The sequence below is a fragment of the Jhaorihella thermophila genome (genome assembly GCF_900108275.1).
Lineage (GTDB): Bacteria > Pseudomonadota > Alphaproteobacteria > Rhodobacterales > Rhodobacteraceae > Jhaorihella > Jhaorihella thermophila.
The window spans coordinates 166,254-279,289 of record NZ_FNVD01000001.1; the positions used below are offsets into that span (position 1 = coordinate 166,254).

99 protein-coding genes, 2 tRNA genes, 1 other RNA gene and 3 pseudogenes (2 of these 105 cut by a window edge) are annotated in these 113,036 nt (G+C 66.8%); 61 read left to right on the forward strand and 44 right to left on the reverse strand.

Going from position 1 to position 113,036, the window contains the following annotated elements; translation table 11 throughout:
• The 7 genes from C4S70_RS00835 to C4S70_RS00865 all read left to right on the forward strand — a co-directional run.
• Window positions 1–1,120: the 3' portion of a sigma-54-dependent transcriptional regulator gene (locus C4S70_RS00835; RefSeq protein ID WP_104006212.1), read on the forward strand. Its footprint begins 98 nt before the window's first position; 1,120 of the gene's 1,218 nt are visible here — the last part of the coding sequence; its start codon lies beyond the left edge, outside the window; the stop codon is at window positions 1,118–1,120.
• 240 nt (window positions 1,121–1,360) lie between these two features.
• On the forward strand, window positions 1,361–2,368 hold the full coding sequence (locus tag C4S70_RS00840; protein WP_104006213.1) for a TRAP transporter substrate-binding protein: 1,008 nt from the start codon (window positions 1,361–1,363) through the stop codon (window positions 2,366–2,368).
• 92 nt (window positions 2,369–2,460) lie between these two features.
• A complete protein-coding gene (locus tag C4S70_RS00845) occupies window positions 2,461–3,123 on the forward strand; it encodes a TRAP transporter small permease (protein ID WP_104006214.1) in 663 nt (220 codons plus the stop codon).
• A gap of 5 nt (window positions 3,124–3,128) precedes the next feature.
• Window positions 3,129–4,523 (forward strand): TRAP transporter large permease, encoded by a 1,395-nt coding sequence (locus C4S70_RS00850; protein WP_104006215.1) that lies wholly within the window; start codon window positions 3,129–3,131, stop codon window positions 4,521–4,523.
• Window positions 4,524–4,752: 229 nt separating this feature from the next.
• Window positions 4,753–5,466, forward strand: coding sequence for an ABC transporter permease (locus tag C4S70_RS00855; protein WP_104006216.1), 714 nt, complete (start codon window positions 4,753–4,755; stop codon window positions 5,464–5,466).
• On the forward strand, window positions 5,459–6,202 hold the full coding sequence (locus tag C4S70_RS00860; protein ID WP_104006217.1) for an ATP-binding cassette domain-containing protein: 744 nt from the start codon (window positions 5,459–5,461) through the stop codon (window positions 6,200–6,202). Before C4S70_RS00855 ends, C4S70_RS00860 begins: the two co-directional genes overlap by 8 nt.
• Window positions 6,203–6,213: 11 nt before the next feature.
• Window positions 6,214–7,041, forward strand: coding sequence for a substrate-binding domain-containing protein (locus tag C4S70_RS00865; protein ID WP_104006645.1), 828 nt, complete (start codon window positions 6,214–6,216; stop codon window positions 7,039–7,041).
• Between the two features lie 83 nt (window positions 7,042–7,124).
• Here C4S70_RS00865 and C4S70_RS00870 read toward each other — a convergent pair whose 3' ends face one another.
• The 8 genes from C4S70_RS00870 to C4S70_RS00905 all read right to left on the reverse strand — a co-directional run bounded on the left by C4S70_RS00870 (window position 7,125) and on the right by C4S70_RS00905 (window position 17,154).
• Window positions 7,125–8,057 (reverse strand): 2-hydroxyacid dehydrogenase, encoded by a 933-nt coding sequence (locus C4S70_RS00870; RefSeq protein WP_104006218.1) that lies wholly within the window; start codon window positions 8,055–8,057, stop codon window positions 7,125–7,127.
• Window positions 8,058–8,066: 9 nt separating this feature from the next.
• The gene (rodA, locus tag C4S70_RS00875) at window positions 8,067–9,212 is read right to left on the reverse strand and encodes a rod shape-determining protein RodA (protein WP_104006219.1); all 1,146 of its coding nucleotides are present in this window, start codon (window positions 9,210–9,212) and stop codon (window positions 8,067–8,069) included.
• On the reverse strand, window positions 9,209–11,152 hold the full coding sequence (mrdA, locus tag C4S70_RS00880; protein WP_104006220.1) for a penicillin-binding protein 2: 1,944 nt from the start codon (window positions 11,150–11,152) through the stop codon (window positions 9,209–9,211). The genes rodA and mrdA overlap by 4 nt, the downstream gene beginning before the upstream one ends.
• On the reverse strand, window positions 11,149–11,688 hold the full coding sequence (locus C4S70_RS00885) for a rod shape-determining protein MreD (RefSeq protein WP_104006221.1): 540 nt from the start codon (window positions 11,686–11,688) through the stop codon (window positions 11,149–11,151). Before C4S70_RS00885 ends, mrdA begins: the two co-directional genes overlap by 4 nt.
• On the reverse strand, window positions 11,681–12,574 hold the full coding sequence (gene mreC, locus C4S70_RS00890; protein WP_104006222.1) for a rod shape-determining protein MreC: 894 nt from the start codon (window positions 12,572–12,574) through the stop codon (window positions 11,681–11,683). Before mreC ends, C4S70_RS00885 begins: the two co-directional genes overlap by 8 nt.
• 61 nt (window positions 12,575–12,635) lie before the next feature.
• Window positions 12,636–13,682 (reverse strand): rod shape-determining protein, encoded by a 1,047-nt coding sequence (locus tag C4S70_RS00895; RefSeq protein WP_104006223.1) that lies wholly within the window; start codon window positions 13,680–13,682, stop codon window positions 12,636–12,638.
• A 297-nt stretch (window positions 13,683–13,979) separates the two neighbouring features.
• Window positions 13,980–15,539, reverse strand: a complete 1,560-nt coding sequence (locus C4S70_RS00900; protein ID WP_104006224.1) for a 2-isopropylmalate synthase — start codon at window positions 15,537–15,539, stop codon at window positions 13,980–13,982.
• A gap of 223 nt (window positions 15,540–15,762) precedes the next feature.
• Window positions 15,763–17,154, reverse strand: coding sequence for an MORN repeat-containing protein (locus C4S70_RS00905; RefSeq protein ID WP_104006225.1), 1,392 nt, complete (start codon window positions 17,152–17,154; stop codon window positions 15,763–15,765).
• A gap of 156 nt (window positions 17,155–17,310) precedes the next feature.
• Here C4S70_RS00905 and C4S70_RS00910 point away from each other — a divergent pair, with 156 nt between their 5' ends.
• Window positions 17,311–18,969: an NAD+ synthase gene (locus tag C4S70_RS00910; protein ID WP_104006226.1), complete on the forward strand. Its 1,659-nt coding sequence runs from the start codon at window positions 17,311–17,313 to the stop codon at window positions 18,967–18,969.
• A 9-nt stretch (window positions 18,970–18,978) separates the two neighbouring features.
• Here C4S70_RS00910 and C4S70_RS00915 read toward each other — a convergent pair whose 3' ends face one another.
• A complete protein-coding gene (locus tag C4S70_RS00915; RefSeq protein WP_104006227.1) occupies window positions 18,979–19,368 on the reverse strand; it encodes a metallopeptidase family protein in 390 nt (129 codons plus the stop codon).
• Window positions 19,369–19,637: 269 nt separating this feature from the next.
• Here C4S70_RS00915 and C4S70_RS00920 point away from each other — a divergent pair, with 269 nt between their 5' ends.
• Window positions 19,638–19,895, forward strand: a complete 258-nt coding sequence (locus tag C4S70_RS00920; RefSeq protein WP_104006228.1) for a hypothetical protein — start codon at window positions 19,638–19,640, stop codon at window positions 19,893–19,895.
• A 43-nt stretch (window positions 19,896–19,938) separates the two neighbouring features.
• Here the strand turns inward: C4S70_RS00920 and C4S70_RS00925 are convergent, their stop codons facing one another.
• Window positions 19,939–20,880 carry an MBL fold metallo-hydrolase gene (locus C4S70_RS00925; protein WP_104006229.1) on the reverse strand — a complete coding sequence of 314 codons (942 nt, stop codon included), beginning with the start codon at window positions 20,878–20,880 and terminating at the stop codon, window positions 19,939–19,941.
• A 220-nt stretch (window positions 20,881–21,100) separates the two neighbouring features.
• Between C4S70_RS00925 and gltX the strand changes: the two genes are divergently transcribed.
• Entirely contained in the window at window positions 21,101–22,426 is a 1,326-nt protein-coding gene (gene gltX / locus C4S70_RS00930; RefSeq protein ID WP_104006230.1) for a glutamate--tRNA ligase, read from the forward strand.
• A gap of 123 nt (window positions 22,427–22,549) precedes the next feature.
• On the opposite strand, the gene C4S70_RS00935 is transcribed toward gltX, so the two are convergent.
• A complete protein-coding gene (locus tag C4S70_RS00935; protein ID WP_104006231.1) occupies window positions 22,550–23,119 on the reverse strand; it encodes a gamma-glutamylcyclotransferase family protein in 570 nt (189 codons plus the stop codon).
• Window positions 23,120–23,219: 100 nt separating this feature from the next.
• On the opposite strand from C4S70_RS00935, the gene C4S70_RS00940 reads away from it, so the two are divergent.
• Window positions 23,220–23,666, forward strand: a complete 447-nt coding sequence (locus tag C4S70_RS00940) for an RrF2 family transcriptional regulator (protein WP_104006232.1) — start codon at window positions 23,220–23,222, stop codon at window positions 23,664–23,666.
• 3 nt (window positions 23,667–23,669) lie between these two features.
• Here C4S70_RS00940 and C4S70_RS00945 read toward each other — a convergent pair whose 3' ends face one another.
• Window positions 23,670–26,198, reverse strand: coding sequence for an ABC transporter permease (locus C4S70_RS00945; protein WP_104006233.1), 2,529 nt, complete (start codon window positions 26,196–26,198; stop codon window positions 23,670–23,672).
• Window positions 26,195–26,890 carry an ABC transporter ATP-binding protein gene (locus tag C4S70_RS00950; RefSeq protein ID WP_104006234.1) on the reverse strand — a complete coding sequence of 232 codons (696 nt, stop codon included), beginning with the start codon at window positions 26,888–26,890 and terminating at the stop codon, window positions 26,195–26,197. The genes C4S70_RS00945 and C4S70_RS00950 overlap by 4 nt, the downstream gene beginning before the upstream one ends.
• 51 nt (window positions 26,891–26,941) lie before the next feature.
• Between C4S70_RS00950 and C4S70_RS00955 the strand changes: the two genes are divergently transcribed.
• Window positions 26,942–27,583 (forward strand): arylesterase, encoded by a 642-nt coding sequence (locus C4S70_RS00955; RefSeq protein WP_235003663.1) that lies wholly within the window; start codon window positions 26,942–26,944, stop codon window positions 27,581–27,583.
• Window positions 27,584–27,728: 145 nt separating this feature from the next.
• Here the strand turns inward: C4S70_RS00955 and C4S70_RS00960 are convergent, their stop codons facing one another.
• A complete protein-coding gene (locus C4S70_RS00960) occupies window positions 27,729–27,935 on the reverse strand; it encodes a cold-shock protein (RefSeq protein ID WP_104006236.1) in 207 nt (68 codons plus the stop codon).
• A gap of 252 nt (window positions 27,936–28,187) precedes the next feature.
• Between C4S70_RS00960 and trxC the strand changes: the two genes are divergently transcribed.
• Window positions 28,188–28,613 carry a thioredoxin TrxC gene (gene trxC, locus C4S70_RS00965; RefSeq protein ID WP_104006237.1) on the forward strand — a complete coding sequence of 142 codons (426 nt, stop codon included), beginning with the start codon at window positions 28,188–28,190 and terminating at the stop codon, window positions 28,611–28,613.
• Window positions 28,614–28,655: 42 nt separating this feature from the next.
• Here the strand turns inward: trxC and C4S70_RS00970 are convergent, their stop codons facing one another.
• On the reverse strand, window positions 28,656–28,991 hold the full coding sequence (locus C4S70_RS00970; protein WP_104006238.1) for a DUF2147 domain-containing protein: 336 nt from the start codon (window positions 28,989–28,991) through the stop codon (window positions 28,656–28,658).
• Window positions 28,992–29,138: 147 nt separating this feature from the next.
• Complete coding sequence (gene ettA / locus C4S70_RS00975; RefSeq protein ID WP_104006239.1) at window positions 29,139–30,794, reverse strand: energy-dependent translational throttle protein EttA; 1,656 nt, start codon at window positions 30,792–30,794, stop codon at window positions 29,139–29,141.
• A gap of 140 nt (window positions 30,795–30,934) precedes the next feature.
• Here ettA and C4S70_RS00980 point away from each other — a divergent pair, with 140 nt between their 5' ends.
• A complete protein-coding gene (locus C4S70_RS00980; protein WP_104006240.1) occupies window positions 30,935–31,585 on the forward strand; it encodes a nicotinate-nucleotide adenylyltransferase in 651 nt (216 codons plus the stop codon).
• A gap of 7 nt (window positions 31,586–31,592) precedes the next feature.
• Window positions 31,593–33,113, forward strand: a complete 1,521-nt coding sequence (gene dacB / locus C4S70_RS00985) for a D-alanyl-D-alanine carboxypeptidase/D-alanyl-D-alanine endopeptidase (protein ID WP_104006646.1) — start codon at window positions 31,593–31,595, stop codon at window positions 33,111–33,113.
• A 12-nt stretch (window positions 33,114–33,125) separates the two neighbouring features.
• Here the strand turns inward: dacB and C4S70_RS00990 are convergent, their stop codons facing one another.
• Window positions 33,126–33,494, reverse strand: a complete 369-nt coding sequence (locus C4S70_RS00990) for a tellurite resistance TerB family protein (RefSeq protein WP_104006241.1) — start codon at window positions 33,492–33,494, stop codon at window positions 33,126–33,128.
• 176 nt (window positions 33,495–33,670) lie between these two features.
• Here C4S70_RS00990 and C4S70_RS00995 point away from each other — a divergent pair, with 176 nt between their 5' ends.
• The 3 genes from C4S70_RS00995 to C4S70_RS01005 are packed head-to-tail and all read left to right on the forward strand — an operon-like array spanning window position 33,671 to window position 38,452.
• The gene (locus C4S70_RS00995; RefSeq protein ID WP_104006647.1) at window positions 33,671–35,245 is read left to right on the forward strand and encodes a lysine--tRNA ligase; all 1,575 of its coding nucleotides are present in this window, start codon (window positions 33,671–33,673) and stop codon (window positions 35,243–35,245) included.
• Window positions 35,246–35,293: 48 nt separating this feature from the next.
• Window positions 35,294–36,151: a DUF4336 domain-containing protein gene (locus C4S70_RS01000; RefSeq protein ID WP_104006242.1), complete on the forward strand. Its 858-nt coding sequence runs from the start codon at window positions 35,294–35,296 to the stop codon at window positions 36,149–36,151.
• A gap of 15 nt (window positions 36,152–36,166) precedes the next feature.
• Entirely contained in the window at window positions 36,167–38,452 is a 2,286-nt protein-coding gene (locus tag C4S70_RS01005) for a right-handed parallel beta-helix repeat-containing protein (protein WP_104006243.1), read from the forward strand.
• A gap of 13 nt (window positions 38,453–38,465) precedes the next feature.
• Here the strand turns inward: C4S70_RS01005 and C4S70_RS01010 are convergent, their stop codons facing one another.
• Window positions 38,466–39,122 (reverse strand): hypothetical protein, encoded by a 657-nt coding sequence (locus tag C4S70_RS01010; protein WP_146064162.1) that lies wholly within the window; start codon window positions 39,120–39,122, stop codon window positions 38,466–38,468.
• 191 nt (window positions 39,123–39,313) lie between these two features.
• Here C4S70_RS01010 and C4S70_RS01015 point away from each other — a divergent pair, with 191 nt between their 5' ends.
• A complete protein-coding gene (locus tag C4S70_RS01015; RefSeq protein ID WP_104006245.1) occupies window positions 39,314–39,634 on the forward strand; it encodes an antibiotic biosynthesis monooxygenase family protein in 321 nt (106 codons plus the stop codon).
• 164 nt (window positions 39,635–39,798) lie between these two features.
• Window positions 39,799–40,206, forward strand: a complete 408-nt coding sequence (locus tag C4S70_RS01020) for a universal stress protein (RefSeq protein WP_104006246.1) — start codon at window positions 39,799–39,801, stop codon at window positions 40,204–40,206.
• A gap of 114 nt (window positions 40,207–40,320) precedes the next feature.
• Here the strand turns inward: C4S70_RS01020 and C4S70_RS01025 are convergent.
• Window positions 40,321–41,614 (reverse strand): annotated as a pseudogene (locus C4S70_RS01025) (IS256 family transposase).
• Between the two features lie 755 nt (window positions 41,615–42,369).
• On the opposite strand from C4S70_RS01025, the gene C4S70_RS01030 reads away from it, so the two are divergent.
• From C4S70_RS01030 to C4S70_RS01045, 4 genes are all read left to right on the forward strand, one after another.
• On the forward strand, window positions 42,370–43,185 hold the full coding sequence (locus C4S70_RS01030; RefSeq protein WP_104006648.1) for a sugar phosphate isomerase/epimerase family protein: 816 nt from the start codon (window positions 42,370–42,372) through the stop codon (window positions 43,183–43,185).
• A 152-nt stretch (window positions 43,186–43,337) separates the two neighbouring features.
• Window positions 43,338–43,730, forward strand: an RNA gene (rnpB, locus tag C4S70_RS01035) — RNase P RNA component class A.
• 63 nt (window positions 43,731–43,793) lie between these two features.
• On the forward strand, window positions 43,794–45,581 hold the full coding sequence (gene ggt, locus C4S70_RS01040; RefSeq protein WP_104006247.1) for a gamma-glutamyltransferase: 1,788 nt from the start codon (window positions 43,794–43,796) through the stop codon (window positions 45,579–45,581).
• Between the two features lie 65 nt (window positions 45,582–45,646).
• Window positions 45,647–47,044, forward strand: a complete 1,398-nt coding sequence (locus C4S70_RS01045) for an FAD-binding oxidoreductase (RefSeq protein WP_104006248.1) — start codon at window positions 45,647–45,649, stop codon at window positions 47,042–47,044.
• 113 nt (window positions 47,045–47,157) lie between these two features.
• On the opposite strand, the gene C4S70_RS01050 is transcribed toward C4S70_RS01045, so the two are convergent.
• From C4S70_RS01050 to C4S70_RS01060, 3 genes are all read right to left on the reverse strand, one after another.
• Window positions 47,158–49,164, reverse strand: a complete 2,007-nt coding sequence (locus C4S70_RS01050) for a capsular polysaccharide biosynthesis protein (protein WP_235003632.1) — start codon at window positions 49,162–49,164, stop codon at window positions 47,158–47,160.
• Complete coding sequence (locus C4S70_RS01055; protein ID WP_104006250.1) at window positions 49,161–50,294, reverse strand: polysaccharide biosynthesis/export family protein; 1,134 nt, start codon at window positions 50,292–50,294, stop codon at window positions 49,161–49,163. Before C4S70_RS01055 ends, C4S70_RS01050 begins: the two co-directional genes overlap by 4 nt.
• 95 nt (window positions 50,295–50,389) lie before the next feature.
• A complete protein-coding gene (locus C4S70_RS01060; RefSeq protein WP_104006251.1) occupies window positions 50,390–51,682 on the reverse strand; it encodes a capsule biosynthesis protein in 1,293 nt (430 codons plus the stop codon).
• Window positions 51,683–51,876: 194 nt separating this feature from the next.
• On the opposite strand from C4S70_RS01060, the gene C4S70_RS01065 reads away from it, so the two are divergent.
• On the forward strand, window positions 51,877–52,464 hold the full coding sequence (locus tag C4S70_RS01065) for a riboflavin synthase (RefSeq protein ID WP_104006252.1): 588 nt from the start codon (window positions 51,877–51,879) through the stop codon (window positions 52,462–52,464).
• A gap of 91 nt (window positions 52,465–52,555) precedes the next feature.
• Window positions 52,556–53,245 (forward strand): M48 family metallopeptidase, encoded by a 690-nt coding sequence (locus C4S70_RS01070; RefSeq protein WP_104006253.1) that lies wholly within the window; start codon window positions 52,556–52,558, stop codon window positions 53,243–53,245.
• Window positions 53,246–53,266: 21 nt separating this feature from the next.
• On the opposite strand, the gene xth is transcribed toward C4S70_RS01070, so the two are convergent.
• Complete coding sequence (gene xth, locus C4S70_RS01075) at window positions 53,267–54,046, reverse strand: exodeoxyribonuclease III (RefSeq protein WP_104006254.1); 780 nt, start codon at window positions 54,044–54,046, stop codon at window positions 53,267–53,269.
• Window positions 54,047–54,412: 366 nt separating this feature from the next.
• Here xth and C4S70_RS01080 point away from each other — a divergent pair, with 366 nt between their 5' ends.
• The 4 genes from C4S70_RS01080 to C4S70_RS01095 all read left to right on the forward strand — a co-directional run bounded on the left by C4S70_RS01080 (window position 54,413) and on the right by C4S70_RS01095 (window position 57,173).
• The gene (locus C4S70_RS01080; RefSeq protein ID WP_146064163.1) at window positions 54,413–54,784 is read left to right on the forward strand and encodes a DUF6749 family protein; all 372 of its coding nucleotides are present in this window, start codon (window positions 54,413–54,415) and stop codon (window positions 54,782–54,784) included.
• 64 nt (window positions 54,785–54,848) lie between these two features.
• Window positions 54,849–55,925, forward strand: coding sequence for a DUF6902 family protein (locus C4S70_RS01085; RefSeq protein WP_104006256.1), 1,077 nt, complete (start codon window positions 54,849–54,851; stop codon window positions 55,923–55,925).
• 121 nt (window positions 55,926–56,046) lie between these two features.
• Window positions 56,047–56,364 carry a hypothetical protein gene (locus C4S70_RS01090; RefSeq protein ID WP_104006257.1) on the forward strand — a complete coding sequence of 106 codons (318 nt, stop codon included), beginning with the start codon at window positions 56,047–56,049 and terminating at the stop codon, window positions 56,362–56,364.
• Window positions 56,365–56,711: 347 nt separating this feature from the next.
• Window positions 56,712–57,173, forward strand: coding sequence for an MmcB family DNA repair protein (locus tag C4S70_RS01095; RefSeq protein WP_104006258.1), 462 nt, complete (start codon window positions 56,712–56,714; stop codon window positions 57,171–57,173).
• A gap of 3 nt (window positions 57,174–57,176) precedes the next feature.
• Here C4S70_RS01095 and C4S70_RS01100 read toward each other — a convergent pair whose 3' ends face one another.
• On the reverse strand, window positions 57,177–57,377 hold the full coding sequence (locus C4S70_RS01100; protein ID WP_104006259.1) for a DUF6324 family protein: 201 nt from the start codon (window positions 57,375–57,377) through the stop codon (window positions 57,177–57,179).
• A 153-nt stretch (window positions 57,378–57,530) separates the two neighbouring features.
• Between C4S70_RS01100 and C4S70_RS01105 the strand changes: the two genes are divergently transcribed.
• The 5 genes from C4S70_RS01105 to C4S70_RS01125 all read left to right on the forward strand — a co-directional run bounded on the left by C4S70_RS01105 (window position 57,531) and on the right by C4S70_RS01125 (window position 64,705).
• Window positions 57,531–57,607: transfer RNA gene (locus C4S70_RS01105), tRNA-His, on the forward strand.
• 139 nt (window positions 57,608–57,746) lie between these two features.
• Window positions 57,747–58,757, forward strand: coding sequence for a tRNA dihydrouridine(20/20a) synthase DusA (gene dusA / locus C4S70_RS01110; RefSeq protein ID WP_104006260.1), 1,011 nt, complete (start codon window positions 57,747–57,749; stop codon window positions 58,755–58,757).
• Window positions 58,758–58,789: 32 nt separating this feature from the next.
• Entirely contained in the window at window positions 58,790–59,614 is an 825-nt protein-coding gene (locus C4S70_RS01115; protein WP_104006261.1) for a sulfite exporter TauE/SafE family protein, read from the forward strand.
• Window positions 59,608–60,399, forward strand: coding sequence for a hypothetical protein (locus C4S70_RS01120; RefSeq protein WP_104006262.1), 792 nt, complete (start codon window positions 59,608–59,610; stop codon window positions 60,397–60,399). Before C4S70_RS01115 ends, C4S70_RS01120 begins: the two co-directional genes overlap by 7 nt.
• A gap of 622 nt (window positions 60,400–61,021) precedes the next feature.
• The gene (locus C4S70_RS01125) at window positions 61,022–64,705 is read left to right on the forward strand and encodes a vitamin B12-dependent ribonucleotide reductase (RefSeq protein ID WP_104006263.1); all 3,684 of its coding nucleotides are present in this window, start codon (window positions 61,022–61,024) and stop codon (window positions 64,703–64,705) included.
• Between the two features lie 363 nt (window positions 64,706–65,068).
• Here the strand turns inward: C4S70_RS01125 and C4S70_RS01130 are convergent, their stop codons facing one another.
• Window positions 65,069–66,613: a trimethylamine methyltransferase family protein gene (locus tag C4S70_RS01130; RefSeq protein WP_104006264.1), complete on the reverse strand. Its 1,545-nt coding sequence runs from the start codon at window positions 66,611–66,613 to the stop codon at window positions 65,069–65,071.
• A gap of 374 nt (window positions 66,614–66,987) precedes the next feature.
• On the opposite strand from C4S70_RS01130, the gene C4S70_RS01140 reads away from it, so the two are divergent.
• A complete protein-coding gene (locus C4S70_RS01140) occupies window positions 66,988–67,503 on the forward strand; it encodes an outer membrane protein (RefSeq protein ID WP_104006266.1) in 516 nt (171 codons plus the stop codon).
• Here the strand turns inward: C4S70_RS01140 and C4S70_RS01145 are convergent.
• Window positions 67,493–68,692: a pyridoxal phosphate-dependent aminotransferase gene (locus C4S70_RS01145; RefSeq protein ID WP_104006267.1), complete on the reverse strand. Its 1,200-nt coding sequence runs from the start codon at window positions 68,690–68,692 to the stop codon at window positions 67,493–67,495. The two genes, C4S70_RS01140 and C4S70_RS01145, sit on opposite strands and share 11 nt — an antisense overlap.
• A gap of 273 nt (window positions 68,693–68,965) precedes the next feature.
• Here C4S70_RS01145 and cysS point away from each other — a divergent pair, with 273 nt between their 5' ends.
• The 3 genes from cysS to C4S70_RS01160 all read left to right on the forward strand — a co-directional run bounded on the left by cysS (window position 68,966) and on the right by C4S70_RS01160 (window position 72,891).
• The gene (cysS, locus tag C4S70_RS01150; protein ID WP_104006268.1) at window positions 68,966–70,345 is read left to right on the forward strand and encodes a cysteine--tRNA ligase; all 1,380 of its coding nucleotides are present in this window, start codon (window positions 68,966–68,968) and stop codon (window positions 70,343–70,345) included.
• A gap of 133 nt (window positions 70,346–70,478) precedes the next feature.
• A complete protein-coding gene (cimA, locus tag C4S70_RS01155) occupies window positions 70,479–72,128 on the forward strand; it encodes a citramalate synthase (protein ID WP_104006269.1) in 1,650 nt (549 codons plus the stop codon).
• A complete protein-coding gene (locus C4S70_RS01160) occupies window positions 72,118–72,891 on the forward strand; it encodes a squalene/phytoene synthase family protein (RefSeq protein WP_104006270.1) in 774 nt (257 codons plus the stop codon). The genes cimA and C4S70_RS01160 overlap by 11 nt, the downstream gene beginning before the upstream one ends.
• Window positions 72,892–72,895: 4 nt before the next feature.
• Here the strand turns inward: C4S70_RS01160 and C4S70_RS01165 are convergent, their stop codons facing one another.
• Window positions 72,896–73,849 (reverse strand): radical SAM protein, encoded by a 954-nt coding sequence (locus tag C4S70_RS01165; protein ID WP_104006271.1) that lies wholly within the window; start codon window positions 73,847–73,849, stop codon window positions 72,896–72,898.
• A gap of 160 nt (window positions 73,850–74,009) precedes the next feature.
• Here C4S70_RS01165 and zwf point away from each other — a divergent pair, with 160 nt between their 5' ends.
• The 4 genes from zwf (at window position 74,010) to C4S70_RS01185 (ending at window position 77,298) form a co-directional block, all read left to right on the forward strand.
• Window positions 74,010–75,470, forward strand: coding sequence for a glucose-6-phosphate dehydrogenase (gene zwf / locus C4S70_RS01170; protein WP_104006272.1), 1,461 nt, complete (start codon window positions 74,010–74,012; stop codon window positions 75,468–75,470).
• Complete coding sequence (pgl, locus tag C4S70_RS01175) at window positions 75,467–76,138, forward strand: 6-phosphogluconolactonase (RefSeq protein ID WP_104006273.1); 672 nt, start codon at window positions 75,467–75,469, stop codon at window positions 76,136–76,138. Before zwf ends, pgl begins: the two co-directional genes overlap by 4 nt.
• Before the next feature lie 93 nt (window positions 76,139–76,231).
• Window positions 76,232–76,306 (forward strand) — tRNA-Val (locus C4S70_RS01180).
• Window positions 76,307–76,449: 143 nt separating this feature from the next.
• A complete protein-coding gene (locus tag C4S70_RS01185) occupies window positions 76,450–77,298 on the forward strand; it encodes an alpha/beta fold hydrolase (RefSeq protein WP_380218755.1) in 849 nt (282 codons plus the stop codon).
• 90 nt (window positions 77,299–77,388) lie between these two features.
• On the opposite strand, the gene C4S70_RS01190 is transcribed toward C4S70_RS01185, so the two are convergent.
• Window positions 77,389–77,772, reverse strand: coding sequence for a rhodanese-like domain-containing protein (locus C4S70_RS01190; protein ID WP_104006274.1), 384 nt, complete (start codon window positions 77,770–77,772; stop codon window positions 77,389–77,391).
• A gap of 140 nt (window positions 77,773–77,912) precedes the next feature.
• Here C4S70_RS01190 and C4S70_RS01195 point away from each other — a divergent pair, with 140 nt between their 5' ends.
• Window positions 77,913–78,287, forward strand: coding sequence for a hypothetical protein (locus tag C4S70_RS01195; protein ID WP_235003633.1), 375 nt, complete (start codon window positions 77,913–77,915; stop codon window positions 78,285–78,287).
• Window positions 78,288–78,289: 2 nt separating this feature from the next.
• Here the strand turns inward: C4S70_RS01195 and C4S70_RS01200 are convergent, their stop codons facing one another.
• Genes C4S70_RS01200 through glmU form a run of 3 tightly spaced genes read right to left on the reverse strand, consistent with a single transcriptional unit; the run spans window position 78,290 to window position 82,017 of the window.
• Complete coding sequence (locus C4S70_RS01200) at window positions 78,290–78,835, reverse strand: pyridoxamine 5'-phosphate oxidase family protein (RefSeq protein ID WP_104006275.1); 546 nt, start codon at window positions 78,833–78,835, stop codon at window positions 78,290–78,292.
• 3 nt (window positions 78,836–78,838) lie between these two features.
• Window positions 78,839–80,662 (reverse strand): glutamine--fructose-6-phosphate transaminase (isomerizing), encoded by a 1,824-nt coding sequence (gene glmS, locus C4S70_RS01205; RefSeq protein WP_104006276.1) that lies wholly within the window; start codon window positions 80,660–80,662, stop codon window positions 78,839–78,841.
• The gene (gene glmU / locus C4S70_RS01210) at window positions 80,662–82,017 is read right to left on the reverse strand and encodes a bifunctional UDP-N-acetylglucosamine diphosphorylase/glucosamine-1-phosphate N-acetyltransferase GlmU (RefSeq protein WP_104006277.1); all 1,356 of its coding nucleotides are present in this window, start codon (window positions 82,015–82,017) and stop codon (window positions 80,662–80,664) included. Before glmU ends, glmS begins: the two co-directional genes overlap by 1 nt.
• Window positions 82,018–82,146: 129 nt before the next feature.
• Here glmU and C4S70_RS01215 point away from each other — a divergent pair, with 129 nt between their 5' ends.
• Window positions 82,147–82,809, forward strand: coding sequence for an HAD-IA family hydrolase (locus C4S70_RS01215; RefSeq protein ID WP_104006278.1), 663 nt, complete (start codon window positions 82,147–82,149; stop codon window positions 82,807–82,809).
• A gap of 89 nt (window positions 82,810–82,898) precedes the next feature.
• Here C4S70_RS01215 and C4S70_RS01220 read toward each other — a convergent pair whose 3' ends face one another.
• Both C4S70_RS01220 and C4S70_RS01225 read right to left on the reverse strand, forming a co-directional pair.
• On the reverse strand, window positions 82,899–83,642 hold the full coding sequence (locus C4S70_RS01220; RefSeq protein ID WP_104006279.1) for an FAD:protein FMN transferase: 744 nt from the start codon (window positions 83,640–83,642) through the stop codon (window positions 82,899–82,901).
• A 159-nt stretch (window positions 83,643–83,801) separates the two neighbouring features.
• Entirely contained in the window at window positions 83,802–85,817 is a 2,016-nt protein-coding gene (locus tag C4S70_RS01225; RefSeq protein ID WP_235003634.1) for a 4Fe-4S binding protein, read from the reverse strand.
• Between the two features lie 114 nt (window positions 85,818–85,931).
• On the opposite strand from C4S70_RS01225, the gene pqqA reads away from it, so the two are divergent.
• From pqqA to C4S70_RS01255, 6 genes and pseudogenes are all read left to right on the forward strand, one after another.
• Complete coding sequence (gene pqqA / locus C4S70_RS01230; RefSeq protein ID WP_104006281.1) at window positions 85,932–86,039, forward strand: pyrroloquinoline quinone precursor peptide PqqA; 108 nt, start codon at window positions 85,932–85,934, stop codon at window positions 86,037–86,039.
• 25 nt (window positions 86,040–86,064) lie between these two features.
• Window positions 86,065–86,952, forward strand: coding sequence for a pyrroloquinoline quinone biosynthesis protein PqqB (pqqB, locus tag C4S70_RS01235; RefSeq protein WP_104006282.1), 888 nt, complete (start codon window positions 86,065–86,067; stop codon window positions 86,950–86,952).
• A pseudogene (gene pqqC, locus C4S70_RS01240) lies at window positions 86,949–87,696 on the forward strand (pyrroloquinoline-quinone synthase PqqC). Before pqqB ends, pqqC begins: the two are co-directional and overlap by 4 nt.
• Window positions 87,693–87,992: a pyrroloquinoline quinone biosynthesis peptide chaperone PqqD gene (pqqD, locus tag C4S70_RS01245; protein ID WP_235003635.1), complete on the forward strand. Its 300-nt coding sequence runs from the start codon at window positions 87,693–87,695 to the stop codon at window positions 87,990–87,992. The pseudogene pqqC and the gene pqqD overlap by 4 nt, the downstream one beginning before the upstream one ends.
• Complete coding sequence (gene pqqE / locus C4S70_RS01250; RefSeq protein ID WP_104006283.1) at window positions 87,989–89,098, forward strand: pyrroloquinoline quinone biosynthesis protein PqqE; 1,110 nt, start codon at window positions 87,989–87,991, stop codon at window positions 89,096–89,098. The genes pqqD and pqqE overlap by 4 nt, the downstream gene beginning before the upstream one ends.
• Window positions 89,099–89,254: 156 nt before the next feature.
• A complete protein-coding gene (locus C4S70_RS01255; RefSeq protein ID WP_146064164.1) occupies window positions 89,255–89,455 on the forward strand; it encodes a hypothetical protein in 201 nt (66 codons plus the stop codon).
• A 140-nt stretch (window positions 89,456–89,595) separates the two neighbouring features.
• Here the strand turns inward: C4S70_RS01255 and metG are convergent, their stop codons facing one another.
• Window positions 89,596–91,314, reverse strand: a complete 1,719-nt coding sequence (gene metG / locus C4S70_RS01260; RefSeq protein WP_104006285.1) for a methionine--tRNA ligase — start codon at window positions 91,312–91,314, stop codon at window positions 89,596–89,598.
• A gap of 164 nt (window positions 91,315–91,478) precedes the next feature.
• Here metG and C4S70_RS01265 point away from each other — a divergent pair, with 164 nt between their 5' ends.
• The 3 genes from C4S70_RS01265 (at window position 91,479) to C4S70_RS01275 (ending at window position 92,860) form a co-directional block, all read left to right on the forward strand.
• Window positions 91,479–91,865 (forward strand): NADH:ubiquinone oxidoreductase subunit NDUFA12, encoded by a 387-nt coding sequence (locus C4S70_RS01265; protein ID WP_104006286.1) that lies wholly within the window; start codon window positions 91,479–91,481, stop codon window positions 91,863–91,865.
• 15 nt (window positions 91,866–91,880) lie between these two features.
• Complete coding sequence (gene mlaD / locus C4S70_RS01270) at window positions 91,881–92,351, forward strand: outer membrane lipid asymmetry maintenance protein MlaD (protein ID WP_104006287.1); 471 nt, start codon at window positions 91,881–91,883, stop codon at window positions 92,349–92,351.
• A 134-nt stretch (window positions 92,352–92,485) separates the two neighbouring features.
• Complete coding sequence (locus C4S70_RS01275) at window positions 92,486–92,860, forward strand: DUF2155 domain-containing protein (protein ID WP_235003666.1); 375 nt, start codon at window positions 92,486–92,488, stop codon at window positions 92,858–92,860.
• Here C4S70_RS01275 and aat read toward each other — a convergent pair.
• From aat to C4S70_RS01295, 4 genes are all read right to left on the reverse strand, one after another.
• Window positions 92,785–93,417, reverse strand: a complete 633-nt coding sequence (gene aat, locus C4S70_RS01280; protein WP_104006288.1) for a leucyl/phenylalanyl-tRNA--protein transferase — start codon at window positions 93,415–93,417, stop codon at window positions 92,785–92,787. The genes C4S70_RS01275 and aat overlap by 76 nt on opposite strands.
• An 8-nt stretch (window positions 93,418–93,425) precedes the next feature.
• On the reverse strand, window positions 93,426–94,775 hold the full coding sequence (gene accC, locus C4S70_RS01285) for an acetyl-CoA carboxylase biotin carboxylase subunit (protein ID WP_104006289.1): 1,350 nt from the start codon (window positions 94,773–94,775) through the stop codon (window positions 93,426–93,428).
• A 10-nt stretch (window positions 94,776–94,785) separates the two neighbouring features.
• Window positions 94,786–95,292: an acetyl-CoA carboxylase biotin carboxyl carrier protein gene (gene accB, locus C4S70_RS01290; RefSeq protein WP_104006290.1), complete on the reverse strand. Its 507-nt coding sequence runs from the start codon at window positions 95,290–95,292 to the stop codon at window positions 94,786–94,788.
• A 158-nt stretch (window positions 95,293–95,450) separates the two neighbouring features.
• Entirely contained in the window at window positions 95,451–95,987 is a 537-nt protein-coding gene (locus C4S70_RS01295) for a LuxR C-terminal-related transcriptional regulator (RefSeq protein WP_104006291.1), read from the reverse strand.
• A gap of 131 nt (window positions 95,988–96,118) precedes the next feature.
• Here C4S70_RS01295 and C4S70_RS01300 point away from each other — a divergent pair, with 131 nt between their 5' ends.
• The 3 genes from C4S70_RS01300 to C4S70_RS01310 are packed head-to-tail and all read left to right on the forward strand — an operon-like array spanning window position 96,119 to window position 99,584.
• On the forward strand, window positions 96,119–97,279 hold the full coding sequence (locus C4S70_RS01300; RefSeq protein WP_104006292.1) for an acetyl-CoA acetyltransferase: 1,161 nt from the start codon (window positions 96,119–96,121) through the stop codon (window positions 97,277–97,279).
• Window positions 97,276–98,784 carry a class I adenylate-forming enzyme family protein gene (locus C4S70_RS01305; protein ID WP_104006293.1) on the forward strand — a complete coding sequence of 503 codons (1,509 nt, stop codon included), beginning with the start codon at window positions 97,276–97,278 and terminating at the stop codon, window positions 98,782–98,784. The genes C4S70_RS01300 and C4S70_RS01305 overlap by 4 nt, the downstream gene beginning before the upstream one ends.
• Window positions 98,781–99,584: a 3-hydroxybutyrate dehydrogenase gene (locus C4S70_RS01310; RefSeq protein ID WP_104006294.1), complete on the forward strand. Its 804-nt coding sequence runs from the start codon at window positions 98,781–98,783 to the stop codon at window positions 99,582–99,584. Before C4S70_RS01305 ends, C4S70_RS01310 begins: the two co-directional genes overlap by 4 nt.
• Before the next feature lie 275 nt (window positions 99,585–99,859).
• Here the strand turns inward: C4S70_RS01310 and C4S70_RS01315 are convergent, their stop codons facing one another.
• The 6 genes and pseudogenes from C4S70_RS01315 to C4S70_RS01340 form a co-directional block, all read right to left on the reverse strand.
• Window positions 99,860–102,061 carry a hybrid sensor histidine kinase/response regulator gene (locus C4S70_RS01315; protein WP_104006295.1) on the reverse strand — a complete coding sequence of 734 codons (2,202 nt, stop codon included), beginning with the start codon at window positions 102,059–102,061 and terminating at the stop codon, window positions 99,860–99,862.
• A gap of 4 nt (window positions 102,062–102,065) precedes the next feature.
• Window positions 102,066–103,235, reverse strand: a complete 1,170-nt coding sequence (locus C4S70_RS01320) for an FIST N-terminal domain-containing protein (protein ID WP_380218896.1) — start codon at window positions 103,233–103,235, stop codon at window positions 102,066–102,068.
• Window positions 103,236–103,273: 38 nt separating this feature from the next.
• Window positions 103,274–103,966: a response regulator gene (locus C4S70_RS01325; RefSeq protein ID WP_104006297.1), complete on the reverse strand. Its 693-nt coding sequence runs from the start codon at window positions 103,964–103,966 to the stop codon at window positions 103,274–103,276.
• A 136-nt stretch (window positions 103,967–104,102) separates the two neighbouring features.
• Window positions 104,103–105,863 (reverse strand): annotated as a pseudogene (locus tag C4S70_RS01330) (PQQ-dependent methanol/ethanol family dehydrogenase).
• A 482-nt stretch (window positions 105,864–106,345) separates the two neighbouring features.
• The gene (locus C4S70_RS01335; protein WP_104006298.1) at window positions 106,346–106,849 is read right to left on the reverse strand and encodes a bactofilin family protein; all 504 of its coding nucleotides are present in this window, start codon (window positions 106,847–106,849) and stop codon (window positions 106,346–106,348) included.
• A complete protein-coding gene (locus C4S70_RS01340; protein WP_104006299.1) occupies window positions 106,839–108,167 on the reverse strand; it encodes a M23 family metallopeptidase in 1,329 nt (442 codons plus the stop codon). Before C4S70_RS01340 ends, C4S70_RS01335 begins: the two co-directional genes overlap by 11 nt.
• Window positions 108,168–108,493: 326 nt before the next feature.
• On the opposite strand from C4S70_RS01340, the gene C4S70_RS01345 reads away from it, so the two are divergent.
• The 4 genes from C4S70_RS01345 to C4S70_RS01360 all read left to right on the forward strand — a co-directional run.
• On the forward strand, window positions 108,494–109,465 hold the full coding sequence (locus C4S70_RS01345; RefSeq protein WP_104006300.1) for an XdhC family protein: 972 nt from the start codon (window positions 108,494–108,496) through the stop codon (window positions 109,463–109,465).
• A gap of 100 nt (window positions 109,466–109,565) precedes the next feature.
• The gene (locus C4S70_RS01350) at window positions 109,566–110,570 is read left to right on the forward strand and encodes a molybdopterin-binding protein (protein ID WP_104006301.1); all 1,005 of its coding nucleotides are present in this window, start codon (window positions 109,566–109,568) and stop codon (window positions 110,568–110,570) included.
• 251 nt (window positions 110,571–110,821) lie between these two features.
• On the forward strand, window positions 110,822–111,307 hold the full coding sequence (locus tag C4S70_RS01355; protein ID WP_104006302.1) for a (2Fe-2S)-binding protein: 486 nt from the start codon (window positions 110,822–110,824) through the stop codon (window positions 111,305–111,307).
• Between the two features lie 102 nt (window positions 111,308–111,409).
• Window positions 111,410–113,036, forward strand: the 5' portion of a protein-coding gene (locus C4S70_RS01360; protein WP_104006303.1) for a xanthine dehydrogenase family protein molybdopterin-binding subunit. Its footprint extends 737 nt past the window's final position; the window shows 1,627 of its 2,364 coding nt (coding positions 1–1,627); the start codon lies at window positions 111,410–111,412; its stop codon lies off the right edge, out of view.

Genomic DNA, 113,036 nt, shown 5'->3' on the forward strand with positions numbered 1-113,036 from the left:
GTCGTTCGTGGCGGCCAAGGACCACATCACCCGCGATTTCCCCGGCGTGATCCTGTCGGACATCCGCATGCCGGGCCGCGACGGGTTCCATTTGCTGGCCCATGCGCGCGAGGTGGACGAGGATCTGCCGGTGATCCTGCTGACGGGCGAGGGCGACATCCCGATGGCATTGCGCGCGGTGGAGCAGGGGGCGTTCGGGTTTCTCGAAAAGCCCTGTTCGCCGTCGGACCTGGTGGCCGAGCTGCGCAAGGCGCTGGAACGTCGCCGGGCGGTGATGCAGGACCGGGCCGAGCGGGTCCGGCGCGAAGCCGGCGATCCGGCGGCGCGGTTGATCTTTGGCGTGTCCGAACTGGCGCAGGATTTGCGGGCGCGGGTGCGCGAACTGGCGCGGCTGGGCACCGACGTTCTGGTGATCGGCCCGCCGGGTAGCGGCACGCCGAAGGTGGCCGAGGTGGTACATCTGTGCGCGCCCGCCGCGCAGGGGCCGTTCGAGAAACACGCCGCGCAGGGGCTGGGCCGGGCTGCGCTGGCGCAGGCGCTGGAGGCGGCGGTGGGCGGGTCGCTGTTTCTGGACGAAATCGCGCGGCTGCCTGCGGACACGCAACTGGCGCTGGTCGCGGCGCTGGAAGAGAAGGGGGCGCCCCGGCTGATTGCGGGGTCAACGGTTCCGCTGGACGAGGACACAATCCACCCCGACCTGTTCTATCGCCTTCAGGTCGGCACGGTGCGCATCCCGTCACTGGCCGAGCGCCCCGAGGACATCCCCGTGCTGTTCCGCCACTATGTCGAACAGGCCGCCGAACAGGCCGGGATCGCCCCGCCCGAGGTCACGCCCGAACACACCGCCGCGCTGATGGCGCAGGACTGGCCCGGGAATGCCCGGTCGCTGATGAGCGCGGCGATGCGCTTTGTCCTGGGCATGCCCGACGAGGTGACGCAGGCCGCCGACCTGGGACTGGCCGAGCAGATGGCGCGGGTGGAACGGTCGCTGCTGATCGCCGCGCTGGGGCGGCACAACGGGCGGGCATCCGCCGCGGCGCAGGCGCTCAAGCTGCCGCGCAAGACCTTCTACGACAAGCTGGCCCGGCACGGGATTCGCCCCGAGAACTACAGGCGCTAACATTTGTGCGAAATTTCGCACAATGTCGGTGACGGGCTGTGTGAAATCCCGCACATGACGTGGCGTCGTTTTGATTCATCGGATATGGCAGATTCCACAAGCAACGGAAAACAAAGCGATTTCCCGGGATTCGGCGAATCGGCAACCAAGGGCTTGAGCGATTCGCGCCGACTCGCTTGACTCCTCGCGACGCCACGGAACTCCGTGCGCGCCCCAGTATTCTCGAAACCGGAGGAGAACATGCTCAAATTTCTGACCACCGCGGCCACGGCTCTGGCGCTCACTGCCACGGCCGCCCTGGCCAACCCCGAAGGGTGCGACGACGGCGAGATCGTCGTCAAGTTCAGCCACGTCACCAACACCGACAAGCACCCCAAGGGGATCGCTGCCGAGTTGCTGAAGACGCGCGTCAACAAGGAAATGGACGGCAAGATGTGCATGGAGGTCTACCCGAACTCCACGCTCTACAACGACAACAAGGTGCTTGAGGCGATCCTGCAGGGCGACGTGCAGCTGGCCGCGCCGTCGCTGTCGAAGTTCGAGAAGTTCACCAAGAAGTTCCGCATCTTCGACCTGCCGTTCATGTTCAAGGACATCAACGCCGTCGATGCGTTCCAGGCCTCGGATGCTGGGCAGGCGCTGCTGGATTCGATGCAGAAGCGCGGCCTGCAGGGGCTGGCCTACTGGCACAACGGCATGAAGCAGATGTCGGCCAACAAGCCGCTCATCCACCCCTCGGACGCCAACGGGTTGAAGTTCCGCGTGCAGTCCTCGGATGTTCTGGTGGCGCAGATGGAGGCGATCGGCGGCAGTCCGCAGAAGATGGCCTTTTCCGAAGTCTACGGCGCGCTGCAGCAGGGGGTCGTGGACGGCCAGGAAAACACCTGGTCCAACATCTACGGCAAGAAGTTCTTCGAGGTGCAGGACGGCGTGACCGAGACCAACCACGGCATCATCGACTATCTGGTGGTGACCAGCGTGGACTGGCTGGACAGCCTGCCCGAAGACGTGCGTGAGCAGTTCCTGACGATCCTGAAAGAGGTCACCGAGACGCGGAACAAGGAATCGACCAAGGTGAACGAAGAGGCCAAGCAGGCGATCATCGCGGCCGGCGGCGTGGTCCGCACCCTGACGCCGGAACAGCGCCAAGAATGGGTCGATGCGATGAAGCCGGTCTGGGAAAAGTTCAAGGATGACGTCGGGCAGGACATGATCGACGCCGCCCAGGCGATCAACGCGAGCATGTAAGCCACCGCTCACCTGTGGGCGCGGCAGGAAAGGATGGCCTGCCGCGCCCTTTTTGCAAGAGATTTCCGACACAGCGGAACGGGGGAGGGCCGATGCAGGACCATCGGAGTTCGTTCATCGACCGCATCGAGGAGACGCTGATCGCGGTGATCCTCGGGGCCATGACGGTCATCACTTTCGCCAACGTGATCGCGCGCAAGGCGTTCAATTCCAACATCCTGTGGGCGCTGGAACTCACCGTGTTCCTGTTTGCCTGGCTGGTGCTGCTGGGCGCGTCCTATCTGGTCAAGAAAAAGGCGCATCTTGGCGTGGACGCGATCATCAACATGCTTCGGCCGGGCCCTCGCAGGGCGCTGGCGCTGATCGCGGCGGGCTTGTGCATCGTGTTTTCCTTTCTCCTGCTCAAGGGATCGTGGGACTACTGGGCCAATTTCGCCAATCTGCCGGGCACCGAGGGGCGCTGGTTCCCCACCGGGTTCGAGGACAAGTTCCGCCCCAAGGGCTGGTACGAGGTCAACGACATCCCAATGCCCGATGCGCTGCGGTTCATCGAGGGGCCGATGAATGACGGCGACCATTACGAAAAGCTGCCGCGGTTCATTCCCTACGCGGTGCTGCCGCTCAGCATGGCGCTGCTGTTTTATCGGTTCTTGGTGGTGGCGGTTCATATCTGGCGCGGCGACATCGACCGCATGATCGCCAGCCACGAGGTCGAAGACGACGTCGCGGATGCCCGCGCGCATCAGGAGGGCTGAAGCCGATGACCGTTGCCATTCTTTTCCTGATGGTCGTGGGAATGCTGCTGATCGGCGTGCCGATCGCGGTGTCGCTGGGTCTGTCGTCGATCCTCTTCCTGCTGGCGTTCTCGGACAGCTCGCTGGCCTCGATTGCCCAGACCCTGTTTTCGGCCTTCGAGGGGCATTACACGCTTCTGGCGATCCCCTTCTTCATTCTCGCCTCGTCCTTCATGTCCACCGGCGGGGTGGCGCGGCGGATCATCCGCTTCTCGATCGCCTGCGTGGGGCATCTGCGCGGGGGGCTGGCAATCTCGGGCGTGTTCGCCTGCATGCTGTTCGCGGCGCTGTCGGGGTCGTCGCCGGCGACCGTGGTAGCGATCGGGACCATCGTCATCGCGGCGATGCGGCAGGCGGGCTATACCAAGGAATTCGCCGCGGGCGTGATCTGCAATGCGGGCACGCTGGGCATCCTGATCCCGCCGTCGATCGTCATGGTGGTCTATGCCGCCGCCGTCGAGGTGTCGGTGGGGCGGATGTTCCTGGCCGGGGTCATTCCGGGCTTGGTCGCGGGGCTGATGCTGATGGTGGCGATCTATGTGATGGCGCGCATCAAGGGCATGCCCAAGGGCGACTGGCAGGGCTGGGGCGAGATCTGGGACAGCTTCCGCGAGGCCTTCTGGGGGCTGATGCTGATCGTCATCATCATGGTGGGTATCTACGGCATCCCCGGTGTCACGGGCGCCTTCTTCACCCCGACCGAGGCCGCGGCGGTGGCCTCCGTCTATGCCTTTTTCGTGGCATCCTTCATCTATCGGGACATGGGGCCGCTGAAGACCGAAGGCGAGGGGCGCAACCTGACGCTGCTGGAGAACCCCAAGGCGCTGGTCACCGCGTTCTTTCATCGCGACACGGTGCACACGCTGTTCGAGGCCGGCAAGCTCACGATCATGCTGATGTTCGTGATCGCCAATGCGCTGATCCTGAAACATGTGCTGACCGACGAGCAGGTGCCGCAGCACATCGCCGAGGCGATGCTGTCGGCGGGGCTGGGGCCGGTGACCTTTCTGATCGTGGTCAACGTGATCCTGCTGATCGGCGGGCAGTTCATGGAGCCGTCGGGGCTGCTGGTGATCGTGGCGCCGCTGGTGTTCCCGATCGCGATCGAGCTGGGGATCGATCCGATCCATCTGGGCATCATCATGGTGGTGAACATGGAGATCGGCATGATCACGCCGCCGGTGGGTCTGAACCTGTTCGTGACTTCGGGCGTGGCGGGGATGCCGATGATGCGGGTGGTCACGGCGGCGCTGCCGTTTCTCGCGGTGCTGTTCGTGTTCCTGATCCTGGTGACTTATGTGCCCTGGCTGTCCACTTTCCTGCCCAACACGCTGATGGGGCCGGAGATCGTGACCAAATAGCGCGCTGCCGCGCAAGGTCGTTTTCCGCATGGAGAGGCGCCGTCCCCGGTCCGGGGGCGGCGTTTCGTTGCAAGTGTCGGAACTTGGGTATTTGGGACCAGAAAGAAGCAGCGGCGGGGGGGACGTCGTGCCCTGGCCCGGAGTGTCGCGCACAGAAATGTGTGGCGGGTCGGAGCTTTCCTTCGTTATCCTGCATCACACGCAAGGAAGGGGAGAATTCAGGGAGGAAATGCAGGATTTTGCGCAAGAATTCACCCGTGCGCTGGGACTGATTCTGTCCGGCGATCCAGGCTTGTGGGAAATCGTGCTGCTTTCGCTGCGTGTCTCCGTGCTCGCGGTGCTGATTTCGGCGCTGATCGGCATGCCGGTCGGTGCGGTGCTGGCGGTTTACCGGTTTCCGGGGCGACGGGTTCTCATCGTTCTGTTGAATGCGTTGATGGGCCTGCCGCCGGTGGTGGTGGGGCTTGCGGTCTATCTGGCGCTGTCGCGATCGGGGCCGCTGGGCGGGATGCAGCTGTTGTATACGCCGACCGCGATGATCGTCGCGCAGGTTCTGCTGGTTCTTCCGATCATTGCCGCGTTGACGCGGCAGGTCGTCGAGGCGCTGGACGAGGAATATGCCGAGCAGTTGCGCTCTTTGGGCGTGTCGCGGCTGGCCTCGGTGCCGACGTTGTTGTGGGATGGGCGGCTGGCGCTGCTGACCGCGGTTCTCGCGGGGTTCGGGCGCGCGATTGCCGAGATGGGGGCGGTCATCATCGTGGGGGGCAACATCAACCATGTGACGCGGGTGATGACCACGACGATCGCGCTGGAGACCTCCAAGGGCAATCTGGCGCCGGCGCTGGCGCTCGGCGTGATCCTGGTGGGCATCGCGGTTGCGGTGACGGGTGCGGTCAGCGCACTGAGCCTGCGCGGCGATGTCGAGGCGTTGCGCCATGCGTGAGTTGCCGGTTGCGGAAACCATACGGCACGGCGTGCTGGAGATCGAGGGGCTGCGGGTCCGCGCCGATGGCGGCACGTTGCTGGATGTGCCGCGGCTGGTGCTGGGCGGGCCGGGACCGACGGTGATCCTGGGGCCAAACGGGGCCGGCAAGAGCCTGCTGTTGCGGTGTCTGCACGGATTGATCCGGCCTGATCGCGGGGCGATCCGGCAGGACGGCGTGCCGCTGGATGCCGCGATCCGGCAGCGCCAGGCGATGGTGTTTCAGCGCCCCGTCCTGTTGCGGCGAACCGTGGCGGCCAATCTGGACTATGTGCTGCGGCGGCGCGGGCTGGGGCGGGGCGACCGGCGTGCGCGGATCGGGGCGCTGCTGGCAGAGGGAGGTTTGGCGCGCAAGGCCCGGCAGTCGGCGCGGAGCCTGTCGGGGGGGGAGGCGCAGCGGCTGGCGATTCTGCGGGCGCTGGCGATCGAACCCGAGGTTCTGTTTCTGGACGAGCCGACCAGCGCGCTGGATCCGGCCGCGACGCAGGCGATCGAGACGCTGGTCAAGCGCGCCTCGCGGCGGGGCATGCGGGTGGTGATGGTGTCGCATGATATCGGGCAGGCACGGCGGATGGCGCGCGACGTGGTGCTGATGCGGGCCGGACGCGTGGTCGAGCACGCGCCGGCGGCGGCGTTCTTTGCGGCGCCGGCAACGCTCGCCGCGCGCCAGTTCCTGACCGGAACTCTGGTGATCTGAAAGGAACGATGATGCTGAAACCTGGAGCGGGCTGGTTGCGCGCGGTCGCGGTCGCCGCCGCCGTCATGCTGGCGGGGGCGGCGAGGGCCGAGACGCCCTTCATCACCGTGCAATCCACGACATCGACGCAGAATTCCGGGCTGCTGGACGCGATCCTGCCGCAGTTCACGGCGCGGACCGGAATCGAGGTGCGGGTGGTCGCTGTGGGCACGGGGCACGCGATCCGCAACGCGATGAATGGGGATGGCGACGTGTTGCTCGTGCATGACAAGGCGGCCGAGGAGCGGTTCGTGGCCGATGGCTGGGGGGTGCGGCGGTTCGACGTGATGCACAACGATTTCGTTCTGGTCGGGCCGGTCGAAGATCCGGCCGGTGTGGCGGGCGGGCAGGATGCGGTTGCCGCGTTCCGGGCGATCGCGGCGGCGCGGGCTCCGTTCGTATCACGCGGGGATGACAGCGGTACCCACAAGGCCGAGCTGCGGTTGTGGAAGCTGACCGGACTCGACCCGGTGGCCGCATCGGGGGAGTGGTATCGCGAAACGGGTGCGGGCATGGGCGCGACGCTGAACATCGCGGCCGGGATGGGGGCCTATGCGCTGACTGATCGCGGGACATGGATCGCCTTCGGTAACAAGGCGGGGCTCGACATTCTGGTTGAGGGGGATCCAAGGCTGTTCAACCAGTATGGCGTGATCCTGGTCAATCCCGCGCGGCATCCGCACGTGAAGGCGCGCGAGGGGCAGGCCTTCATCGACTGGCTCACGGGGCCGGAGGGGCAGGCGGCGATCGCGGCCTTCAGGGTGGGGGGAGAGCAGCTGTTCTTTCCCGATGCCCGGTGAGGGGATCATCGTCTTTCTGAACGGCCCCAAAGGGGCCGTGCCTCCGGCGGGGGTATTTGGAACCAGAAAGAAGCAGGGCGCGGTCAGTAGCCGCGGGTGCGGTCCACGAGGTGGAGGAGCGGCTCGCCCGCCTCGCCGCGTCGGATGTTTTCGGCGATCACGCGGGCGGCGGAGTCGGGTCGCGTTTCGGCGGCGATATGCGGGGTGACGGTGACGCGCGGGTGGGACCAGTACGGGTGTTCGGCCGGCAGCGGTTCGGTGCGGAACACGTCGAGCGTGGCGTGGCCGATCTGACCTCTGTCCAGCGCTGCGAGAAGGGCGTCGTCGTCGATCAGCGTGCCGCGGCCGGGATTGATGACGATGGCGCCGCGCGGCAGCAGCGACAGCGTGTCGGCGTCGAGGATGTTCCGGGTTTGCGGCGTGTCGGGCAGGAGCAGCACCACGATTTCGGCGCGGCGCAGGACGCGGGCGAGCCCCTCTGCGCCGTGATCGGTCTTCAGCCCGTCCAGAGACTTTGCGGTGCGGCTCCAGCCGGTCACATCGAAGCCGAGGCCGGCAAGCGCGCGTGCGGCGGCCTGGCCGAGCGCGCCCAGACCCAGCATGGCGACGCTGCGGTCCCGGGCCAGGGGGGGGACAGATTTTCGCCAGGTGCCGTCCTGGCCGGTGATGTGGCTGTCCATCCCCAGGTGGTGGCGCAGCACATGGCCCACGACCCATTCGGTCATGCCCTGGGTCAGCCCGTGATCGACCATGCGGGCCAACGGCACGCGCAGGGTATCGTTGCCGACGATGCGCTCGACCCCGGCCCACAGGCTGAGCACGGCGCGTAGCCGGGTGAAGGGCGAAAAGTCCTGCACTGCGCTGCTGGGGGCATAGACGATGTAGTCCACCTGGTCCGGGGGCAGGTCGCGGGCGAGGGCGCAGTCGAGCCCTGCCTCGGCGAAGGCGCGCGTCAGCGGTTCGCGATAGGTGGGCCAGTCGGCTTCGGCGGCGGCGAAGAGGACGTTGATCGGCATGTCGGGTTCCTACTTTTGCCTTGGGCGGTGGACATGGGCGCTTTGCACCAGCCCGAAGGCGGCCATCAGCACCAGCATGGCCGAGCCGCCGTAGCTGACCAGTGGCAGCGGCACCCCGACCACGGGGGCGAGTCCCATTACCATCGACATGTTGACGCCGAAGAACAGGAAGAAGGTGATCGCGATGCCCAGCGTGTTCAGCGAGGAAAACCTGTCCCGCGTGCCCAGTGCGGTGACGATGCAGGCGATGATGATGAGCGTGTAGAGCGCCAGAAGCGAGGCGCCGCCGACGAAACCGAATTCCTCGGCCAGGGTGGTGAAGATGAAGTCGGTGTGTTTCTCGGGCAGAAAGTTCAGCCGCGTCTGGGTGCCCTGCATGAAGCCGCGGCCCGCCCAGCCGCCCGAACCCAGCGCGATCTTGGACTGGGTGATGTGATAGCCCGCGCCGAGCGGATCGCTCGACGGATCCAGAAAGGTGTCGATCCGGCGATACTGGTAGTCTTTGAGCAACTGCCAGCTGGTGCCGCGGCTTTCGAACACCGCCGCGACCAGCCCGACCACCGCGGCGATCACGGCGGCGAAATAGCCCCAGTGGACGCCGGCGAGGAACATCACGCCTCCGCCCGCTGTCATGAGCAGGATCGCGGTGCCGAGGTCGGGCTGGCGCAGCACAAGATAGGTCGGCAGCAGAATGATGACGAGCGGCACGAGAACCCACAGCGGTCGCGATATCCGTTCGGCCGGGAGCCAGTCGTAATAGGCCGCCAGCATCATCACCATCGTGATCTTGGTCAGTTCCGACGGCTGAAGGCGGAGGAAGCCCAAGTCGATCCAGCGCTGCGCCCCCATGCCGACAGAGCCGAACAGTTCCACCGCCACCAGAAGCGCCAGCGAGCCGAGATAGGCGACCGCCGAGACGTTGCGCCAGAACCAGATCGGGACCATGGCGATCGAAAACATCACGAACAGGCCCAGCACGAAACGCTTGATCTGCGGTTCGGCCCAAGGGCGGAAAGACCCGCCCGCGACGGAATAGAGCATCAGGAAGCCGAACGCCGCGACGCCCATCAGAAGCACCACCAGCGGCCAGTTGAGATGAAGGATCTTGCGCCAGCCGGTGGGAACGGACTGGACCCTGTATTCCAGATAGCTCATGCCCGGTCGCCCCTGACGGTGGCGCGGCGGCGCTGTTCGCGGCGGATGCGTTCCTGCTGGGCCTTGACCCGGCTGCGTTCTGCTTCGGGATAGGCCTCGAGCGGCGGCATCCCGTCGTAGAGCGCGTAAAGCACGATGTCGCGCGCCGGCGGCGCGGCGGCCCTGGATCCGCCGCCGCCATGTTCCACCACCACCGCCACCGCGTATTTCGGCGCGTCGAAGGGGGCAAAGCAGACGAACAGGGCGTGGTCGCGCCGCTCCCAGGGCAGATCTTCGTTGCGGGTCACGCCGGCGGCGCGTTCGGCGGCGGTGATGTTGCGCACCTGGCTGGTGCCGGTCTTGCCGGCCATGCGCAGTTCCTTTTCCGCGATGCGGCTGCGAAAGGCCGTCCCGCGCCGGTTGTTGGACACTGCGAACATGCCGCGCCGCACCTGGCGCAGGTTGTTTTCGTTCAGGCCAAGGGACACGCCCGTTCCCGTGGGCTGCTCGACGCCGTTGATCGACCTGATGAGCCGGGGCGTCACGGAGCGACCGGTGGCGATCCGCGCCGTCATCACCGCCAGTTGCAGCGGGGACGCCAGCACATAGCCCTGTCCGATGGCGCTGTTTGCGGTGTCGCCGATCAGCCAGTCCTTGCCATAGCGTTCGGCCTTCCATTCGCGGGTGGGCGCAAGCCCACCGGAGACCGCCGACATCGGCAGGTCGAACCGCTCGCCCAGGCCCAGCTTGCGCGCCATCTCGGCGATCCGGTCGATGCCGACGCGCAGCGCCACGTCATAGTAATAGACGTCGCAGCTTTGCTCGAGCGACTTCAGCAGGTCGGTATGGCCGTGTCCGCCGCGTTTCCAGCAGTGAAAGCGCCGGTTGGCTACTTCCAGAAAGCCGGGGCAATAGACCGTGTCCTCGGGCGTGGTGGCGGCATTTTCCAGCGCCGCCAGCGCAGTGACCATCTTGAAGGTCGAGCCCGGCGGATAGGTGTCCTGCACCGCCTTGGCCGCCAGCGGGCGATAGGGATCCTCCAGCAGGGCGCGGTAATCCGCGACCGATATGCCGCGCACAAAGAGGTTGGGGTCGAAACTGGGCGTCGATGCGATCGCCCGAAGATCGCCGTTTTCGCAGTCGATCACCACGGCGGCGGCGCTCTGCCCCTGCAGGCGGGCATGGACGTATTCCTGAAGATCCGCGTCCACGGTCAGTTGCAGATCCGCGCCGGGTTCGCCTTCGCGCCGGTCCAGTTCGCGCATGATGCGTCCCGCGGCGTTCACTTCGACCCGCCGCGCGCCGGCCTTGCCGCGCAGCAGGCTTTCGCGCTTGGCCTCGACGCCGGTCTTGCCAATCTGGAACCGCGGGATGCGCAACAGCGGGTCGGGATCCTCGATCCGCGACAGGTCATAGTCGCTGACCGGCCCGACATAGCCCACCACATGGGCAAAGCTCGCGCCTCGGGGGTAATGCCGGGTCAAGCCGACCTGCGGCGTGATACCCGGCAGGGCGGGCGCGTTGACGGCCACGCGCGAGATGTCCTTCCAGCTGACCCGGTCGGCCAGCGTCACCGGCAGGAACGGGGCGCTGCGTTCGAGTTCCTCGAGCGCATCCTCCAGCTCTTGCGGATCAAGTTCGATCAGCCGCCCCAGATCGGCCACCACCTGCGCGACGTCGCCGGCATCCTCGCGCACGATCACGACGCGATAGCTGGGCGTATTCTCGGCCAGGATCGTGCCGTTGCGGTCGAAAATGCGGCCCCGTGCGGGCGGCAGCAGGCGTATGTTGATCCGGTTTTCCTCGGCCAGCAGCCGATACTTGTCGGCCTCTTCGACCTGGAGATAGCGCATCCGAAGCGCCAGCCCGCCGGCAAAGGCCAGCTGCAGGCCGCCCACGAGCAGGGCCCGGCGGCCGGTGCGGCGATAAAGGGCATCCAGTTCCTTCGGATTACGTTTCATCGGCGCGTCCCCGTTGCGATGGTCTCGCCCGGTTGCGGGCGGCGCAGGCCCAGAACGGTCCGGCAGAACAGCACGACGAAGGGGTAGATCGCGATCGTCAGCCCGGTTCTCATCATGCCCAGGCCAAGTTGCGCCCGCGGCACGTTCAGAACCGTCAGGGCCACCCGGTCTGCCGCGAAAAGCGCGGCCATGACCAGCGCCACCGTCACCCATTCGCGCGCAAAGCCGGCGCCGCGATGGGTCACGGCCCTGTTTCGCAGATATTCGACCCCGAGAAGCACCAGTGCGGCCATCAGCCCCGGGGGCCTCTGGAACACCAGATCCGCCAGCAGCATCACCACCGCGACACTCAGGACGGGAACATGATCCGGGCGCAGCATCACCCAGGCGAAGGTCAGCGCGACCAGAAGATCCGGCCCGGCCCAGCGGCGGGGCGCGGTGTCCAGCGGCAGCAGGTGCAGGAAGATCAGCGCCAGCGCCAGCACGACATAGAGGCCGCGCATCAGGATCAGGCGGGTCGGCGACAGTTCAGCCATCGGGACGCACCTCTTGCCGCGGCACGCGGGCGGGCGCGACGATGCCGCCGGGGTCGCGGATCGTTTCGGTGCCGTGATGACGCAGCACGCGCAGGTATTCGAGCCGTTCCAGATCCGCGGCGAGCCGCACGCGCAGGCGACCGTTGCGGTCCAGCGCGACATGCCCGATCAGCAGCCCCGGCGGGAACACGTCGCCGTCGCCGGAACTGACGACACGGTCGCCGGGGCGCACGAGGTCGGGGTTTTCGAGAAAGTCGAGCAGCGGCGCCGAAGTGTTGTCGCCGGTGACGAGTGCTGCCTGTCCCGACGGCTGGATGATTGCCGGAACCGAACTGGCCGCATCCGTGACCAGCAGCACGCGCGAGGTGGTCCGCCCGGTGCCCGAGATGCGCCCCACCAGCCCGATCCCGTCCATCGCCGCCCAGCCGTCCACCACGCCGTCGCGCGCGCCCACATTCAGCAGCACCGATTGCCGGAACGGAGAGCCGCTGTCGGCCAGCACGACGCCGGTGATATAGGTCAGTCGCGGGTCGAGCCGCACCTTGTTGAGATCCAGAAGCCGCGCGTTTTCCTGCTCCAGTTGCAGCGCCGCCTCCTTCCACGACTGCATTTTGCGCAGTTCGCGCCGCAATTCGCGGTTCTGTTCGGCCAGCCGCCGGTAGCTTTCGAAATCGCGCACGAGATTGATGAATCCCGTAACCGGCGCCATGGCCCAGTCCATCGGCGGAACGACCCGGTCGATCACCTGGGCGCGGAACCGTTCCACGCGCGGGCTGTCGATCCGCCAGAGGATGAACAGGCCCAGAAGGCACAGCACCAGAATCCCGATCAGCAGGCGTCGCAGCGGGGTGGTATATTCGTCGCGCTGTGAACGGTCCCTGGCCAAGGCGCTCCTTCCGGCGTCTATCGCGATATGGCTTAAGCCGCGCGCGCTCAGGGTGCGCGGCCTAGCTGTCGTAGTCAATCGCGTGGCGCAGCTGCTTTTCGTATTCCAGCGCCTTGCCGGTGCCCAGCGCCACGCAATTGAGGCTTTCGTCGGCGATCGACACCGCCAGACCGGTCTGTTCCCGCAGGGCAAGGTCCAGATCGCCCAGAAGCGCGCCGCCCCCCGTGAGCATCACGCCCCGGTCCACGATGTCGGCGGCCAGATCCGGCGGCGTGGTTTCCAGCGCGGTCATCACCGCCTCGCAGATCTGCTGGACCGGTTCGCTGAGTGCTTCGGCGACCTGGGCCTGGCTGATCTCGATCTCCTTGGGCACGCCGTTCAGCAGATCGCGGCCGCGGATGTGCATCGACTGGCCGCGCCCGTCATCGGGCATGCGCGCAGTGCCGATCGAGGTCTTGATGCGCTCGGCGGTCGACTCGCCGATCAGCAGGTTCTGCTGGCGGCGCAGGTAGGAAATGATCGCCTCGTCCATGCGGTCGCCGCCCACCCGGATCGAGCGGGCATAGACGATGTCGCCGAGGCTGAGCACGGCGACCTCGGTGGTGCCGCCGCCGATATCCACCACCATGTTGCCGGTGGGATCGGTGATCGGCATGCCGGCGCCGATCGCGGCGGCGATGGGTTCGGGGATCAGCCCCGCCTTGCGCGCGCCGGCCGAAAGCACGGACTGGCGGATCGCGCGTTTCTCGACCGGGGTGGCGCCGTGGGGGACGCAGACGATGATCTTGGGCTTGGAGAAGGTGGAGCGTTTGTGCACCTTGCGGATGAAGTGCTTGATCATCTCCTCGGCAGTATCGAAATCGGCGATCACGCCTTCGCGCATCGGCCGGATTGCCTCGATACTGCCGGGGGTGCGCCCCAGCATCAGCTTGGCGTCCTCGCCCACGGCCAGCACCTTCTTGGCGCCGTCCTTGACGTGATAGGCGACGACGGAGGGTTCGGACAGGATGATCCCGCGCCCCTTGACATAGACCAGCGTGTTCGCCGTGCCCAGGTCGATCGCCATGTCCGCGGCGAACAGACCGCCAAGATTTCCGAAAAACGACATACGCGCGTGATCCCGTTGAAACTGCCCAAGAATTGCCGGTGGCGCCCGCGACTCCCCGTGCCGGTGGCGTTCATCTTATATGCGGCCCGCGCGATGGGTGGAAGGGCGGAATCGGCGGGTTGCGCGTGAATCCGCCGGGGCGCAGGGTGTGGCGAGGGATGATCCAGCGGAGGCGGGCCTTGCGGCCCGCCGCGCCTCTTGAGCCCGCCCCGTGGGCGGGGCGGGCATTGCCTCCGGCGGGGGTATTTGCCACCAGAAAGAAGCAGGGGCCGGGCGCGCGCCCTGGGGGGCCTGCCGTCAGGCGGCTGAGCCTTCGGCGCCGGGGCGCGATTTCTGCTGGCGCAGCGCGAGCCGGTTCAGCGCGTTGATATAGGCGCGCGCGCTGGCGACCACGGTGTCGGTATCCGCCGACTGGCCGGTGGCGATGAAGCCGTCCTCTTCCAGCCGGACGCTGACCGTGGCCTGGGCATCGGTGCCTTCGGTCACGGCATGCACCTGGTAGAGCTGCAGCCGGGCGTTGTTGGGATAGATCGCGCGCACGGCCTTGAAGGTGGCGTCCACGGGGCCGTCGCCATGTTCGGTGGCGATCGCCTCCTTGCCGTCCACCTCCATCTCGAGCGTCGCCTCGGCCGGGCCGCCGGTGCCGCAGATCACCTTGAGCGAGACCAGTTCGAGCTTGTCGGCGCTGCCGTCGGCGGTGGCGCCCACCAGCGCGATGATGTCGTCGTCATAGACTTCCTTCTTGCGGTCGGCGAGTTCCTTGAAGCGGACGAAGATGTCCTTGAGCTGGTTGTCGCCCACCTCGTAGCCCAGCTGACGCAGCTTGTCGCGCAGCGCGGCGCGGCCCGAATGCTTGCCCATCACCAGGTTGGATTCGGTGAGGCCCACGTCCTCGGGGCGCATGATCTCGTAGGTGCCGGCATGTTTCAGCATCCCGTCCTGATGGATGCCGCTTTCATGGGCAAAGGCGTTCTTGCCGACCACGGCCTTGTTGTATTGCACCGGAAAGCCCGTGGCGGTGGAAACCATGCGGCTGGCGCGCATGATCTTCGTCGTGTCGATGCCGGTGCGGTAGGGCAGGATGTCGTTGCGCACCTTCATCGCCATCACGACCTCTTCAAGCGCGGCGTTGCCGGCGCGTTCGCCAAGACCGTTGATGGTGCATTCGATTTGACGCGCGCCCGCCTCGACCGCGGCGAGCGCGTTGGCCACCGCCATGCCGAGATCGTTGTGGCAATGGGTCGAGATCACCACGTCGTCAATCCCCGGCACGCGCTCCTTCAGCATGGCGATAATGCGCGCGCTTTCCTTGGGCGCGGTATAGCCGACCGTGTCGGGGATGTTGATCGTGGTCGCGCCCGCCTTGATCGCGGTTTCCACCGCCCGGCAGAGAAAGTCGGGTTCCGTGCGGGTGCCGTCCTCGGGGCTCCACTGCACGTCATCGGTCAGGTTGCGGGCGTGGGATACAGAGGCCGCGATCGCCTCGATCACCTGCTCGGGCTCCATCTGCAGCTTGTATTTCATATGCAGCGGCGAGGTGGAGATGAAGGTGTGGATGCGCCAGCGGGGGGCGTGTTTCAGCGCCTCGGCCGCGCGATCGATATCGCCGAAGGCGGAGCGCGCCAGCCCGCAGATCACCGCGTTCTTCGCGTTCTTCGCGATCTCGGAGACGGCGAGGAAGTCGCCTTCGGAGGCGATGGGAAAGCCGGCTTCGATGATGTCCACGCCCATCTCGTCCAGCAGCGCGGCGATTTCCAGCTTGTCCTCGTGGGTCATGGTCGCGCCGGGGCTCTGTTCGCCGTCGCGCAAGGTGGTATCGAAGATCAGCACGCGATCTTGTTCGGTGGAATTGGTCATGTCGGTATCTTTCGTGTCTGTTCCCAAGCCAACTGGCGCGCAGGCGTCATCCTCTGAGCGGGCGCGCCAAGGGGCACGCTCAGAGGCGGACTAGGAGCAGTAGGCCGCGCAGAGCCACGCCGCGGGCGGCGGTCGGGGCAGGGATATGCGCGTGGGTCGTCATGGAATCCGTTATAGGGACGGCGCGGCGGAATGCAAAGACGGAAAATCGCCGGATCGCGGCTCAGTTCTTCAGCGCGCCGTTCTCCCAGGTGCCGGATGCCTCCTGCCCCGTGGCATAGCGCATGGTGCCGGTCCCCTGACGCTTGCCGTTGACGAACTGGCCTTCGTAGACGTCGCCATTGGCATAGGTGGCCACGCCGTATCCGGTGATCTCGCCGTTCTGCCATTCGCCCTTGTAGCGGAAGCCGTCGGGCATCACGATTTCGCCCTGCCCGTGGCGCTGGCCGTTGACGAACTGGCCGGTATAGACCGAGCCGTCGGCATAGGTCGCCTTGCCCTGTCCGTGGCGTTTGCCGTCCTTCCATTCGCCTTCGTAGCGATAGCCGTCGGCATAGGTCATCACGCCGTAGCCGTCGTTCTTGGCGTTCTTGAAGTGGCCCTTGTAGACGATCCCGTTGGGGTAGGTGGCGACGCCTTCGCCCTCGATCACTCCGGCCACCCAGTCACCTTCGTAGGTCGAGCCGTCGGCATAGGTGATCTTGCCCTTGCCGTCGGGCAGGTCGGCGCGGAACTGGCCTTCGTAGACTGAACCGTCGGGATAGGTGACGCGGCCCTGGCCCTCGATCTGGCCGGCGACCCACGAGCCTTCGTAGATGTAGCCGTCCGCGCCGACAAAGGTGCCCTGGCCGTGGCGGCGGTCGTCCTTGAACTGGCCTTCGTAAACGTCGCCGTTGGCATAGGTGACGCGGCCGTATCCCTCGCGCCGGCCGGCGACGAAATCGCCTTCGTAAACGTCGCCGTTGGGCTGGGTCAGCTTCCCCTTGCCGTCGATCTGGCCGTCTTTCCATTCGCCTTCGTAGATCAGCCCGTCGGGCAGGGTCAGCTTGCCCTGGCCGTGGCGCTTGCCGGCCTTGACCTGGCCTTCGTAGACCGATCCGTCGGGGTAGGAGATTCGGGCTTGGCCTTCCTTTTCGCCGTTCACCCAGTCGCCGCGATATTCATAGCCGTTCGGGGTTTGCAGCACGCCGAATCCGTGATGCTTGGCGTTGTGAAAGCCGCCTTCGTAGCGATAGCCGTTGGCGTAGACGGCGATGCCCTGGCCTTCGATCACGCCGTCTTTCCATTCGCCCTCGTAGGTGCCGCCATCGGCAAAGGTGATCTTGCCCACGCCGTGCGGCTTGCCTTTGGCGAACTCGCCTTCATAGACCGAGCCGTTGGGGAACCGCGCGACGCCTTTGCCGCGGATTTCGCCCATCACCCATTCGCCGCTGTATTCGTAACCGTTCGGCAGCCGATAGGTGCCGTGGCCGTGCTGCAGCCCGTCCTTGAAGGTGCCTTCGTAGACGCCGCCGATCTCGTCCTGCGTGGTCAGCACCTGACCGTCCTGCGCCATGGCCGCGCCGGCCAGCGCGCCGCCGATGACGAATGCGAATGCCTTGCCCGTTGTGGTCATGCGACTTCCTGCCATCCCTGTTGGCCTTGCCCTTTCGCGGAACCCCTAGACGTTAGGCGAGCGGACGAAAAGGGGCAACGCCTTTTGCCGCAAGTCCCTTTTCCTTCGGGCACGATCTGGTAAATGCGGGGCGGGACAAGAGGGCAAGAGGGCATCATGGCCGATCGTTTCCGCCTGACACTGGCGCAGCTGAACCCCACCGTGGGCGACATCGCAGGCAACGCAGCCAAGGCCCGCGAGGCGTGGGAACGGGGCCGGGCGGCCGGGGCGGATCTGGTGGCCTTCCCCGAGATGTTCATCACCGGCTACAACACGCAGGATCTGATCCTGAAGCCCGCCTTTCACCAGGCCGCAATCGCCGCGCTGGAAGAGTTGGCGCGCGACTGCGCCGACGGGCCGGCTCTGGCGATCGGCGGGCCGGCGCTGGAAGGCGTGGACCTCTACAACGCCTATTACGTCATGCAGGGCGGCCAGATCACCTCCCGCGTGCTCAAGCATCACCTGCCCAACGACACCGTGTTCGACGAAGAGCGCCTTTACAGTTCGGGGCCGGTCACGGGGCCCTATGTGGTGAACGGCGTGCGCATCGGCAGCCCGATCTGCGAGGACGCCTGGTTCGAGGACGTGGCCGAGACCCTGGCCGAGACGGGGGCGGAATTCCTGCTGGTGCCCAACGGGTCGCCCTACTACCGCGACAAATATGACGTTCGGATCAACCACATGGTGGCCCGCGTGGTCGAAACCGGCCTGCCGCTGATCTATCTGAACATGGTCGGCGGGCAGGATGACCAGGTCTTCGACGGTGGCACTTTCGGGCTGAACCCCGGCGGTGCGCTGGCCTTCGAGATGCCGCTGTTCGACGAGGCCGTGACCCATGTGGACCTGATGCGGACCGATGACGGCTGGCGCATCGCCGAAGGCGCGCGCCACCACCACCCCGACGCCTGGGAGCAGGACTATCGCGTGATGGTCGTCGCCCTGCGCGACTATCTGCGCAAGACGGGGTTCTCGAAGGTGTTGCTGGGGCTGTCGGGCGGGATCGACTCGGCGCTGGTGGCGACCATCGCCACCGACGCGCTGGGCGCGGAAAACGTGCGCTGCGTGATGCTGCCTTCGGAATACACCAGCCGGGAATCTCTGGAGGATGCCGAGGCCGTGGCCCGCGCGCTGGGCTGCCGTTACGACTACGTTCCGATCTCGAAACCCCGCGCGGCGGTGACCGAGGTGCTGGCCCCGCTGTTCGAGGGGACGGCGCCCGACATCACCGAGGAAAACATCCAGTCCCGCCTGCGCGGCCTGCTGCTGATGGCGATCTCCAACAAGTTCGGGGAGATGCTGCTGACCACTGGCAACAAGTCCGAGGTCGCGGTGGGCTATGCCACGATCTATGGCGACATGGCCGGCGGCTACAACCCGATCAAGGATCTCTACAAGACGCGGGTGTTCCAGACCTGCCGCTGGCGCAACGCCAATCACCGCGACTGGATGAAGGGGCCGGCGGGCGAGGTGATCCCGCCGCGCGTGATCGAAAAGCCCCCCAGCGCCGAGTTGCGCCCCGACCAGAAGGACGAGGACAGCCTGCCACCCTACGAGGTGCTCGACGCGATCCTGGAAATTCTCGTGGACAAGGACGGGTCGATCGCCGACTGCGTGGCGGCCGGGTTCGACCGGGACACCGCCAAGCGGGTGGAGAACCTGATCTACATCAGCGAATACAAACGCTTTCAGTCCGCCCCCGGCGCCCGGCTGACGCCACGCGCCTTCTGGCTGGACCGGCGCTATCCCATCGTCAACCGCTGGCGCGATCCGGGCTGATTGGCGGCGTCACTCCCACCAGCGGTCGATTTCGGCGATGTCGTCGTCGGACCATCCGAAATGGTGGGCGAATTCGTGCACCGTGACATGGGCGACCAGATCGTCCAGCGCGACGTCGCCCCGGTCCCGCCATTCCGCCAGAATCGGTTCCCGGAACAGCCATACCACGTCCGGCTGCTGCGGCACGTCCCAGACCGACTTCATCGTCAGCGGCGTGCCTTCGTAAAGTCCGGTGAGCTCCAGCGGGTCGTCGATGCCGAGATCGCGCAGCATCTCGTCGCTGGGGTAGTCCACGACCCGCAGCGCAACCTCTGCCGCATGGGCGCGGAACGGCTCGGGAAATTCCGATACCGTTCGCCGAGCAATTTCTGCGAGATGGGCGGCGGAGGTGTCCTGCATGATGTCGGATATCGCGCGCCCGGTCCCGAATTTCCAGACCCCTCAACCGGCGTTGCGAAACATGGCGGCAATTGGGCATTTCTCACAATTTTGCCACAATTTTGCCCGCATTTCGCCGAACAAGGCTGGAATATGACGACTTGATGGCGGCGAAGAGAGGTGATTGTCACGATCTGGCCATCTTCGCCACGAGCAGGCCCCCCGGATCGGGAAAGCGAGACAAGATCGCGCCGGGAAAAGTGATTTGTTTGAGTTCAAGGAGTCCCGCCATGGCCGATTGGGCGACGCGCGTCAGCGCTGAAGGAAAGAAGATCACCGAATTGCAGCCGAAACCGGCCCAAGTCGAGATCGACGAAACCATTTCCAACATTCGCCGCATTATTCGCGAGCAGGAGGAGCTCTTGCCCGACGATATTTTCGCGGCCGAGGCGCGCCGTCGCGCGGAGCAGAAGCATGCCGCAGATGCGGAGTCCGAGGGCCTCCGGCCGCGCGGGCTTCTGGCGGCCCTGTGGTCGCGCCTCAACTGACCGGCGCGGTCCGTGGCAAACCGGCGCAGGATCGGGAAGGCCCTCAGCCCATCAACTGGTAGCTGACCGGAACAAAGCGGAACCCGTCGCCGCGGGTTTCCACGAAACCGGCGGCGGGGAAGGGCATGTGGTAGCCGATCATCGGCACGCGTTCGGCGGCCAGCATGCCAAGAACCTTGCGGCGTGACGCGGTGGCCGCCGCCTTGTCCATGTCGAATTTCACCTCCCAGTCGGGATGGGCAAAGCTCCAGACGTAGTGGTTTGCAGGATCGGCCGTCAGAACCAGCCGCTCGTTGCCGCTCTCGAGGTGGAAGGCCATGTGACCCGGCGTGTGGCCGAAGGCCGCCATCGCAGTGATGCCCGGCGCAACGGTGGCGCCGTCGTCGAGAAAGGTCATCCTTTCCGCCAACGGCGTGACGTTCTTGGCCACCAGATCGCCGACCCGGTTGCCCGGCGCCATCCTGCTCCAGAAATCGTATTCCCGCGCGGCGGTCATGTAGGTGGCATTCGGGAAGACCGGGGCGCCGTCGCTCATCAACCCGCCGATGTGATCCGGATGCATGTGGGTAATCACCACCAGGTCGATATCGGCCGCAGAATGGCCGGCTCGGGCCAGCGCGGTCCCGATCCCGCCCTTGCCCAGACCGGTGTCGAACAGGATCTTCTGCGCACCAGTGTCCACCAGTGTCGGAGTGAAGTAGAACTGCGCCTTGTCGGCAGGAATGAAGTTTTCTTCGGAAACCCGGGCGAATTCTTCGTCGCTCACATTGCCGCCGAAGATGCCCTTGGCTTCGTCGCGGGGAAAGCTCGCGTCCAGCAGCGTGGTCAGGTTGAACGCGCCCAGCCGAAACTTGCGCGTCACCGGGACGGCTGACATGTCGTCATGGCATTCTGCGCGGGCCGCAGTCGCAGTCACGGCAACCGGCAAGGTCGCGGCGCCGGCCAGAAGGGTCCGTCGGGACACACCGGTGGGTTTGCAGTACATGACACCAAGCTCCTTTTTCCTCGATTTCGTTCAGGAGAGTACGGCTTCACGACAGGCCCTGCCGCCGGGGATCACGTTTCCGTGAGAGGGCCATGCCCATCTGCTTCTTTCTGGTCGCAAATACCCGCGCCGCAGGCACGCGCCGCAAGGCGCGTTCCCGTGCGCGCGCTGGACAAAGACGCGCCCGTGTGACAAAGCGCGCGCGAACAGGAGAAACCCGATGACCGTTACCCGTTTCGCCCCTTCGCCCACCGGCTACATCCATGTCGGCAATCTGCGCACCGCGCTGATGAACTGGCTGATCGCGCGCAAGGCCGGCGGCACTTTCATCCTGCGAATCGACGACACCGACCCCGAGCGGTCGAAGGAAGAATACGTCGACGCGATCAAGGAAGACCTGGAATGGCTGGGCCTGACCTGGGACCGCATCGAGCGGCAGTCGCAGCGGCTGGACCGCTATGCCGAGGCAGCGGACCGGCTGCGCGAGATGGGACGGTTCTACGAGGCCTTCGAGACGCCCACCGAGCTGGACCTGAAGCGCAAGAAGCAGCTCAACATGGGCCGCCCCCCGGTCTATGACCGAGCGGCGCTGAACCTGACCGACGAGGAAAGGGAAAAGCTCCGGGCCGAGCGGGGCAACGGGGTCTGGCGGTTCAAGCTGAACCATGAAAGGATCGAGTGGGAAGACGGGATCCTGGGCCATGTGTCCATCGACGCGGCCAGCGTGTCCGACCCGGTCCTGATCCGGGCGGACGGGCAAGTGCTCTATACGCTGGCTTCGGTCGTGGACGACGCCGAGATGGGCGTGACCGACATCGTGCGCGGCGCCGACCATGTGACCAACACCGCGACCCAGATCCAGATCTTCGAGGCGCTGGGCCACAGACCGCCGCGTTTCGCGCATCATTCGCTGCTGACCGGCCCGCAGGGCGAGGCCCTGTCGAAACGGTTGGGGACGCTGGCCTTGCGCGACCTGCGCGAACAGGGCGTGCAGCCAATGGCGCTGCTGAGCCTGATGGCGCGGTTGGGGTCGGCCGATCCGGTGGAGCTGCGGACGGACATGGCCGAGCTGATCGAGGGCTTCGACATTTCGCGCTTTGGCGCGGCGCCGACCAAGTTCGACGTGAACGATCTCTTTCCGCTGACGGCGCATTACCTGCAGGGGCTGCCCTTCGAGGCGGTCAGGGACGAGATCGCGGAACTGGCGGTTCCCGAGGAGCTGGCCGAACGGTTCTGGCTGGTCGCGCGGGACAACATCACCACGCTGAAGGATCTGGAAAAGTGGTGGGCGCTGTGCCGGGACGGCGCGGATCCGGTAATCGACGAGGAAGACCGCGCCTTTGTCGCAGAAGCGATGAAGTTGTTGCCCGAGGGACCCTTTGACGAGAACACCTGGCGGGAGTGGACCGCGGCGGTGAAGGCAGCCACCGGGCGCAAGGGCAAAGCGCTGTTCATGCCGTTGCGCAAGGCATTGACGGGCTTGGATCAAGGCCCGGACATGGGGCAGCTGATGCCGCTGCTGCAGAAGGTCCGTGCTCGGGGCTAGCCGGATTGGGGCGGAGACCCGCGCCGCTGGCGCGGGTCGCGTTTTCCGAGCCCGTCCCGCCCCTTGGCGGGACGGGCGGTGCCTCCGGCGGGGGTATTTGCGACCAGAAAGAAGCCCGAGTGGTCAGTCCGGCTGCAGGATCCTGACGCCGAGTTCGTGGAGGTGGGTATCCACGAAGGCGATGTCGGTCGGGGACAGGGTCTGGTGTCGGGGGTAACGGGGGCGGGCGCGGTCGTTCAGCACGGGGCTGTCCCAGCCGTCGGTGGTGGCAAAGAATCGCTCGGCGCCGTCCGGGCCGTATTCCCGCAGGAACCCCTGCACAACCACGTCGATATAGCTGAGCAGGATGGGGTGGCGGTCCTGCGGGGCGTGGTGGCGCTCTTCCGGCACGGCATAGACGGCGATTTCGACGTCGGTTCGCAGGGGATGCGTGACGGCATCGGTGACAATGATGCGGTCATAGGCCCATTCCCGTTGATCCAGCGCCGCCCAGTCATCACCGGGCACATGGGCGATCATGCCCTCGATTTCCGCGTCCGGGTCCGGGATTGCCGTGAGGAAGGCGACCGGGCGCAGGTCGGTGTGGCGCCAAGCCCGGCGCCAGCCCTTCAACCGCGCGGGTCTGAGTGCCGGGAAGTCGTGCGTCGCACGGTTCACCAGGCTGCCGTATCCGAAGAAACAAGGCTCGGGCATGGTCGGACTCGCTGCAGAGGGTGCGATATTGATGTATGTCAAACCGTTTTTTTAGGTGTCGTGCAATAACCGGCGCACATTCGCAAAGCGGGAGGGAGCCTTGCGTATCACGAAACGAACCAATATCGCGATTCGGCTGCTGATGTATTGCGCCGCGAACAGCGACCGTCTGGTGACCAAATCCGAAATTGCCGAGTGCTGCAACGTTTCGGAAAACCATCTGGCGCAGGTGATCAACCAGCTGGGGCAACTGGGATTTCTTCACACGCAGCGGGGCCGGAACGGGGGCATGACGCTGGGGCGGCCGGCAACGGAGATCCGGATCGGCGAGGTGTTCCGTCACATCGAGGGTGGACTGCCGCTGGCCGAGTGCTTTGCGGATTCGGACAATACCTGCCCGTTGAAGGAGGCCTGCCGGCTGCGGGTCGCGCTGACCGATGCGGCACAGGCGTTCTTTGCCTCTCTGGACGACATCACGCTGGATTCGCTGGTCTGCGAGAACTGGGATCTGATGCGGATCCTTTCACCCGTGGAATGCGTCCGCTGACGATCATTCGCGCGATTTGAGGATCCCGGCGGGACGGGACGCGAGGGGGCGCCAGGCAAAGGCGAGCCCGGCCAGAAGCGTGGCCAGCGCGCCGCCTGCGACGATGGCCAGCGCCGAAGGCCATATCACCGTGAAACCGGTTTCCAGAACGCGGGTCGAAACTGCCCAGGCGGCGGCGAGTCCGGCGGCAAGCGCCACCAGCCCCGCGGCGGTTCCCAGCAGCGCGGATCTGAGCGCAAAGCTGGTCAGGATGCTGCGCCGGCTGGCACCCAGCGTTTTCAGGATCGCGGCTTCGTAGGTGCGGGCCGAGACACCGGCCGCCGCCGCGCCGATCAGCACCAGAAAGCCCGTCAGAAGCGAGACCGCCGCCCCCCAGGAGGTCGCCGCCGCGATGCCGTCGAGGATGTCCGACACGCGCGCGATCGCGTCCCGGACGCGAATCGCGGTGATGTTGGGGAACCGGTTGGCCAGGTCGCGCAGGATTGCGGCTTCGGCCTGTTCGTCGGCATAGACGGTGGCGATGAAACTGTGCGGCGCTCCGGCGACGGCCGCGGGGTTCAGGGTCAGGACGAAACCCATGCCAGCGGTCGAGAAATCGACCTCGCGAAAGCTGGTGATGGTGGCGGTGATATCGCGGCCCAGGATGTTGATCGTGATCGTGTCGCCAAGGTTCAGGCCCATTTCCTCGGCCTCTTCGCGGGCAAAGCTGACCTGGGGCGGGCCGGTGTAGCCCTGGGGCCACCAGTGGCCGGCGGTCAGGCGCGTGTTGCCGGGCAGGGTTTCGGCATAGGTGATGCCGCGATCACCGCGCACGACCCAGTGATCGCCGGCGACCTCGCGCGCGGAGCGGCCGTTGATTTCGGTGATGACGCCGCGCAGCATGGGTGCGGTATCCACACGGTGAACCGCCGGGTCGTTGTCGAGCCGCGCGAGGAAGCCGGTCATCTGGTTCTTCTGGATATCGACGAAGAAATAGGAGGGCGCGACCTCGGGCAGGTTGCCGGAGATCGCCTGCCGCAGGTTGCCGTCGATCTGGCCCACCGCCGAGAGAACCGACAGGCCGAGCCCCAGGGACAGCACGACGGAGGTGGCGCCTTCGCGTGGCCCTGCGATTGCCGCAAGCGCCCAGCGCAGGGCGGGCCGGCCGCGGGCGGCGGTTGCGCCCCGGCGCGCTAGGGTTCTGACCAGCGCGGCCGCCATCCACAGCATCAGCAGCGCGCCCGTGATGCCGGCGGCGGTCCAGAGCGTGAGCCGGGTCGAGCCGCTGAACCACGCGGCCAGCGCGATCAGAACGGCCAGGCCGGCGCCCGTGGCAATCAGGTAACGCGGCGCGGGCAGGCGTCTGGCGGTGTCCAGCGCGTCGCGGAACAGAGTGGCGGCGCGGACCTCGTCGGTGCGCGCCAGCGGCCAGAGGGTAAAGACAAAGGCCGTGAGCAGCCCGTAGAGCGCGGCTTCGGTCAATGGCCGGGGATAGAAGGCAAATACGGCCGGAACCGGAAGGCGGGCTTCGATCACGGGGCCGAGAAGCACCGGAATTGCGCCGCCAAGCACAAGGCCGATGACGATGCCCAGCGCCGACAGCGCGCCGATCTGCAGAAAATAGGTCTGGAACACGGTCGCCCGGTCGGCGCCAAGCGTGCGCAGGGTGGCGATGACGCCGGTCTTGTCCGCCAGATAGGCGCGCACGGCAGACGACACGCCGACACCGCCCACCGCCAGCCCCGACAGGCCGACAAGGATCAAAAACGCGCCGAGCCGTTCGACGAATTGCGCCACGCCGGGCGCGCCGTTGCGGGCGTCGGTCCAGCGCATGCCGGTCGAGGTGAAGGCCGCCTTGGCCTCGGCCGCCGTGCCGGCCAGATCCACCCCGGCGGGCAGATCCAGCCGATACTTGGTGGAAAACAGGGTGCCCGGCGCCAGCAGCCCCGAGCCGCGCAGGGCGTCGGTGGCCACGATGGTGCGCGGCCCGAGGCCGAAGCCGCCGGCGGCCGCGTCGGGCTCATGGGTCAGGGCCGCCATCAGGACGAAGTCCTGCGTGCCCAAGCGGAACCGGTCGCCGGGGGTCAGGCCCAGCCGGTCCATCAGAACGCGCTCCATCACGCCGCCGGGCAGACCGTCGCGCCCCTTAAGCGCCTCGGCCAAGGGCATGTCGGGCTCCAGCACGATCCTTCCGGTCAGGGGATAGGCGCCGTCAACGGACTTGACCTGGGTCAGGGCGCGTTCGGTTTCGCCGCCCCGGTCCGCGACAGCCATCGACCGGAAATCGACCACTTCGGAAACGCGCTCGGCGTGCCGGTCCATCCATTCCCGCTCTGCGTCGTCGGCAAAACGATAGGTGAATCGCATTTCGGCATCGCCGCCCAGCAGCGCCGCGCCTTCGCGGGACAACCCGGCTTCGATTGCCGAGCGCACCGACCCGACCGCCGCGATCGCCGCCACGCCGAGCGCCAGACAGGCCAGAAAGATGCGGAACCCCCTGAGCCCGCCGCGCAGTTCGCGCCGGGCCAACCGGGCGGCCGTGCGCAGGCTCATTCGGCGGCCTCGCGCGTGTCGGACAGGGCGACGCGACCGTCGCGCAGCCGCACCACGCGGTCGCAGCGGGCGGCCAGATCGTCGGAATGGGTAACCAGCACCAGCGTCGCGCCGTGGCGGTCACGCAGACCCAGCAGCAGGTCGATGATGGCCGCGCCGTTGGCCGTATCGAGATTGCCGGTGGGCTCGTCCGCGAGCAGGATTTCGGGGCGCATGACCGAGGCACGCGCCAGCGCGACCCGTTGCTGTTCGCCGCCCGAAAGCTGGGCGGGGTAATGGTTTGCCCTGTGCGAGAGGCCGACGGTTTCAAGCTCGGCCCCGGCGCGGGCAAAGGCGTCGCGCGCCCCCGCCAGTTCCAGCGGCGTGGCCACGTTTTCCAGCGCCGTCATGGTGGGGATCAGGTGAAAGGACTGGAACACGACGCCCATGTGATCGCGCCGGAACCGGGCCAGCGCGTCTTCGTCCATTGCGGTCAGGTCGCGGCCCAGAACCGTGACCGACCCGCCGGTGGCCTGTTCCAGCCCGCCCATCAGCATCAACAGCGAGGACTTGCCCGACCCCGACGGGCCGACGAGGCCCAGCGTTTCCCCGCGGTTCACGGTCAGCGTGATGGAATGCAGGATTTCCACGCGCCCGGCATTGCCTTCCAGCGACAAGCACGCATCTTTGAGTGAGATCACGGGGTCGGTCATGGGCCCTCGGTCCGAAACTGGCATTATTGGGGATATGGAGTGGTGAACGGATTGCGCAAGGTGCTGGCGGCGCTGGCATTCTGTCTGATCGGCGTTGACGTTGCGGCAGGGCCCGTGACGATCGCCGCGTTGGGCGACAGTCTGACGCAGGGTTATGGGTTGCCGCAGGGCGAAGGCTTCGTGCCGCGGTTGCAAGCCTGGTTGCGGGCGCATGGGGCCGAGGTCGAGGTGACCAATGCTGGCGTGTCCGGCGACACGACTGCGGGCGGGGCCGCGCGGATCGGCTGGACGCTTACGCCCGAGGTGGACGGGCTGATCGTGGCCCTGGGCGGCAACGACCTGTTGCGCGGGATCGATCCCGCAGCCACGCGAGCAAATCTCGAGGCGATACTGGCGGCGGCCGAGGCGGCGGGCGTGCCGGTGCTGCTGGTCGGCATGAAGGCCCCTGGCAATTATGGCGAGGATTACAAGCGCGCCTTTGATGCGATCTATCCCGAACTGGCCGAGGCGCATGGCACGCTGTTCTTTCCGAACTTTCTGGCCGGTATCGCGCCTCAGGGCAGCGATCCCGCCGCCGTGCTGGCCTATTTGCAGCCCGATGCGATCCATCCCAATGCCGAAGGCGTGGCGCGGATCGTCGGGGCAATGGGGCCGAAGGTTCTGGAACTGGTCGAACGCGCGCGTTCGCGCTGACCGCTCGGGCAGGGGCTTTGCGGTGTGAAAGTGCGACGAAACCGGAATGAATCGGGCATTGCCGAAAAAACATTGCCGAAAAAAAAGACGAGGCGCAGTGCGCCTCGTCGCAAATCATCCGACCCGTTGACAGGCCGGCGCGCCGTCAGGCCAGCGCGATATTGGTCGCGTTTTCGCGGCCGTCGCGGCCCGACTGGATGTCGAAGGTCACTTTCTGGTTGTCGGCCAGGCCGGTCAGGCCGGAGCGCTCGACTTCAGAAATGTGGACGAAAACGTCGCGGCTCCCGCCTTCGGGTGCGATGAAGCCATAACCTTTGGTGGTGTTGAACCATTTCACGGTGCCGTTGGCCATATCCGTGGTCTCCTTTAGAAATTGCTGTCCGCGGAAGTGCGACAGCCCGGCGTCGTTGGTCTGAATCGAGAGACTGAACGCCGTAAGGGAGACAGTTTGGTCGACAAGATAACGGTAGCAAGAGGACAGATGGTGTATTCGGCCGGGAAACACAAGGACCAATTTCGCTGACGCGGCGGAAATGTCCCGTTGCGGACGGGTTCTTTCGTCCTATATCGGAAATCGAATGTGTTTTTCGCAAGGAAAGCTGAAATGGCTGGGAAGAAAGTGACCTGTCTGGATTGCGGCCAGGTGAACCGGGTGCCCGAGGAAAAGCTGGACGCCAACCCCAAATGCGGCACCTGCGGCGCGCCGCTGATGCCGGGCAAGGCGGTCGAGGTGGATCTGGCGACGATGGAAAAGGCCGCGCGCACTGACGAGGTGCCGCTGGTGGTCGATTTCTGGGCGCCGTGGTGCGGGCCGTGCAGGATGATGGCGCCGGAATTTGCCAAGGCCGCGCAGACGCTCAAGGGCAAGGCGCGGCTGGTGAAACTGAATACCGAGGACTACCCGGCCTCGGGCGCGAAATACGGGATTCGCGGGATTCCCACCATGATCGAGTTCAAGGGCGGGCGCGAGGCAAAACGCCAGTCGGGCGCGATGCGCGAGCCGCAGATCGTGGGCTGGGTGCAGGCCTGAGAGCGACGGCCCGACTGACCGGGCCGTTCGTTGCAATTCGGGCTAGTTCTGGCGGCTCCAGGTTTCGCTGTCGCAGATGCCCAGAGTGCACCCTTTGATCCTGAGCCCGCGCTCGCTGAAGGTGACGGTGCCGTTGAAGCTCATCCAGCGCGGCATGTCGGGGTGTTTCATCTTCTTGCCGCGCCAGGAGCCATCGTCCGCCTTTTTCATGCCGTTGCACATCTCGTAGCCGTCCGACAGGCGGGTGCAGTAGAGCAGGCCGCCCCTTTCGGAAACCTCCACCTGCTCTTCACCGTTGCGGATGTAGATATCCGCCGTGGCGGCGGTTGCCGTCATGGCGGCGATGGCAACAAGGCCCGAAAGCGTTCTGCCGGTCATGCTTCTCCTCCCATTCCCGCGGCGGGGTGCCGCGGGGTGAAGTATGCAGGAAAGGACATATTGTGGAAATGGAATGTAACTGACGCGATGAAACCGGGCGGTTCCCTGCCTGACGGCGCGCGGCGCCGCCCGGTCGTCATCGGCCCGTTACCGCGCGAACTTCTTGTATTTCATTCGCTTGGGTTCCAGCGCATCGGGACCGAGGCGGCGTTTCTTGTCTTCCTCGTAATCGGCGAAGTTGCCTTCGAACCATTCCACATGCGCATCGCCTTCGAAGGCAAGAATATGCGTGCAGATCCGGTCGAGGAAGAACCGGTCGTGGCTGATGACCACCGCGCAGCCGGCGAAATCGACCAGCGCGTCCTCGAGCGCGCGGAGCGTCTCGACGTCCAGGTCGTTGGTCGGCTCGTCCAGCAGCAGCACGTTGCCGCCCGATTTCAGCAGCTTGGCCATGTGCACCCGGTTGCGCTCGCCGCCCGAGAGCAGGCCGACCTTCTTCTGCTGGTCGCCGCCGCGGAAGTTGAAGGACGAGCAATAGGCGCGGCTGTTCACCTGCGCGTCGCCCAAGTCAATGATCTCGGCCCCGCCCGAGATTTCTTCCCAGACCGTCTTGTCGGGGTCCAGCGCGTCGCGGGTTTGGTCCACATAGGCCAGCTGTACCGTGTCGCCGTATTCGATCGTGCCGGTATCGGGCGCCTCCTGCCCGGTCAGCATGCGAAACAGAGTGGTCTTGCCCGCGCCGTTGGGGCCGATCACGCCGACGATGCCGCCCGGCGGCAGGCTGAAGGACAGATCCTCGATCAGCTGCTTGTCGCCCACATGCTTGGACAGGCCGTTCACCTCGATCACCTTGGAGCCCAGACGCGGCCCGCGCGGGATCACAATCTGGGCGCGGGTGATCTTTTCGCGCTCGGACTGGCCGGCCAGTTCGTTGAACCGTTCGATCCGGGCCTTCTGCTTGGACTGGCGCGCCTTGGTGCCGGCGCGGATCCATTCGAGCTCGCGCGCCAATGTCTTCTGGCGGCTCTTGTCCTCGCGCGCCTCCTGTTCCAGGCGTTTGGCCTTCTGTTCCAGCCAGGCCGAATAGTTGCCTTCGTAGGGGATGCCGCGGCCACGGTCGAGTTCGAGGATCCAACCGGTGATGTCATCCAGGAAGTAACGGTCGTGGGTGACGATCAGGCAGGTGCCCTTGTAGTCGATCAGGTGCTGTTGCAGCCAGGCGATGGTTTCCGCGTCCAGGTGGTTGGTCGGCTCGTCCAGCAGCAGCATGTCGGGCTGTTCCAGCAGCAGCTTGCACAGCGCCACCCGCCGCTTCTCGCCGCCCGAAAGCTGATCCGGCATCGCATCATCCGGCGGGCAGCGCAGGGCCTCCATCGCCACGTCAATCTGCGCGTCCAGATCCCACAGCCCTTCGGCGTCGATCTCGTCCTGAAGCTGGGCCATTTCCTCGGCGGTTTCGTCCGAGTAGTTCATGGCCAGTTCGTTGAAGCGGTCGAGCTTGGCCTTCTTGGCCTTGACGCCCTCCATCACGTTGCCGCGCACGTTCAGGTCGGGGTCGAGTTCGGGCTCCTGCGGCAGATAGCCGACGCGGGCGCCTTCGGCGGCCCAGGCCTCGCCCGAGAATTCGGTGTCGATCCCGGCCATGATCCGCAAGAGAGTGGACTTGCCGGCGCCGTTGACGCCGACGACGCCGATCTTGACGCCCGGAAGAAAGCTGAGGTTGATGTTTTCAAAGCATTTCTTGCCGCCCGGATAGGTCTTGGAGACCCCGTGCATGTGATAGACGTATTGGTAAGAGGCCATTGGCTGCGGTCCTTGGGGTGATGGAATTGCGGTTTGCGCGGTAACTAGTGGCTTGTGCGCGTCGGAGCAAGTGGTGGCGCAGTCGCCCCGCAGACGCTATTCCCGCAGAAATGCCGTGGCTGCCGGAGCGTGTCCAGAGGATGAAGAATCAGTTTCCCCTTGCCTTGCCGGGACAGGTGATCGGGCTTCTCGGCGGGTCGTTCGATCCGCCGCACGAGGGCCACGCACATATCACGCGCGAGGCGCTGCGCCGGTTCGGGCTGGACCGGGTCTGGTGGCTGGTGAGCCCCGGTAACCCGTTGAAAGAGCACGGTCCGGCGCCACTGGCGCGCCGGATGGCGGCGGCGCGGGCGGTGATGCGCCATCCGCGGGTGGAGATCACGGATGTCGAGGCACGGCTGGGCACGCGCGCCACGGCGGACACGCTGCGCGCGCTCAGGGCGCGGTATCCGGGGGTGCGGTTCGTGTGGCTGATGGGGGCCGACAACCTGGCGCAGCTGCATCTGTGGAAGGACTGGCGCGACATCATGGACAGCGTGCCGGTTGGCGTGCTGGCGCGGCCGGGACAGCGGATCTCGGCGCGCGTGTCGATGGCCGCGAGGGTTTACCGGCGATACCGGATCGCCGCGACGGCCAGCCATCTCCTGGGCCGGGCCACGCCGCCGGCCTGGTGTTTCGTCAACGTGCCGATGGTGGCCGAAAGCTCGACCGCGATCCGTGCCGCCGGGAAATGGGATGCGGACGATGTCGGCCGGCGGCCGGGTTGCAAGATCCGGCGGGCTGGAGTTTGATGGCCGCATGAGGAAGGCGGGGTTTACGCGGCGTTTCGTTCTGGCCGCGCTGGGCGGCATTCTGACGTTGCCGTGTGCGGGCGTGGCCGGCGCGCCGGAGCTGTCGCCGAGGCCGCGGATCCGGGGTGGCCGGGATGTTCAGCAGGCGGCACGGGACAGTATCGAGGCTTTGGTCGCGCGGTCGCGGCTGACGGGCGATGTGGCCTGTGTCGTGGCAGACGCGGCCACCGGAGACGTTCTGGAAGGTCATCACGAAGACACCGCACTGCCGCCCGCCAGCGTGGGCAAGATCCTGACGACCCTCTATGCGCTGGACCGGCTGGGCCCGGAGTTCCGGTTCCGCACGCGGCTTCTGGCGGCGGGGCCGGTCAAGGGCGGCATTCTGGAGGGCGATCTGATCCTGGCCGGGGGCGGCGATCCCACGCTGGATACCGAGGCGCTGGCCGAGATGGCGGCGGGGCTCAAGGCCACGGGCCTGCGCGAGGTGCGGGGGCGGTTTCTGGTGCATGACGGCGCGCTGCCCTTCATTCGCAGCATCGACCCGTCGCAGCCGCCGCAACTGGGTTACAGCCCGGCGGTATCGGGCATCGCGCTGAACTACAACCGCGTGCATTTCGAGTGGAAGCGCGAGGGCGCGGATTACGGCGCGGATTACAATGTGACGATGGATGCGCGCACCGCGCGGTTTCGCCCCGACGTCCAGATGGCGCGCATGGCGGTCGTGGATCGCAAGGCGCCGGTCTATACCTATTCCGAAGCCGAGCGGGCCGAGAACTGGACCGTGGCCCGTGCCGCGCTGGGAAAGGGGGGCGCGCGCTGGTTGCCGGTGCGCAAGCCCGCGCTCTATGCCGGTGACGTGTTCGCCACGCTTGCGCGGTCGCAGGGGATTGTGCTGGAGCCGGCCGAGGTGATCCGTGATCTGCCGCCGGGCGTGCGGCTGCTGGTCAAGCATGACAGCGAGTCGTTGCGCGAGATTCTGCGCGGAATGCTGAAATATTCCAACAATCTGACGGCGGAAATGGTCGGCCTGACCGCGACCGCCGCGCGTGGGGCGGTGCCCGGGTCACTGCGGGATTCGGCGGACGAGATGAACCGCTGGGTCGCGACCCGTTACGGTGCCGCGACGGTGCGAATGGCGGATCATTCCGGGCTGTCGGGAGAATCGCGGGCGACGGTGCGCGATCTTCTGCGCGTGCTGCTGGCGGCGCGGCAGCGGGGCGAATTGACGCCGCTGCTGAAAGAGATCCATGTCCGCGATGACCGCGGGCGGCGGATCAAGGACAGCCCGCTCACCGTGAAGGCAAAGACCGGAACGCTGAATTTCGTCTCGGGCCTGGCCGGGTTCGTGACCACGGTGGGCGGGGCGGAACTGGCCTTTGCGATCCTGTCGGCGGATCTGGAGGCGCGCGCGCGGATCGACCCGGATGACGGCGAGGTGCCGAAAGGCGTCCGCCTCTGGCTGCGGCGGGCGCGCGGGCTGCAACAGCGGTTCATTCGTCGCTGGGGCACGGTTTTCGATGCAAGCTGAGGGACCGGGGCCTCAGGTCATGTGCCGCGCGCGCGCGCCGCGTTCGATCGCCGCCGCGTGCAGGCGGTCGATGTTCAGCTCATAGCGGATTTCTTCGAGCAGGCGCAGCTCCGTCTCGGCCAGAGTGCCATCGGCAGCGGCCACGTCGCAGGCCAGGGCATAGGCCGTTTCATAGAGCCGCTCGGGCAGGTTGGCGCGGATCAGGCCGAACAGGGCGTCCAGCCCGTCCTCCTGTTCGAACAGTTCGAAGACCAGTTCGGACATGCGCTTCATGCCGTCGATGTCATAGTCGGCAAAGATCGGCAGGTGATTGACGGCGGCCTGGATCTTCATCAGTTCGGCGGTCCGGATATTCGCGTCGGACGCCGAGACGGCGATCATCGTGGCGACAAGGCAATCCTGGGTGCTGAGCACCTTGGGGTCGGTCCGGGACAAGGGGGCCTCCTTCCTGAGAGGGCTGATGTTGCGGTGCAGAATATTGACGGGCTGGCCCCGGCACAATAGGTAGCGGCGAGGTCCGCGCGGGGTGCGCGGCCCCATGATCCGTGGAGACCGAAATGTCCGAATTGCGCGAAGCCGCTCTTGCGTCCAAAGCCTGGCCCTTTGAAGAGGCGCGCCGGGTTCTGAAACGCTATGAAAAGGCGCCGCCCGAAAAGGGCTATGTGCTGTTCGAGACGGGCTATGGCCCATCCGGCCTGCCGCATATCGGCACCTTCGGCGAGGTCGCGCGGACCACCATGATCCGCCATGCCTTCGAGCGGATCAGCGACATTCCCACCAAGCTGATCTGTTTTTCCGACGACATGGACGGGATGCGCAAGGTGCCCGGCAACGTGCCCAACCAGGAGATGCTGCGCGAGCATTTGCAAAAGCCGCTGACCAGCGTGCCCGATCCGTTCGGGACGCATGAAAGCTTTGGCCATCACAACAACGCCATGCTGCGGCGGTTCCTGGACACGTTCGGGTTCGAATATGAATTCATCAGCGCCACCGAGTTCTACAAGTCGGGCCGCTTCGACGAGATCCTGCTGCGCGCGGCCGAGCGTTACGACGACATCATGAAGATCATGCTGAAGTCGTTGCGCGAGGAGCGGCGTCAGACCTATTCGATCTTTCTGCCGATCCACCCCGAAACGGGCCGGGTGCTCTACGTTCCGATGAAGGAGGTGAACGCGCGCAAGGGCACGGTCACCTTCGACGACGAGGAAGGGCGGGAATGGACGCTGCCGGTGACGGGCGGGCATGTGAAATTGCAGTGGAAGCCCGATTTCGGCGCGCGCTGGGCGGCGCTGGGCGTCGATTTCGAGATGTATGGCAAGGACCATTCCACCAACACGCCGATCTATGACGGCATCTGCCGGGTGCTGGGGGCGCGGCCGCCCGAGCATTTCGTCTATGAACTGTTCCTGGACGAGAACGGGCAGAAGATCTCCAAGTCCTCGGGCAACGGGGTGAGCATCGACGAATGGCTGACCTATGCCAGCTCCGAGAGCCTGGCCTATTTCATGTTCCAGAAACCCAAGACCGCCAAGCGTCTGTATTTCGACGTGATCCCCAAGGCGGTGGACGAATACCACCAGCAGCTGCGCGCCTTTCCCAAGCAGGATCTGAAGGCGCAACTGGCGAATCCGGTCTGGCACATCCACAACGGGGACGTGCCGGAATCGACGCTGATCGTGCCCTTTGCAATGCTGCTGAACCTGGCCAGCGTGTCCGGCGCCGAGGACAAGGAGACGTTGTGGGGCTTTGTCCGCCGCTATGCGCCCGAGGCCAGCCCCGAAACGCATCCCGATCTCGACAAGGCCACCGAATACGCGGTGCGCTATTACAACGATTTCGTCAAGCCGCACCGGGTCTGTCGCGCGCCCACCGACAAGGAGCGCGAGGCCCTGCAGGCGCTGCGCGAGGCGCTGGCCGCCTATGACGGGCCGGTCGAGGACGAGGCGCTGCAATCGGTGGTCTATGCCGTCGGGCGCGAGCGGTTCGATCCGATGCGCGACTGGTTCAAGGCGCTTTACGAAGTGCTGCTGGGGGCGTCGCAGGGACCGCGGTTCGGCGGATTTATCGCGCTTTACGGCGTGCAGGAAACCATCGCGCTGATCGACAAGGCGCTGGCGGGGGAACTGGTCTGAACCGAGCTTTGCGCCTATCATGGCGGCGGAACCAAGGGAGGTGCCGCCATGACCGGCTATGAGCCGCTGAACTTCCTGAAACCGGTGGCGCCGGACATCTGGATCATCGACGGCCCGGCGATCCGGTTCTACGGCATGCCGTTTCCGACGCGGGCGACCGTGGTGCGGTTGCACAATGGCGACCTGTGGGTGCATTCGCCGACGCATCTGACCGAGGATCTGGTCGCCGATCTGCGCGCGCTGGGCCCGGTCAGGCACCTGATCGCGCCGAACTGGATCCACTATGCCTGGGTCGAATACTGGCAGGCCGCGTTCGAAGAGGCCGAGGCCTGGGCCGCGCCGGGCGTGTTGCAAAGGGCGCGCAGGCACGGCAAGGCGTTGCGCTTCGATCATGAACTGGGGGACGCCGCGCCGCCCGAATGGGCCGGGCAGATCGACCAGATGATGGTGAAGGGCAGCGCGGTTCACCGCGAAGTAGTGTTTTTTCATTGCGCATCGCGGACGCTGATCCTGACGGATCTGATCGAGAATTTCGAGCCGTCGAAATGCCCGTGGTGGATGCGGCCGTTGCTGCGGCTGGGCGGCATTGCCGATCCGGACGGGTCGATGCCGCGCGACATGCGTCTGACCTTTCGCAAGGGACGGGCCGAATTGCGCGCTGCGGTCGAGACGATGATCGGCTGGAGCCCCGAGCGGATAATCCTTGCCCATGGCCGCTGGTATGACCGGCGACGGCGTGGCCGAGTTGAAACGGGCCTTTCGCTTCGTTCTGTAACCCTGTTGCGCTCCCACCGTGACGGTGGGCTCAGCGGGCGTTCATCCCTGCCGCCTATTCCCTGTGCCCTGTCCGGGGCGGCCCGGAGCGAGGTCAGAACGCCCAAGGGCAGCAGGTTCGCGGGCGGTTGAGCGAAGGGGATAGGGATGAACAAGGCGATCACCGACGGTTTGCAGCTGATGCCGCCGGCTTTCGAAAACGGTCTGGATATATGGTCCAGCGGAGACGGCACGCCGGGATCGGACACCTACGCCGGGGCGACGAACGCGGTATTCGTGCCGGCGGATCAGGATTTCGGCGGCTGTCTGGAGATGCAGAAGACGCAATCGACGCAAAAGCTGCGCTATATGGGCGACACGCCGATCCTGCCGGGCTGCTATCTGCAGATCACCGCGCGGGTGAAGGCGATCAGCGGCAACCTGCCTTCGGTGCGGATCGCGGGCTGGGCCGGGGATGGAGGCGGCGCGCATGTGGCGGGCGTGGTGGAAACCGGTCCCGCGGTGCCGCTCACCGATTACGGCAAGGTGGTCGAGGTCAGCGCCATCGTCGGCACGGGCGCGCGCGGCGGGGTGGACATGGTCTGGGGTCCGCAGGCGCAGATCGGCCATTTCGGGCTGGACCTGATCGGGGCGAACGGCGGTGTCGTGCGGATCGACGACATCGAGATCCGGGACATCACAGGCGCGTTCCTGCGCAACATGCTGAACGTGGTGGACGTGCGCGACTATGGCGCGGTGGGCGACGGCACAATCGATGACAGCGCCGCGTTCCAGGCCGCCGATGCCGCAGCCGACGGGCGAAAAGTGCTGGTTCCCGAGGGCACGTATTTTCTGGGCCAAACGGTGAGCATGAGCGCCGAAACCGTGTTCGTGGGCACGGTGACCATGCCCGACGACAAGATGCTGCTGCTGACGCGGAATTTCGATCTGCCTTCGTATGTCGCGGCCTTCGGCAGCGAAGAGCTGGCCTTCAGGAAGGCGTTCCAGGCCCTGTTGAACAATGCCGATCACGAATCGCTCGACATGGGCGGACTCAAGGTCGGGGTGACGGCACCGATCGACATGGCCGCAGCCGTGCCCAACAAGTCCAGCTATGCTACGCGTCGGGTGATCCGCAACGGCCAGCTCGAGGCGATCGGATCGGCGGCCTGGGACACGCAGGTGGTGACATCGCAGGCGACCTATTCGGCGAGCGATGCAAAGAAGCTGACCGGCGTGGTCAATGTGGCCAACGTGCCGGTGGGCGCGCTGGTCGAGGGCGCGGGCGTGGGGCGCGAGGTCTATGTGCGGTCAAAAAATGTCGGCGCGCAGGAGATCACGCTGAGCGCGCCCTTGTCGGACGCCGAAGGCACCCAGATCTTTACCTTCCGCGATTTCCGCTATCTGCTGGACTTCAGCGGGTTCAGCCAGCTCAGCAAGTTCGTGCTGGACGATATCGAGTTCCAGTGCAACGGGCTGTGCAGCGGGATCCGGCTGGCCCCGTCAGGCAGCACCTTTCAGGTGCGGGACTGCTATATCAGCCGGCCAAGGGACCGCGGCATCACCTCGATCGGCTCCGGCTGTCAGGGGATGCTGATCGACCGCTGCCAGTTCCTGTCGGCGGAAGAGCCGCTGGATGTGCCGGATCGGACGTCGATCGCGCTGAACACCAATGCAAACGACGTCAAGCTACGCAATAACCGGGCCACGAAGTTCCGCCATTTCGCGGTGCTGGGCGGCGACAACAGCGTGGTGATCGGGAACCATTTCTTTCAGGGCGACACGGTGCCGGGCGGGGTGCGGTCGGCGGGGCTGATCGTGATCGGCACCTATACCAGCACCACGATCACCGGCAACTATGTCGACAACTGCTTCATCGAGTGGACCAACGAGCGCGACCCGGCGCCGGATTTCGTGTCCGGATACTCGTTCAGCGCCATGTCGATCACCGACAACATCTTTCTGTCGGGCGATGTCGCGCCGTGGTTCAGCTATATCGTGATCAAGCCCTACGGCACCGGGCATTTCCTGAACGGCATTACCGTGTCGGGCAATACGTTCCGAAGCATCAACGGCGCGATCGACCGGGTCGAGCGGGTGGACACCAGCTTTGCCGATCTCGACTTTGGCCGCAGCAAGAACGTGTTCTTCACCGGCAATACCTTTTATTCGGTCACCTATCAGGCCGCGAACCCGCTGCGGATCCGGTATGAGCAGGCGACGCCAGCTGCGACCTGGGTGATCGACCCCGCCGGCGAGCTGCCCTTTGGCGGACAGGCGCGGTTTGTGGATGGCGTGTCGCTGCTGGGCTCGATCCGGACCGCATCGAACGCGGACCTTCACGACATGCCGTTCGTCAACCTCAGGCAGGGGCCAAGGCACGACCAGATCTCGCTGGTTTGGCCCGAGCCGGTCAAGGGCGAGGTGTCGGTCGTCATGCGCATGGACACCTGATCCGGGGTGCGGTTCAGAACCGTCGCCACAAGGCCAGCCGGACGCCCAGAGCGGCGTCCGGCGATCTGCGCCGCAGCCCGATCAGCCAGGTCGTGGCCGGTCCCCGGTCCCACATTGCCGAGAGAGTGACCGTCCAAATCAGGGGCGTGTCGCGGCGTTTCCATGTCTCGATTTCCAGAAGGGGGCGGATGGTCGGGCCGTCCGACAGGCCGATGGCGGCATTCAGCTTGTAGGCCGCTCTGTCCGCGCGGATGCGTTCGTATTCGGCGCCCAGGTTGAGCCAGCCGGGCCCCGCCAAGGACGAGAAGCCGGAGCCGAGCGACGCCTTGAGCCTCAGCATCGGTCGCGATCGGTGGTTTGCGTGATATGCGCCTAGGGCGAGCTCGGCCGCGGCGCGCAGCGACCGATCCGGAGCGGACAGCGGAAGACGGGCGAACAGCAGCGCGTGAGCCGATGAGCCCGAGGCGATCGCGGCGTGGCCGTTGACGTCCAGCCCAACCGTCAGCCGGGGCAGGAGTCCGTATTCGGCATAGAGGCTGGACATCATGTCGGCTCTTCCGGGTCGGGCGTATCCCGTCGCCGAGACCGCCAGAAAGGCCCGGCCGGGCTGTTGCAGCCACGCCCCTGCCGTCGCCGTGCCGGCGACCGAAACCCACAAAAATGCGGCCAACAGAACCCGCCCCATCGCTCTCCCTTCGTCAAGAGACGTTGGGCGGCGTTTGGTTAATCATTCGTTACCGTCCGGGCGGGACTGGCTGCTCCGGCCGGCAAAAGGGTCTGATTTCAACGCGTTCACGAAAAGAAATCCCTGTTCTTGGGCGGGTTTCATCGCTTAGGCTGAAAACACCGAAGGAGGAGCAGATGCCGAAGATTGCCAAGGACAACGATTTCCAGACCGTCATCACCACGTTCGACACCACGCCGGGCACCTGCCAGGATCTTCTTGATGCGCTGGTTGACGCCTATTCGGCGTTCATTTCGAAACAGCCGGGATTCATCGGCGCGGGGCTTCATGTGAACGACGCTCAGACCCGGATTGCCAATTATTCCCAGTGGGAACGGCGCGAGGATTTCCTGGCGATGCTCCGGACGCCCGAGATGCGAGAGCGCAACCGCAAGATCAATGAGCTGTGCAAGAGCTTCGAGCCGGTCATGTATGACGTGGTGGAGGTGTTCGACTGAGATCTGCCGCTCGGCGAAAATGGTTTCGGCCCGCGCGCGCCCTCGATGGTAGAAATTGGCGCGACGTGTTGCGGTCGGAACAGCCTTGGTCCGACATGACTTGAGTCAAGGTCGGTGCCGTTGGAGCGGTTCAGAATGCAAAAGAACAGACTGGGAGAGACAGAATGTACCACAAGATCCTGATCCCGATTTCCTTTGACGCCGAACGGGACGTGTCGGGGCCGTTCAAGATCGCGGAGAAGCTGGCCACGCCCGATGCAGAGATCACCTTGCTGCATGTGGTCGAACACATTCCGGGCTATGCCATTTCCTACATGCCGGCGGACTATCTGACCGAGGCACGTGCGGCGATCCAGAAAGAGCTGGACGAAATGGCGGCGAAACTGCCCAACGCCAAGGGCTTGGTGATCGAGGGCCATTCGGGCCGGTCGATCCTGGATTGGGCCGAAACCAACAAGCCGGATCTCATCATCATCGCGTCGCACCGCCCCGGCATGCAGGATCTGCTGCTGGGCTCGACCGCGACTCAGGTGGTGCGCCACGCCAAATGCGCGGTGCATGTCGTGCGCTGAGCAAGGCGACGAGACCCCTTCCGGAAAAACGGATCGGATCAGGGGCTGCCCTGGGGCCCAGCCGTTTACTCAATCGTAGCCGAGCTATGCGGGATATTGGGTGACGCGGCGTGATCAGGCGGCGCGGTTTTTGGCGGCGCTCGCGGCGACGCCGTCGGTGAATGTGACGCCTTCGATGAGCAAAGGCAACTGGTTCGCGCCTTTCAGGCGGCGCCAGGCTTTGGCGGCGGCCTGAACGAGCTTGAAGACCATCAGCTTCGCCGCCTTCTGCGACAGCGCCCCCTTTGTTCGCACGGTTCGGTGCCGAACGGTGGCGAAGACGCTTTCAATGGGATTGCTGGTGCGCAGGTGATCCCGGTGCTCGGCGGGGAAGTCATGGAAGGCGAGCAAGGCTTCGCGGTCCTTCATCAGGCAGGCCACCGCCTTTTCATACTTGGCCCCGTATTTCTCGACGAAGGTGTCCATGGCGGTTTGGCCCGCGGCACGGGTTTCAGCCTGCCAGATTTCGCGCAGGTCGGCCTTGACCGCCGGCTGCATGGACTTCGGGAACTTGTTCAGCACGTTGGCCGTCTTGTGGACCCGGCAGCGCTGATGACGCGTCCCCGGAAAGACCTCGTCAAGCGCCTGTCCGAGCCCCATGGCCCTTTCGCCCACGGCGATCCGGGGCGGAACGGCAAGACCGCGGGCCTTGATGTCGACCAGAAATTCGCGCCAGCTTTGCGCGCTCTCGCGCATGCCGACCTGAAAGCCGACGAGTTCCTTCTTTCCCTCCGGCGTGGCCCCGAGAATGACCGGCATGCACTCGGCTTGCGGTTCCATCCGAGCCTGCAGGTAGATACCGTCGGCCCAGATGTGGACTTGGCGCCGGGCGGAGAGGTCACGGCGCTGCCGGAGGTCGCATTCCTGCGGCCATTCCCCTGTCAGCCGCGAGATCGCGCCGGGCGACAGGTTGGGTGCGTCCCTCGCGGGATTGCGGCCAGCGCCTCCTGAAAGTCCCCCGTCGAGATGCCGCGCAGATAGAGCACGGGCAGCAGGGCATCGAGGCTCTTCGAGCGCCGCGCCCATTTTCGGCAGGATGGCGGAGGTAAAGCGGATCTTCTTCCCGACCGGCACGTCCGCCGCGCGGTCGCGCACCTTCGGGCACCGCGCGGTCGCGCACCTTCGGGCGGCGAACGGCGAGCGCGCCGATCCCGGTCTGGATGCTGCGCTCCGGCCCATGGCCGTGCCGCACAACACGCTGGAGGCCGTCCGGCAGGATCTCTTCGGCATGGCTCGCAACGAAAGTGTCGGCCTCGACCCGCAGCGCAGCCGCCAGCTTCCGTCGCGCCCCGTCCCGGGCAATCTCGGTCAGCGGGTCATCCTCAAATTCCGGCTGACGCAGGGCGATGATGTCTGTATCGTTCTTTATGGCGTATCGTTCCTTCTGGAAGTTCTGGCAGGCTTCAGCACCCGCCACGATACGCCGCCTTCTCAAACCCCGTCGCCCATTTCCGGGCATAGCTCCACGCGCCCGTCGGACCACATGTGTGGATCGTCAGAATATTCCGGAACATCCCAGACACGTTCGAGGTCCAGATGGCTCGGGCCGCTCATTTTGTACCGTCCGAGTCCGGCAGTGACCCCCGCATTCGATACACCAGCCTCAAAGCGTTTCCGCCCGGCATTCGGGCCGCGAAAACCCGCGTGGACGTTCGAGGGAGCCACTCCGAAGTTGCCGCAGTCCGGATCCCCGCATGTGTTGAGATTGATAGGGACCAACGCCCTTGGATACACCTGCGCGAGCGACAGTTGAGGCAGCCTTTTAACCATGCGCCCCGCCCTTTCTTTTTGGGTCAAGTTGCACCTCGTGCCAGATCTATCTCTGCCATTTCTCGTGAGAACGAAGCTGAAAGAACCCCGCAGGCGCGCATTCTTGCGCCAGCGGAGCAGCAACTCCCCAAGACGAGACCGCTATTCACTTGAGAATTTGGTAGAAGTATGGCGTAAAATCAAAAGCCTGCCGGCATTTCAGCCGACAGGCTTTCAAGATCTATGTCCTGCAACGAAAAATGCGTTAGGTTCTGGGGCGGCCCTTTTTCTTTGCTCAGGCATCGGCACGGCCCTTGCGCGCGGCGTAGATTCGGCGACTATGCCGAGCGGTTGAACCAGGCGGAGGACGGGGCAATGGCTGAACTGCCGATCATAGGCGCGCAGCTGAGCGTGCTGGATCTCGACCGTCATCGGGATTGGCTGTTCGAGAAGGATCGCGACCTGGAACTGCCGGAATTCTGCATGGCCGACATCCTGCGCAGCCCCGAGCCGTTCATCGACATCGCCAAGCAGAAGCTGGACGGTTGGGATGGTCGGCTGGGGATCCACGGCCCCTTTGCCGGGTTCGAACTGGACGTCCGGGATCGCGAGATCCGGCCGGTCGTGCAGGCGCGGCTGGATCAGGCGCTGGGCGTGTGCGAGGCGCTGGGCGCGACGCAGATGGTGCTGCATTCGCCCTTTGACCATTGGGATCACCACAATCTGGACAATGGTCCGCGCAACAGGGAACGACGGATCGGGGCGGTTCTGGAGACGCTGGAGCCGGCGATTGCGCGGGCCGAGGATGCGGGCGTCGAGCTGGTGCTGGAAAACATTCAGGACATCGATCCGGGCCTGCGGCGGGCGGTTGTCGAGCAGGCGGACAGCCCGGCGCTGCGGCTGTCGGTCGATACGGGGCATGCGCATTGGGCGCACACCGTCTGCGGCGCGCCGCCGGCGGATCGGTTCATTTCCAGCGCGGGGACGCATTTGGCGCATGTGCACCTGCAGGATACCGATGGCTATGCCGACCGCCATTGGCCGCTGGGCTGCGGCAATATCGGCTGGCATGCTGTGTTTGCCGCGCTGAGCGGGGTGAAGGGCAATCCGCGGCTGATCGTGGAGATCAACGATTTCGACCGGGTCGAGGAAAGCGTGACGCATCTGGAGCGGCTGGGTCTGGCCTGTTGACCGGGGCGTTTCTCGGCGGAGCGCCTTCGGCGCAAGGTTTCCGGCACTTCGTGCGTATTGGGGCTCTGCCCCAAACCCCGGAGTATTTTTGGGCAAGATGAAGACCGTGCGGGGATTGTATCGGCGCGGCGGGCTCGCTATGTGGGCGATGCGCGGAGGGCCGGATGGCCGCGGACCGAACGGTTCGAGGAAAGTCCGGACTCCATGAAGCGACGGTGCCGGGTAACGCCCGGGCGGGGAAACCCGACGGAAAGCGCCACAGAGAACAGACCGCCGCGTCACGGCGCGGCAAGGGTGAAACGGTGGGGCAAGAGCCCACCGCGGGGCCGGCAACGGTTCCGGCACGGCAAGCCCCACCGGGAGCAATGCCGAATAGGACCCCCACGCGGGACCGGTCCGGGCAACCGGAGACCGCCGCGGGGCCCGCTTCAGCCTGGAGGGGTCGGGTTGGCAGCACGAGGCGCGCGGTGACGCGCGTCCCAGAGGAATGGCCATCGAAGGGGGAAACCCCGGAACAGAATCCGGCTTACAGGCCCTCCGCGCGTATCATCTGTTGCCGGTGCATCGCGATGCGCTACCCTGCGGGGCAGTGATCGGGAGGCGATATCATGAAACTGGGTCTTGTTTGCGCGCTGGCCGGCATGTTGCTGGGCGGCGCGGGCGCGGCACAGCAGGCGGCGGATGCGGTGGCGCCGGAAGCTGCGGCGGGGATCGGGGCCGTGGCGCAGTCTCCGGCTGTGGCCGGGGCGCTGGCGTCGAAGGCGGCCGGGCAGCCGGTCGAGGCCCGGCGGTGGATGGTGGCGGCGGCCAATCCGCTTGCGGTCGAGGCGGGCGCGGCGATCCTGGCGCGCGGCGGCAGTGCGGCGGATGCGATGGTGGCGGTGCAGGCCGTGCTGGGGCTGGTGGAGCCGCAGTCCTCGGGGCTGGGCGGCGGGGCGTTCCTGGTCTGGCATGACGCGGCGACGGGGCGGCTGATCACGCTGGACGGGCGGGAGACCGCGCCGCTGGCGGCGCGGCCGACGTTGTTTCAGGACGAAAACGGCGAGCCGCTGAAATTCTTCGATGCGGTGGTGGGCGGGCGGTCGGTGGGCACGCCGGGTACGCCGGCGCTGCTGGAAGAAGCGCACCGGCGCTGGGGGCGGATGCCGTGGCCCGCGCTGTTCGCCGACGCGATCCGTCTGGCCGACGAGGGGTTCGCTGTGTCGCCCCGGCTGGCCGGTCTGGTGCGGCGCGATGCCGAGAGATTGGCGCGGTTCCCGGCGACGGCGGCCTATTTCCTGCCGGGCGGCGCGCCGCTGCAAGCGGGCGACAGGTTGCGCAACCCGGCCTATGCGGCAACGCTGCGGGCGCTGGCGCGGGGCGGGGCGCGGGCGTTCTATTCGGGCGAGATCGCGGCGGATATCGTGCGGACGGTGCGCACGGCGCCGGGAAATCCCGGCGTGCTGTCGGCGCTGGATCTGGCGCTTTACGAGGTGCGCGAACGCGATCCGGTCTGCGTGGCCTATCGCGTGTTCGAGGTGTGCGGCATGGGGCCGCCCAGTTCCGGGGCGCTGACGGTGGGGCAGATCCTGGGAATGTTGAACCATTACGATCTGGCGGCGCTGGGGCCCGACAGCGCCGAGAGCTGGCGGCTGATCGGGGATGCCTCAAGGCTCGCCTTTGCCGACCGGGGGCGTTACATGGCCGACAGCGATTTTGTGCCCATGCCGGTGGCGGGGCTGGTGGATCCGGCCTATCTGGAGGCGCGGGCGGCGCTGTTGGTGGGGGACGATGCCTTGCCCGAGGTCGCGCCGGGGCGGCCCGATTGGGACCATGCCGCGATGTGGGCGGATGACGAGGCGATCGAATTCCCCTCGACGTCGCACATTTCCATCGTGGACGGGCATGGAAACGTGCTGTCCATGACCACCACCATCGAGAACGCCTTTGGTTCGCGCCTGATGGTGCGGGGGTTCCTGCTGAACAACGAGCTGACGGATTTTTCGTTCCGCACGCATCGGGACGGGGTGCCCATCGCCAACCGGCTGGAGCCGGGCAAGCGACCGCGGTCGTCGATGGCGCCGACCATCGTGCTGCGTGACGGCCGGCCGGCGCTGGCGATCGGCTCGCCCGGGGGCAGCCGGATCATCGGCTATGTGGCGCAGGCGATCATCGCCTGGGCGGATTGGGGCATGGACGTGCAGCAGGCGGTGGCGATGCCGCATCGGGTGAACCGGTTCGGACGCTACGACATCGAGGCCGGGCCGGGGGCCGAGGCGCTGAAGTCCGAACTGGAGGCGCTGGGCTATGAGGTGCTGGTGGGCGAGATGAACTCGGGCCTGCATGCGATCGAGATCGGGGATGGTCTGAAGGGCGGGGCGGATCCGCGGCGCGAGGGGATCGCCCTGGGCGAATAGGCCCGCGCTTGCCCTTCACCGGGATCGGTGCCAGACAAGGGGCGGCGAGCCGTTGGGAGGAGAGAATGGTTCAGATTACCACCCTGCCGCGCAACGAAACCGGGATCGAGACGGCGATCGGCATTCTCAGGCAGGCGTTCGGCGACCGGCTGCAGACCGGTGCGTCGATCCGCGAGCAGCACGGGCACACCACCACCTGGATCGACAACCAGCCGCCCGATGCGGTGGTGTTTCCCCATTCGACGCAGGAGGTGTCGGAGATCGTCAAGGTTTGTGCGGCGCACAAGGTGCCGGTGATCGGGTTCGGCACGGGCACTTCGCTGGAAGGCCATGTCAACGCGCCGGTGGGCGGGATCTGCGTGGATTTCAGCCGGATGGACAGGATCCTGGCGGTGCATGCCGATGATCTGGATTGCGTGGTGCAGCCCGGCGTGACGCGCGAGCAGCTGAATACCCATCTGCGCGATCAGGGGCTGTTCTTTCCGATCGACCCGGGCGCCAATGCCTCGCTGGGCGGGATGGCCTCGACCCGGGCCAGCGGCACCAACGCGGTGCGTTACGGCACGATGAAGGACAACGTGATCGCGCTGGAAGCGGTAATGCCGGATGGCGAGATCATCCGCACCGCGCAGCGGGCAAAGAAGACCTCGGCCGGGTATGATCTGACGCGGCTTTTGGTGGGGGCCGAGGGCACGCTGGGGCTCATCACCGAGATCACCCTGCGTCTGCACGGCATCCCCGAGGCGATGTCGGCGGCGCGCTGTTCCTTTTCCACGGTGGATGCGGCCTGCAGGGCGGTGATGGCGACGATCCAGTATGGCGTTCCGGTGGCGCGGATCGAGCTGCTGGACAAGGTGGCGGTGCGGGCGGTGAACGCCTATTCGAGGCTGGATCTGCCCGAGACGCCGCTTTTGTTGCTGGAGTTCCACGGATCCGAGGCGGGCGTGGCCGAACAGGCCGAAACCTTTGGCGCGATTGCCGAGGATACGGGCGGCATGGGCTTCGAGTGGACCAGTTCGGCCGAAGAGCGGAACCGGCTGTGGAAGGCGCGGCATGATTTCTACTGGGCGGCGCTGCAGATGCGGCCCGGGGCCACCGGGTTTGCGACGGATGTCTGCGTGCCGATCTCGCGGTTGGCCGAATGCGTGAACGCGGCCACCGCGCGGGCCGAGGAACTGGGGCTGCTGGCGCCGCTGGTAGGGCATGTGGGCGACGGGAATTTCCACATCTCGCCGATCGTGGACAAGTCCGACCCAGAGGAGGTGGCACGGACCGAGGACTTCGTGGCCTGGCTGGCGGAGCTGGCGATCTCGATGGACGGCACCTGCACGGGCGAACATGGGATCGGGCAGGGCAAGCGGGCCTATCTGGAGAAGGAGCTGGGGCCGGCCACGCGCTACATGCGGGCGATCAAGGCGGCGCTGGACCCGGACAACATCATGAACCCGGGCAAGATCCTGTGAGCGGGTGACGCGCCTGCGGCGCGTGCCTCCGGCGGGGGTATTTGGGACCAGAAAGAAGCAGGGGCGATCGGCCTTGGCGCGGGAGGTTTTGCGCGCGCGACGCGGGTGCGGGGTCAGCGCCAGAGACGGGCGTGGCTGGCCAGAAGGCCCTGAATCCTGGACAGGAGGCGGTTGGCGGGGCCGGGGCGGGGGATGCGGCCCGCGGCCAGGCGGTCGGCGACGACTTCGACCGGGCAGGGCTGGCCGGTGACGGGGTCGAGATAGCGCGGGTAGTCGATGAGGGCTGCATGGACCAGCCCTGCGAGATCGGGGCGGGCGCGGCGACGGTCGGGGACGGGGCCGCGGTCGGTGGTCAGACCCCAGCCGGCATAGAAGGGTGCCCCCAGCGTGGTGACGGGTAGCTGGCGCAGGAGCGCCTCGAACCCCAGTAGCGAGGTGATGGTCCAGACCTCGTCCACATGGTCGAGGAGCGTGGCGGGATCGGCTTCCCGGGCGACGATGTCGGCCAGGTCGCCGGCGTCGATGGCGCCGGGGCGCAGGCCGGCTTCGACGTCGGGGTGGGGTTTGTAGACGATCACCGCGTTGGGGCGGGCCGCGCGGACGGCGCGCAGCAGGTCGGCGTTGTTGCGGATCTGGCCGCCGCCGGTGAGGACGGAGGCGTCGTCTTCGACCTGTCCGGGCACCAGTACCTTGTGGCCGGGGAGCAGCGCGGGCAGGCCGCCGCCGATATTGTATTTGCTCAGCCCGCGCCCCGTGAGAGTGGCGATAAGGCGTTCCGCGCGGCGGCGTTGATCGGGGCGCAGATTTTCGCGCCGCGCGATCAGCCGTTCCAACCGGGACGGGCGCGCGGGGTCGTAGTAGATGCCCAGATCGTCCAGCACCAGCGACAGCGGCGGCACCAGTTCCGCCCCGAGCCCGCGCGAGCGCAGAAAGCCGTCCTCGACGCGGACGGCGCCGCCATGTGCGGAGCCGGCGCGGCTGGCCCAGACCATGTGCCGGCGGGTGGTGTCGCGCGGCGGGCTGTCGCTGAAGCGGATGCCGCCGTGCCGGCCGAACATGCGCTGCATCGGGCGGCGCTTCCACAGGCGAATGCCGCTGGCCACCCAGCCGCCGTGGTCGTCGCGCCAGGCGCGGGCCTGGGCCTCGAGATTGTCGAGCACGCGCTCCAGCTCGCACCGCTCGTCGCGGAACGGGTCGTACCAGATCGGGTAGAGCATCATCGCCGCCGCGAAGAGCTGCGCGCGGGTCAGGCGGCGGTTGCGGCGGGGCGGGGGGGCCTCGTCCTGCGTCAGGCCCCAGCCGGCGTAGAAGGGCTGGCCAAAGACGCGCGGGCGGTGGCCGGCGAGGATCGCCTCGAACCCCAACTGCGAGGACACGGTGTAGACCGCTATGGCCCCTTCCAGCAGCGCCCAGGGGCTGACGGGATCGGTCAGCAGGCTGACGCGGCCTGTGGCATCTTCGGGGCCGAAATGTCCGGGGCGAAAACCGGCGGCGGTTTCCGGATGGGTCTTGATGAACACCCGGGCGCCTGGGTTTTCCTCCTGCGCATGGACCAGCATTTCGCGGAAGCGGGCACGCCCGCCGCCGCTGGCTGTAACCGAGGCGTCGCCGCGGGTCTGGTCGATCACCAGCACATAGCCCGGCGCCGGCACGGGCGCGGCAGGGTCAAAGGCGGAATATTTGGACAGGTGGCTTTCGCGCAGGCGCAGGATCGCGTCGCGGGCGCGGTCCAGAAGCGCGGTGTCGTCCAGCGGCGCGGTGGCCAGCAGCGTTTCCAAATCGGACGGGGACGACGGGTCGAAATGCACGCCCGCGCGGTCGATCAGGAGCCCCACGGGCGGCTCGCCCGCGCGGCCGGGATGGAGCGAGCGCAGAAAGGCGTCCTCGATCCGCACGACCTGCGCGTTGCGTCGTCGCGCCACCGCCAGCCCGCGCCGGGCGGTGGGGCTTGCCCCCCAGATGCCGACCGCATCGCCGGGGCCGGGCAGGCCCAGCCGGATCTGCCAGCCGGCGAGGTCGAGGATGCGGCGGATGCGGCGCTGGGTAAGGAAGCCGCCGTTGAAAACGAACAGCCGGGGGCGCGCGCCCCCGGCCGTTGCATCGCTGCGGCTGTCACTCACCCTCCGGTCAGGGTCTGGACGCTGGCAAAGGGCGTCAGCGTGCCGGTGATGAGAGACAGGGACTTGGTCCATTGTGCGTATGGCGCCTCGGTCACATAGAGCGTGTCGCCGTCCCGGATCACGAAATCGCGGGCCAGGAACATGCCGTTGGGTTCGGTCAGGTTCAGAACATAGACCATCCGCTGCGCGCCCTGAAGGTCGGTCCGTCCCAGCACCTGGTTGGCGATCTCGGCCGGTTCGTTGCGGAACACGAAGACGCCCGTGGGGTCCGATGACAGCGACAGAAGCCCGCCGACCTGGGCCAGCGCCTCGAGCGCGGACAGATCCTGGGTCTCGAAGGGCACGCGCGACTGGGTGCCGGTCGCGCCCAGCGCGGTAAAGGCGCGGGTGTCTTCCTCGACGATGATGCGGTCGCCGGAACGCAGCGCAATGTCCAGCTGGGGGTTGTCGTAGAGATCCTGGAACCAGACGCGGCCCTGCTGATTGCCGCGGATCACCGTGATCTGCGCGATCTCGGGCCGGATCGTGACGCCGCCGGCGCGCGCCAGCATGGTGGACAGCGTGCGGGTGGAGCGTTCGATCGGATAGACCCCCTGCGCCCCGACCGTGCCGATCAGCGACACCGTGGCCCCGTCGCCGGCCAGCCGGCGCACCTCGACCTGCGGATCGGGGGTCTGGTCCTGGAGCTTTTCGGTGATCATCACCCGCAGCTGCTCGGGCGTGTTGCCCGCGGCCCGCAGACGCCCGGCATAGGGTACGAAGATGAAGCCTTCGCTGTCCACCTGGACTTCTTCCAGCGGCGTGGCGTTGGTGCCGGCCGTGGCCAGCAGACCTTCATCCACGTTTTCCCAGATGGTCAGGCCCAGCACGTCGCCGGGGCGGATCGTGTCGGGCGTGAGCTTGCCGGCATTGGTGAAGCTGCTGGAAAAGCCCAGCGCAGGCACCACCGCGGTTGCGCGGGTGACGCGGTCGTTGACGGCGACGATGAAGGCGTCGCCCTCTTTCTGCACCGAACCGGAAAAGATTTCGCTCTTGGTCGGACCAAGGCGCGGCAGCGTGCAGGCCGCCAATAGGCTGGCCGCCGCCAAGACGAATACGGGCTTGGCCCACGGGATGGACGCGAATTTCACTGCTCGGTCTCCTCGACCTGTATGGTTCTGCCTCGATTTTTTCAGGCAAGCTACAGGAATCCCGTTGTAAAATCCAGCGCCGAGTAGCCAGCGCGTCAGCTCACCGCGCGCAACTGTTGCCGAGGCGCCGCTTTGCCCGCCTTGAGCGCGTCATAGGGGTCGAGCGGCGACAGCATCATGTCCACCACATGGCGCAGCAATTGCCGCCGCCCCCGGCGCGAGTAGAACCCGCCGGGCACCTGGCTGGTTTCCAGCAGAAAGCGCCTGTAATCGCGATAGGCGCGGCTGTCGGGGCGGGTCGCGGCGGCGAAGAACTCGGGCAGCGGCTGGTCCGAGACGAATTCCGGCTTGGCATAGACCGCGCGGCCAAAGACCTTGATCGGGATGCCGCGCCACAGCACCTGCTGGCCCGCGGTGGAATTGACCGTGACCGCCGTGCGCGCCTCGTTCAGAAGCTGGGCGAGCTTGCCGCCCCGGACATAGTGCACGCGGTGCGCGATCCCGTGTTCGCGCGCCAGCCGCGCCAGATCGCGCCGGATCGGGGCGCGCCCGTCCTCCAGCGGATGGGCCTTGACGACAAGGTGATGATGGCGCGGGGCGCCGGCGGCAAAGCCCTCGATCAGCACCTGCAGGAATTCGGTCATCGAGGCAAAGGGCGAATGGGCCTGAAAGCTGCTGTCATGTTCCAGCTGCAACAGCGCCAGGTGATAGGGGAACCCGCCGTTGCGAACTCGCCAGGTGGCGATCTTGCGTTCCGCCGCATGGACCGGCAGCAGCGCCAGCCGGCGCAGGTAGAGCCGGAATTCCTGGGTCACGGTCAGCGCCCGGTGGGGGCGGAAATTGGCATACGATCCGTTCCGGAACATTACGAACCAGTGGTAGAGCGCGCCGTAGACCATGTGCTGGCGCATGTCGCCCCAATGCGCGGGCGGCAGCGGCGCCTCCATGTCCGACAGCGCCAGCGCGGCGCGCATCTCCTCCACGCTCATCTCCATCAGGCGCGAATTTCCGTTCGATCCGCCGCGTTCGTAGGTCACCCAGTAGGGGCGCATGTAGCCTTCCTCGAACACATGCACGGTGATGTCGCGCGCGCGGGCGGCCCGGATCGCCTGGGCATGGATCGGCCGGGTGTCGCCATAGAGCACCAGATCGGTCACGCCGCGGTCCTCCATCAGCGCCGCGACGGTTTCGGGCCAGGCCTCCGGGGGATCGCGAAAGGGAACATAGCTGGCGCGGTCGGGCCAGAAGGCTTCGTCGCCCGCGTTGAACCCCACGCGCAGAACCTCGGCGCCGGCGGCGCGCAGCATGCGGCCGAGCCCGTGAAAGAACGGCCCGTGCGGTCCCTGCAGGAACAGTAACAGGCGCCCGGATGCGGCGTTCTGCGTCATCGCGTCTCCTCTTCGCCACAATGGCATGTCGCGCACCCTAACCGTTCGGTTGGGCGAAACTATGGCCGATGGGGGGCGCAGCCGCAAGCGGGACGGCGAGGCGGGCCGGCGGGGGGACGCGGGGGGACGGGGGGTTGCCCCGCGACCGCGCCGGGGTTACCTGACGGGGGACCCAAGGCAGGAGGAAGACGCGCATGTTCACCGGGATCATCACCGATATCGGCACCGTCACCGAACTGGAGCGGAAAGGGGATCTGCGGGCGCGGATCGCCACAAGCTATGACATCGCGACGATCGACATCGGCGCCTCGATCGCCAGCGACGGCGTGTGCCTCACCGTGATCGCCCTGGGCGAGGGGTGGTATGACGTCCAGATCAGCGCCGAGACGCTGGACAGGACCAATCTGGGCGACTGGACCGTGGGCCGGCGAGTGAACCTGGAACGTGCCCTGCGAGTCGGGGACGAACTGGGCGGGCACATCGTGTCCGGCCATGTGGACGGCGTGGCCGAGGTGATCGGGCTGCAGGACGAAGGCGACAGCACCCGCGTCACCCTGCGCGCGCCGCACGAACTGGCCCGGTTCATCGCGCCCAAGGGGTCGGTGGCGCTGAACGGCACTTCGCTGACGGTGAACGAGGTCGAAGGCGACAGGTTCGGCGTGAACCTGATACCGCACACCAAGGAGGCGACCACCTGGGGCGAGGCGAAGGTCGGCGACCGGGTGAATCTGGAGATCGACACGCTGGCGCGCTATGTCGCGCGGCTGGCCGAGACGGGCTGAGACGGGCTGAGACGGTGACACCCGGCGTGGCGCCTGCCGGGCCGAGGGGGGCGCGCTTGCCTGAGCCGTCCCAAGGCCCCATGTTTCACCCATGATCCGCGTCGCTCCGATCCTTCTGGCCATTGCCTATGCGCTGATCGCCTACCGGTTCTCGGTCTGGCGGACAAATCGCGAGCTGGACGCGCGCTCCACCGAACTGGCCGACCCGGAGCTGCGGGCGGTGACGGACCGGCTGGCGCGGGCGCTGGGGGTGCGGCGGATCCCTGTCCATATCTACGAAATCGACCCGGTGAACGGTCTGGCCGCGCCGGATGGCCGGATCTTCATCACCCGCGGCTTCTATCGCAAGTTCCGCGCCGGCGAGGTCACGGCCGAGGAGATGGCCAGCGTGATCGCGCATGAGCTGGGGCATGTGGCGCTGGGTCATGCGCGGCGGCGAATGATCGACTTTTCCGGGCAGAACGCGGTGCGCACGGCGCTGATGATGGTGCTGGGCCGCTTCATCCCGTTCGTCGGGGCATGGATCGCATCGCTGGTCGCATCGCTTCTGGCGGCGGGGCTGTCACGGTCGGACGAATACGAGGCCGACGAATATGCCGCCGCTCTGTTGGCCAAGGCGGGGATCGGCGTCGGGCCGCAAAAGACGCTGCTGGCCAAGCTGGAGGCGCTGACCGAGTCGCGCGCCGGCGTTGCGCCGGCCTGGCTGATGAGCCACCCCAGGACCGCCGACCGGATCGCCGCGCTCGAGAAGCTCGAGGCGCGCTGGGACCGGCGCGGCTGACCGCGGGCCCCCGCGCGGCGGTCACAGATCCAGTTCGGCCCAGACCGGGACGTGATCCGAGGGCTTTTCGCCGCCGCGCACATGCGCGTCGATGCCGGAATCCTTCAGCAGGTCCGCCGCCTGCGGCGTCAGCAGGATGTGATCGATCAGGATCCCGTCGTTTCTTTGCCATGCGCCGGCCTGATAGTCCCAGAAGGAATAGTGCCCCGGCTCGGGATGGCGCGCGCGGAAGGCGTCGGTCAGCCCGAGATTGAGGATGCGCCGAAAGGCGGCGCGGCTTTGCGGCAGATATAGCGCGTCCTTTTCCCAGGCCTCGGGCCGGGCGGCGTCCTCGGGCTGGGGGATCACGTTGTAGTCGCCGGCGATCAGCGCGGCCTCTTCGGCGGCGAGCAGGGCGCGCGCGCGATCGTGGAGGCGCTCCATCCAGGCCAATTTGTAGTCGTATTTCGGCCCCGGCGCCGGGTTGCCGTTGGGCAGGTAGAGGCCGCACAGCCGAAGCGCGGTCTTGCCCACCACCGTCGCCTCGATCCAGCGGGCCTGATCGTCGCCATCGTCGCCGGGCAGCCCGCGCGAGACGTCCTCGAGCGGCAGTTTGGACAGGATCGCCACGCCGTTGAAGCTCTTCTGCCCGTGGGTTTCCACGTTGTAGCCCCGGTCCTCGAACAGCTCGCGCGGGAAATTGGCGTCAACCGACTTGATTTCCTGCAGCAGGACGACCTCGGGCTTCGCCGCGTCCAGCCAGTCGCACAGCGCCGCGGCGCGGGCCTTGATCCCGTTGATGTTGAAGGTGGCGATCTTCATTGGGCTCTCCGTGAGGTTCGGGCCGGGGTCTCGGGGCCGATCTATCGCAGGTGAACACGGCCGGGGCAAGCGCGTGGGCGCGGGAATCAGAGGCCGAATCCCGGTGGCGGGACAGGTTGCGGGCGTGAGCGATTCGCCGTCGCGCGGGGCGCGATGGAACCGATTTTCCGGTTTCGAGCGCCGCTGTGGATAATTTTTTTCGGGCTTTGCGGAGTCTCTCCTTATGGTTGTATCTCAAATTTTTGCGGCTCGTTTTTGATGTGGACAACTGCGGAAACTTCCCGTTTAAGGCGAAAAAAATCTTGAAACACCCGTAAAAAGTGCGAGCGTGAAAGGGCAATCAACTTGGGAAAAGGGAAGTCTGCCATGAACGCTCAACACAAAGTGTATGACATCGAAGCCATCGTTGCCACTACTGGTGGTGGTTCCATCCATGACGGGGACGCGACTTCGATGTTCTCTTCGGGGCTCGCCTGCGGTGGAAGCGACGCGCTGATGGGGGATGCCACGCAGATGTTCTCCTCGGGCTTGGCGCCGGTTGCGCGGGGCGATGTGACGGCGGGCGAGGGGACGCAGATGTTCTCCTCGGGCCTGGCGCCGGTTGCGCGGGGCGATGTGACGGCGGGCGAGGGGACGCAGATGTTCTCCTCGGGTCTGGCGCCGGTTGCGCGGGGCGATGTGACGGCGGGCGAGGGAACGCAGATGTTCTCCTCGGGTCTGGCTCGCACCAAGGGCTGAGGCAGCCACGGCGACGCAGAGACGGGGCGTTCCGAGAACGCCATTCGGGAAAAGGAGAAAACGGATGTCGAATGTCATTGCTCTGAACGTCCCGTCCCGGCGGCTGGGCGCGCCCGCGCGCCGCGCCGCGCTGGTCGAAAGCTTTGCCCGCCACCGCCGGTTCGGCGACGATGTCTTCTGGCTGAAGGAAAACGCCGAACTGCTGAACATTCTGGAATGCACCGGGCTGGATCTCGGCCCGGATGCCCTGGCCCCGCATGAAGGTTTCTATGCGGATATCGAGCGGCGGCTGGGGTTCTTTCCCCAGTATTACCGATTCTTTCTGTCGATCTGCCTGGATCTGGAGGATCTGGGCATGCCGGGCGACAAGGGCGAGGCGCTGTGCCGCTGGGCCGCGCGCGAGGGGCTGGCGGATGCGGAACTGTCCGATCTGCAAAGGGCCGAGGCGCGGCGGCTGATGTTGCGGCGCGGAATCGACCCGCTGCCCGAGGATGCCGGGCTGGAGGATCGGCTTCGGCTCTTCATGGATCGCAGCGAAACCTTTGCCATGCCGAACAAGAAGGCGGCCTATGAGCTGACCCATATCGTGTTCTACCTGAGCGAATACGGCCGGCGCGATCCGGGCCTGTCGGCGGCTGCGGCCAAGAGCCTGGAATTCGCCGGCATCCTTGCCTTTCTCGATCAGAACGTCGATCTGCTGGCCGAGATCTGCGTGGCCATGCGTCATGCGGGGATCGCGCCCTCGTCGATCTGGGAGGACTGGCTGGAGCAGGAAACCCGGCGCTTTGCGGTGCTGTCCGGGGCGCGGGCGGATACGGGGGACGAGTATCACGAATTCCTGGTCTGCAATTGGGCGATGGCCGTGTCCGGGCGGCCGAACTTCGTTCAGGCGATGACGCGGGACCGGATGTCCTTTCACCGCCCCGCGCCGTCGGCCGGGCCGCTGCGCGAGGTTTCGCAGTGCATGTTCCGTCTGGATGACGCGCGCAGCGACGACTGGGAGACGATGCGGCCGCTGGTGTTCGATGCTGTGACCGAAACCGGGCAGCAGGTTCTGGCGGCGGCCGAGGCCAGCAGCACCCGGTTTGCCGAATTCTTCTCCGGCTTTGCCCGGACGGGGCTGCGGGGGGGTGCGCTCTGAGCCCGCGCCGGCGCCAGTGCCGGGCGGCCGGGTGCGACCAATGCGCCGAACATTCCGAATCCTGCACATTTTCCTGGACGGCGCGGTGGCATGTGCTAACCTTTCCGCATTGGAGGAAGCCATGCCCGAGCTTGTCAAACTTTACATCAAGAATGTTCTCATCGGCTATCTGGTTGCCGCGATCTTCGTCGCGGTGCTGTTGTGGCTCAACGTGATGAACCTCTGGCACTTGGTCACCACCTCGGATGCGGGGGTGCTGGCGGTGGGCGTGCTGTGGTTTGCGCACGGCATCGTCTTTGCCGGCGTTCAGTTCGCCTGGGCGGTGATGTCCCTGGCCGAACGCGAGGATCACGGCCCGCGCGGCGGTCTGCCGGCGGTCTGGCGGCTGCGCCCGGTCCGGGCCGAGGCGGCCGCGCCGCGCGGACAGGACCGCCGCTGACCGCGTTCCGGCAACCGCAGGTCGCGCATCCGATCACGAGGTTGGGACTTGCCCGGCACGCGCGCCATGCCTAAATGGACGGCGGCGGGTTCTGCCCTTCGCGTGACAGGTTGCATTCCAGTGGCCTTAAACAATTCCGAGGGAGCTGGCTCTGTTCAGGTCTTGGCCTGATTACCCGGCGCCCACCTGTACATACAGGTCCTCGGGAATCATAACCGCACGGTTGCCTGGTGGTCCCGCCGCTTTTTCCGTCTACCGCGTCATGATTGGGGTGCCGCGCCGGCCGTGCCCGCGTGGACAGGGGTGATCGGGTTGATTTTTGTTCACCGATTGTTCACAGTTTCCGCATGACACTGGATCTGCAACCCGGCCAGAAGCTCGCCCGCGGGGTGTCCCGGCACCTGCGGGGCCTGGGGTTCGTCTCGGTCGAGGAATTCGTTCCCGCGCGGGGGCTGCGGGTGGATGTCATGGCGTTGGGTCCGAAGGGCGAGCTGTGGGTGATCGAATGCAAATCCAGCCGCGCCGATTTTCTGTCGGATGCCAAGTGGCAGGGCTATCTGGACTGGTGCGACCGCTATTTCTGGGCGGTTGACGTGGACTTTCCGACCGACCTGCTGCCGCCGGACACCGGCCTCATCATTTCGGACGCCTATGATGCCGAGATCATCCGCATGGCGCCCGAGGACAAGCTGCCGCCCGCCCGCCGCAAGGCCATGATCCAGAAATTCGCCACGCACGCCGCGCGCAGGTTGCAGGCGCTGCGCGATCCGGGCGCGGCGCTGTTCGACGACAGCGGGGACGAGGGATAGGCGCTACTTTTTCCTGGGCTGACCCACCGCGCGGGCGGCCTGCGCCGCGGCGCGGATCTCCTCGGCGATCTCGTCGGCTTCTTCGGGGTCGAAATCCATCGGGATCTCGACGCCGTCGGCCTCGATGAACAGGCGGACCATGCCGCGGTCGGTCGGGCCGATCTGGAGATTCGCCTCGATGTCGCGTTCGGTGTTGATGCCCATGCCGGCCTCCGTTCACTGCGGCGCTCGTGCTACCCGGTGAAGGCGGCGAAATCAAGCAGGCGCGGGATGATCGGGATGCGCCGCATTCCTTCGGACGGGAGCGTTTTATCCGCTTGCAATCGCCTGCGGTGTTGGCTACACGGCCCCCCAAGTGCCGCCTTAGCTCAGTTGGTTAGAGCGCTGGATTGTGGATCCAGAGGTCCCCCGTTCGAGCCGGGGAGGCGGTACCATCCCAGGCCGAGCCATCCCAAGCCGACGCGCCGCCGCGATTGCCGCCGGGCACCCGGCGCGGTAAACCCGTAGCTCGGACGCGCGGACCGATGCCGGCCATCGGGGCGCGTTGCGGCAACTGAACAAGGCGGAGCACCCGTGGCCAAGGACGCCCTGAACCGAAGCGCAAGACTGTCCGTCGCCCCGATGATGGACTGGACGGACCGCCATTGCCGGTATCTGCACCGGCTGCTCAGCCGCGAGGCGCTGCTCTATACCGAGATGGTGACCGCGCCGGCGCTGGTGCGGGGCGGTGCGCTGCATCTGCTCGATCACAGCCCCGAAGAACATCCCGTCGCCCTGCAGCTTGGCGGGTCGGATCCCGAGGAACTGGCGCAGGCCGCGCGGATCGGCGAAGAGGCAGGCTATGACGAGATCAACCTCAATTGCGGCTGCCCGTCGGACCGGGTGCAGTCGGGGGCCTTCGGCGCGGTGCTGATGAAATCGCCCGAACTGGTGGCCGATTGCGTCGCCGCCATGCGCGCGGCGGTCTCGGTCGAGGTCACGGTCAAGTGCCGGATCGGGGTGGACCAGCAGGAGCCGCGCGAGGTGCTGCCGCGATTCGTCGAGGCCATCGCGGGCGCCGGATGCGAGCGCGTCACCATCCATGCCCGCAAGGCCTGGCTGCAGGGGCTGAGCCCGAAGGAGAACCGCGATGTGCCGCCGCTGGACTACGATATCGTGCTGGACATGAAGGCGGCGTTTCCGGGGCTGCATGTTTCGGTCAATGGGGGCATCGTGTCGCTGGAGCAGGCCCGCGCGTTTCTTGATGAGGGGCTCGACGGGGTGATGATCGGGCGCGCGGCCTATCACGCGCCGGCCGACATCCTTGCCGCGGCCGATCCCGAGATCTGGGGCACGGGCGAGGCGGCCGATCCGGTGCGCGTGGCGCGTGACATGCTGCCCTATATCGAATCGCACCTGTCCGCCGGCGGCGCGCTGCATCAGGTGACGCGGCACATGCTGGGGCTGTTCGCCGGCCGCCCCGGCGCGCGGATGTGGCGGCGGGTGCTGTCCGAGGGCGCCCATCGCCCCGGCGCCGGGCCCGAGCTGGTCGAGGAGGCGCTGGCCCATGTCGCGCCTCTGGCCGAGGCCCGCCGCGCGGTGTAAGCAAGCCGCGCAGGCGATCGGGGAGATTTCACATGCCGGACATGATGCTGCTGGCGCAGATGGGGCTGATGCTGATGGTCATCGGCGCCTTTGCCGGAGTGCTGGCTGGGCTTCTGGGCGTGGGCGGCGGCATCGTGCTGGTGCCGGCCTTCTTCTATGCCTTCCAAACACTCGGCTATGGCGGGCCGCAGCTGATGCAGATGTGTCTGGCGACCTCGCTGGCGACGATCATCGTGACCTCGGTGCGGTCGGTGCTGGCGCATAACCGGCGCGGCGCGGTGGACTGGGAGATCCTGCGCGGCTGGGGGCCGGGGATTGCCGTGGGCGCAGTGATCGGCGTGATGGTGGCGGCGTCGCTGCGCTCGGTGACGCTGCAGGCGGTGTTCGGGTGCCTGGGCATCGTGATCGGGCTGTATCTGGGCTTTGGCCGGTCGGAATGGCGGCTGGGCGAGGCCATGCCGCGCGGCATCCGCCGGGTGATCCTGTCGCCGCTGGTAGGGTTCCTGTCGGTGCTGATGGGGATCGGCGGGGGCAGTTTCGGGGTGCCGCTGATGACGCTCTACAACACGCCGATCCACCGCGCCGTGGCCACCGCGGCCGGGTTCGGCGTGATCATCGCGGTGCCGTCGGTCGCGGGCTTCCTGCTCTACCAGATCGACCCGGCGCAGCGTCCGCCGCTGACCGTGGGCGCGGTGAATCTGGTGGCCTTCGGCATCGTCATCGCCATGACCATGATGACCGCGCCGCTGGGGGTGAAGCTCGCGCATGCGATGGACCCCAAGCCGCTGCGCCGGGTATTCGCGGTGTTCCTGACGCTGGTTGCGCTCAACATGCTGCGCAAGGCGCTGGGATGGTAGAGCCGCTTGCCACGCGCGGCTGGGTCCGGTTCCCGCATGACGCGGGGGTGGCGGACTGGGCCGCGCGGGCGCGGGCGCGCGCGGCGCGGGCGGCGCGCGATCCGGCCTTTGCCCGCTGGCATGTCTGCGAAGACACATGGTTCGTCGGCGTCGATGCGCTGGAGAACGACCCGCGAGGCAGGGTGGAGGGCTCGGCCCCGCTGGGCGGGCCGGCGGTGGACTTCATCCGGGCCCATCTGGGCGGGCTGCCGCCGCTGCACCGGGGGCAGGTATCGGCGGTCCATCCCGGCTATCCCCGACCGCGCGAGGGCGAAAGCGAGTCGGCCTTCCGCTATCGGCTGCGGCGGGACGCGGCGCATGTGGACGGGATCAAGGCGACCGGCCCCGACCGGCGGCGGCGAATCGAAGAGCCGCATGCCTGGATCCTGGGCCTGCCGCTGACCGAAACCGATCCGGGCGCGGCGCCGCTGGTGGTCTGGGACGGCAGCCACCGGATCATGCGGGCGCGGCTGGCCGAGGCGCTGGCCGGGCACGATCCCCGCGACTGGGGCCGGGTGGACGTGACCGAAGCCTACGCGGCCGCCCGCCGCGAGGTCTTCGAGCGCTGCACGCGCGTCGTCCTGCATGCGGGGCCGGGCGAGGCGTATCTTTTGCATCCGCTGGCGCTGCACGGGATCGCACCGTGGCAGGACGGCGCCCGCGCGCCCGCGGACGGGCGCGTGATCGCCTATTTCCGTCCGCCCTGGACGGGCCCGGTTCGCGACTGGCTGGGTCAAGTCGGCTGAGCCGCCTGTGGCCTCGGGATCACCGGTCTCGCTGACCACCATATCTTGTGTGCCGGGGGCAGGGGCGACCGAGTCGCGTCCGTGCCGTCGGGCAGGCCGATTCGCCGCGCTGTGACCGCCGCGACACGGGGAAAGACGGTAGCGCCGCCCCGGCGAACAGATGTTGCATGTGCATGTTTTCGCGCGGCTGGGCGCGCGGCAAGGGCTGCTAATAAGTTTATTATAAAAGGTAATTTTAATTTTCGCGCCGTAGCCGGGTCGTGGCCGGGCTGTGGATTGTGATGTGGATGAATCAGGGACTTTTGGGGGGAATCGCGTGCCTTCCGCGTCAACCCAAAATTCCCGCGCAAAGGTCTAAAAATTTCGTTGACCTTCTATGGTGCCATACGTCAGATTGTGGCTGTCGGCTGATCGACCACTAAATCTGGTATCAAATCCAGGGCGACAGCAGGGCGCAAGGAACGACATCGCCAGACGCGGCCATCCGGCCGGAGCGGTGGCACGAGCGGATGTGCCGCGCGGGGAGGGTTTGTCCTTTCGTCCAACGGCAGCGGGGGCGCGATCCCCCGAACTTTCGGGGGGCGAAGGCCCATAAGGAACGGCTGGGACAGAGGCAGCGGAAATGAAGATCGAAAGACGTTTTACCAAGGCAGGCCAGGACGCCTACGCGGACATCGCGTTCACCACCACCAGTTCGGAGATTCGCAACCCGGACGGGTCGATCGTGTTCAAGCTGGACGAGATCGAGGTGCCCGCGGGTTGGAGCCAGGTCGCCTGTGACGTCATCGCGCAGAAATATTTCCGCAAGGCGGGTGTGCCCGCGCGCCTGAAAAAGGTGCCCGAAACGGACGTGCCGGAATTCCTTTGGCGGTCGGTTGCCGATGGCGACGACGTGGAAACCGGGGGCGAAACCTCGGCCAAGCAGGTCTTTGACCGTCTGGCGGGCGCCTGGGCCTATTGGGGCTGGAAGGGCGGCTATTTCACCACCGAAGAGGATGCGCGGGCCTATTACGACGAAATGCGCTACATGCTGGCCGCGCAGATGGCCGCGCCGAACAGCCCGCAATGGTTCAACACCGGCCTGCACTGGGCCTATGGCATCGACGGACCCAGCCAGGGCCACCATTATGTCGATTACAAGACCGGCAAGCTGGTCAAGTCGAAATCGGCCTATGAACACCCCCAGCCGCATGCCTGCTTCATCCAGTCGGTGCAGGACGATCTGGTGAACGATGGCGGCATCATGGACCTGTGGGTGCGCGAGGCGCGGCTGTTCAAATACGGCTCGGGCACCGGCACCAACTTTTCGTCCTTGCGCGCCGAGGGAGAGAAGCTCTCGGGCGGGGGCAAGTCCTCGGGGCTGATGGGCTTTCTCAAGATCGGCGACCGGGCTGCCGGTGCGATCAAATCGGGCGGGACCACCCGTCGAGCAGCGAAGATGGTGATCGTCGATGCCGACCATCCGGACATCGAGGAGTTCATCAACTGGAAGGTGCTGGAAGAGCAGAAGGTGGCAAGCCTCGTCGCCGGCTCGAAGATGCACGAAAAGAAGCTGAACGCCATCTTCAAGGCCATCGGGCAGTGGGACGGAGCGCAAGCGGACGCCTGTGACCCGGCGAAGAACGCCGCGCTCAAGGACGCGATCCGCGACGCCAAGCGCAACATGATCCCCGAGACCTACATCAAGCGGGTTCTCGACTATGCAAGGCAGGGTCATACGGGCATCGAATTTCCCACCTACGACACGGACTGGGATTCGGAGGCCTACAACACCGTGTCGGGGCAGAACTCCAACAACTCGATCCGGGTGACCAACGCCTTTCTCGAGGCGGTGAAGAAGGATGCCGACTGGGAGCTCGTCAACCGCACCGACGGCAAGGTGGCCAAGGTAGTGCGCGCCCGCGACCTGTGGGACCAGATCGGGCACGCCGCCTGGGCCTGCGCCGATCCGGGGATCCAGTTCCACGACACGGTGAACGAATGGCATACCTGCCCCGCCGACGGGCCGATCCGCGGCTCGAACCCCTGTTCGGAATACATGTTCCTGGACGACACCGCCTGCAACCTGGCCTCGATGAACCTGCTGACCTTCCTGCGTGACGGGGCGTTCCAGGCCGAGGACTACATGCACGCCACGCGTCTGTGGACGCTGACCTTGGAAATCAGCGTGATGATGGCGCAGTTCCCCAGCAAGGAGATCGCGCGGCTGTCCTACGACTTCCGCACGCTGGGACTGGGTTACGCCAATATCGGCGGGCTGCTGATGAACCTCGGGATCGGCTATGACAGCGACGAAGGCCGCGCGCTCTGCGGCGCGCTGACTGCGATCCTGACCGGCGTGGCCTATGCCACCAGCGCCGAGATCGCCGGAGAGCTGGGCGCCTTCGCCCGGTTCGACAAGAACCGCGACCACATGCTGCGGGTGATCCGCAACCACCGCAACGCGGCCCATGGCAACAGCGAGGGCTATGAGGGCCTGTCGGTCAAGCCGGTGCCGCTGGATCACGTCAACTGCCCCGACCCGAAGCTGGTGCTGCTGGCCATTTCCGCCTGGGACGAGGCGCTGGCGCTGGGTGAGAAGCACGGCTATCGCAACGCGCAGGTCAGCGTGATCGCCCCCACCGGCACGATCGGGCTGGTGATGGACTGCGACACCACGGGGATCGAGCCGGACTTTGCGCTGGTCAAGTTCAAGAAGCTCGCCGGCGGCGGCTACTTCAAGATCATCAACCGCTCGGTCCCCGCGGCGCTTGAGAAGCTCGGCTATTCCTCTGCCGAGATCGAGGAAATCATCGCCTATGCGGTGGGTCACGGCACGATCGGAAACGCGCCGGGGATCAACCCTACCACGCTTGCGGCCAAGGGGTTCGGCCCCAACGAGATCGCCAAGGTGGACGCAGCACTGGCGCAGGCCTTCGACATCCGCTTCGTGTTCAACCAGTGGACGCTGGGCGAGGAATTCTGCCGCAACGTGCTGAAGATCCCGGCCGAGGATCTCAACGACCCGACCTTCGACCTGCTGCGGCATCTGGGTTTTTCCCGCGCCGACATCGAGGCGGCCAACGACCACGTCTGCGGAACCATGACGCTCGAGGGCGCGCCGCATCTGAAGCCCGAACACTACCCCGTGTTCGACTGCGCCAACCCCTGCGGCAAGAAGGGAAAGCGGTTCCTGTCGGTCGAAAGCCACATCCGCATGATGGCGGCGGCGCAAAGCTTCATCTCGGGGGCGATCTCCAAGACGATCAACATGCCCAATTCGGCCACCATCGAGGACTGTCAGAAGGCCTATGAACTCAGCTGGTCGCTGGGGGTGAAGGCCAATGCGCTCTACCGCGACGGCTCCAAGCTCAGCCAGCCGCTGGCCGCCGCTCTGGTCGAGGATGACGACGATGCGGCCGAGACGCTGGAAAGCGGCAGCCCCCAGGAAAAGGCGGCGACGCTCGCCGAGAAGGTCGTGGAAAAGGTGGTGGTCAAGGAAATCATCCGCGCCCACCGCGAAAAGCTGCCGCATCGTCGCAAGGGCTACACCCAGAAGGCCGTGGTCGGCGGGCACAAGGTCTATCTGCGCACCGGCGAATACGAAGACGGGCGGCTGGGCGAGATCTTCATCGACATGCACAAGGAGGGCGCGGGTTTCCGCGCGATGATGAACAACTTCGCCATCGCGGTGTCGGTGGGCCTGCAATACGGCGTCCCGCTCGAGGAATTCGTCGATGCGTTCACCTTCACCAAGTTCGAACCGGCGGGCATGGTGCAGGGCAATGACAGCATCAAGAACGCCACCTCGATCCTCGACTACGTTTTCCGGGAACTGGCGGTGAGCTATCTCGACCGTACCGATCTGGCCCATGTCAAACCGCAGGGCGCGACCTTCGACGACCTGGGGCAGGGCGAAAAGGAAGGCGTGTCGAACATCAAGGAGATGTCGGACGCCGCCGCGACCCGCTCGCTGGAGGTGCTCAAGCAGATCAGCTCCACCGGCTATCTGCGCAAGCGCCTGCCGCAGGAACTGGTCGTTCTGAACGGCGGCGGCCAGGGCGCGGGGGCCACGGCGCTTGATATCGGCGCCGACGCCTCGGCCGCGCTGCGCACGCTGGTGCCGGAAACCGGCGCGGCGACGATCGAGGCCGCCACCTCGGTCACAGCGATGGTGGCCGGAACCGCCGGTCCGGACGCCCGCACCAAGGCGCGGATGCAGGGCTACGAAGGCGACCCCTGCGGCGAATGCGGCAACTACACGCTGGTGCGCAACGGCACCTGCATGAAGTGCAACACCTGCGGCGCCACCACGGGCTGCAGCTGAGCGAACCGCGCCATCTGGCGCGCAGGGGCGCGGGGGCCTTCGGTCACTCGGCCCCGACGAACCGGGGAAAGGCGGCCCCATCCGCCTTTTCCGCACCGATGGGTGGGACGGTCATACGCTCCTCCCACTCTGACACGGGGCGGGTGCGCCCGCCCCAGCGGCATCCAGGTCGCAGGCAGAAGCATCGGGCAGTCAACGAACTGAGCCTGGATGGCGAAACTGGAAACGGGGGGCGCACCGCCCCCCATTTTTTCTCGGCCACTGCCGCGCGCCGCGCGGCTGCGGGTCGAACCGGTCCTGCTTCTTTCTGGTCTCAAATACCCCGGGGGTGCGGGGGCGGCGCCCCCGCGATCAGGGGAACGATCAGGCGGGCAGATGAATTCGGAACCGCGCCCGAATCGTCGCATCCGTGGCCGGATCGAACCGCGCGGCGGCGCGCTCGGCCAGGATTTCCTCCTTGCGCGCCACGGCCCGTTGAACCAGGTCCGGCTTGTCCTTCTCCGCCCATTCCTTGGGCGAGCTGCGGTCGCCCAGCGCGGGATAGACGTGATCGGCCTGCATGCGGCTCAGCGTCTGCGACGTGCCCAGGTAATGCCCCGCGCCGCCCAGGCAGACCTCGGCGATCTGGTCCACGGCCAGCGTTTCGTCGGTCACCTCGATCCCGCGCACGCAGCGCAGCGCCTGTCCGATCATGTCGTCGCCCAGGATCAGGCTTTCATGGCAGAACCCCAGAAGCGACGCATGCATCCCTGCCGCCTCGTAGACCATGTTCAGCCCCGCAAGCCCGGCCATCACGTTGGAACACATCTGCTCCCACCCCGCCTGCATGTCGGGCAGCTTGGAATCGGCGATCCCCGCCGCCGCGCCGCCGGGCAGGCCATAGAAATGGTGCATCTGCGCGCAGCCCGCGGTCAGCAGCGCCTGCTCGCCCGAACCCCCGGTCATCGCCCCGGTGCGCAGGTCCAGCCCGAAGGGCCAGGTGCCGAAAACCGCCGGGTGCCCGGGGCTTACGGCATTGACGTAAACCAGCCCCGCAAGACATTCGGCCACCGCCTGCACGATTGCCCCGGCAATGGTCGAAGGCGCCGTGGCCCCCGCCATGCCGGCGGACAAGAGCAGCACCGGCATGCCGCCTTCGATGCAGCGTTCCATCACCTCGCAGCTTTCGGTTGCGAATTTCATCGGCGGCACGACGAAACAGTTGGAATTGCTGACGAAGGGGCGTTCGCGCCACTTGTCCTCTCCTCCGGCGATCATGTGCAGCATCTCCAGCGCGTCGGCCACATGGTCGGGATGCGAAAACGACGTGCCCACATGCTTGGTGGTGCCCGCACAGCAGGCGTAGATGGTGTTCAGGTCCATCTCGCGGTTGTCGGCGATGTCGCGGGCAACCATCGGGCGCTGCAGGAAATGGATGTTGTCCAGCCGGTCGGTGATCCGGGCCGCGTCATGCAGATCCTGCAGGGTGCTGTCGCGATATTCGCGGCCCTCGACATCGACCATGTGCACCGCCGCGCCCGCCGTGCCGTAATGCACGCGCGTGCCCGACAGGATCAGGTCGTGCCGGGGCTCGCGCCCGTGCAGCACCACCTGCCGGTTCGCCTTGGCCAGCATGTCCTCGACCAGTGCGCGGGGAAAGCGGATGCGGCCATCCTCGCCCAGCGTGCAGCCCGCCCCGGTCAGATGCGCCACCCCGCTTTCGGGGGCGTCGGCCAAGCCGATGCGCTCCAGCGCGTCCAGCGCCGCGGCGTGGATGCGTTCCATGTCCTGCTGGCCGAGCGGCCTGTATTGTCCGCCCTCCAATCCGGGGCGTACCGGGCGCAGATGGTCGGGAAGGGCGGCGGCGCGGGCGGCGCGACGGGCCGAGCGGCCGCCGCTGCGCGAAGAAGATCGGGTTTGTGCAGTCATTGATTCCGGGTCCGTTCTGATCTTGGTGAGAGGGTCAGGAGATCAGAACGCAGACGGCCGCCCCCGCGCCGCGCGCCCGCGATCCGCACCGATGGTGCGGCTGACAAGCGAGATTTTCCACTGTTCGCCGTGCATGTCCGTCCTGCGCGTTTTCCCATTGCGTTGGCAGGAACGGAGCGACGAATCTGTCCCGTTTGCGACCTGTTTCCGAAAACCGACAACTTCGGAAAAATTCGCACAAAGCGGGATTGGCGGTTGCCAGATGGCGCGGAAAAACGGAAAATTTACAAACAAGGGCATACCGTTGCGAATGTTCGAGGAGATGTCCGCCGCCGTCTTCTGTCGGCTGAACATCCCCCCGGAAAGGGGGCGCGATGAAAAGAATCCTGATCGGCTTTGCCATTCTGGCGGCGTCTGCCGTTGCCGCATCGGCGCAGGACTGGACCGGCGCCTATGCCGGGATTGGCCTTGGACGGGATGAATTCTCCGGCGGGACCATTCTGAGCGGTCGGAACACGTCCTACGGGCTGCATCTGGGCTATGGCCTGACGGTCGGCAGAGGTCTTTTCGGGGCCGAGCTTGAAACCGTGCCATCCGGCGCCACCCTTGGCGCGGGCGCGCTGAAGGTCGATCGCACCGACCGGATCAAGCTGCGCGCGGGCCGCGATTTCGGGTCGGCGCTGGGATATCTCGTGGCGGGTGGCGCGCGTCTCGACACGTCGGCGGGACACGAGACGGGAGGCGTGGTCGGCCTGGGCCTTGCGATCGATCTGGGCAATGGTTTCGTCCTGAGCGGCGAGGGCCTCCACCACGACTTTGGCCGGATCGACGGGCTAGGCCTCGATCTCGACACCAACAGCCTTTCGCTGCGCGCCTCCTTCAGGTTCTGAGCTTGGTGGGGGGTCGGGATCCCGCAAGCCCGGCCGCAAAGTCGCACAGCGTCCTCAGCGCCCGGCCAAAGGCGTCGTCGTCGATGGTCATCGCCACGCGGACATGACCGGCGGCCGCCGCCCCGAAACTCTCGCCCGGCATCACCGCGATGCGGTGCGCATCCAGCAGCGCGTTGGCAAAGCCTTCCCCGTCCAGCCCCGTTTCGCGGATGTCCAGCATCAGATACATCGCCCCCTGCGACGGCACCGGAACCACCGTGTTCTGGGCGGCAAGGATTTCCCGCGCCAGCGCCCGGCGGCGGCGGAAGGGGGCCGCGACCTCTTCCTCGAGCGGCGCGCCCTGTTCCAGCGCAAAGACGGCGGCATCCTGGATATAGCCCGGCACGCCATAGGTGGTGTGCGTGGCCAGCGTGATCAGATGGGCGATCGCCTCGTCCGGCCCGACGATCCAGCCACAGCGCGACCCGGTCATGGCATGCGACTTGGACATGGATCCCACCACCAGCGTGCGCGCCGTCATGCCGGGCAGGGCGCGGGGGGAGATATGTTCGCCTTCCCACACCTGGGTGTCATAGACCTCGTCCGAGATCAGCCACAGATCGCGATCGCGGCAGACCTGCGCGATGCCGTCGATCGTCCGGCGGGAATAGACCACGCCGGTGGGGTTGTTGGGGCTGTTGATGAGCAACGATGTCGCGCCCTCGGCGGCGGCGTCGATCTCGGCCGGGTCCGGCTGGAACGCGTTTTCGGGCCGCGCCATCACCGGGCGTGGCAGTGCGCCGACGCCGCGGATCGTGCCGGGATAGGTGGCATAATAGGGGTCGATATAGAGCGCCGTGTCCCCTTCGTCGCAGACCGCGTGATGCGCGGCAAAGAGCGCGGCCTGACCGCCGGGGGTGACCAGCACGTTGTCGCGCGTGGTCGGCACGCCGGTGCGCGCCTGCACCCGCGCGGCCACCGCGTCGCGCAAGGAGTCGCTCCCCGGCACCATGGCATAGCCGGTGTGCCCCGCCTTCGCCGCCGCGTGCATCGCATCCAGAATCGCGGGATGGGTGCGGATGTCGTGTTCGCCGATGGTCAGTTCGGTGACGCACTCGCCCGCCGCGATCATCCGTCGCGCGCGATAGAACACGTCCCACCCGTCCGAGCCGCCGCCGGTCAGATGCGTGATGCGGTGTGAAAGTTCCATGTCGGCCTCGCGCGAAGATCCGTTTCGCGCGACAGGGGCAGAGCGGATCCGATTCGTCAATCTCGACGCCGCGCTGTCCGGCTTTGCTCTTGGCGCGGGGGCGGCCGCGTGCTAAGGCAGCGCCCATGAACCGGATCCGCATCATTATCGGCTGCATTCCCTGCTGAAACGCTCGGCGGGCCGGTTTCCTTCGTTTTCTTCCCTGAACGGAATTGCTAAGCCCGCGGCCAGCGCCGGAATGGCGGTCGAAAGGACCTTGGGGACGAATTTGCGATGACGACGATCAGGCTGACCAACACGCGCACCCGCCGGAAGGAAGAGTTCCGCCCGCTCGACCCGAACAACGTGCGGATGTATGTCTGCGGCCCCACGGTCTATGACCGGGCGCATCTGGGCAATGCGCGCCCCGTGGTGGTGTTCGACGTGCTCTACCGTCTGCTGCGGCATGTCTATGGGCCCGATCACGTGACTTACGTGCGCAATTTCACCGACGTGGACGACAAGATCATCGCGCGGTCCGAGCAAACCGGCCGTCCGATCGACCGGATCACCTCCGAGACGACCCAGTGGTTTCTTGACGACATGGGGGCGCTCGGGGCGCTGGAGCCCGACGCCATGCCGCGCGCCACGCAATACATCCCCCAGATGATCGACATGATCGAGACGCTGATTGCCCGCGGCCACGCCTATGCGGCCGAAGGGCATGTGCTGTTCGCGGTGGAGAGCTACAGCGAATACGGCCAACTTTCGGGCCGGTCGGTGGAGGACATGATCGCCGGTGCCCGTGTCGAGGTCGCGCCCTACAAGCGCAACCCGATGGATTTCGTGCTGTGGAAGCCGTCTGCGCCGGACCAGCCGGGCTGGGACAGCCCCTGGGGTCGCGGGCGGCCGGGTTGGCATATCGAATGTTCGGCGATGAGCCATGAGCTGCTGGGTGATCGGTTCGACATCCACGGCGGCGGCAACGACCTGATGTTTCCCCATCACGAAAACGAGATCGCGCAAAGCTGCTGCGCCCATCCTGCGCCCCAGGGCCAGCAGTGCTTTGCGCAGGTATGGCTGCACAACGAGATGCTGCAGGTCGAGGGGCGAAAGATGTCCAAATCCCTGGGCAACTTCTTCACCGTGCATGACCTGCTGGAGCGGGGCGTGCCGGGCGAGGTGATCCGGTTCGTGTTCCTCTCCACCCATTACCGCAAACCGATGGACTGGACCGAGAAGAAGGCGCGCGAGGCCGAGGCGGTGCTGCGCCGCTGGCGCGCGATGGCCGAGGGGGTAACGCCGGCGGAGGCGCCGGACCCGGCGGTGGTGGCGGCGCTGGCCGACGATCTGAACACTCCCGGCGCGATCTCCGAACTGCACCGGCTGGCGAATGCGGGCGATGCGGCGGGGCTGAAGGCATCTGCCGCGCTGCTTGGGCTGCTGGGCGAAGAGACGGGGGCGTGGGCAACGGCGAACGTGGACCTGTCCGCTCATGCCGCGCGGCTTTCCGAGTTGCGCGCCTCGGCGATGGAAACGAAGGACTTTTCCGAAGTGGACCGGATGAAGGCGGCGCTGATCGCCGCGGGCGTCGAGGTGCGGATGAGCAAGGATGGCGTCGAACTGGTGCCTGGCGCGGGGTTCGATCCGTCGAAGCTGGAGGCGGTGGAATGATCAGCGGTTCAGCCTCAGGTTGCGCCCGGCCTGCGCGGGGTGGGCGGGAAGCGCCCGCCCCGTGGGGGGGCGGGACGGGTGCTGGTCGTGATGCCTGCATCACGCCCATCGGGTCGAATGACGGAGCGAGCGCATGACCAGGGAACGCCTCTATATCTACGACACCACCCTGCGCGACGGTCAGCAGACGCAGGGGGTGCAGTTTTCGACGCATGAAAAGGTGCAGATCGCGCAGGCGCTGGACGCGCTGGGCGTGGACTACATCGAAGGCGGCTGGCCCGGCGCCAACCCCACCGACAGCGCCTTTTTCGAGGCCGCGCCAAGGATGCGGGCAAAATTGACCGCCTTTGGCATGACCAAGCGGGCGGGGCGGTCGGCGGCCAATGACGAGGTGCTGGCGGCGGTGCTGAACGCGGGCACCGGCACGGTTTGTCTGGTCGGCAAGGCGCATGACTTTCACGTCACCGACGCGCTGGGGATCACGCTGGAGGAGAATGTCGAGAATATCCGCGCCTCGATCGCCCATGTGGTGGCGCAGGGGCGCGAGGCGCTCTTTGATGCCGAGCATTTCTTTGACGGCTACCGCGACAACCCCGACTATGCGCTGGCAACCTGCCGGGCCGCGATCGAGGCCGGCGCGCGCTGGGTGGTGCTGTGCGACACCAATGGCGGGGCGCTGCCGGCGGATGTGGGCCGGATCGTGGCCGAGGTGATCGCGGCGGGCATTCCCGGCGACCGGCTGGGGATCCACTGCCACAACGACACCGAAAACGCCGTGGCCTGTTCGCTGGCGGCGATCGACGCGGGCGTGCGGCAGGTGCAGGGCACGCTGAACGGGCTGGGCGAACGCTGCGGCAACGCCAACCTAACCAGCCTGATCCCGACGCTGCTGCTCAAGGAGCCCTACGCCAGCCGGCTCGAGACGGGCGTGACGCTGGACGCGCTGGCCGGCATCACCCGGATCAGCCGGATGCTGGACGACATCCTCAACCGCGTGCCGATGAAACAGGCCGCTTACGTCGGTGCCAGCGCCTTTGCCCACAAGGCGGGGCTGCATGCCAGCGCGATTCTCAAGAACCCCTCGACCTATGAGCATGTGCCCCCGGAACGGGTCGGCAACGAACGCATCATCCCGATGTCGAACCAGGCCGGGCAATCGAACCTGCGCCGGCGGCTGGCCGACGCGGGGCTGGAGGTGGAGCGCGGCGATCCGGCGCTGGGACGCATCCTGGAGCGGGTGAAGGCGCGCGAGGATGCCGGCTATGCCTATGATTCGGCGCAGGCCAGTTTCGAGCTGCTGGCGCGCGAGGAGCTGGGGCTGATGCCCGACTTCTTCGACGTGGAACGCTATCGCGTGATCTCCGAACGTCGCCGCAACGCGCGCGGCAACGTGGTGGTGGAATCCGAGGCCGTGGTTACGGTCCAGCTGCGCGACGGGACCAAGCGGACCGGCTATTTCAAGAACGACCACCCGCAGGAGGCGCAGGATGACGGGCCGGTGAACGCGCTGTGGCAGGCGCTCAAGACCGATCTGGGGCCCTATCAAGCGGCGATCGACGACATCCGCCTGACCGATTACAAGGTACGCATCACCAATGGCGGGACCGAGGCTGTGACCCGCGTCATTATCGACTTCGAGGACGGGCAGGGGCGCGCATGGTCCACCGTCGGCGTGAGCCCGAACATCGTGGATGCGTCCTTTGAGGCGCTGAACGACGCGATCCGATGGAAGCTGGTGCGGGACGCCGCCCAGGCGGTGGCGGGGACGGCCCTTGGTCTTTGACGGCGACCTCGCGGCCTGCGCGGACCTGGTGCGGCGGGGCGATCCCGACCGCTTTCTCGCGGCGATGGCCGCGCCCGTTGCCGCGCGGGCGGTGCTGTTTCCGCTTTATGCCTTCAATGTCGAGATTTCCCGCGCCCCCTGGGCCAGCGCCGAGCCGATGATCGCCGAGATGCGGCTGCAATGGTGGCGCGACATGCTCGAGGCCGTCGCGGCGGGTCGCCCGGCCGAGCGGCACGAGGTCGTGGCACCCCTGGCGCGGGTTCTGGACCCAGGCCTGGCCGGGGCGCTGGACGATGCGGTGGTGGCGCGGCGCTGGGACATCTACGGCGACCGTTTCGCGGAGGCGGAGGAACTGGAACGGCATATCGACCGCACGGCCGGCACGCTGATGTGGGTGGCGGCGCGCGCGCTGGGGCCGGCCGAGGAATCGGTGGTGCGGGATTTCGCCATCGCCTCGGGGCTGGCGAACTGGCTGCGGGCGGTGCCGGCCTATCGGGCGCGGGGGCGCGATCCCTTGCCGCCGGGCGCGGATGCGGCGGGCGATCTGGCGCGGCGCGGGCTGGAGCGTCTGGCCCGGGCGCGGCGGGCGCGGGGGGCGGTGTCGCGCGCGGCCCGCCCGGCGCTGCTGGCCGGCTGGCAGGCGGGACCGGTGCTGGCCCAGGCCGCCCGCGATCCGGACCGGGCCGAGGCCGGAACCCTGGGGCAGAGCGAGGCCGGGCGGCGGCTGTCGCTGATGCTGCGGGCGGCGACGGGCCGCTGGTAGCGGCTCAGGCCGAACAGCTCGCCCCGCCCAGCACGCAGAACCGCGCGCAATGGGGATGGTTCAGATGGACCGGGGCCTCTGCCTCGGCCAAGGTTTGCCCCATCTCGAACTGCGCATCATAGGGCAGCAGCGTGCAGGCCAGCACCACCGGCCGCGCCGCGCCCTTGCGTTTCACCACCATCCGGGACGAGGAGCACATCACCTCGTCGGGGGACTTGCCCAGAATGCTCCAGCATTCGGTCGTGATCTCGGGCACCTCGGCGGTTGCGTCCATCTCGGGGAAGAGGACGGTTTGCGCGGGGTCGTCTGCGTCGATCGCAAAGCGTTCGGCCCGGTAGAGCGTGGCATATCCCGCCCGCGCCTGCGCCTCGTCTTCGTCCCACAGCGTACGGCCCGCGACGGTCATGCGAATCCCCGCGTCCCGCAGCCAGCGCATGCCGGCGAGCGTCCTGGCGAAACTGCCCGCACCCCGTTCCTCGTCATGGCGCGCGGCGGAGTAATGGTCCAGTGACACCCGCAGCGTGAGCCGATCGCCAAAGGCGCGGTGCAGCTCTTCCAGACCCGCCCGGACACGGGGGCGCATCATCGGGCGCATGGCATTGGTCAGGATCAGCACTTCGTGCCCGCGCTCCAGCGCGGCGCGGGCCATGCCGATGATTTCGGGATTCATGAAGGGTTCGCCCCCGGTAAAGCCGATCTCGCGCACCGGCCAGCCCCGCTCGGCGATCTGGTCGAGATAGGACACCACCTCGGCCCGTGACAGATAGACCAGCGCGTCATTTGTGGGACTGCTGTCGATGTAGCAATGCGCGCAGGTGATGTTGCACAGCGTCCCGGTATTGAACCACAGCGTTTCGGGATGGGTCAGGGCCACGGAGGCGCGGACCTTGCCATCCGCCGTCACATGCCGGTCGCAAAACTTGCCCATATTGGCGTCCGAATTGACGAGATCCCTCATGCGCTGCTCCCTTCACTGACCTGTCGGGGTGATCTAGCCCGCTGAGCGGACAAAGGAAAAGACGTTACGCGCCGCCTGACAGCTTCGTGATGCGGTGTTATCACTGGGCTGGTGGGCCGTCTGCCGCGACCCATGCGTGCCCGAACCGGAAGGACAGGACATGTTTGCAAAGACCACGGCGGTGGATCCGTTCGATCTGGTGATCTTCGGCGGCACCGGAGATCTGGCGCGGCGCAAGATCCTGCCGGCGCTGTATCGGCGTTTCTGCGCGGGGCAGTTCCGCGAGGGCGCGCGAATCATCGGCGCCGCGCGCGCCGATCTGGGAACCCGCGGCTATCGCGCCTTCGTCGCCGAGGCGCTGCGCGAAGCCGCCGCAGAGGAGGCGGGCGACGCCGCGGCGCTGGACGCCTTTCTTGCCACGCTGGATTATGTGTCGCTGGACGCGCGCGGCGACAGGGGGTGGCCGGAACTGGCGGCGAAGCTGACCGAGGACCGGGTGCGCGCCTGCTTCTTTTCGGTGGGGCCGAGCCTCTTTGCGCCGCTGGCCGAACGGTTGCGCAGGCACGGGATCGTCACTGACCGCACCCGCATCGTGGTGGAAAAGCCCTTCGGCCACGATCTGGACAGCGCGCGCGCGCTGAACGCCACGCTGGCCGCGCATTTCCATGAACGCCAGATCTTTCGCATCGACCATTATCTGGGCAAGGAGACGGTGCAGAACCTGATGGCGGTGCGCTTTGGCAACATGCTGTTCGAGCCGCTGTGGAACAGTCTCTTCGTCGATCACGTCCAGATCACCGTGGCCGAAGCGGTCGGCGTGCGCGGGCGCGGCGAATATTACGACCGGGCCGGTGCGATGCGCGACATGGTGCAGAACCACCTGATGCAGCTGTTGTGCCTGATCGCGATGGAGCCGCCGTCGAAATTCGATCCCGACGCGGTGCGCGATGAAAAGCTGAAGGTCATCCGCGCGCTTGACCCGGTTCAGCCACACCACATCGTGCGCGGGCAATATGTCGCGGCCCCCGGTCGGGACGAACCGGGCTATCGCGAAGAGGTGGGCAATCCGCGCTCGACCACCGAAACCTATGTCGCGCTGAAGGTCGGGATCTCGAACTGGCGCTGGGCCGGCACGCCGATCTACCTGCGCACGGGCAAGCGGCTGGTGGCGCGCTCCTCGGTCATCAACGTGGTGTTCAAGCACGCGCCGCATTCCATATTCGGCGAGGACGCCGGCCAGCACGCCAACATCCTGTCGATCCGCCTGCAACCCAACGAAGGGATCACCCTGCAGGTGACGATCAAGGAGCCGGGGCCGGGCGGCATCCGGCTGATCGACGTGCCGCTGGACATGACCTTTGCGGAGGCGCTGGGCCCCGAGGGCGCGCATCACCCGGACGCCTATGAGCGGCTGGTGGTGGACGTGCTGCGCGGCAACCAGACGCTGTTCATGCGCGGCGACGAGGTCGAAGCCGCCTGGGCCTGGACCGATCCGATCATCGAAGGCTGGGAATCCCGCGGCGATGTGCCTAAACCTTATGAAGTCGGCAGCACCGGCCCCACCGATGCCGAGCTGCTGATGCGACGCGACAACCGCAGATGGCTGGGGATACGTCCATGAACCTTGTCGAATACGCCGACCGCGATCTGTTGGCGATGGATGTCGCCAACCTGTTGGCGGGAGAGTTGAAATCCGCCCTTCTGGCCCGGGACACCGTGTCCTTTGCCGTGCCGGGGGGCACCACGCCGGGGCCGATCTTCGATGCGCTTTGCGCGGCCAACCTTGATTGGGACCGCGTCTATGTTCTGCCCACCGACGAACGCTGGGTTCCGCAGGACAGCGAACGGTCGAACGGTCGGCTGATAACCTCGCGCCTGCTGGTCAACCGCGCCGCTGCGGCGCAGTTTCTGCCGCTTCATGCCGATACGGAAAATCCCGAAGACGTGCTGCCCGAGCTCGAGGCGCAGATCGCGCCGCATCTGCCGCTTTCGGTGCTGCTGCTGGGGATGGGGGCGGACATGCATGTGGCCTCGCTCTTTCCCGGTGCGCCGGGTCTGGCCGAGGCGCTGGCCCCCGATGCGCCGATCCTGGCCGTGACCCGGCCGGCCAGCCAGCCGGAACCGCGTGTCACCCTGACCGCACCGGTGCTGAACGGGGCACTGTCCAAGCACATCGTGATCCTTGGCAAGGACAAGCGCGAGGCGCTGGAAAAGGCGCGGTTCCTCGAGCCTGACGAGGCCCCGGTGACGGCGGTTCTGTCGGGTGCGACCGTCCATTGGGCCGAATAGGCGGGGCGCGCGGCGCGCGGCGAAAATTTTGTGCGGCGAACCCGCTGGACCCTCTTGCAGAGGGGGGCGACTCTGGGTATTAGCCTGCCTCGCGGGTGATTAGCTCAGTGGTAGAGCGCTTCGTTCACATCGAAGATGTCGGGAGTTCGAATCTCTCATCACCCACCATTCCCCTTCACCGCGTGTTCGTCCTTGGTGATGCTCGGCGACGATGATGCTGACGCGCCCGGAGGGTTGAAGCGGGTTCTTTTCTGGCGAGGGGCTTGATGGACGAGGCGGCACTGTCAATCCGTGAAACGAATTGGCGGCGAATGGGGCTGGCGTGGGCGCGGGGTCGGGGCTATGTGGATGCTATGCTGAACCGGATCTTTCATGGGGCGCCGACCGACCGGCCGCCGCTGGTGATCGCGCACGGGCTTTATGGCTCGGGGCGGAACTGGGGCGTGATCGCGCGGCGTCTGTCGGATGAGCGCCAGGTGATCGCCGTGGACATGCGCAACCACGGGGCCAGCCCCTGGAGCGACCGTCACGGCTATGAGGAGATGGCGGCGGACTTGGCCGAAGTGATCGAGGCCGCCGGCGGGCAGGCGGACGTGGTGGGCCATTCCATGGGTGGCAAGGCGGCGATGGCGCTGGCGCTGCTCTATCCCGATCTGGTGCGTCGGCTGGTGGTGGCCGACATCGCGCCGGTGACCTACACGCACACGCAACTACCCTATATTCAGGCGATGCGCGCGGTGGATCTGGACCGGGTGGAGCGGCGGTCGGATGCCGAGGCGATGCTGGCCGAACAGGGGGTCGAGCGCGCGTTGCAGAGCTTTTTTACGCAATCGCTGGACGTGGCGAACCGGCGCTGGCGGCTGAATCTGGATACGCTCGAGACCGAGATGGCCAGGATCATGTCCTTTCCCGAACTGGGCCGGCGTTGGGACGGCCCGGCGCTGTTTCTGGCCGGGGCGGAATCGGGCTATGTCCGGCCCGAACATCGCGACGCAATCCGGGCGCTGTTCCCCAAGGCGCGATTCGCGCGGATTCCCGGTGCCGGGCACTGGCTCCATGCAGAAAGGCCGCGGGAATTCGAGGCGGCGGTGCGGGCGTTTCTGAACGCGGATCCGGCCGAGGAGAACGGGCCGGCGGGCGGGCAGGCGCGGGGCGCGTGACCGGCGTCGGGACCGGGGCGCTGCCCCGGACCCCGGGGTATTTCCAACCAGAAAGAAGCTGAAGGGCGGCGCCTTGCCTGGCCGGGCGGGCTACATGCCGGGATCCATGCCTTCGAGCTTGTCTCCGGTCCAGTCGTTCAGGCCGCCGAGGTTGTAGACCTCGCGATAGCCCATATCCATGAGGATTTTGCCGGCCAGTGCGGCGCGGCCGCCGCTGGCGCAGTGGAGAACCACAGGGCGGTCGGGGTCCATCACCGGGTCGTGGAAGGGCGAGTCGGGGTCGGCGCGGAATTCGAGCATCCCGCGGGGGATGTGGTGGGCGCCCACGGCGCGGCCATTGCGTTCCAGTTCGGGCGCGTCGCGGACGTCCAGCAGCAGCGCGCCGCCGGCGACCAGTTCTTCGGCCCGTTTGCCGTCGATGCGCTGGACCATGGCATTGGCCTCGGCCAGCAGGTCCTTGAGTTTGAGGGGCATGGGATTCTCCGTGTTGTGCGTTGCGGAACAGGTAACATTCAATTCGCGGAAGGTGTAGCCCCGTCGCGGCATTTCCCGCCCAGTTGTCTGGACAGGGCAGGGGAGACGGGGCAAAAGCGGTCGCGATGAGGGGAACGGTCTTGGACGAAGCGGAAAGGACCGCGGCGGATATCGCGCGGGTTGCCGCGTTGATGCGGGAACGATTGGGGGTGTCGGGCGGGACGCTGGCCGCCTGTCTGGCGCGGGCGGGCCGGCAGCTGCCTTGGCGTATTCGTCGGCAGGCGTGGCGGCTGGCCGAGGCGGAGCCGAGCCTTGAGCATCCCAGGATCGGCCTGGTGGTGGATCATCGACGCCTGCGCGGGGCGGCGCGCGAGGTGCGGGCGCATCTGGAGCGGATCGACCTGGCCGACCGGCGCAAGGGCTGGTGGCTGGGGGTGCTGGCCGGGGCGGCCTTCAACATTCTTCTGTTCGGCGTGTTGCTGGTTCTGGTCCTGCGCTGGAAGGGCCTGATCTGAGGTCAGCCTCGCGGGGCGCGGGTGGGTTTGCCGTCGATCGTGGTGGCATTGCGTTCGTCCCAATAGGCGCGGATGTCATCGTCTGACTTGGCGTCCACCCATTTCTGCATGGTGTCACGTTCGCCCAGAAATTCCATGCGCGGCACCGCGTAGCCGCAGGAGGTCTGCACGAGGTTCACATCCAGATCGAAAATCTGGCGGGCGCTGCGATGGGCCGGGAAATGAACGGCGCGATCAGCCCAACCGTCGTCATTCACATGAAAGGCTCGCGCCGTGCCGTAGCAGCGCAGGATCAGCGGTCGCGTGGCGAAGGAACACCACATCAGCGTCATTCGCGGGCTTTCCAGCAGGTGCCCGGCCGTTTCGTTGCCGCTGCCGGTGAGGTTCATCCACAGGATCCGGTTCGGCCCCATCACGCGCAGACTGTCCATGCCCTTGGGCGAGACGTTCACCCGCCCCTCGGGCGCCGCCGTGCCCACGAAGAAGACGTGCTGGTCTTCGATGAAGGCACGGTGCGCGGGTTCGATGCGGGTGAACTGCCTGGCCATGCGCTATTCCACGGTCACGGATTTCGCCAGGTTGCGCGGCTGGTCCACATCCGTGCCCTTGGCCACCGCCGTGTGATAGGCCAGAAGCTGCGCCGGGACCGCATAGACGATCGGGGCGAGGCTTTCGTGGACATGCGGCATGTGGATGCCGGCCCAAAGGCCTTCGGCTGCCTCGGCAATGCCGTCGGCGTCGGACACGAGGATCACCTTGCCCTTGCGCGCCATCACCTCCTGCATGTTCGACACGGTCTTGTCGAACAGCCGATCGCGGGGTGCGAAGACGACCACCGGCATCTGGTCGTCGATCAGCGCGATGGGGCCGTGCTTCAGCTCGCCCGATGCATAAGCTTCGGCGTGGATATAGCTGATTTCCTTGAGCTTCAGCGCCCCTTCGAGGGCAAGCGGATACATCAGGCCGCGCCCCAGGAACAGCATGTCGCGCGACTGCGCCAGGCGCCCGGCGGCGCTGCGGATCGCGTCGTTCTGATCCAGCGCGGCGTTCAGAACCGAGGGCAGCCCGCGCAGGGCGGCGGCGTGATCGGCCAGTTGATCCGCGCTCAGCGTGCCCCGGTCGGCGGCGGCCTTGAGCGCCAGCATCAGCAGCACCGCAAGCTGGCAGGTGAAGGCCTTGGTCGAGGCCACGCCGATCTCGGGGCCGGCGTGGATCTGCAGCGCCAGATCGCTTTCCCGCGCGATCGAGCTTTCGGGGACGTTCACCACCGACAGGATCCGGTCGGCCTTGCCCGCGCAATAGCGCAGCGCGGCCAGCGTGTCGGCGGTCTCGCCGGACTGGGACACGAACAGGGCCAGGCTGCGGGCCGGGATCGGCGGTTCGCGATAGCGGAACTCCGAGGCGATATCGACCTCGACCGGCAGGCGGGCCAGCTGTTCGAACCAGTATTTCGCGGTGAGGCAGGCATAGAAGGCCGTGCCGCAGGCCACCATGGTCAGCCGGTCCACCGCCGCGAAATCCAGATCCGTGTCGGGCAGGATCACGCTGTCGCCACCCGCAGGCAGATAGTGGCGAATCGATTCGGCGATCACCGTGGGCTGTTCGGCGATCTCCTTGGCCATGAAGTGCCTGTGCCCGCCCTTGTCCACGCGGGCGCTGTCGATTTCGACCCTGCGGATCTCGCGGTTTGCCGGTCGGCCGGCGGCATCGAAAATCTCCGCCCCCGAGCGGCGGATCACGGCGCGGTCGCCCTCTTCCAGATAGGTGATCCGGTCGGTCAGCGGGGCCAGCGCGATCGCGTCGGAACCGATGAACATCTCGCCATCGCCATGCCCGATCGCCAGCGGCGAGCCCTTGCGGGCCGCAACGATCAGGTCGTCCTCGCCTTCGAACAGGAAGGCGAGCGCAAAGGCGCCCTCGAGCCGGTCCAGCGCCCGGAACGCGGCCTCGACCGGCCCGGCGCCTTCGGCCATGTAGTGCTGGGTCAGCAGGGCGACGGTTTCGGTGTCGGTTTCCGTGCAGGGCTCGATCCCGGCCTCGGCGAGCTCGGCGCGCAATTCGCGGTAGTTTTCGATGATGCCGTTATGGACCACGGCGACCCGTCCGGCCTGGTGGGGGTGGGCGTTGTCCACGGTGGGCGCGCCGTGCGTGGCCCAGCGAGTGTGTCCGATGCCGGCCTTTCCGGCCAGCGGGTCGTGCACCAGAATGTCGCTGAGATTGACCAGCTTGCCCACCGCCCGGCGGCGGTCCAGCCGACCGCCATTCACCGTGGCGATGCCGGCGCTGTCATAGCCGCGATATTCCAGCCGCTTGAGCGCCTCGATCAGGATAGGGGCGGCTTCGTGTTTGCCCAGAACGCCGATGATGCCGCACATCAGTTCTGCCCCTTCTGTTTGTTTGCCTTCCTGGCGCGCAGCATTTCCATGAGCCGCCGCGCGTAGCCGGGCCGGTTTTCCTGTGGCACCCGGGCGATGGCCAGCGCGCCGGGCTCGACATCCCGCGTGACCACGGTTCCGGTGGCCGTCATCGCCGCGTCGCCCACCTTCACGGGCGCCACCAGCATCGTGTCCGAGCCGATGAACACGTCGCGCCCGATTTCGGTGCGGTGCTTCATCACGCCGTCATAATTGCAGGTGATGGTGCCTGCGCCGACATTCGTGCGCGCCCCGATCGTGGCGTCGCCGACATAGGACAGGTGGTTGATCTTGGCGCCTTCATCCACCTGGGCGTTCTTGATCTCGACGAAGTTGCCCACATGCACGTCCTCGGCCAGTTCCGCGCCGGGACGCAGCCGGGCAAAGGGGCCGATGATCGCGCCGCGGCTGACATGGCAGCCCTCGAGATGGGAAAAGGCGCGGATCCGGGCGCCCGATTCCACCGTCACGCCGGGGCCGAAGACCACGTTGGGTTCGACCACCGCATCGCGGCCGATCACCGTGTCGAGCGAGAGAAACACCGTCTCGGGCGCCATCAGCGTTACGCCGTTCTCCATCAGCGCGGCGCGGGCGCGGGCCTGAAAGGCAGCCTCGGCCGCAGCCAGTTCGGTGCGCGAGTTCACGCCCAGGGTTTCGGCTTCGTCGCAGGCGATGGCGGTGACCGACAGCCCCCGCGCGCGGGCCAGTTCCACCACGTCGGTCAGATAGTATTCGCCCGCGGCATTGTCGTTGCCGACCTGTGAAATCAGGTCGAACAGGGTGGCCGCGTCGGCCGCCATGAGACCGGAATTGCAAAAGCTTATGCGGCGTTCCTCATCCGAGGCGTCCTTGAATTCGACGATTCGCTCCAGCGTGTCGCCATTCATCACCAGCCGGCCGTAGCGGCCGGGGTCGGCGGCGTCGAAGCCCAGCACGATCACGTCGTGATGTGCCCGCGCGGCCGCCATCCGCTCCAGCGTTTCGGGCCGCAGAAAGGGCGTGTCGCCGTAAAGGACCACCACATCGCCGTCGAAGCCGTCGAGCGCGGGCCGCGCCTGCGCCACCGCATGGGCGGTGCCGAGCTGTTCTTCTTGCAGCACGACATCCACGCGGTCGTCGATGTCGCGCGCGGCCTTTGTGACCGCGTCGGCGCCATGACCGGCCACCACGACGATCCGTTCGGGGTCAAGCGCGGCGCCGGCCCGCATGGCGTGCGCCAGCATCGGTGCCTGTCCGATCGGGTGCAGAACCTTGGGCAGATCGGAATTCATCCGGGTGCCCTTGCCCGCGGCGAGGATAATCAGGGAAATGCTCATAAACCGATTTCTCTTTGTCATTTTGTGGCGCCCGTTTTATCCGCTGGCGTCAGGGGTGCAAGCGATCTGCCGTTCAAACTAGGTTGCGGCTTGCAACAAGTCTGGGCAGGAACCTGCCAAGGGGGTGCGATGCGCACGGTGATCTTCGATCTGGACGGCACGCTGGCCGATACCTCGGGCGATCTGATCGCGGCGGCGAACCATTGTTTCCGGGCGATGGGGCTGGGCGACGTGCTGGACCCGGCCAAGGACCAGGCCATCGCGCTGCGCGGCGGCAAGATGATGCTGACCCGGGGGCTGGAGCGGATCGGGCGCTTTGATCCGGCCGTGGTCGAAAACTATTATCCGGTTCTTCTGGAAGCGTATGCCGAGGCGATCGACGTCTATACCTTTCTTTATCCCGGCGCCATGGAGGCGGTGGAAAGTTTGAAAATTCAGGGCTTTGGGGTCGGGATCTGCACCAACAAGCCCGAGCGTCTGGCTGATCTGCTGTTGCGGCGGCTGGGGGTGCGCGAGGCGTTCGGCGCGCTGGTGGGGGCGGACACGTTGCCGGTGCGCAAGCCCGACCCCGAACCCCTGCGCGAGGCGGCGCGGCGCGCGGGTGGCGATCCGGCGCGCTGCGTGCTGATCGGTGATTCGGATACCGACCGCAAGACCGCGCGCGCGGCGGGCGTGCCTTGCGTTCTGGTGACCTTCGGCCCCGCGGGCGAGGACATGGCCGCGCTGGAGCCGGAGGCGCTGTTGCACCGGTTCGAGGATCTGCCGGATCTGGTCGCCGCGATCGGGGCTTGAGCGCGCCCGGGACTGCCGCGGCCGGGGGCTCTTTCCGCGGGCGGTGAAAGGGGTATTTGTGACCAGAAAGAAGCAGGACCGGGGGCACCTCAGGCGCCGCCGAGCGTAGTGAGGGCGCCGTCGCGGGCGATGAGCGTGGCGTGGGGGCGGCCTGGCAGGCGGCGCAGCGCGGTCCGGATCTGCCGGCGCGGCATCAGGCAGAACGCGGTCGAGGCGGCATCGGCGATGGTGGCGCTGTCGGCGGTGACGCTGACGGTGGACCAGCGCGGCGGGGTCGTCCCCCGCGGGTTCAGGATGTGGGATGTGCGCCGCAGCATCATTGCGGCGGGGCCGGAGGTGGCGATGCAGCGGTCGGTGAACGTGCGGGTGGCGACGAGGCCGCGCGCGGGATCGGCCAGCCCCAGCCGGAACGGGCCGCCGAGGGCCGCGAATTCGCCGATATTGACCAGGGCGCGGGTGAAGCCGCGGGCGTGCAGCGCGGCACGGGCCAGGTCGGTGGCGAACCCCTGGGCGATGCCGTTGAAGGTCAACGCCTGGCCGGGCGCCAGTGCGATGCGGTCGGGGCGGATGACAACCCGGTCGAACCCTACCGCGCGGCGGGCGTCGGCGGGATCCTCGCCGCGCGCCAGCGCCGCCCAAAGCGGCTGGATCGTGGGGTCGAACAGCCCGTCCGTTGCGACATGAACCACCGCGGCGGCCTCCATGAGGTCGATGAATTTGCGATCCGGGTCAACGAGTTGCCCCTCTCTGTTGAGGTGCGAAAGGGCTGAGCGAGGGTCGTAGATGCTGAAGAGCTGTTCGACCTCGACCAGCAGCGCGCGGATTTCGGCGATCGCGGCGCGCGCCTGTGGTTCGGGGGCGTGGAAGGGTCAGGCTCACCTCGGCGCCGAGCGCGCGGCCCTGCCAGCGGATCGGCGGCGCGGGCGCGGCGGTCGGGCCGATGGCGGCGGTTGCGGCGGCCAGCGCGATGAAGCGGCGGCGGTTGAGCCGGGTCATTCGGCGGCCTCCATGGGTCTGCCGTTGCGCCGACGCCGGTCGAGGATCAGCGGCACGCAGCGGCTGGAGCTGTTGTGGATCGTTACGCAGTCGAGGCAGGCGAAACATTCCGAATAGGTGATGGCCCCGTCGGGGCGGATCGCGCGATACCTGCACTGCACGCGACAGAGCTGGCAGGGGCTGCCGCATTCGGCGCGCCGGGCGATCCATTTGCGGCCGCGCAGCAGGCCTCCGATCGCCATGAAGGCCCCCAAGGGGCACAGATAGCGGCAGAAGCCCTTGAACAGAAACAGCCCCGAGACCAGCCAGAACCCGGCATAGAGCACATAATACCAGTCGCGCACGAAGAAGGTGGTGATCGCGGTCTTGAAGGGTTCGATCTCGGCCGCCTTGTCCACGTTGTCGGGGGTGATGAACACCGTCGCCACCAGCCCGGCGAGGGCGATGTATTTCAGCCCCTTCAGCCGGGCGTCCCATTTTGCCGGCAGGTCGAACTGCGGTAGGCGCAGCAGGCGGCCCAGATGGTGGGCGAATTCCTGCAAGGCTCCGAACGGGCAGAGCCAGCCGCAGAAATAGCCGCGCCCCAACAGCACGAAACCGAGGATCGCAAAGCCCCAGATCAGCAGCGAGAACGGATCATAGAGCAGGAAGGCGTAGCTGCCGCCCTCCCGCGCGGCGCGGATCGCGCCCAGAACCGTGACGATGGAGAGCTGCCCTTGGCCCCACCAGCCGATGAAACCGGTGACGACCGCCAGAATTGCTAGGCGCGCGGGGGTAAAACCCTTGTGATCGGCCAGCGGGTTCATGCGAGGGGCCAGAACGGCGGTGAGGCCGACCAGAAAGAGGCTCAGCACGATCAGGTCGCCCCGGCGGTTGCGCAGCGCGTCGAGCCAGGGCGGGGCGGCTTCGACCTTGCCGGAGCGAACAAAGAACCGTTCCGGCGTGGCATGCGGCACCTCGATCGTGACGGATCCGGTTTCGGGCTGGAACATGCCGTGTTCGCGCACCGCCAGCACCCTGAGCGTCCAGGGGCTGGCCGGGTCGAAGCCCAGCCGCCGGTCGGTGCGCAGGATCATGGCGACCCCGTCGTGCATCTCGGGCGGCAGGTCGTCGGACAGCTCCACCAGCAGGTCACTGTCGCGCAGCGCCACCGGAAGCCCGCCCTGTTCGGCGGTCAGCCAGTCGGGCGCGGTGTTGCGCACGAATTCGGGGCTGACCAGCCCGTGCCGGCCGGTTTCGATCAAGAGAATCGGCTCTTCGTCCGGCGAGAGTTCAAGAAATCCCTGCAACTCCTTGAATCCGCTGTCGGACAGAACTGCGCGGGCAATGGATTTCGGGCCGACATCCACCACCCACAGGTCCAGATAGGGGGCGTCTGGGTTCTCTCTGGCCTCGGGGTCGTCGTCCTCCCAGAGCGTGCCGTCGAACATCGCGTCGATATCTGCATTGGTGACCACCTTGTGCGTGACGATACCGTGGTCCAGCAGATCGGCCCAGGTCAGCGGCTCGTCGTGTTCGGGGTCGGGGTGGGCGGGCGGTGTGGTGTTGATGCCCTTCATCTTTTCCCGCGCCACGGCCAGCGCGGCGGCCATGATCGATTCATGGGCGATGCGCACCGACGCGGTCGCCTTGGTCACGCCGTCCAGATAGACCAGCGACCCGCCGCCGCCCGCGCCGTAGGGGGTGCCCACGACGATCGAGTCGGAAATCGACAGCCCGCCATATTGCTGAAGGAACTGGCGAAAGGGGGCCTCGCCCAGTCCCGACACGAAGATCGGTTCGTTCTGCTCGATCAGGCGGACGTCGATGAAGCGGCCTTCGAGATCAAGCACCACCAGCATGTTGATCGGCGCGCCGGAAAAGCCAGGCAGCGGGGCCAGCGGTTCGGTTTCGAACACATAGCCGGCCAGCGCGCCGCCGGAGTTCAGCAGCTCGTGCACGCCGCGATCGTTCAGCGGCTTGCCGACCGAATAGGGCGGCATCACGTATTCGGCGATCTGTTCGGCCGTCATCGGTTCGGCCCGCGCAGGGGCGGGCGGAAGCACCGACCAGATCATGACGAGAAGAGCCAGCGCGCCGGCTGCTACCCTGGAGCCGGAGGAAACCCAGCCAGTGGAGGATGAAGGATGGCCTGGAGCGCACCGAAACTGAAGGAAGTCAACTGCGGCATGGAGATCAACATGTATTCTCCGTCCGAGGACGAGGGCCGAGACTACGAGCGCGACCTGTTCTGAGTCGCCCCGACACGGCAGGCCCGAGATGAAATTCCTGGTTCTGGGCGCTGCGGCGGGGGGCGGATTGCCGCAATGGAACTGCGGCTGCCGCAACTGCGTCGATGCCCGGGCCGGACGGATCCCGTCTTCGGGCCAGTCGTCGCTGGCCGTGTCCGCCGATGGCGGGCGTTGGTCGGTCCTGAATGCCTCGCCCGATATCCGGGCGCAGATGCAGGCCAACCCCGCGCTGCATCCGCGGGGTCTGCGCGACACGCCGCTGCATTCGGTTCTTCTGACCAACGGCGATATCGACCATGTCGCGGGGCTGCTGAGCTTGCGCGAACAGACCCCGTTCACCGTGTTCGCCACAGCCGAGGTACTGGAGGTTCTGGCGGGCAACCGCATCTTCGACGCCCTTGCCGCGGACAAGGTCGCGCGGCGGCCGATCCGGCTGAACACGCCGTTCGACCTGCAACCGGGCCTGACGGCGGAACTTTTTCCGGTGCCCGGAAAGGTGCCGCTCTACATGGAGGGCGAGGAGGTGGAGACAGACCTCGTGGGGGAACAGACCGTGGGCGTGCGGCTGAGCGACGGCGCCAGGGTCGCCTGCTACATCCCCGGCTGCGCCGAGGTGACGCCGGATCTTCTGGCGCGGATTTCGGATGCGGATCAGCTGTTCTTCGACGGCACGCTGTGGACGGGTGACGAGATGATCCGCGAAGGCACGGGAACCAAGTCCGGTCGGCGGATGGGCCATATCTCGATCAGCGGACCCGAAGGGTCGATGGCGAAACTGGCCGGGTTGGGCGCGGCGCGGACCTACATCCACATCAATAACACCAACCCGGTCTGGCAGCCGGACGGGCCCGAACGCGCGGCGGTTCAGGCGGCGGGCTGGACCATTGCCGCCGATGGCATGGAGATCACGCTATGAACGCCCATGATCCGAAACCCGCGCAATCGCTCGAAGACCGCCTGCGCGGGATCGGCGCCGAGCGGTATCACGACAAGCACCCGTTCCACCAGCGGCTGCACAGCGGGCAATGCACGCCCGATCAGGTGCGGGCCTGGGTGATCAACCGCTGGGCCTGTCAGGCGGCGATCCCGATGAAGGACGCGGCCTTCATGTCGCGCTGCGCCGATCCCGACATGCGCCGCGCCTGGCGGTCGCGGATCGAGGATCACGACGGCGGCGTGGACGAGGGGGGGCGGTATCCGGCGCTGGCTGAAACTGGCCGAGGCGGTGGGGCTGGACCCCGATTACGTGGCCAGCGGGCGCGGCGTGCTGCCGGCCACGCAATTCGCGGTGGACGCCTATGTGCGCTATGTGCGCGACATGCCGCTGATCCAGGCGGTGGCGTCCTCGCTGACGGAACTCTTCGCGCCGAAGATCCACGAGCAGCGGATCGAGGGGCTGCTGCGACATTACGATTTCGCCAATGACGACAGCCTGTCCTATTTCCGCAAGCGGCTCTCGGAGGCGCCGCGCGACGTGCAATTCGGGCTGGCCTGGGTGCTGGAGCACGCCGACACGCCCGAGAAAGAGGACATGGCCTGCGAGGCGCTGATCTTCAAGACCAACGTGCTGTGGGCGCAGCTCGATTCGCTGTGGCACGCCTATGTCGAACCCGGCCACATCCCGCCCGGCGCCTGGCGGCCCGGCGAAGGCATGGCATGAGCGCGCCCATGCGGCTGGAGCTGGCCCCGGCCGAGCGCCCCTTTCTGCCGCGCGGCGTGCGCATGGCGCGGGACCGGGTGCGGGGCGGCGCGGTTCTGCTGGCTCTGGAAAAGGCGATCGCGCTGGACGCGATCGGCGAGGCGATCCTGTCCCGCGTCACCGGCGAAGCGACCTTCGCCGAGATCGTCGCCGACCTTGCCGCGACCTATGACGCCCCGGAGGGGCGGATCGCGGAGGACGTGCAACGCTTCTTCGTCGGACTGCGCGCGCGGCGCTATCTGGAGGTGCGGTCATGACAGTGCAGCCGCCGCTTGCCATGCTGGCCGAGCTGACCCATCGCTGCCCGCTGGCCTGTCCCTATTGTTCGAACCCCGTGAACCTGCAGGGCAGGGATACCGAGCTGGACACTGCAATCTGGGCCGACGTGTTCGCCCAGGCGGCCGAACTGGGCGTGTTGCAGCTGCACCTGTCGGGGGGCGAGCCGGCCTCGCGCCCCGATCTGGTGGAACTGACCGCGGCGGCGGCCGAGGCGGGGCTTTATACCAACCTCATCACGTCCGGCACCGGTCTGACGCCGAAACGGCTGGACGCGCTCGAGGCCGCGGGGCTCGACCACATCCAGTTGTCGCTTCAGGGCACCAGCGCCGCGCTGGCCGACCGGATCGGCGGCTACAAGGGCGGGTTCGACCGCAAGATGGCCGTGGCAGAAGAGATCAAGCGGCGGGGAATCCCGCTGACGCTGAACGCGGTGATGCACCGTCTGAACATGGACGATCTGGAGCGCGCCATCGAAATGGCGGTGGAACCGGGCGCGCGCCGGCTCGAGGTCGCCTGCGTCCAGTTCCACGGCTGGGCGGCCGAGAGCCGCGACGCGCTGATGCCAACCCGAGAACAGACCGAGGCGGCCAAGCGCATCGTGGCGCGCGAACAGGCGCGGCTGCGCGGGGTTCTGGCCTTCGACTTCGTGCCGCCGGACCATTACGCCGACTACCCCAAGGCCTGCATGGGGGGCTGGGGCTCGACGGGGCTGAATGTCAGCCCCGACGGCACCGTGCTGCCCTGTCATGCGGCCGAGAGCATCCCGCATCTGCGTTTCGACAATGTGCGCGACAAGAGCCTGCGCGAGATCTGGTATGACGGCGCGGCCTTCAACGCCTATCGCGGCACCGACTGGATGCCCGAACCCTGCGCGGGCTGCGAGCGCAAGGAGATCGACTTTGGCGAATGCCGCTGTCAGGCCATGGCGCTGGCCGGCGATCCCGCGCAGGCCGATCCGGTCTGTCGCAAGTCGCCGGCGCATGGCAGGGTGACAAGGATACTGGACCGGCTGGCCGAAAACGACTCAGTCGATACGCTGCGATACAGGCGATATCCGGCCAGGGCCGATATGCGGCAGGAGTGATTCTGGAAACAATCATTCAAATTTTTCGGCGTTGTCGTCAGAGCGAGTTCAAAACTCCCCAGATTTGGGGAGGCTGTGCATGAAGGTTTTTGATTCGGGCCCCATTTGCGCCACAATCTTGCCAAAGTGTAAATTGGATGGCGTGATATGAAAAAAATGGTTTTCCTTCTGTCGGCTCCTTTGGTGCTGGCCGCGTGCGGCGACAGGACCGAGCGTTACCCTGCCGCCTGGCATCAGCTCAAGGCGGCCTGCGTCGGGGGCGATTATGCGGCTTGCGCGGATATCGGGCATCAGGCCCGTGCCGCGGCGACACCGCAGCCCGAAAAGATCGTCATTTCCGAACCGATCGTAGATTGACGACCGAATTCAGCCGGGGGGCGATCCCGCCCACGGAGGCCGGGCATCCGAAATGCCCAGCCTGGGGAAGCCGCCAAAGGTGGCTTCCCCACCGTCTTTTTTTGGGGGGGGCGGGGTCTAAAGGAGCGGCTGGCCGCGCGTTAGTCCCGCTGTCCGGAAAACCGGCTCTGCCATTCCTCGCGCTGTTCATCGGTGATCTTGGCAAACAGTACATCGGGCACGGTAAACGCATGCCCCGGCGCCAGCGCCTGCAATGCCTGTTCCACGTCATCGGGCCAGCTGTCATCCTGCGTGCCCATCGCCTGCAGCATCCGTTCGGCGGTGAAGGGGATGAAGGGGGCCGACAGCACCGCGTAGAGCCGGATCAGGTTCAGCGCCAGCCGCACCTGTGCCGCCGCCGTCTCGGGATCCTCCTTGAAGGTCGCCCAGGGCGCGGCTGACTGCAGGTATTCGTTCCCCGCCACCCAGATCGCCCGCAGCTCTTGCGCGGACTTGCGCACCTCCATCGCCTGCATCAGATCCTCATAGGCGCGTATGCGCGCGGTCAGATCGTCGATCAGGGCGCGCTCGCGCTCGCCCCACGCGCCACCCTCGGGCACCGCTTCGCCGAATTTGGAGCGGCAGAACTTGGTCACGCGGCTGACGAAATTGCCCAGCACGTCGGCCAGATCCTTGTTGACAGATTGCTGGAAGTTTTCCCAAGTGAATTCGCTGTCGCTGCTTTCGGGGGCGTGGCTCAGCAGCCACCAGCGCCAGTAATCCGCCGGCAGGATCGCCAGCGCCTGGTCCATGAACACGCCGCGCCCCTGGCTGGTCGAGAACTGGCCGCCGTCGTAGTTGAGGTAGTTGAACGACTTCAGGTGATCCACCAGCTTCCACGGCTCGCGTGACCCGATCAGCGTGGCCGGAAAGCTGAGCGTGTGAAAGGGCACGTTGTCCTTGCCCATGAACTGGACATAGGTCACGTCCTCGGCGCCCTTGTCGGTGCGCCACCAGCGTTCCCATTCCGCATCCGCCGCGCCGCGCGCCTGTGCCCATTCGCCCGCGCAGGAGATGTATTCGATCGGGGCGTCGAACCAGACGTAGAAGACCTTGCCCTCCATGCCCTGCCATGGCGCGCCCGGAAACTGCGCCGGGATGCCCCAGCTGAGATCGCGGGTGATGCCCCGGTCCTGCAGCCCGTCGCCGTCATGCAGCCATTTCTTGGCGATCGAGGTGGTCAGCACCGGCCAGTCGGTCTTGGAATCGATCCATTTGTCCAGCTCGTCGCGCAGCAGCGACTGGCGCAGATACAGGTGTTTCGTCTCGCGCACCTCAAGATCGGTCGAGCCGGAAATGGCGCTGCGCGGCTCGATCAGGTCGGTCGGATCGAGCTGCTTTGTGCAGTTTTCGCACTGGTCGCCCCGGGCCTTGTCATAGCCGCAATTGGGACAGGTGCCTTCGATATAGCGGTCGGGCAGGAACCGACCGTCGGCCTTGGAATAGACCTGTTTTTCGGTCACCACCTCGATCAGCCCGTTTTCGCCCAGAACCTTGGCGAAATGCTGGGTCATGCGGTGGTTTTGGGGGCTGGAGGAGCGCCCGAAATGGTCAAAGCTCAGCCCGAAGCGGCGGGCGATGTCGGCCTGCACCTGATGCATTTCGGCGCAGTATTCGGCGACCGGCTTGCCGGCCTTGGCGGCGGCGAGTTCCGCCGGGGTGCCGTGTTCGTCGGTGGCGCAGAGAAACAGAACCTCGCGCCCGCGCCCGCGCTGGTAGCGGGCGAACAGGTCGGCCGGCAGCTGGCTGCCTACCAGATTGCCCAGGTGCTTGATTCCATTGATGTAGGGAAGTGCCGAAGTGATGAGATAGCGTTTCATGTCTGGCAGGCCCGCGATTTTCCGGTTCGCGCGTCCCTTAGCAGGCGCGCCGCCAAAGCGCCAGATGGCGCGTGCCCGCCCGAATGCGCCATGCGGCATGGCGGCTCTGGACCTTGGCCGCGCTTTGGTCCATATCTGCCCCGACCAATGGCCGGAGGCACCTCATGGGAATCCTGAACACTCTTTTGCGCGCAGTGACCTGGTGGAACGGTTCGACCCTGAACACCCAGCTCTACACCTGGCGCAAGGGCATCAAGGTGGGCGAGGACGAACAGGGCAACGTGTATTACCGCAATGCCGATGACACGCGGCGCTGGGTGATCTTCAACGGCGAGGCCGAGGCCAGCCGGATCAGCCCCGACTGGCACGGCTGGCTGCACCATACCTTTGACGCGCCGCCCACGCAGAAGCCGCTGGAGCACAAGCCGTGGGAAAAGCCGCATCAGGAAAACCTGACCGGCACGCCGCTGGCCTATATGCCCAAGGGCTCGATCCGCGACGGCCACCGCCCGGTCGAGCGGCGCGACTACGAGGCCTGGCAGCCGGAATAAGCGGGGTCCGAACCGATGGCGCACAATCTGACCGAGGTGACCGTCGGTGGCGCGGTGCTGGCGGCGGCGATCGCCTTTGCCGTCTATACCGGCCAGGCAACCGGCCTGTCGCGCGACGTGGGCGGGTATGAACTGCACGCCTCGTTCCGGTCGCTCGAAGGCGTCACGGTGGGCACCGATGTCCGTCTGGCCGGGGTCAAGATCGGCACGGTCACGGATGTCGAGTTGAACCCCGAAACCTATCGCGCCGACACGACCTTTTCGGTGGCCGAAGGGATCAAGATCCCCGATGACAGCGCGGCGGTGGTGTCCTCCGAGGGGCTGTTGGGCGGGAATTTCCTCGAGATCATGCCGGGCGGGTCACCGTTCTACCTGGAGCCCGGCGAGGAAGTGCTGGACACCCAGGGCGCGGTCAGCCTGATTTCGCTGTTGCTCAAGTTCGTGGGCGGCAGTGGCGGCGCCGACAGCGGCGGTGGCGACCAGTGATCCGCAGGGGTCTGACGGCCATCGCGCTGGCAGTCGTGGCCGGCGGCGCCGCGGCGCAGGACAGCATCGAGATCACGCCTCTGGAGCCCGCCGATGACGGGATCAGCATCCAGCCGCTGAACCCGCAGGGCGGGGTGATCCAGGTGATCCCGCAGGAAGAGCCGCGCCAGGTTGGCGCCTCGGGCACGGGCGCTGTGCTGCGCGGGCTGGACAAGGTGAGCGGCCACGTTCAGGATTTCGAAGTTGCCGTCGGCGAAACCGCCCGGATCTTCGGGCTCGATGTGGCGCTGGGCGACTGCCGCTATCCGGCCGAAAACCCCACGGGCGATGCCTTTGCCTTTCTCACCATCTGGGAAACCGGCAGGAACGATCAGCTGTTCGACGGCTGGATGGTGGCCTCGTCGCCCGCTCTGAACGCGCTGGATCACCGCCGTTACGATGTCTGGGTGTTGCGCTGTATCACCTCTTCGGCCGAAGGCACCGGCGGCGAGGCAAAATCCGCCGACTGAGCGATCGCGCGCTCCAGCTGCCGCCGATAAACCGCGCGCGGGATTTCGACCGCGCCCAGCGAGGCCAGATGCGGCGTCAGGAACTGGGTGTCGAACAGGGTGAATCCGCCCTGCCGCAGCCGGTCCACCAGAAAGGCCAGCGCGATCTTGGAGGCGTCGGTGCGGCGCGAGAACATGCTTTCGCCGAAGAACGCCGCGCCCAGAGTGACGCCATAGACGCCCCCGGCCAGTTCCCCGTCCATCCAGACCTCCAGCGAATGGGCATGCCCCATCTCGTGCAACTGGATGTAAAGTGTGCGGATCACGTCGTTGATCCAGGTTTCGGCGCGGTCCGCGCATCCGTCCAGCACGCCGACAAAGTCGCGGTCGATGGTGATCTCGTAACCGCCGCGCCGCATCCGTCGTGCCAGTGACCGCGAGATGTGAAACCCGTTCAGCGGGATCACGCCGCGCAGTTTGGGATCCACCCAGAACACCTCGGGGTTGTCGCGGCTTTCCGCCATCGGGAAGACCCCGATGGCGTAGCCGTGCAACAACACTTGCGGCGTCAGCTCCATTCCGGCGGTCAGCCGTCCATGTGCTCGGCCAGCCAGCGTTCCAGCCAGTGGATGTTGTAGTCGCCCGACTGGATGTCGGGTTCCTGCAGCAGCGCGTGGAACAGCGGAATCGTGGTGTCCACGCCATCCACGATCAATTCCCCCAGCGCGCGATGCAGCCGCGCCAGCGCCTCTTGCCGGTCGCGGCCATGCACGATCAGCTTGCCGATCAGGCTGTCGTAAAAGGGCGGGATCGTGTAGCCGTCATAAAGCGCCGAATCCATCCGCACGCCAAGTCCCCCGGGCACGTGGTAATGGGTGATCTTGCCGGGGCAGGGGGTGAAGTCGGGCAGCTTCTCGGCGTTGATGCGCACTTCGATCGCGTGGCCGTCGATCTTCAGATCCTCCTGGGTGAAGGACATCGGCAGCCCTTCGGCCACCCGGATCTGTTCGCGCACCAGATCGACGCCGAAGATGGCTTCGGTCACCGGATGCTCCACCTGCAGGCGAGTGTTCATTTCGATGAAGTAGAATTCGCCGTCCTCGTAGAGGAATTCGATCGTGCCCGCGCCGCGATAGCCCATCTTGGCGACCGCATCGGCGCAGATCCGGCCGATCCGGTCGCGCTCTTCGGCCGAAATCGCCGGGCCCGGGGCCTCTTCGAACACCTTCTGGTGACGACGCTGCAGCGAACAATCCCGTTCGCCCAGATGCACGCCGTTGCCCTTGCCGTCGCCGAACACCTGGATCTCGATATGGCGGGGCTTCTGCAGGTATTTCTCGATATAGACCTCGTCATTGCCAAAGGCGGCCTGCGCCTCGGCGCGCGCGGTGCGAAACGCGGTTTCGATCTGGTCCTCGCTGGCCGCGACCTTCATGCCGCGCCCGCCGCCGCCGGCAGTAGCCTTGATGATCACCGGATAGCCGAATTCGCGCCCGATCCGCTTGGCCTCTTCGACGGTGGCCACCCCGCCGTCAGAGCCGGGCACCACCGGGATGCCCAGTTCCCGCGCGGTTTCCTTGGCGGTGATCTTGTCGCCCATGATGCGGATATGTTCCGCCGAGGGGCCGATGAAAGTTAGACCGTGATCCTCGACGATCTGCACGAAGCGGGCGTTTTCCGACAGAAAGCCATAGCCGGGATGGATCGCCTGCGCGCCGGTCACCTCGCAGGCGGCGATGATCGAGGGAATGGACAGATAGCTCTGCGGGCTGGGCGGGGGGCCGATGCAGACGGATTCGTCGGCCATGCGCACATGCATCGCGTCGGCATCGGCGGTGGAATGGACCGCCACCGACCGGATGCCCATTTCCCGCGCGGCGCGGATCACGCGAAGCGCGATCTCGCCGCGGTTGGCCACAAGGATCTTGTCGAACATGGGGGCCGCCTTACTCGATGATGACCAGGGGCGTGCCGAACTCGACCGCCGCGCCGTCCTCGACCAGGATGCGCTTGACCGTGCCGGCGCGCGGGGCCGGGATCTGGTTCATGGTCTTCATCGCCTCGACGATCAGCAGCGTGTCGCCTTCGTTGACATGCTGGCCCACGGTGATGAAGGGATCGGCGCCCGGTTCGGGCTGCATGTAGACCGTGCCCACCATCGGCGAGGTTACCGCGCCGGGATGGTTGGCAGGATCGTCCGAAGCGGCGGGGGCCGGGGCTTCGGCGGCGGGCGCCGGGGCCGCTGCGGCCGGGGCGGGCGCGGGGGCGGCGGCGGGCACGGCCACTTGAACCGGGGCCGCGGCGGTGGACGCCACGCGGCTCACGCGGACGTCCAGGCTGTCGTCCTCGCCGTAGTCCCGCTTGACCCGCAGTTCGGCCAGGTCGTTTTCCCGCAGCAGTTCGGCCAGCGCCTTGATGAAGGCCACGTCCGCTTCGTGTCTGTTCTCTGTCATGGGATCCCCTCAGGCGGTTCCTTGAGCGCCGCGCCGGGCGCGGGCCTCGATTTTCTTCCTGCGCGCTTATAGGCCAGGACCGCGCGGGTGAAAAGCGCCTGAATGCCGTTGCGGCACGGGACGCGCGGGTGCGGTCGGGGACGGTCAGCCGGCGGCCATCACAGCGGCATCCCCGACAGTTTCGCCACCAGTTCGGGCAGCTTGCGCGCGCCGAATTTCTGCAACAGCCGCGCGCGGTGCGCCTCGACCGTGCGATAGCTCAGCCCCAGCTCGGCGCCGATCTCCTTGGCCGAAAGCCCGTGGCAGGTGCGGATCGCCACTTCGCGTTCGCGCGGGGTCAGTTCGATCACGGGCCGGTCCTCGGAGATGTCGGCAAAGGACCAGATGCCGTGCCGGAACGGATCGTCCGGGGTGAGCGACTTGCCCCGCACCCGGCACCAGAAAAGCTCGCCATTGCGCCGCCGCATGACCCGTTCGTCGTGATATTCGCCGGTTTCGCGCATCGCCTGCAGCCCGCGTTGTCCGATCCGTTCGAAATCGGCCAGCGAAGGGTAGAGGTTCAACAGCGGCAGGTTCTGGTAGTCCTCGGGCGCGCCGCCGAACATCGTGGCGAATTCCACGTTGCAGCGCCGGATCACCCGGTTTTCCAACTCGGCCAGCCCGATCGGGGCGTGATGGAACGCAACGTCATTCATGGCCCGCACTGTGGCGCGTATTTCTACGGAATTGAAGGGCCAACCGGCCCCGCGCTACAGTCCCGCGCGAGACGGCGCGGGGCGCGCGCCGGGACATTCCGCCCCTTTGGGCGCATTCGGAGGAGTTTCACATGGTCTATATCGCAGGCTGGGGCCACACCAAGTTCGGCAAGCTCACGGACATGGATCTGCAGGATCTGATCGTCGCCGCGGGGCAGGAGGCGCTGATGGATGCCGGCATCCCGGCGGCGGATGTGGACGGGATCTGGGTCGGCCACTTCAATGCGGGCATGGTGCCCGACGGGTTCCCGTCCTCGCTGTCGCTGGCGATCCATGACGGTCTGCGCTACAAGCCCGCGACGCGGCTGGAAAATGCCTGCGCGTCGGGGTCGGCCGCCGTGTTCGCCGCGCGCCAGGCGATTCTGGCGGGCGAGGTTAAGGTCGCGCTGGTGATCGGGGTCGAGAAGATGACGCATCTTTCCACCCCGGACGTGACCGCCGCGCTGGGCCACGCCGCCTATCAGCGCGAAGAGGCGGGGATGAGCTTTCCGGGCGTATTCGCCCAGTTCGCGCAGGCCTATTTCGAGAAATATGGCGACCACACCCGCACGCTGGCGAAAATCGCCGCCAAGAACCACGCCAACGCGATGAAGAACCCGCTGGCCCAGTTGCACAAGGAGCTGGACGAGGAATTCTGCGCCACCGTGTCGGACCGCAACCCGGTGGTGGCCGCGCCGCTGAAGGTGACCGACTGTTCGCTGATCTCCGACGGGGCGGCGGCGCTGGTGATGGTGGCCGAGGATCTCCTGCCGGCCGTGTCCAAGGCCGCGAAGTTCCGCTCCGTGGCGCAGATCAACGACGTGCTGCCGATGTCGCAACGCGATCTGCTGAAATTCGAAGGCCCGCGCCGGGCGATTCACACCGCTTATGAACGCGCCGGGATCACCGTCGATGACGTGGACGTGGCCGAGGTGCATGACTGTTTCACCATCGCCGAACTCCTGATCTACGAATCGATGGGGCTGGCCGCGCACGGGCATGGCGCGGATGTGCTTGAGGCGGGAACCGTCTATCCCGGCGGCAAGCTGCCGGTGAACCTCTCGGGCGGGCTCAAGGCCAAGGGGCACCCGGTCGGCGCCACGGGCGTGTCCATGCACACGCTGGTCGCGCGCCAGGTGCTGGGGCAGGCCGACGAGATGCAGCGCCCCGGCGCCGAGCTGGGGCTTGTGTTCAACATGGGCGGCTCGGGCGTGGCCAACTATGCCTCGATCCTCGAGGGCGTGAAGGGATGAACCTCGCGGTCTGGCTGCACCGTCAGGCCCAGGCCAGGCCCGACCGGCCGGCGCTCTATGCGGGGCGCGATCTGGTGGCCGATTACGCCGCCTTCGCCGCCCGAGCGGCGGCGGTGGGGGCGTGGCTGCGGGGGCAGGGGGTGCGCCCCGGCGACCGGGTGGCGATCTTCATGAAGAACGCCCCGGACTACCTGATCGCGCAATACGGGATCTGGTATGCGGGCGCGGCCGCCGTGCCGATCAATGCCAAGCTGCACGGGCGCGAGGCGGCCTTCATCCTGGAAAACTCCGGCACGCGGCTGGCCTTCACCTCGCCCGGCCTGACCGAGGCGCTGCAGGCGGCGGGCGTGTCGTGCCCGCTGGTGGACATCTCGGACGACGACTGGGCGCGGGTGCAGCAGGCCGAACCGCTGCCCGAACCCGTCCCCCGCGCGCCGGACGATCTGGCCTGGCTCTTCTACACCTCGGGCACCACCGGCCGGCCCAAGGGGGTGGTGATCACCCACCGGATGCTGATCGCCGTGTCGCTGGCCTATTTCACCGACGTTGACGCGGCCAGCGGCGCGGACGCGATCCTCTACGCCGCGCCGATGAGCCACGGCGCGGGGCTTTACAACATGCTGCACGTTCTGGTGGGCGCGCGCCATGTCTGCCCGCCCTCGGGCGGCTTCGACCCCGCCGAGATCTTCGACCTGGCCCGCCACCACGGCCGCGTCCACATGTTCGCCGCCCCCACCATGGTAAAGCGGATGACCGAGGCCGGCAGGGCGGCGGGCGAAACCGGCGAGGGCCTGCGCACCATCGTTTATGGCGGCGGCCCGATGTATGTGGCCGACATCCTGCAGGCGGTGGACCATTTCGGCCCCGTCTTCGTGCAGATCTACGGCCAGGGCGAATGCCCGATGGGGATTACCGCCCTGTCGCGGGACGAGGTGGCCGACCGCACCCATCCGCGCTGGCGCGACCGGCTGATGAGCGTCGGCCGCGCCCAAGCCCCGGTCGAGCTGCGCATCGGCGCGGTGGACGGCACCCCGCTGCCGCCGGGGGAAGTGGGCGAGATCATGGTGCGCGGCGACGTGGTGATGCCGGGCTACTGGCAGAACCCCGAGGCGACGGCAAAGACCCTGCGCGACGGCTGGCTGATGACCGGCGACATGGGGTTCATGGACGAACACGGCTATGTCACGCTTCAGGACCGGTCCAAGGACGTAATCATCACCGGCGGCTCGAACGTCTACCCGCGCGAAGTGGAGGAGGTGCTGCTGACCCATCCGGCCGTGCGCGAGGTCTCGGTGGTCGGCCGCAGGCACCTCGACTGGGGCGAGGAAGTCGTGGCCTTCGTCGTGGGTGACGCCGATCCGGCGGAACTGGACCGGCTGTGCATCGACCGCATCGCTCGGTTCAAGCGCCCCAAGGACTACCTGTTCTTGCCCGAATTGCCGAAGAACAACTACGGTAAGGTGCTCAAGACCGAGCTGCGCAAGCTTCTGGAGGACGGACAATGACGGATCTGAGCGGCAAGACCGCGCTGGTGACCGGTTCGGTGCAGGGGATCGGGCTGGCCATCGCCGAGGAACTGGCCAAGGCCGGCGCGCGGATTGCGGTGCATGGGATTGCGGGGGATGCGCAGATCGAGGAAGTTTGCGACCGCCTGCACAAGGCGGGCGCGCCCCAGGCCGAGTATTTCCCCGGCGATCTGCGCCATCCCGACCGCATCGCCGAGCTGATGGAGGCCGTGGCCGCCTGGGGCGGTACGGACATTCTGGTGAACAATGCCGGCATCCAGCGCACCGCGCCCTTGGTCGAAATGCCGCGCGACACCTGGGACGAGATCCTGTCGGTGAATCTCTCGGCCGCCTTCCAGACCATGCAGGCCGCGCTGCCGCGCATGGCCGAACGCGGCTATGGCCGGGTCATCAACATCGCCAGCGTGCACGGCCTCGTCGCGTCAAAGGAAAAGGCGCCCTATGTGGCCTCCAAATTCGGCCTCGTCGGCCTCAGCCGGGTCGCCGCGCTGGAATATGCCGCCACCGGCAGCCGCGAGGCGGGCGGCGTGACGGTGAACTGCATCTGCCCCGGCTGGACCGAAACCGCGATCATCGAACCCCAGGTGGAGGCCCGCGCCGCACTTTTCGGCGGCGACCGGAACGCGGGCATCGCCGATCTTCTGAAGGAAAAACAGCCCAGCCTGCGAATCTCCGACCCGTCGGAGATCGGCGCGCTGGCGGTCTGGCTCTGCAACCCCATTGCGCACAACGTGACCGGCACCGCGATTCCCGTGGACGGCGGCTGGACCGCGCAATAACGCCCAGGCGGTCGCATCGGTCCGCGACCGCACGGACGGGTGCCGGTGTCGATCCCCCCTGTCTCTTCATCTTGCCGAAAATACTCCGGGGGAGCGCGAGGGGGCAGCGCCCCCTCGCCTCGCCTGACTGTGCGCCTGTGGCGCAACGGGGCAGCGCCCCCTCGCCTCGCCTGACTGTGCGCCTGTGGCGCAACGGGGCAGCGCCCCCTCGCCTCGGTCGGATTGGCCTTGCCAATCCGAAACAGCCTCCACGCAACCCGGATCAGCGCCCCTCGCTAACCCGCGCTTTGCAGCAGAAATTCACGCAGGACGCCGGGATCGAACGGCTTGTGCACCAGCCGTGCCCCGATCCGCTCGCACAGATCGGCCAGATCGCTGGAGCGGTTGGCCGAGATCACGCAGGCCGGCAGGGGGCCGTAGCGCGCCCGCAGGCGGATGATGGCATCGGTGCCCAGCCGCCCGTCATCCAGCTGATAATCCACCACGATGACGTCCGGCGCGATATCCACCTCTTCCAGCAGCGCCATGGCCTCGGCCTCGTTCGCGCAGGGAAAGACGTCCACGCCCCAGTTCTCCAGCGTGACCGCCACCGCGTTGCGCAATTCGTCATCGTTCTCGATCAGCAGAACGATGCGCTGTCCCAGATTCGAACCGGCCGGCATCCCGTCCTCGGGGCGTATCTCATCCGCGCCGGGTCGCGAGGCCAGCGGCAGGCTGACCGCAAAGCGCGTGCCATGCCCCTCTTGCGAGACAAGCTCCAGCGGGTGGTTCAGCAGGCGGCAGGCCCGGTCCACGATGGCCAGCCCCAGCCCCATCCCGTCGGCCGCGCTTGCCGCCGCGTTCAGGCGGTGGAACTCGGCGAATATCTCCTCCTGCTGGCTTTCGGGAATGCCGGGGCCGGTGTCCCAGACCTCCAGCCGCACCCCCGGGCGCGCCCGCCGGACGCCGACCAACACGCGCCCGGTTTCGGTATAGCGCACCGCGTTCGACACCAGGTTCTGCAGGATCCGCCGCAGATAGGCCGCGTCGCTGCGCACCACCGCGCGGCTGAGCACGATGCGGAAATCCAACCCCTTGCGCGCCGCCACCGGTCCCAGTTCATCGGCCATCTGCCGCAACAGCAGATCCAGCCGCACGTCGGACAGGTGCACCTCCGCCTTGCCCGAATCGAGCTTGGAGATGTCCAGCAGCGCCCCCAGGATTCCCTCGACGCTGCGGAGCGCATTCTCCGCCTTGTCCAGCCGCTGTTTCAATTCCGCTTCGTCCGTGGCGCTGCCGATGGAGGCAATGTAGAGCTTGGCCGCCGAAAGCGGCTGCAGCAGGTCATGGCTGGCCGCGGCCACGAAACGCGACTTGGAGGCGTTGGCCCGTTCCGCTTCGGCCAGCGCGTCCTCAAGCTCCAGCGTCCGCTCCATCACGCGCCGTTCGAGCGTCTCGTTGACGTCCGATATCGCCCGCATCGCGGCCCGTTCCGCCGAAACGTCGGTAAAGCTGATGACAAAACCGCCATCGGGCATCCGCTGCGCGAACACCGTCAGCACCCGCTGCGCGCCGATCTCGATCTCCATCGACAGCGGGGCGTGGCGCTCGTCGCTGGCCACCCAGTCCAGCAGGATCTGCGCGTCAAAGGCATGGGCAAAGCGCACCTCGCGCTTGAGCTGGTCATAGACCGTCCGAAACGAGGTGCCGACGTGAAACCGGCCCATCGGCAGCGACAGGAACTCGCCCACCCGCCGGTTCCAGCCGATCAGCCGGTCCTTGCCGTCGAAGATGCAGACACCCTGGTTGAGATGTTCCAGCGTGGCGCGGATCAGCCGGGCCTGGTCGTCGCGCAGCTTTTCGCGTTCGCGCCGTTCCAGCCGCACCATGTCGGTCACGTCCGTCTGCACCACCACCGTGCCGCCGTCGGGGGTGCGCTGTTCGCTGACCTGCAGCCAGCGGGCGCCGGCGAGGCGGGCGTTGAACGCGACATGATCGTCCCTGTGCCGTTCCATCCGGCGGGCGGCCCAGATCTCGGGTGTCTCGCCGCGCGGCAGGATCAGGAAGGGGCTCTGCGACACCAGCCGGACATAGTCGGCATAGGCAAGGCCGGGACGGAACAGGTGGTGGATGTCGCGGGTGTGTTCGCCAAAGCGGCTGTTGCAAGTGACCAGCTCGTCCTGCGGGTTGAACAGGGCGAACCCTTCCTGGATGGTTTCGATCGCGTTCCACAAGTCGGCGCGGGCGGCCTCGGTTTCGGCATTGGCGCGGGCCAGCCGGGCGTTCGATTCGTTCAGCAGGTCGATCGCGCGTTCCAGCGCCTCGGTGCGGGCGCGGACCTCTTCCTCGAGCATGGCGGCGCGTTCGAACTGGGCATAGGCCACGCCGGTTGCGTCCGCGCTCTGCTCGACCCGGCGCATCAGCGTGGTGGCGATCTTCAGCAGCTTCTCGTTCTGCCGCTCAAGGCTGTCGGCGGGGTTGACCAGCGTGTGCGCCATCGCGTCAGCCCTCGGCCGGGGGGTAGATCGCCACGCCGGTCAGCGTCTGGTTGACATGCATGGAATTGACCTGCTCGCCATAGGTGCAGAACCCCACCACCCGGTGCCGCGACAGGATCCGCGACAGCGCGCCGGCCATCTGTTTCTGCTCGGCCTCGACCCGCCGCAGCAGGCAGTCGCAGCCCAAGATCGTGTCGGGCGCGCCCGGCTCGCTCAGACGCCCCAGTTCGCGTTCCAGGTGCGAAGCCATGTCCTCGGGTTCCGACAGGGTCAGCACCACGCCTTCGTCTATGGCGGAAAAGAACACCAGGTCGCCATTGTCCGCCACGCGCTGGATCGAGCGCACATGGTGCTGGTCGCCGATGCGCACCACCACCGGGTGCGAGGCAAAGGTGAAGGTGGTCAGCTGCTCGGGATCCTTGCCCAGGATCCGGGCATATTCCCGCGCCGCCGGTTCGGCGTTGATCTCGTGCACCACGCGGCGGGCGGGGTCGGCGCCGGTCACGACCATGCGGGTTTCGGTGGGGATCAGGTGATCGGTCTTGAACACCCGGATCGGGCATCGGGTGCGCACCTGCACCAGCACGGCGGCGTTTTCCAGCGCCTGCCCGTCATGCAGCACGAAGGTGCGTTCGAACCGGGTGCCGTCGCCCGCCGAGCCGCCAAAGAGCGGCACCGGCCCCAGCCCCAGCGCGATGTCCGACACCAGCGCGTCCTCGCGCGTGCTCAGCCCGTCGATCATCAGAAAGATGAACTCCGACCCCCAGCCGGGTTCCTCGGCCGCCAGCGCCCGGCGCGACCGGATCATGCGGTGGATGATGTCGGTGCCGTCGAAGCGGTCCAGGTCCGGAACCAGGATCGTGCGCGCGATGAAATGCGACCGGGGCAATCCCAGCGCGACGATTTCGCCCTCGGCATAGCCGTGCTGCGAGATTTCCCCGGCCGTGGTGCAGCCGACCACCCGCGCGGGGGCCAAGCGGTCGCGGGCGGCGGCGATCAGCGCGGCCACATCGGTGCGCGGGCAGGCGAAGAGGATCACGATCTCGAACGGGGTGTCGCCCAGGCCCCGCGCCAGGGTCTCGACCGCATCCGCCGCCCGGCAATCGGCGACCGCCGTGCGCACGATGCGTCCGGTCCCGGCCTCGCCCAAAGGCGCGTCCGTCAGGCCATTGATCTGGTTCACCGCGTCTCCTCCCCGTGGTCGCGGCAAGTCTAGGTTGCCGGGGGGCCCTCCTGCAAGGCGTTCGGAAAGCTCGATTCCTTGGCGATCAGCACCGCCTGCGTGCGGCTTTGCACGCCCAGTTTGCGCATGATCGCAGTGACATGCGCCTTGACCGTGGTTTCGGCGATCGACAGGTCATAGGCGATCTGCTTGTTCAGCTTGCCTTCGCAGATCAGTTGCAGGATCCGCGCCTGTTGCGCGGTCAGCGAGGCCAGCCGCGCCGCCGCGTCGGTCTGTTCGGCGGTCGCCGTGTCGTCCAGCAGCACATGGCCGGCGGGAATGAACTGTTCGCCCCGTGCAAGCGCCCCGATCGCCTGCTGAAACACGTCGCGCTGGCTGTGCTTGGGTACGAACCCGTTGGCGCCGGCATGGATGGCCGAGCTGATGATCCGGTTGTCGGCCATGGACGACACGACCACGATCGGCGCCCCGGTGGCGCGGCGCAGTCGGATCAGCCCGTCCAGCCCGTTCACGTCGGGCAGGTTCAGGTCGAGCACGATCAGATCCGGCCCGGATCCGCCGGCCATCCGGTCCAGGGCGTCGGCCAGACAGGCCGCGGTTTCGATCCGGCGGATGCCGGTTATCGCCTGCAGCGTCATCGACAGCGCATCGCAAAACAGCGGATGGTCGTCCACGATCAGCGCCGATTGAAAGCCGTTTGCATCTGAGCCGCTTTGGGTCATGCCTTTGCCGGTTTGTCTGCTTTGCCCCAGCCTATCAAAGGGGGAGGCCGGGGAAAAATAGGCATTAGGTCGTAGGAGGAAGAAAAGGCGCGCGCCCAAGGAGGACGCGCGCCTTGATCCGACAACGGGCGAGATATCAGTTGGCGGCCATCTGCTTGGGCAGCTTGAAGGTCCAGAGCATGCCGCCCTGGTTGAGATAGTTGACCTTCTTGGCCACTTCGCCGCCCCACAGCGGCACCGCGCCGCCCCAGCCGGAGATGACCGAGACATACTGTTCGCCGTCCATTTCCCATGTGATCGGCTGGCCGACGATGCCCGATCCGGTCTGGAAGCTTTACAGCACCTCGCCGGTTTCGTCGTCGAAGGCCATGAACTTGCCCTCCGGCGTGCCGGTAAAGACAAGCCCGCCGGCGGTGGCCATCACGCCGCCCCACAGCGGGGCCTCGTTCTTGTATTCCCACACGATCTTGCCGGTATCGGGGTCGATCGCCTTGAGGCTGCCGATGTGGTCCTCGTAATTGGGCTTGATGGTGAAGCCCGCGCCCAGATAGGCCGCGCCCTTCTTGTAGGTGATCGGCTCGTTCCAGATGTCCATGCCCCATTCGTTGCTGGGCACGTAGAAATTGCCGGTGCGCTGGCTGAAGGCCATAGGCATCCAGTTCTTGCCGCCCAGGAAGCTGGGCGAGGCAAAGATCACTTCGCCCTTCTTGCCGTCGGCCGCGTCGCGGGGATCGCCGGGGCGGTTGTCCTCGTTGAAGATCGGGCGGCCGTTTTCGTCGATGCCACTGGCCCAGGTGATGTCCTTGACAAAGGGATAGGCGGCGACGAACTTGCCGTCCTCGCGGTTCAGGACATAGAAGAACCCGTTGCGGTCGGCGGTGGCGAAACGCTTGTTGCCCTGCCGGTCGGTATAGGCGATCACCTCGTTCACGCCGTCATGGTCCCAGCCTTCGCGCGGGGTGGTCTGGAAATGCCACTTGATCTCGCCGTTATGCGGGTTCAGGCCCAGCCGCGAGGCGGCATAGAGGTTGTCGCCCGAGCCGTCGTTCTTCTGCCCCGCATCGCGCAGCCAGCTGTTCCAGGGCGCGGGGTTGCCGGTGCCAAAGACCAGAGTGTCGGTGTCGATGTCGTAGGACCCGCCCAGCCAGGTGGCGCCGCCGTCGGTCTTCCACATGTCGCCCGGCCAGCTGGCGTTCAGCGTGCCGGTCATGGTGCTTTCCTTGCCCTTGTAGGTGCCCATGTGGCTTTCGATCACGGGCCGGGTCCAGACCAGTTCGCCGGTTTCGGCGTCACGCGCCTGCACTTCGCCGACGATGCCGAATTCACCGCCCGAATTGCCGGTGATCACCAGCCCGTCCACGATGATCGGCGCGGCGGTGTAGGAATAGCCCGCCTTGTAATCGGCGATCTTCTTGCGCCACTTGACCTTTCCGGTCTTGCGGTCCAGCGCCACGATGCGCGCGTCCAGCGTGCCGAAATAGATGTTGTCGCCATAGATGGCCGCACCGCGGTTGATCACGTCACAGCAGGGCAGGATGCCTTCGGGCAGGCGGGCGTCATATTGCCAGATCTCCTCGCCGGTCCTGACGTCGATGGCATAGACGCGGCTGTAGGATCCGGTGATGTACATCACCCCGTCATAGACCAGAGGCTGGGTCTCCTGTCCGCGCTGCTTTTCGCCGCCAAGGCTGAAGGCCCAGGCGGGGGCGAGGTTCTTGACCGTGTCCTTGTTGATCTTGTCCGGCGGGCTGTAGCGCTGAAGATGGCGCCCCATGCCGTTGGTGACCACCTGCGAGGTATTGGCCTGGTCGTTCTTCAGATCGTCCTCGGTGACGCCGGCATGGGCCATGCCCGCTGCCATGACACCCGCGACGACCAAGGTGATAAACCGGTTCATTGGGTTCCTCCCGTCGCAGTCCATGGCCGCTCCCGTCTGTCGCGAACAGGAAAAGAGGAAGGCCGCGTGTATTATTGAAGGCCGGGCCGCGCGGCGAAATTGCACAATGGTCGTAGGGGAAGTCGCAGGCCCGCACGGCCGCGCCGCAGGGGGGAGGCTGCCGGCGGGCGAGGCGTCCCCTCATGTGCCCGACCGGATTTTGGTCTCTTCATGTCAGGGCCGTAGCCCGCATTCCTGAAGCAGTCGTATTTCTTGGCGGGGGAGGGGCCGGTGCGTCGGCCGGCACCGTCGGGAAACCGATCCGCGCCCGGCCGGGCGATTCGCGTCCGGCGGGATTGAGCGGCTCCGGGGGCGAACGCGGCCGCGTACACGGGGGGGCGGCTGCGGGACCGGATGGCCGTCGCAAGGGAAACGCGGGCAGGAAGAAAGGGGCGCCAACCCTTCCGGGCGGCGCCCCCGAATGCGTTCGGATCGGGTCGGGATCAGCCTTCGGCCTTGGCCGCGGTCGCGGCGGCCGGCGCGGGCTTGGTCACCGGGCGGCCGGGGTTCAGCGGGTCGTCCTGGCGCTGCACCGAGCCTTCGAAATGCGCACCACTTTCGATGGCGATGGTCTTATGCACGATGTCGCCCTCGACCCGCGCGGTCGAAGTCAGGCGCACCTTGAGCCCGCGCACGCGGCCCACCACGCGACCGTTGATCACCACGTCATCGGCCACGACCTCGCCCTTGATGGTGGCGCTTTCGCCGACGGTCAGCAGGTGGGCGCGGATGTCGCCTTCGACCTTGCCCTCGACCTGGATGTCGCCGCTGGTCTTGATGTTGCCGGTGATGTGCAGGTCCGACGACAGGATCGACGCCGGCGGCTTGGGCTTGGGCGCTGCGGCCTTCATGTCGCTGGTCGGAGCCGTCGGCGCGGCGGGCGCTGCTGGCCGGGCGGTGTCCTGCGTTTTGTTGCCGGATTCGTGGATCTTGCTCTTAGAAAACATTTCTCGCAGCCTTGAGATAGGTCATGGGATTCACAGGTTTGCCGTTCACGCGGATCTCGTAGTGCAGATGAGGCCCGGTGGAGCGTCCGGTGCTACCCATATCACTGATGTGGTCGCCGCGCGATACCCTTTGGCCCTTTTTCACGCGGATCCGCGAATTGTGCGCATAGTAGGTCTGGATGCCGAAGTCGTGCTGGAGGATCACCAGCTTGCCGTAGCCTGACTGCCAGCCGGCGAACTTCACCACGCCGTCGGCGGTGGCGTAGATCGGGGTGCCGACCGGGCCGGCAAAATCGCCGCCCTTGTGAAATCGCCGCCCGCCGGTCATGGGGTCGCGGCGATAGCCGAAGGGACTGGTATACCGCACCGGCGCCCGGACCGGCATCGCAAAGGGCGCCTTTTCGGCGGCGATCCGGTAGAGGTTCAGCTGGTCCAGCCGGTTCAGGATCCGGTTGGCGCGCAGCTCGTCGGCGGTGGGCTCCTCGCCGCGGGTCGAGAACGTGATCGGCGTCAGCGGTCCGCCCATGCCGCTATAGCCGCGCCGGACCTGTTCGAGGATCTGTTCGGGTGGCATGCCGGCGGCGCGGAACATCTTTTCCAGCGGCTTGACCGAAATCATCATCGCCTCTTCGATCTGGCGGAAGATCTGGTCGTTCTGTTCCTGCATCAGGCGCAGGGCGCGCTTCAGCTCGTCGCGCTGGCGCAGGGCGTCGCGGGCATCGCGGGCGATGCGGTCGCGTTCGGCCGCGGTTTCGGCCAGCGCCTGCGCGGCAAAGTCGATTTCGGCCGGTGTGGTCTGCGCGGCGGCCAGTTGCGCGCCCTCCGCGTCCTGCCTGTCCTCGAGCGCCGCCAGCTGCGCGCGGGTCGCGTCGCGCTCCTTCAGCGCGCGGCGCAGCTTGGCCTGGACGACCTCGAGCCCGGTTTCCAGCTCTTTCGCGCGGGTTTCCGAGGCCAGCAGTTCCGATTGCATCACCGATATCTGCGCCAGCGCCGCGTTGAACCGCTCCTGCGCGGCAATCGCCTCTTTCGCGCGGGTGTCGCGTTCGGCCGCCAGTTCGTTCAGCCGCTGCTGATAGGCGATCTGGTCGCGCCGGGCCTGTTCGCGGAAATTGTCCGCCCCGATGCCGTCCATCAGCAGGATGGCGGTGGCGATGATGGTCCAGCCCACCAGCAGCGAAAGCCCCGCATAGGCGATCAGCTGGGTCGCGGGCCGCAGGCGGATGTATCGCGTGTCGGTGTCCGACTTCAGAAACACGCGGCGTTCGGGAAAGTGCCTCTCCAGAAGCGCGTGAACCCTGATGGCCAGGCGTGAGCGCATGTGTGTCGTCCCCATTCCATCCCCGAAATGTCGGCGCCGGATCCGTGCCTGGCGCCCTTGGCCCGCTTGTCTAGCGGCCGATCGAATTTTCGGCAAGTTTCAACGCAGTCTCAGGCGGTTGTGCCCGGAAACCGGCAGAAATCCGCCGCTTCCCGCGGGGCGGCACGGGACAATTCGCGTGCGGGTGAGGGCCGGGGATCACGGGCGCGGGCGGTGGGCTCTTGTGTTCGGGCCGGGGCGCTTTCATTCTGCGCTCCGACGAATTGGGGGGCAGACAGGGGCGTGGTGCCGTCCCATAGTGTCGGCGAGCGAGCAGGAGGAGCGAGATGGAGCGGTTCGACAACAGTCCCGAAACGGCGCTGGCCTGGCACCGCGAGGGGATCGGAGCGGCGCTGGCCACCGTGGTGCAGACCTGGGGCAGTGCGCCGCGCCGGGTGGGATCGCAGCTGGCGATCGGCGGTGACGGGCGGATCGAGGGGTCGGTTTCCGGCGGCTGCGTCGAGGGCGCGGTGATCGTCGAGGCGCAGGAGGCGATCGAGGACGGCCGCCACCGGCTGCTGGAATTCGGGGTGAGCGACGAGGACGCCTTTGCGGTGGGGCTGGCCTGTGGCGGGACGATCATGGTTCTGGTCGAGCCGGTCGGCAGCGCCTTGCCCGTGGGCCTGCTGGAGGAGCTGGTGGCGGCGCGGGCGGCCCGGCAGGCTGTGGCCTACGAGGTGAACCTGAAGACCGGGGCGCGGCGGCTGGTGCGGGACGGATATCCCGAGCGGATGCGGATGGACCGGTCGGGGATGGAGGAGGATGGCGAAACCTTCGTCGCCGTGCACAACCCGCCGCTGCGGCTGATCGTGGTGGGGGCGGTGCATATCGCGCAGGCGCTGGTGCCGATGGCGCGGATCGCGGGCTATGATCCGGTGATCGTCGATCCGCGCGAGACCTTCGCCAGCGCGGCGCGGTTTCCGGGCGAGACGATCCTGCATGACTGGCCGGACGAGGCAGTTGCCCGGCTGGGGTTGGATTCGCGCACGGCGCTGGTGCTGCTGACCCATGATCCCAAGATCGACGACCCGGCGCTGGAGGCGGCGCTGGGGGCGGACGTGTTCTATATCGGCGCGCTGGGGTCAACCCGGACCCATGCGAAACGGGTGGAGCGGATGAAGGCGGCCGGGTTCACGGAGGCGCAGATCGCGCGGATCCACGGGCCCGTGGGGCTGGATATCGGCGCGGCGGGGCCGGCGGAGATCGCGGTGGCAATCCTGGCCGAGATGACGGCGGTGCTGCGCGGGGTTCGGCCGTGACTGCGGGCGGAGGGCGCGGAGCGGGGGCTCTGCCCCCGTCGCGGCAGGCCGCGCCTCCCCCGGAGTATTTTTCGCAAGATGAAGGGTTTGGGGGGCGAAGGTGAAGTTCGGTCCGGTGCCATTGGCCGAGGCCGCCGGGGCGGTGCTGGCGCATTCCGTGACGGTCGAGGGGCGCAAGTTGAAAAAGGGCAGCGTTCTGGGGGCGGGCGAGCTGGATGCGATGACGCGCGCAGGCATGGCGGAGGTGATCGTCGCGCGGCTCGAGCCCGGTGACGTGGCCGAGGACGAGGCGGCGGCGCGGTTGGCGCGGGCGCTCGTGCCCGATCCCGCAGAGGCGGGGCTGGTGCTGGCCGAACCGTTCACGGGGCGCGTCAATATCCTGGCCGCGGGGCCGGGGGTTGCGGTGCTGGATGCGGCCGCGTTGGAGGCGTTCAACCGGGTGCATCCGATGATTACGATCGCCACGGTTCCGCCTTTCCGGCAGATGGCGGCGCGTGGGATGGTGGCCACGGTCAAGGTGATTTCTTACGCGGTGCCGGGCGAGGCGGTGGCGCGGGCCTGTGCCGCGGCGCCGGCGGCGATTCGTCTGGCGCGGCCGGTGCTGCGCGCGGCATCGCTGGTGGTGACGCGGATCCCGGGCGGGCCGGGCGACGAGAAGGGGATCGCCGCGATCGAGGCGCGGCTGGAGGCGCTGGAGATGCGGCTGGCGGCGGTGGAGACGGTGCCGCATCGCGCCGGACCGCTGGCCGAGGCGCTGGCGCGGGCGGCGGGGGATCTGGTGCTGATCCTGACCGGCTCGGCCACGTCGGATATCGACGACGTAGCGCCCTCGGCGGTGCGGGCGGCCGGCGGGCGGATCGAGCGGTTCGGGATGCCTGTCGATCCGGGCAATCTGCTGTTCCTGGGCGAGCTGGCGGGCCGGCCGGCGATCGGGCTGCCGGGCTGTGCGCGCTCGCCCGCGCTGAACGGCGCCGACTGGGTGCTGAGCCGGGTGGCCTGCGGGATCCCGGTCACCTCGGAGGACATCGCCGGGATGGGGGTCGGGGGGCTGCTGAAGGAGATCCCGACTCGGCCCCAGCCCAGGCGCGGCCGGGAGGCGGGATAGGGCGGGATTCGCGCCCCGTTCGCTGCGCCTTGCCGAAAAATTCAACGAAAATGGCACATTAGTCGTGGGCCGACGGGCGGTCGCGCCGTCCTACTTTAGTCTAGACGCGGTTCGGGAAAGGCCAAACATTACAAGGGCTTTTCGGCTGCCCGCGTCGGTCCGGCCGGGTTCGGGCGGAAGTTTCCTGTTCTCAACCGCAGGGCGGCGTGCTTAAACTTGCCGCCAAGGACAGAACCTTAAGGGAGGATCTCATGACACAGGTCACCATGACCGTGAACGGCAAGGCTGTGAGCGGCGAGGTGGAAGGGCGGACGTTGCTCTCCACCTTTCTGCGCGAGCATCTGGGTCTGACCGGCACCCATGTCGGCTGTGACACGGCGCAGTGCGGCGCCTGCACCGTGCATGTGGACGGCAAGGCGGTGAAGTCGTGCAACATGCTGGCGCTGGAGGCCGACGGGGCCAGCGTGGACACGATCGAGGGGCAGGCCAACCCCGACGGGTCGTTGAATGCGATCCAGGCGGCGTTCCAGGAACATCACGGGCTGCAATGCGGGTTCTGCACGCCCGGCATGGTGATGGCGGCGGCGGCGCTGTTGAAGGAGAACCCCAAGCCGACCGAGGCGGAAATCCGTCATCACCTGAGCGGCAACCTGTGCCGCTGCACCGGTTATCACAACATCGTCAAGGCGATCATGGCGGCGTCCGGGCAGGACGTGGCGGCGGTCGCGGCCGAGTGAGCGCACGCTGACGGCCGGAAGGCCGGCGGCTGACACGGTTTCAATTCGGATGCGCGGCCGGCGTGCCGGCAGCGGCGCATCATCAAGGGAGGTTATACAGACATGCCAAAGGATCACGGTATCGGCGCCAGCCCGAAGCGGCGCGAGGATCTGCGGTTCCTGACCGGGGCCGGGAATTACACCGACGACATCAACCTGAACGGTCAGGCCTATGTGCATTTCCTGCGCTCGGACGTGGCGCATGGGAAGATCAACAAGGTGGATACCAGCGACGCCGAGAAGATGCCCGGCGTGCTGCGCATCTTTACCGGCGCGGATTTCGAGGGCGTGGGCGGGCTGCCCTGCGGCTGGCAGGTGACTGACCGCTTCGGTCAGCCGATGCAGGAGCCCGCGCACCCGGTTCTGGCGCAGGGCAAGGTGCGCCATGTGGGCGACCCGATCGCCGCGGTGGTGGCCGAGACGCCGGAACAGGCGCGCGACGCGGCCGAGGCGATCGTGCTGGATATCGAGGAGTTGCCGGCAGTCGTGGACATGAAGGCGGCGCTGGAGGACGGCGCGCCCAAGGTGCATGACGATCTGACCAGCAACCTGTGCTATGACTGGGGCTTTGTCGAGGAGAACCGCGAGGCGGTGGACGAGGCGATCAAGAATGCCGCGCATGTGACCACGCTGGAGCTGGTCAACAACCGGCTGGTCGCCAACCCGATGGAGCCGCGCGTGGCGATCGGCGACTACAACCCGGCCACCGACGAGAGCACCCTTTACACCACCAGCCAGAACCCGCATGTGATCCGGCTGCTGATGGGGGCCTTCGTGCTGGGCATCCCCGAGCACAAGCTGCGGGTGGTCGCGCCCGACGTGGGCGGCGGGTTCGGCTCGAAGATCTTCCACTATGCCGAAGAGGCGTTCTGCACCTTCGCCGCCAAGCAGCTCAAGCGGCCGGTGAAATGGACCGCGACCCGGTCCGAGGCCTTCATGACCGACGCCCACGGCCGCGATCACGTCACCAAGATCGAACTGGCGCTGGACGCGGATCACAACTTTACCGCGATCCGCACCGAGACCCATGCCAACATGGGCGCCTATCTGTCCACCTTCGCGCCGAGCGTGCCGACCTGGCTGCATGGCACGCTGATGGCGGGGAACTACCGCACGCCGCTGATCTATGTGAACGTCAAGGCGGTGTTTACCAACACCGTGCCGGTGGACGCCTATCGCGGTGCGGGGCGGCCCGAGGCGACGTTCCAGCTGGAGCGCGTGATCGACAAGGCCGCGCGCGAACTGGGCGTGGATCCGATCGAGCTGCGGCGCAAGAACTTCATCACCGAATTCCCCTATGCGACCCCGGTCGCGGTGGAATACGACACCGGCAACTATCACGCCACGATGGACAAGCTGATCGAGATCGCCGACATCGCCGGCTTCCCGGCGCGGCGGGCCGAGAGCGAAAAGCGCGGCAAGCTGCGGGGCCTGGGCATCAACTGCTATATCGAGGCCTGCGGCATCGCGCCGTCGAACCTGGTCGGTCAGCTGGGCGCGCGCGCGGGGCTGTATGAAAGCGCCACGGTGCGGGTGAACGCCACTGGCGGCATTGTGGTGATGACCGGCAGCCACAGCCACGGGCAGGGGCACGAAACCTCTTTCCCCCAGGTGATCGCCGAGATGATAGGTATCGACGAGAGCATGGTCGAGATCGTGCACGGCGACACCGCCAACACGCCGATGGGCA

Bases quoted from the DNA above. Each gene is read 5' to 3' on its own strand.
- C4S70_RS00840 (WP_104006213.1), top strand. From the start codon at position 1,361: ATGCTCAAATTTCTGACCACCGCGGCCACGGCTCTGGCGCTCACTGCC.
- C4S70_RS00845 (WP_104006214.1), top strand. From the start codon at position 2,461: ATGCAGGACCATCGGAGTTCGTTCATCGACCGCATCGAGGAGACGCTG.
- C4S70_RS00850 (WP_104006215.1), top strand. From the start codon at position 3,129: ATGACCGTTGCCATTCTTTTCCTGATGGTCGTGGGAATGCTGCTGATC.
- C4S70_RS00855 (WP_104006216.1), top strand. From the start codon at position 4,753: ATGCAGGATTTTGCGCAAGAATTCACCCGTGCGCTGGGACTGATTCTG.
- C4S70_RS00860 (WP_104006217.1), top strand. From the start codon at position 5,459: ATGCGTGAGTTGCCGGTTGCGGAAACCATACGGCACGGCGTGCTGGAG.
- C4S70_RS00865 (WP_104006645.1), top strand. From the start codon at position 6,214: ATGCTGAAACCTGGAGCGGGCTGGTTGCGCGCGGTCGCGGTCGCCGCC.
- C4S70_RS00870 (WP_104006218.1), bottom strand. From the start codon at position 8,057: ATGCCGATCAACGTCCTCTTCGCCGCCGCCGAAGCCGACTGGCCCACC.
- rodA (WP_104006219.1), bottom strand. From the start codon at position 9,212: ATGAGCTATCTGGAATACAGGGTCCAGTCCGTTCCCACCGGCTGGCGC.
- mrdA (WP_104006220.1), bottom strand. From the start codon at position 11,152: ATGAAACGTAATCCGAAGGAACTGGATGCCCTTTATCGCCGCACCGGC.
- C4S70_RS00885 (WP_104006221.1), bottom strand. From the start codon at position 11,688: ATGGCTGAACTGTCGCCGACCCGCCTGATCCTGATGCGCGGCCTCTAT.
- C4S70_RS00895 (WP_104006223.1), bottom strand. From the start codon at position 13,682: ATGTCGTTTTTCGGAAATCTTGGCGGTCTGTTCGCCGCGGACATGGCG.
- C4S70_RS00900 (WP_104006224.1), bottom strand. From the start codon at position 15,539: ATGACCAATTCCACCGAACAAGATCGCGTGCTGATCTTCGATACCACC.
- C4S70_RS00905 (WP_104006225.1), bottom strand. From the start codon at position 17,154: ATGACCACAACGGGCAAGGCATTCGCATTCGTCATCGGCGGCGCGCTG.
- C4S70_RS00910 (WP_104006226.1), top strand. From the start codon at position 17,311: ATGGCCGATCGTTTCCGCCTGACACTGGCGCAGCTGAACCCCACCGTG.
- C4S70_RS00915 (WP_104006227.1), bottom strand. From the start codon at position 19,368: ATGCAGGACACCTCCGCCGCCCATCTCGCAGAAATTGCTCGGCGAACG.
- C4S70_RS00920 (WP_104006228.1), top strand. From the start codon at position 19,638: ATGGCCGATTGGGCGACGCGCGTCAGCGCTGAAGGAAAGAAGATCACC.
- C4S70_RS00925 (WP_104006229.1), bottom strand. From the start codon at position 20,880: ATGTACTGCAAACCCACCGGTGTGTCCCGACGGACCCTTCTGGCCGGC.
- gltX (WP_104006230.1), top strand. From the start codon at position 21,101: ATGACCGTTACCCGTTTCGCCCCTTCGCCCACCGGCTACATCCATGTC.
- C4S70_RS00935 (WP_104006231.1), bottom strand. From the start codon at position 23,119: ATGCCCGAGCCTTGTTTCTTCGGATACGGCAGCCTGGTGAACCGTGCG.
- C4S70_RS00945 (WP_104006233.1), bottom strand. From the start codon at position 26,198: ATGAGCCTGCGCACGGCCGCCCGGTTGGCCCGGCGCGAACTGCGCGGC.
- C4S70_RS00950 (WP_104006234.1), bottom strand. From the start codon at position 26,890: ATGACCGACCCCGTGATCTCACTCAAAGATGCGTGCTTGTCGCTGGAA.
- C4S70_RS00960 (WP_104006236.1), bottom strand. From the start codon at position 27,935: ATGGCCAACGGCACCGTGAAATGGTTCAACACCACCAAAGGTTATGGC.
- trxC (WP_104006237.1), top strand. From the start codon at position 28,188: ATGGCTGGGAAGAAAGTGACCTGTCTGGATTGCGGCCAGGTGAACCGG.
- C4S70_RS00970 (WP_104006238.1), bottom strand. From the start codon at position 28,991: ATGACCGGCAGAACGCTTTCGGGCCTTGTTGCCATCGCCGCCATGACG.
- ettA (WP_104006239.1), bottom strand. From the start codon at position 30,794: ATGGCCTCTTACCAATACGTCTATCACATGCACGGGGTCTCCAAGACC.
- C4S70_RS00980 (WP_104006240.1), top strand. From the start codon at position 30,935: ATGAAGAATCAGTTTCCCCTTGCCTTGCCGGGACAGGTGATCGGGCTT.
- dacB (WP_104006646.1), top strand. From the start codon at position 31,593: ATGAGGAAGGCGGGGTTTACGCGGCGTTTCGTTCTGGCCGCGCTGGGC.
- C4S70_RS00990 (WP_104006241.1), bottom strand. From the start codon at position 33,494: ATGATCGCCGTCTCGGCGTCCGACGCGAATATCCGGACCGCCGAACTG.
- C4S70_RS00995 (WP_104006647.1), top strand. From the start codon at position 33,671: ATGTCCGAATTGCGCGAAGCCGCTCTTGCGTCCAAAGCCTGGCCCTTT.
- C4S70_RS01000 (WP_104006242.1), top strand. From the start codon at position 35,294: ATGACCGGCTATGAGCCGCTGAACTTCCTGAAACCGGTGGCGCCGGAC.
- C4S70_RS01005 (WP_104006243.1), top strand. From the start codon at position 36,167: ATGAACAAGGCGATCACCGACGGTTTGCAGCTGATGCCGCCGGCTTTC.
- C4S70_RS01015 (WP_104006245.1), top strand. From the start codon at position 39,314: ATGCCGAAGATTGCCAAGGACAACGATTTCCAGACCGTCATCACCACG.
- C4S70_RS01020 (WP_104006246.1), top strand. From the start codon at position 39,799: ATGTACCACAAGATCCTGATCCCGATTTCCTTTGACGCCGAACGGGAC.
- C4S70_RS01030 (WP_104006648.1), top strand. From the start codon at position 42,370: ATGGCTGAACTGCCGATCATAGGCGCGCAGCTGAGCGTGCTGGATCTC.
- ggt (WP_104006247.1), top strand. From the start codon at position 43,794: ATGAAACTGGGTCTTGTTTGCGCGCTGGCCGGCATGTTGCTGGGCGGC.
- C4S70_RS01045 (WP_104006248.1), top strand. From the start codon at position 45,647: ATGGTTCAGATTACCACCCTGCCGCGCAACGAAACCGGGATCGAGACG.
- C4S70_RS01060 (WP_104006251.1), bottom strand. From the start codon at position 51,682: ATGACGCAGAACGCCGCATCCGGGCGCCTGTTACTGTTCCTGCAGGGA.
- C4S70_RS01065 (WP_104006252.1), top strand. From the start codon at position 51,877: ATGTTCACCGGGATCATCACCGATATCGGCACCGTCACCGAACTGGAG.
- C4S70_RS01070 (WP_104006253.1), top strand. From the start codon at position 52,556: ATGATCCGCGTCGCTCCGATCCTTCTGGCCATTGCCTATGCGCTGATC.
- xth (WP_104006254.1), bottom strand. From the start codon at position 54,046: ATGAAGATCGCCACCTTCAACATCAACGGGATCAAGGCCCGCGCCGCG.
- C4S70_RS01080 (WP_146064163.1), top strand. From the start codon at position 54,413: ATGAACGCTCAACACAAAGTGTATGACATCGAAGCCATCGTTGCCACT.
- C4S70_RS01085 (WP_104006256.1), top strand. From the start codon at position 54,849: ATGTCGAATGTCATTGCTCTGAACGTCCCGTCCCGGCGGCTGGGCGCG.
- C4S70_RS01090 (WP_104006257.1), top strand. From the start codon at position 56,047: ATGCCCGAGCTTGTCAAACTTTACATCAAGAATGTTCTCATCGGCTAT.
- C4S70_RS01095 (WP_104006258.1), top strand. From the start codon at position 56,712: ATGACACTGGATCTGCAACCCGGCCAGAAGCTCGCCCGCGGGGTGTCC.
- C4S70_RS01100 (WP_104006259.1), bottom strand. From the start codon at position 57,377: ATGGGCATCAACACCGAACGCGACATCGAGGCGAATCTCCAGATCGGC.
- C4S70_RS01115 (WP_104006261.1), top strand. From the start codon at position 58,790: ATGCCGGACATGATGCTGCTGGCGCAGATGGGGCTGATGCTGATGGTC.
- C4S70_RS01120 (WP_104006262.1), top strand. From the start codon at position 59,608: ATGGTAGAGCCGCTTGCCACGCGCGGCTGGGTCCGGTTCCCGCATGAC.
- C4S70_RS01125 (WP_104006263.1), top strand. From the start codon at position 61,022: ATGAAGATCGAAAGACGTTTTACCAAGGCAGGCCAGGACGCCTACGCG.
- C4S70_RS01130 (WP_104006264.1), bottom strand. From the start codon at position 66,613: ATGACTGCACAAACCCGATCTTCTTCGCGCAGCGGCGGCCGCTCGGCC.
- C4S70_RS01140 (WP_104006266.1), top strand. From the start codon at position 66,988: ATGAAAAGAATCCTGATCGGCTTTGCCATTCTGGCGGCGTCTGCCGTT.
- C4S70_RS01145 (WP_104006267.1), bottom strand. From the start codon at position 68,692: ATGGAACTTTCACACCGCATCACGCATCTGACCGGCGGCGGCTCGGAC.
- cysS (WP_104006268.1), top strand. From the start codon at position 68,966: ATGACGACGATCAGGCTGACCAACACGCGCACCCGCCGGAAGGAAGAG.
- cimA (WP_104006269.1), top strand. From the start codon at position 70,479: ATGACCAGGGAACGCCTCTATATCTACGACACCACCCTGCGCGACGGT.
- C4S70_RS01165 (WP_104006271.1), bottom strand. From the start codon at position 73,849: ATGAGGGATCTCGTCAATTCGGACGCCAATATGGGCAAGTTTTGCGAC.
- zwf (WP_104006272.1), top strand. From the start codon at position 74,010: ATGTTTGCAAAGACCACGGCGGTGGATCCGTTCGATCTGGTGATCTTC.
- pgl (WP_104006273.1), top strand. From the start codon at position 75,467: ATGAACCTTGTCGAATACGCCGACCGCGATCTGTTGGCGATGGATGTC.
- C4S70_RS01185 (WP_380218755.1), top strand. From the start codon at position 76,450: ATGGGGCTGGCGTGGGCGCGGGGTCGGGGCTATGTGGATGCTATGCTG.
- C4S70_RS01190 (WP_104006274.1), bottom strand. From the start codon at position 77,772: ATGCCCCTCAAACTCAAGGACCTGCTGGCCGAGGCCAATGCCATGGTC.
- C4S70_RS01200 (WP_104006275.1), bottom strand. From the start codon at position 78,835: ATGGCCAGGCAGTTCACCCGCATCGAACCCGCGCACCGTGCCTTCATC.
- glmS (WP_104006276.1), bottom strand. From the start codon at position 80,662: ATGTGCGGCATCATCGGCGTTCTGGGCAAACACGAAGCCGCCCCTATC.
- glmU (WP_104006277.1), bottom strand. From the start codon at position 82,017: ATGAGCATTTCCCTGATTATCCTCGCCGCGGGCAAGGGCACCCGGATG.
- C4S70_RS01215 (WP_104006278.1), top strand. From the start codon at position 82,147: ATGCGCACGGTGATCTTCGATCTGGACGGCACGCTGGCCGATACCTCG.
- C4S70_RS01225 (WP_235003634.1), bottom strand. From the start codon at position 85,817: ATGACGGCCGAACAGATCGCCGAATACGTGATGCCGCCCTATTCGGTC.
- pqqA (WP_104006281.1), top strand. From the start codon at position 85,932: ATGGCCTGGAGCGCACCGAAACTGAAGGAAGTCAACTGCGGCATGGAG.
- pqqB (WP_104006282.1), top strand. From the start codon at position 86,065: ATGAAATTCCTGGTTCTGGGCGCTGCGGCGGGGGGCGGATTGCCGCAA.
- pqqD (WP_235003635.1), top strand. From the start codon at position 87,693: ATGAGCGCGCCCATGCGGCTGGAGCTGGCCCCGGCCGAGCGCCCCTTT.
- pqqE (WP_104006283.1), top strand. From the start codon at position 87,989: ATGACAGTGCAGCCGCCGCTTGCCATGCTGGCCGAGCTGACCCATCGC.
- C4S70_RS01255 (WP_146064164.1), top strand. From the start codon at position 89,255: ATGGTTTTCCTTCTGTCGGCTCCTTTGGTGCTGGCCGCGTGCGGCGAC.
- metG (WP_104006285.1), bottom strand. From the start codon at position 91,314: ATGAAACGCTATCTCATCACTTCGGCACTTCCCTACATCAATGGAATC.
- C4S70_RS01265 (WP_104006286.1), top strand. From the start codon at position 91,479: ATGGGAATCCTGAACACTCTTTTGCGCGCAGTGACCTGGTGGAACGGT.
- mlaD (WP_104006287.1), top strand. From the start codon at position 91,881: ATGGCGCACAATCTGACCGAGGTGACCGTCGGTGGCGCGGTGCTGGCG.
- aat (WP_104006288.1), bottom strand. From the start codon at position 93,417: ATGGAGCTGACGCCGCAAGTGTTGTTGCACGGCTACGCCATCGGGGTC.
- accC (WP_104006289.1), bottom strand. From the start codon at position 94,775: ATGTTCGACAAGATCCTTGTGGCCAACCGCGGCGAGATCGCGCTTCGC.
- accB (WP_104006290.1), bottom strand. From the start codon at position 95,292: ATGACAGAGAACAGACACGAAGCGGACGTGGCCTTCATCAAGGCGCTG.
- C4S70_RS01295 (WP_104006291.1), bottom strand. From the start codon at position 95,987: ATGAATGACGTTGCGTTCCATCACGCCCCGATCGGGCTGGCCGAGTTG.
- C4S70_RS01300 (WP_104006292.1), top strand. From the start codon at position 96,119: ATGGTCTATATCGCAGGCTGGGGCCACACCAAGTTCGGCAAGCTCACG.
- C4S70_RS01305 (WP_104006293.1), top strand. From the start codon at position 97,276: ATGAACCTCGCGGTCTGGCTGCACCGTCAGGCCCAGGCCAGGCCCGAC.
- C4S70_RS01310 (WP_104006294.1), top strand. From the start codon at position 98,781: ATGACGGATCTGAGCGGCAAGACCGCGCTGGTGACCGGTTCGGTGCAG.
- C4S70_RS01315 (WP_104006295.1), bottom strand. From the start codon at position 102,061: ATGGCGCACACGCTGGTCAACCCCGCCGACAGCCTTGAGCGGCAGAAC.
- C4S70_RS01325 (WP_104006297.1), bottom strand. From the start codon at position 103,966: ATGACCCAAAGCGGCTCAGATGCAAACGGCTTTCAATCGGCGCTGATC.
- C4S70_RS01335 (WP_104006298.1), bottom strand. From the start codon at position 106,849: ATGTTTTCTAAGAGCAAGATCCACGAATCCGGCAACAAAACGCAGGAC.
- C4S70_RS01340 (WP_104006299.1), bottom strand. From the start codon at position 108,167: ATGCGCTCACGCCTGGCCATCAGGGTTCACGCGCTTCTGGAGAGGCAC.
- C4S70_RS01345 (WP_104006300.1), top strand. From the start codon at position 108,494: ATGGAGCGGTTCGACAACAGTCCCGAAACGGCGCTGGCCTGGCACCGC.
- C4S70_RS01355 (WP_104006302.1), top strand. From the start codon at position 110,822: ATGACACAGGTCACCATGACCGTGAACGGCAAGGCTGTGAGCGGCGAG.